General features: G+C 44.3%; 87 protein-coding genes and 2 tRNA genes (2 of these 89 only partly in view). 17 read left to right on the top strand and 72 right to left on the bottom strand.

The window, feature by feature from the left end:
- The 11 genes from AC6H1S_RS06345 to AC6H1S_RS06295 form a co-directional block, all read right to left on the bottom strand.
- Positions 1-836, bottom strand: the 5' portion of a protein-coding gene (locus AC6H1S_RS06345; protein WP_497565559.1) for a porin. The gene continues 235 nt to the left of window position 1, outside the view; the window shows 836 of its 1071 coding nt (coding positions 1-836); its start codon is at positions 834-836; its stop codon lies beyond the left edge, outside the window.
- A 34-nt stretch (positions 837-870) separates the two neighbouring features.
- Positions 871-1434, bottom strand: a complete 564-nt coding sequence (locus AC6H1S_RS06340; RefSeq protein ID WP_199139547.1) for a K(+)-transporting ATPase subunit C — start codon at positions 1432-1434, stop codon at positions 871-873.
- A gap of 154 nt (positions 1435-1588) precedes the next feature.
- A complete protein-coding gene (gene kdpB, locus AC6H1S_RS06335; protein WP_497565558.1) occupies positions 1589-3619 on the bottom strand; it encodes a potassium-transporting ATPase subunit KdpB in 2031 nt (676 codons plus the stop codon).
- Between the two features lie 110 nt (positions 3620-3729).
- On the bottom strand, positions 3730-5445 hold the full coding sequence (gene kdpA, locus AC6H1S_RS06330) for a potassium-transporting ATPase subunit KdpA (RefSeq protein ID WP_497565557.1): 1716 nt from the start codon (positions 5443-5445) through the stop codon (positions 3730-3732).
- A 4-nt stretch (positions 5446-5449) separates the two neighbouring features.
- Positions 5450-5527, bottom strand: coding sequence for a potassium-transporting ATPase subunit F (locus AC6H1S_RS06325; protein ID WP_497566022.1), 78 nt, complete (start codon positions 5525-5527; stop codon positions 5450-5452).
- A 412-nt stretch (positions 5528-5939) separates the two neighbouring features.
- Positions 5940-7520: a M1 family metallopeptidase gene (locus tag AC6H1S_RS06320; RefSeq protein ID WP_497565556.1), complete on the bottom strand. Its 1581-nt coding sequence runs from the start codon at positions 7518-7520 to the stop codon at positions 5940-5942.
- 27 nt (positions 7521-7547) lie between these two features.
- Positions 7548-8882 carry a sigma-54-dependent transcriptional regulator gene (locus AC6H1S_RS06315; protein ID WP_199141739.1) on the bottom strand — a complete coding sequence of 445 codons (1335 nt, stop codon included), beginning with the start codon at positions 8880-8882 and terminating at the stop codon, positions 7548-7550.
- 155 nt (positions 8883-9037) lie between these two features.
- Entirely contained in the window at positions 9038-11479 is a 2442-nt protein-coding gene (locus AC6H1S_RS06310) for a bifunctional YncE family protein/alkaline phosphatase family protein (protein ID WP_497565555.1), read from the bottom strand.
- Between the two features lie 40 nt (positions 11480-11519).
- Positions 11520-12365 carry a metallophosphoesterase family protein gene (locus tag AC6H1S_RS06305; protein WP_497565554.1) on the bottom strand — a complete coding sequence of 282 codons (846 nt, stop codon included), beginning with the start codon at positions 12363-12365 and terminating at the stop codon, positions 11520-11522.
- Positions 12366-12496: 131 nt separating this feature from the next.
- Complete coding sequence (locus tag AC6H1S_RS06300; protein ID WP_497565553.1) at positions 12497-13162, bottom strand: O-methyltransferase; 666 nt, start codon at positions 13160-13162, stop codon at positions 12497-12499.
- Positions 13163-13328: 166 nt separating this feature from the next.
- A complete protein-coding gene (locus AC6H1S_RS06295; protein ID WP_497565552.1) occupies positions 13329-14690 on the bottom strand; it encodes a putative sensor domain DACNV-containing protein in 1362 nt (453 codons plus the stop codon).
- Between the two features lie 289 nt (positions 14691-14979).
- Between AC6H1S_RS06295 and AC6H1S_RS06290 the strand changes: the two genes are divergently transcribed.
- Positions 14980-16176, top strand: a complete 1197-nt coding sequence (locus AC6H1S_RS06290; RefSeq protein ID WP_497565551.1) for a S41 family peptidase — start codon at positions 14980-14982, stop codon at positions 16174-16176.
- A 44-nt stretch (positions 16177-16220) separates the two neighbouring features.
- Here the strand turns inward: AC6H1S_RS06290 and AC6H1S_RS06285 are convergent, their stop codons facing one another.
- The 6 genes from AC6H1S_RS06285 to AC6H1S_RS06260 form a co-directional block, all read right to left on the bottom strand.
- Complete coding sequence (locus AC6H1S_RS06285) at positions 16221-16709, bottom strand: Riean_0653 family protein (protein ID WP_497565550.1); 489 nt, start codon at positions 16707-16709, stop codon at positions 16221-16223.
- Between the two features lie 375 nt (positions 16710-17084).
- Positions 17085-17168 (bottom strand) — tRNA-Leu (locus AC6H1S_RS06280).
- Positions 17169-17286: 118 nt separating this feature from the next.
- The gene (locus AC6H1S_RS06275; protein WP_497565549.1) at positions 17287-18051 is read right to left on the bottom strand and encodes an MBL fold metallo-hydrolase; all 765 of its coding nucleotides are present in this window, start codon (positions 18049-18051) and stop codon (positions 17287-17289) included.
- 290 nt (positions 18052-18341) lie between these two features.
- The gene (locus tag AC6H1S_RS06270; RefSeq protein ID WP_497565548.1) at positions 18342-19238 is read right to left on the bottom strand and encodes an alkaline phosphatase family protein; all 897 of its coding nucleotides are present in this window, start codon (positions 19236-19238) and stop codon (positions 18342-18344) included.
- 148 nt (positions 19239-19386) lie between these two features.
- Complete coding sequence (gene lolA1, locus AC6H1S_RS06265; RefSeq protein WP_199140741.1) at positions 19387-20037, bottom strand: outer membrane lipoprotein periplasmic chaperone LolA1; 651 nt, start codon at positions 20035-20037, stop codon at positions 19387-19389.
- Positions 20038-20097: 60 nt separating this feature from the next.
- Positions 20098-22668: an FtsK/SpoIIIE family DNA translocase gene (locus AC6H1S_RS06260; protein ID WP_497565547.1), complete on the bottom strand. Its 2571-nt coding sequence runs from the start codon at positions 22666-22668 to the stop codon at positions 20098-20100.
- 90 nt (positions 22669-22758) lie between these two features.
- Here AC6H1S_RS06260 and AC6H1S_RS06255 point away from each other — a divergent pair, with 90 nt between their 5' ends.
- Together AC6H1S_RS06255 and AC6H1S_RS06250 are read left to right on the top strand one after the other, a co-directional pair.
- The gene (locus tag AC6H1S_RS06255) at positions 22759-22935 is read left to right on the top strand and encodes a hypothetical protein (protein WP_497565546.1); all 177 of its coding nucleotides are present in this window, start codon (positions 22759-22761) and stop codon (positions 22933-22935) included.
- 582 nt (positions 22936-23517) lie between these two features.
- Positions 23518-24174: an ankyrin repeat domain-containing protein gene (locus tag AC6H1S_RS06250; RefSeq protein ID WP_199140745.1), complete on the top strand. Its 657-nt coding sequence runs from the start codon at positions 23518-23520 to the stop codon at positions 24172-24174.
- A gap of 206 nt (positions 24175-24380) precedes the next feature.
- On the opposite strand, the gene AC6H1S_RS06245 is transcribed toward AC6H1S_RS06250, so the two are convergent.
- The 4 genes from AC6H1S_RS06245 to pyrF form a co-directional block, all read right to left on the bottom strand.
- Entirely contained in the window at positions 24381-24602 is a 222-nt protein-coding gene (locus AC6H1S_RS06245) for a PspC domain-containing protein (protein ID WP_199140746.1), read from the bottom strand.
- 2 nt (positions 24603-24604) lie between these two features.
- A complete protein-coding gene (locus tag AC6H1S_RS06240; RefSeq protein ID WP_497565545.1) occupies positions 24605-25885 on the bottom strand; it encodes a DUF2851 family protein in 1281 nt (426 codons plus the stop codon).
- A gap of 131 nt (positions 25886-26016) precedes the next feature.
- Entirely contained in the window at positions 26017-26919 is a 903-nt protein-coding gene (locus AC6H1S_RS06235; protein ID WP_497565544.1) for a DMT family transporter, read from the bottom strand.
- On the bottom strand, positions 26916-27746 hold the full coding sequence (pyrF, locus tag AC6H1S_RS06230; protein ID WP_497565543.1) for an orotidine-5'-phosphate decarboxylase: 831 nt from the start codon (positions 27744-27746) through the stop codon (positions 26916-26918). The genes AC6H1S_RS06235 and pyrF overlap by 4 nt, the downstream gene beginning before the upstream one ends.
- 272 nt (positions 27747-28018) lie before the next feature.
- Between pyrF and rho the strand changes: the two genes are divergently transcribed.
- Both rho and pssA read left to right on the top strand, forming a co-directional pair.
- Entirely contained in the window at positions 28019-29758 is a 1740-nt protein-coding gene (gene rho, locus AC6H1S_RS06225) for a transcription termination factor Rho (protein WP_199140750.1), read from the top strand.
- A gap of 68 nt (positions 29759-29826) precedes the next feature.
- The gene (pssA, locus tag AC6H1S_RS06220; RefSeq protein WP_199140751.1) at positions 29827-30516 is read left to right on the top strand and encodes a CDP-diacylglycerol--serine O-phosphatidyltransferase; all 690 of its coding nucleotides are present in this window, start codon (positions 29827-29829) and stop codon (positions 30514-30516) included.
- Positions 30517-30522: 6 nt separating this feature from the next.
- Here the strand turns inward: pssA and AC6H1S_RS06215 are convergent, their stop codons facing one another.
- Entirely contained in the window at positions 30523-30903 is a 381-nt protein-coding gene (locus tag AC6H1S_RS06215) for an Hpt domain-containing protein (protein WP_199140752.1), read from the bottom strand.
- 10 nt (positions 30904-30913) lie between these two features.
- Complete coding sequence (gene folK, locus AC6H1S_RS06210) at positions 30914-31411, bottom strand: 2-amino-4-hydroxy-6-hydroxymethyldihydropteridine diphosphokinase (protein ID WP_497565542.1); 498 nt, start codon at positions 31409-31411, stop codon at positions 30914-30916.
- A 96-nt stretch (positions 31412-31507) separates the two neighbouring features.
- Between folK and sppA the strand changes: the two genes are divergently transcribed.
- Positions 31508-33277 carry a signal peptide peptidase SppA gene (gene sppA / locus AC6H1S_RS06205; protein WP_497565541.1) on the top strand — a complete coding sequence of 590 codons (1770 nt, stop codon included), beginning with the start codon at positions 31508-31510 and terminating at the stop codon, positions 33275-33277.
- A 35-nt stretch (positions 33278-33312) separates the two neighbouring features.
- Here sppA and AC6H1S_RS06200 read toward each other — a convergent pair whose 3' ends face one another.
- Positions 33313-33924: a hypothetical protein gene (locus AC6H1S_RS06200; protein WP_497565540.1), complete on the bottom strand. Its 612-nt coding sequence runs from the start codon at positions 33922-33924 to the stop codon at positions 33313-33315.
- 172 nt (positions 33925-34096) lie between these two features.
- On the opposite strand from AC6H1S_RS06200, the gene AC6H1S_RS06195 reads away from it, so the two are divergent.
- Genes AC6H1S_RS06195 through AC6H1S_RS06185 form a run of 3 tightly spaced genes read left to right on the top strand, consistent with a single transcriptional unit; the run spans position 34097 to position 37115 of the window.
- Positions 34097-35773, top strand: coding sequence for a DNA polymerase/3'-5' exonuclease PolX (locus tag AC6H1S_RS06195; RefSeq protein ID WP_497565539.1), 1677 nt, complete (start codon positions 34097-34099; stop codon positions 35771-35773).
- Positions 35774-35833: 60 nt separating this feature from the next.
- Positions 35834-36559: a hypothetical protein gene (locus AC6H1S_RS06190; RefSeq protein ID WP_497565538.1), complete on the top strand. Its 726-nt coding sequence runs from the start codon at positions 35834-35836 to the stop codon at positions 36557-36559.
- A 55-nt stretch (positions 36560-36614) separates the two neighbouring features.
- On the top strand, positions 36615-37115 hold the full coding sequence (locus AC6H1S_RS06185; RefSeq protein ID WP_497565537.1) for a SixA phosphatase family protein: 501 nt from the start codon (positions 36615-36617) through the stop codon (positions 37113-37115).
- Between the two features lie 265 nt (positions 37116-37380).
- Here AC6H1S_RS06185 and AC6H1S_RS06180 read toward each other — a convergent pair whose 3' ends face one another.
- The 21 genes from AC6H1S_RS06180 to AC6H1S_RS06080 form a co-directional block, all read right to left on the bottom strand.
- On the bottom strand, positions 37381-38244 hold the full coding sequence (locus AC6H1S_RS06180) for an AMP nucleosidase (RefSeq protein ID WP_199140759.1): 864 nt from the start codon (positions 38242-38244) through the stop codon (positions 37381-37383).
- Positions 38245-38592: 348 nt separating this feature from the next.
- A complete protein-coding gene (gene clpX, locus AC6H1S_RS06175; protein WP_330107165.1) occupies positions 38593-39831 on the bottom strand; it encodes an ATP-dependent Clp protease ATP-binding subunit ClpX in 1239 nt (412 codons plus the stop codon).
- Between the two features lie 74 nt (positions 39832-39905).
- A complete protein-coding gene (gene clpP, locus AC6H1S_RS06170) occupies positions 39906-40592 on the bottom strand; it encodes an ATP-dependent Clp endopeptidase proteolytic subunit ClpP (protein ID WP_199140761.1) in 687 nt (228 codons plus the stop codon).
- 474 nt (positions 40593-41066) lie between these two features.
- Positions 41067-42410 carry a trigger factor gene (gene tig, locus AC6H1S_RS06165; RefSeq protein WP_199140762.1) on the bottom strand — a complete coding sequence of 448 codons (1344 nt, stop codon included), beginning with the start codon at positions 42408-42410 and terminating at the stop codon, positions 41067-41069.
- Between the two features lie 140 nt (positions 42411-42550).
- A tRNA-Leu gene (locus tag AC6H1S_RS06160) sits at positions 42551-42635 on the bottom strand.
- A 249-nt stretch (positions 42636-42884) separates the two neighbouring features.
- Positions 42885-43688, bottom strand: coding sequence for an ABC transporter substrate-binding protein (locus AC6H1S_RS06155; RefSeq protein ID WP_497565536.1), 804 nt, complete (start codon positions 43686-43688; stop codon positions 42885-42887).
- Between the two features lie 309 nt (positions 43689-43997).
- Positions 43998-46403, bottom strand: a complete 2406-nt coding sequence (locus AC6H1S_RS06150) for an ABC transporter permease (protein ID WP_497565535.1) — start codon at positions 46401-46403, stop codon at positions 43998-44000.
- Between the two features lie 74 nt (positions 46404-46477).
- A complete protein-coding gene (locus AC6H1S_RS06145; protein WP_497565534.1) occupies positions 46478-48946 on the bottom strand; it encodes an ABC transporter permease in 2469 nt (822 codons plus the stop codon).
- An 88-nt stretch (positions 48947-49034) separates the two neighbouring features.
- Positions 49035-51455: an ABC transporter permease gene (locus AC6H1S_RS06140; RefSeq protein ID WP_497565533.1), complete on the bottom strand. Its 2421-nt coding sequence runs from the start codon at positions 51453-51455 to the stop codon at positions 49035-49037.
- Between the two features lie 136 nt (positions 51456-51591).
- Positions 51592-52278, bottom strand: a complete 687-nt coding sequence (locus tag AC6H1S_RS06135) for an ABC transporter ATP-binding protein (RefSeq protein ID WP_199141545.1) — start codon at positions 52276-52278, stop codon at positions 51592-51594.
- 59 nt (positions 52279-52337) lie between these two features.
- On the bottom strand, positions 52338-54725 hold the full coding sequence (locus AC6H1S_RS06130) for an ABC transporter permease (RefSeq protein ID WP_497565532.1): 2388 nt from the start codon (positions 54723-54725) through the stop codon (positions 52338-52340).
- Between the two features lie 189 nt (positions 54726-54914).
- Positions 54915-57341, bottom strand: coding sequence for an ABC transporter permease (locus AC6H1S_RS06125; RefSeq protein WP_497565531.1), 2427 nt, complete (start codon positions 57339-57341; stop codon positions 54915-54917).
- A gap of 36 nt (positions 57342-57377) precedes the next feature.
- Complete coding sequence (locus tag AC6H1S_RS06120) at positions 57378-59771, bottom strand: ABC transporter permease (protein ID WP_199141542.1); 2394 nt, start codon at positions 59769-59771, stop codon at positions 57378-57380.
- Positions 59772-59817: 46 nt separating this feature from the next.
- Positions 59818-62187 (bottom strand): ABC transporter permease, encoded by a 2370-nt coding sequence (locus tag AC6H1S_RS06115; protein WP_497565530.1) that lies wholly within the window; start codon positions 62185-62187, stop codon positions 59818-59820.
- A gap of 277 nt (positions 62188-62464) precedes the next feature.
- Positions 62465-64831 carry an ABC transporter permease gene (locus AC6H1S_RS06110; RefSeq protein WP_497565529.1) on the bottom strand — a complete coding sequence of 789 codons (2367 nt, stop codon included), beginning with the start codon at positions 64829-64831 and terminating at the stop codon, positions 62465-62467.
- Positions 64832-64969: 138 nt separating this feature from the next.
- Positions 64970-67348: an ABC transporter permease gene (locus tag AC6H1S_RS06105; RefSeq protein WP_497565528.1), complete on the bottom strand. Its 2379-nt coding sequence runs from the start codon at positions 67346-67348 to the stop codon at positions 64970-64972.
- An 85-nt stretch (positions 67349-67433) separates the two neighbouring features.
- Positions 67434-69806, bottom strand: a complete 2373-nt coding sequence (locus AC6H1S_RS06100; protein ID WP_497565527.1) for an ABC transporter permease — start codon at positions 69804-69806, stop codon at positions 67434-67436.
- A 62-nt stretch (positions 69807-69868) separates the two neighbouring features.
- Complete coding sequence (locus tag AC6H1S_RS06095) at positions 69869-72220, bottom strand: ABC transporter permease (RefSeq protein WP_497565526.1); 2352 nt, start codon at positions 72218-72220, stop codon at positions 69869-69871.
- 122 nt (positions 72221-72342) lie between these two features.
- On the bottom strand, positions 72343-73041 hold the full coding sequence (locus tag AC6H1S_RS06090; protein ID WP_199141272.1) for an ABC transporter ATP-binding protein: 699 nt from the start codon (positions 73039-73041) through the stop codon (positions 72343-72345).
- Between the two features lie 36 nt (positions 73042-73077).
- On the bottom strand, positions 73078-74124 hold the full coding sequence (locus AC6H1S_RS06085) for an alpha/beta hydrolase family protein (RefSeq protein ID WP_497565525.1): 1047 nt from the start codon (positions 74122-74124) through the stop codon (positions 73078-73080).
- A 91-nt stretch (positions 74125-74215) separates the two neighbouring features.
- A complete protein-coding gene (locus AC6H1S_RS06080) occupies positions 74216-75460 on the bottom strand; it encodes an efflux RND transporter periplasmic adaptor subunit (RefSeq protein ID WP_199141274.1) in 1245 nt (414 codons plus the stop codon).
- 219 nt (positions 75461-75679) lie between these two features.
- Between AC6H1S_RS06080 and AC6H1S_RS06075 the strand changes: the two genes are divergently transcribed.
- Together AC6H1S_RS06075 and AC6H1S_RS06070 are read left to right on the top strand one after the other, a co-directional pair.
- On the top strand, positions 75680-77050 hold the full coding sequence (locus AC6H1S_RS06075) for a sigma-54-dependent transcriptional regulator (protein WP_199141275.1): 1371 nt from the start codon (positions 75680-75682) through the stop codon (positions 77048-77050).
- Positions 77051-77136: 86 nt separating this feature from the next.
- Complete coding sequence (locus AC6H1S_RS06070) at positions 77137-78495, top strand: sensor histidine kinase (RefSeq protein WP_199141276.1); 1359 nt, start codon at positions 77137-77139, stop codon at positions 78493-78495.
- Positions 78496-78515: 20 nt separating this feature from the next.
- Here the strand turns inward: AC6H1S_RS06070 and AC6H1S_RS06065 are convergent, their stop codons facing one another.
- The 14 genes from AC6H1S_RS06065 to AC6H1S_RS06000 form a co-directional block, all read right to left on the bottom strand.
- Positions 78516-79115: a CDP-alcohol phosphatidyltransferase family protein gene (locus tag AC6H1S_RS06065; protein ID WP_497565524.1), complete on the bottom strand. Its 600-nt coding sequence runs from the start codon at positions 79113-79115 to the stop codon at positions 78516-78518.
- Positions 79116-79199: 84 nt separating this feature from the next.
- A complete protein-coding gene (locus tag AC6H1S_RS06060) occupies positions 79200-80471 on the bottom strand; it encodes a glucose-1-phosphate adenylyltransferase (RefSeq protein WP_199141278.1) in 1272 nt (423 codons plus the stop codon).
- 12 nt (positions 80472-80483) lie between these two features.
- The gene (locus tag AC6H1S_RS06055; RefSeq protein WP_497565523.1) at positions 80484-81890 is read right to left on the bottom strand and encodes a glycogen synthase; all 1407 of its coding nucleotides are present in this window, start codon (positions 81888-81890) and stop codon (positions 80484-80486) included.
- Between the two features lie 190 nt (positions 81891-82080).
- The gene (gene cobA, locus AC6H1S_RS06050) at positions 82081-82878 is read right to left on the bottom strand and encodes a uroporphyrinogen-III C-methyltransferase (protein WP_497565522.1); all 798 of its coding nucleotides are present in this window, start codon (positions 82876-82878) and stop codon (positions 82081-82083) included.
- A 231-nt stretch (positions 82879-83109) separates the two neighbouring features.
- Entirely contained in the window at positions 83110-83604 is a 495-nt protein-coding gene (locus AC6H1S_RS06045; protein ID WP_497565521.1) for a hypothetical protein, read from the bottom strand.
- A gap of 395 nt (positions 83605-83999) precedes the next feature.
- The gene (locus tag AC6H1S_RS06040) at positions 84000-85247 is read right to left on the bottom strand and encodes a sulfate adenylyltransferase subunit 1 (protein ID WP_497565520.1); all 1248 of its coding nucleotides are present in this window, start codon (positions 85245-85247) and stop codon (positions 84000-84002) included.
- 115 nt (positions 85248-85362) lie between these two features.
- Positions 85363-86268 carry a sulfate adenylyltransferase subunit CysD gene (gene cysD / locus AC6H1S_RS06035; protein ID WP_497565519.1) on the bottom strand — a complete coding sequence of 302 codons (906 nt, stop codon included), beginning with the start codon at positions 86266-86268 and terminating at the stop codon, positions 85363-85365.
- Between the two features lie 34 nt (positions 86269-86302).
- On the bottom strand, positions 86303-87001 hold the full coding sequence (locus AC6H1S_RS06030) for a phosphoadenylyl-sulfate reductase (RefSeq protein WP_497565518.1): 699 nt from the start codon (positions 86999-87001) through the stop codon (positions 86303-86305).
- A gap of 2 nt (positions 87002-87003) precedes the next feature.
- Positions 87004-88512: a TSUP family transporter gene (locus tag AC6H1S_RS06025; RefSeq protein WP_497565517.1), complete on the bottom strand. Its 1509-nt coding sequence runs from the start codon at positions 88510-88512 to the stop codon at positions 87004-87006.
- Positions 88496-89272, bottom strand: coding sequence for a uroporphyrinogen-III C-methyltransferase (cobA, locus tag AC6H1S_RS06020; RefSeq protein ID WP_497565516.1), 777 nt, complete (start codon positions 89270-89272; stop codon positions 88496-88498). Before cobA (AC6H1S_RS06020) ends, AC6H1S_RS06025 begins: the two co-directional genes overlap by 17 nt.
- A complete protein-coding gene (locus AC6H1S_RS06015) occupies positions 89269-91353 on the bottom strand; it encodes a ferredoxin-like domain-containing protein (RefSeq protein WP_497565515.1) in 2085 nt (694 codons plus the stop codon). Before AC6H1S_RS06015 ends, cobA (AC6H1S_RS06020) begins: the two co-directional genes overlap by 4 nt.
- 244 nt (positions 91354-91597) lie before the next feature.
- On the bottom strand, positions 91598-92035 hold the full coding sequence (locus tag AC6H1S_RS06010; RefSeq protein ID WP_199140215.1) for an RrF2 family transcriptional regulator: 438 nt from the start codon (positions 92033-92035) through the stop codon (positions 91598-91600).
- A gap of 53 nt (positions 92036-92088) precedes the next feature.
- Complete coding sequence (locus AC6H1S_RS06005) at positions 92089-93315, bottom strand: sterol desaturase family protein (protein ID WP_497565514.1); 1227 nt, start codon at positions 93313-93315, stop codon at positions 92089-92091.
- Positions 93305-94063, bottom strand: coding sequence for an alpha/beta fold hydrolase (locus AC6H1S_RS06000; RefSeq protein WP_497565513.1), 759 nt, complete (start codon positions 94061-94063; stop codon positions 93305-93307). The genes AC6H1S_RS06005 and AC6H1S_RS06000 overlap by 11 nt, the downstream gene beginning before the upstream one ends.
- A gap of 257 nt (positions 94064-94320) precedes the next feature.
- Between AC6H1S_RS06000 and AC6H1S_RS05995 the strand changes: the two genes are divergently transcribed.
- Positions 94321-94725, top strand: a complete 405-nt coding sequence (locus tag AC6H1S_RS05995) for a hypothetical protein (RefSeq protein WP_199140209.1) — start codon at positions 94321-94323, stop codon at positions 94723-94725.
- 194 nt (positions 94726-94919) lie between these two features.
- Positions 94920-95294 carry a hypothetical protein gene (locus AC6H1S_RS05990; protein ID WP_497565512.1) on the top strand — a complete coding sequence of 125 codons (375 nt, stop codon included), beginning with the start codon at positions 94920-94922 and terminating at the stop codon, positions 95292-95294.
- Here the strand turns inward: AC6H1S_RS05990 and AC6H1S_RS05985 are convergent.
- From AC6H1S_RS05985 to AC6H1S_RS05965, 5 genes are all read right to left on the bottom strand, one after another.
- Positions 95287-96555, bottom strand: a complete 1269-nt coding sequence (locus AC6H1S_RS05985; RefSeq protein ID WP_497565511.1) for an NAD(P)/FAD-dependent oxidoreductase — start codon at positions 96553-96555, stop codon at positions 95287-95289. The two genes, AC6H1S_RS05990 and AC6H1S_RS05985, sit on opposite strands and share 8 nt — an antisense overlap.
- Before the next feature lie 84 nt (positions 96556-96639).
- Positions 96640-97638, bottom strand: a complete 999-nt coding sequence (locus AC6H1S_RS05980) for a 4-hydroxyproline epimerase (protein ID WP_497565510.1) — start codon at positions 97636-97638, stop codon at positions 96640-96642.
- A 12-nt stretch (positions 97639-97650) separates the two neighbouring features.
- Positions 97651-99135, bottom strand: coding sequence for an aldehyde dehydrogenase (NADP(+)) (locus AC6H1S_RS05975; protein WP_497565509.1), 1485 nt, complete (start codon positions 99133-99135; stop codon positions 97651-97653).
- Between the two features lie 26 nt (positions 99136-99161).
- Positions 99162-100094, bottom strand: a complete 933-nt coding sequence (locus AC6H1S_RS05970) for a dihydrodipicolinate synthase family protein (protein WP_497565508.1) — start codon at positions 100092-100094, stop codon at positions 99162-99164.
- Between the two features lie 247 nt (positions 100095-100341).
- On the bottom strand, positions 100342-101214 hold the full coding sequence (locus AC6H1S_RS05965) for an AraC family transcriptional regulator (protein ID WP_199140197.1): 873 nt from the start codon (positions 101212-101214) through the stop codon (positions 100342-100344).
- Between the two features lie 174 nt (positions 101215-101388).
- On the opposite strand from AC6H1S_RS05965, the gene AC6H1S_RS05960 reads away from it, so the two are divergent.
- Positions 101389-103164, top strand: coding sequence for an aminopeptidase P family N-terminal domain-containing protein (locus tag AC6H1S_RS05960; protein ID WP_497565507.1), 1776 nt, complete (start codon positions 101389-101391; stop codon positions 103162-103164).
- A 122-nt stretch (positions 103165-103286) separates the two neighbouring features.
- Here the strand turns inward: AC6H1S_RS05960 and AC6H1S_RS05955 are convergent, their stop codons facing one another.
- Both AC6H1S_RS05955 and AC6H1S_RS05950 read right to left on the bottom strand, forming a co-directional pair.
- Entirely contained in the window at positions 103287-103595 is a 309-nt protein-coding gene (locus tag AC6H1S_RS05955) for an HNH endonuclease (protein WP_497565506.1), read from the bottom strand.
- 33 nt (positions 103596-103628) lie between these two features.
- Entirely contained in the window at positions 103629-103931 is a 303-nt protein-coding gene (locus AC6H1S_RS05950; RefSeq protein ID WP_497565505.1) for a hypothetical protein, read from the bottom strand.
- Between the two features lie 297 nt (positions 103932-104228).
- Here AC6H1S_RS05950 and AC6H1S_RS05945 point away from each other — a divergent pair, with 297 nt between their 5' ends.
- Positions 104229-104636, top strand: coding sequence for a DUF2790 domain-containing protein (locus AC6H1S_RS05945; RefSeq protein WP_199140191.1), 408 nt, complete (start codon positions 104229-104231; stop codon positions 104634-104636).
- A 63-nt stretch (positions 104637-104699) separates the two neighbouring features.
- Positions 104700-105455 carry a hypothetical protein gene (locus AC6H1S_RS05940; RefSeq protein WP_199140189.1) on the top strand — a complete coding sequence of 252 codons (756 nt, stop codon included), beginning with the start codon at positions 104700-104702 and terminating at the stop codon, positions 105453-105455.
- Here the strand turns inward: AC6H1S_RS05940 and AC6H1S_RS05935 are convergent.
- The 3 genes from AC6H1S_RS05935 to AC6H1S_RS05925 all read right to left on the bottom strand — a co-directional run bounded on the left by AC6H1S_RS05935 (position 105445) and on the right by AC6H1S_RS05925 (position 107567).
- A complete protein-coding gene (locus tag AC6H1S_RS05935; RefSeq protein WP_199140187.1) occupies positions 105445-106458 on the bottom strand; it encodes a DNA cytosine methyltransferase in 1014 nt (337 codons plus the stop codon). The genes AC6H1S_RS05940 and AC6H1S_RS05935 overlap by 11 nt on opposite strands.
- A 95-nt stretch (positions 106459-106553) precedes the next feature.
- Positions 106554-107057 (bottom strand): very short patch repair endonuclease, encoded by a 504-nt coding sequence (locus AC6H1S_RS05930; protein WP_199140185.1) that lies wholly within the window; start codon positions 107055-107057, stop codon positions 106554-106556.
- Positions 107058-107156: 99 nt separating this feature from the next.
- Entirely contained in the window at positions 107157-107567 is a 411-nt protein-coding gene (locus AC6H1S_RS05925; protein ID WP_199140183.1) for a VOC family protein, read from the bottom strand.
- A 164-nt stretch (positions 107568-107731) separates the two neighbouring features.
- On the opposite strand from AC6H1S_RS05925, the gene AC6H1S_RS05920 reads away from it, so the two are divergent.
- On the top strand, positions 107732-108712 hold the full coding sequence (locus AC6H1S_RS05920; RefSeq protein ID WP_497565504.1) for a GlxA family transcriptional regulator: 981 nt from the start codon (positions 107732-107734) through the stop codon (positions 108710-108712).
- A 366-nt stretch (positions 108713-109078) separates the two neighbouring features.
- Here AC6H1S_RS05920 and AC6H1S_RS05915 read toward each other — a convergent pair whose 3' ends face one another.
- The 3 genes in view from AC6H1S_RS05915 to AC6H1S_RS05905 are tightly spaced (at most 38 nt apart) and all read right to left on the bottom strand, a layout consistent with a single transcriptional unit that may run on beyond the window.
- Positions 109079-111034 carry an OmpA family protein gene (locus AC6H1S_RS05915; RefSeq protein ID WP_497565503.1) on the bottom strand — a complete coding sequence of 652 codons (1956 nt, stop codon included), beginning with the start codon at positions 111032-111034 and terminating at the stop codon, positions 109079-109081.
- 27 nt (positions 111035-111061) lie between these two features.
- Positions 111062-112075 carry a PorP/SprF family type IX secretion system membrane protein gene (locus AC6H1S_RS05910; RefSeq protein WP_199140177.1) on the bottom strand — a complete coding sequence of 338 codons (1014 nt, stop codon included), beginning with the start codon at positions 112073-112075 and terminating at the stop codon, positions 111062-111064.
- Positions 112076-112113: 38 nt separating this feature from the next.
- Positions 112114-115343, bottom strand: partial view of a CLIPPER-2 domain-containing protein gene (locus tag AC6H1S_RS05905; protein WP_497565502.1) — the 3' portion only. The gene runs 8236 nt beyond the window's last position; the window shows 3230 of its 11466 coding nt (coding positions 8237-11466); the start codon falls outside the window, past its right edge; its stop codon occupies positions 112114-112116.

Genomic DNA, 115343 nt, shown 5'->3' with positions numbered 1-115343 from the left:
ATGGCCCATTTTGGATCAAATTTATACTGGGCAATCAGAACTGGCGAAAGTACTTTGCTCTTGGCCGATTGTCCCTTTATCTTTTGCTGCGTACCATAATCAAAACCTGCGGTTAGGCCAAATTTTTCGGTTAATTGGGCAATGGCATAAAAATTATGGTAGACGCGTTGTACACGGGTGGCATTTTCGCCTTCGTAGCCAATGTAATTGCTATAGTTTAATGTAATCTTGCCATTCGGCTTATAGGTGAGCTGTACGCCTCCGGCAGGCTTGCTGTTGCCATCAGGGCGATTGATTTTCTGCCAGCCGTTTAAGTACAGCAAGGTGGTGGCAAACTGGCCATCGGCTGTGCTGTAACTGAGTTTGGCCCCCGATTCGTAATAAGGCGTATTTTCTGAAGCGATGTTTCTGGTGAGCACCCAACAATCTTTCGAAACCGCGCTTTCAAAACCAATGTGTGAGGCAAAAACACCAGCATCGATCCACAGATTGGCTGTTTTGCTTAACTTGAGGCCAGCATTGGCTTCGTAGATGTTTTTCAGTACGCCAGGCTCGGCCGATAGATTGGCATTGGTATAGGTACCAGCCATCAAAGCTATATTAGCTCTTACTTTATCATTGTCGTAATTGGCTTTGATAAAGGCCAGGTTCAGGTTTACTTCGTTGTGCCTGTTGTGCGAATACACAAAAGCGGGACGGTTGTTGTTGGCAGGCTGATTAAAATCGTAGCCATAATAGGTTTCCAGATAACCCGAAAATTTGACTTTTGGGGCATCTTGGGCTTTAACACTTAAGGTTAGGGCTAATACGGCAATTGTTGCTATTATTTTTTTCATGTGTTTGTATCTTTTCAATGGGGGATTCGGCTAATTATTTCAATTGGTCTAAAGCCAGGTTCAGTTCAAGGACGTTGATTTTTTTAGGACCAAAAAGACCTAAAAACGGCTGTTCGGTATGTTTTACAACCAGTTCGGCTATTTTGCGCTCATCTATTTTACGGTAGGCAGCTATCCTTTTGATCTGGATAATGGCACCTTGCTCAGAAATATCCGGATCGAGTCCACTACCCGATGCGGTAACCATTTCGGCAGGGATAGCATCTTTGCTAACGCCTGGATTGTATTTGATCAGGGTATCTATCCTTGATTGTACTGCTTTGAGGTAATCGGGATTGCTTGGCCCCTTGTTAGAGCCCCCAGAACCAGCCGCGTTATAGCCCACCGCCGACGGACGGCCCCAGAAATACTCGGGTTTGGTAAACGACTGGCCCAACAAAGCGTAGCCTACCACTTTACCATTTCTGGTTATTTTTTCGCCACCACCCTGCCCTTTACCTAGTTTTCCGGCAATAGCAATACTTAATGGATAAAACACGCACAACAACACCAAAAGCACCAGGGTTAAGCGGATGGATTGAATTAAATACTTTTTCATTTTTTTGTTTTTTTATTTTGAGGAAATAGAAAATGGAGGATAGGCAATAGGTTTGATTATGCGGATATTCCTTGCCGTTCTCTAAATCCTTATTTACATTTTCTGTTTACTTCTATCTATTCTCTGTTAACTACTTCTATTACCTATTCGTCGCCTAAACCATTAATCCAACCACCAAATCGATGATTTTAATACCGATAAATGGGGCTACAATACCACCAATACCATAAATAAACAGGTTGCGACGAAGCAAGGCCGTTGCCCCGATGGGTTTGTAGGCCACACCTTTTAAAGCCAGCGGAATTAAAATTGGAATGATGATGGCGTTGAAAATTACAGCCGAAAGAATGGCGCTTTCCGGACTGTGCAAGCCCATGATATTCAAACTTTGCAAAGCTGGAATGGAGGCAATGAACAAAGCCGGCACAATGGCGAAATACTTGGCCACATCATTAGCGATAGAAAAAGTGGTGAGCGTGCCTCTGGTAATGAGCAGCTGCTTGCCAATTTCTACGATTTCGATCAATTTGGTGGGGTCGTTATCCAAGTCGACCATATTGCCAGCTTCTTTAGCAGCTTGGGTACCACTGTTCATGGCCACCCCAACATCGGCCTGTGCCAAGGCGGGCGCATCGTTGGTACCGTCGCCCATCATGGCCACCAGTTTGCCCAACTGCTGCTCTTCCTTAATGTAGTTCATTTTATCTTCGGGCTTGGCCTCGGCAATAAAATCGTCAACACCGGCCTTTTCGGCGATATATTTGGCAGTCAATGGATTATCGCCAGTTACCATCACGGTTTTTACGCCCATTTTGCGCAAACGTTCGAAACGCTCGCTGATGCCTGGTTTAATGATATCCTGCAATTCGATTACACCCAATGCTTTTTCGTTGAGAGCTACCACCAAAGGCGTACCTCCGTTGGTGGCGATGGCTTTGACCTGGGTTTCAATCGCTGAAGGAAATTGATTTCCGGCTTGTTGCACCAAGTTGCGGATCGAATCGAATGCACCTTTGCGAATGCGACGGCCATCGGCCGTATCCATTCCGCTCGATCGGGTTTCGGCTGTAAATTTGATGAACACCGCTCCAGCTGGCGCGCTTTCGATAATTTTATGGTTATTGACTTTGGCCAATTCAATGATCGATTTGCCTTCTGGGGTTTCGTCGGCCAAAGAACTCAGCACACAGGCTTCTACAAATTGAGCCAGCTCTACACCCGCCGTTGGATAAAAATTGGTGGCTTTGCGATTGCCAATGGTGATCGTTCCGGTTTTATCCAGCAACAACACGTCAATATCGCCAGCAGTTTCTACCGCCTTACCCGATTTGGTAATGACATTGGCCCTTAAGGCCCTGTCCATGCCAGCAATACCAATAGCCGACAACAAACCGCCAATGGTAGTTGGAATCAGGCAAACAAAAAGCGAGATCAGTGCCGCAATGGTAATCGGTGTATTGGCGTAATCGGCAAAGGGTTTTAAGGTTACGCAAACGATGATAAACACCAAAGTAAAACTGGCCAGCAAAATGGTCAGGGCAATTTCGTTAGGCGTTTTCTGTCTGCTAGCACCTTCCACCAAGGCAATCATCTTGTCTAAAAAGCTCTCGCCGGGTTGGGTACTTACTTTTACCTTAATTTGGTCGGAAAGCACTCTGGTACCGCCAGTAACCGACGATTTATCGCCACCAGCTTCCCTAATTACAGGTGCTGATTCGCCAGTAATGGCCGATTCGTCGATTGTGGCAATGCCTTCAATTATTTCGCCATCGGTTGGAATGGTATCGTCAGCTTCGCATATAAACACCTCCCCTTTTTTCAAGGTGTTAGACGAACGGATTTCGTAGTTTCCATTGGCCAAAATTACCTTGGCAGGCGTTTCTTCGCGGGTTTTACGTAAGCTATCGGCCTGTGCCTTGCCCCTTGCCTCGGCAATGGCTTCGGCAAAGTTGGCAAACAGCACGGTGAGCAATAAAATCAGAAATATAAAGAAGTTATACAGCGCACTGCCCTGACCAGCATGACTGATCGAATAAATGGTTACGTAAGCCATTACGGCGGTACCGACTTCTACCGTAAACATAACTGGATTGCGAACCATGAGGCGCGGATCGAGCTTAATGAACGATTGTTTAAGCGCATTTTTGACCAAAGCAGGTTCGAATAATTTATTGTTGGATTTCATTTTATTTTAATTTTTCTCAAGAGAGAGTTTCTTTTCTTGGTTAATGGTCCATGGTCGATGGCTAATAGCTCGACTGACTATGGACTGTTGACTATGGACTATCAACTAGCCTAGCGCATGGTAAAATATTCTGCCAGCGGGCCCAAAGCCAGTGCCGGGAAATACGACAGGGCGTTGAGTACCAAGATCACGGCAAAGGTCATCAGGCTAAACGTAAGCGTATCTGTTTTTAAGGTACCTGCCGATTCTGGAATGTATTTCTTGCGGCCCAGCAAACCAGCAATGGCCACCGGACCAATAATGGGCAAGAAACGACCCAAGAAAATAACCAGTCCGGTTGAAATGTTCCAGAACACGTTGTTATCTCCAAGGCCTTCGAAACCCGAACCATTGTTGGCATTTGACGAGGTCATTTCGTACAACATTTCAGAAAAACCGTGGAAACTTGGGTTATTTAACCAGTTTTTAGGCTGTACAGCCCAATGGGCATCACCAAAATTGACCAATAGATAAGAGGCAATGGCCGTTCCGGCTAAAATGAGAAAGGGACTGAGCAAGGTAATGATAGCTGCAATCTTTACTTCTCGCGCTTCTACTTTGTGGCCCATAAACTCGGGCGTTCTGCCTACCATCAGGCCTGAAATAAAAACGGCAATAATGAGGTAGATGAAATAGTTGAGTATACCTACGCCGCAGCCTCCGTAAAAACCGTTGATCATCATGGCCAACATTTGCCATAAGCCGGTTAGCGGCATGGTGCTATCGTGCATTCCGTTTACCGATCCGGTAGAAATTATGGTAGTTAAGGTGCTCCAATAAGCGGTTGCCGCAGGGCCAATGCGCACTTCTTTGCCCTCCATGGCTCCTGTAGCCTGCGAAATGCCCATTTTGGCGATGGCGTGGTTGCCACCTAATTCAGAACTTAGGGATGGGATCATGAGCAGCAGCATACCGATGGTCATCACCCCAAAAATCATCCAGCCTAGTTTTCTTCTGTTGATGAAATAGCCAAAGCAGATGACCATGGCAATCGGAATAATGGTTTGGCTCATCATTTCGACCATGTTGGTGAGGTAGTTTGGATTTTCGAAGGGATGTGCTGAGTTAGCGCCGAAAAAGCCACCACCATTGGTTCCCAAGTGCTTAATGGCAATAAACTGTGCGGCCGGACCTTTTGATACATGCACGGTATCGCCCTGTAGGGAAATAAACTGGTCTTTGCCTTCGTAACTGGCTGGGGTGCCATTAAAAGTTAAAATAAGGGCTACAACGATACTTAAAGGCAACAACAAACGGGTGATGGCTTTCACAAAGAACTCCCAAAAGTTGCCTAATTGCTGCGTGGTTTTATCTCTAAAAGCCTTAAACAACACTACCGCCGCCGCAATGCCAGTAGCAGCACTTACAAACTGCAAAAACATGAGCACAAATTGCTGGGTAAGGTAGCTTACACCAGTCTCGCCCGAATAATGCTGCAGGTTGCAGTTGGCCACAAAGCTGATGATGGTATTAAAAGCCAGATCTGGGGTCATGCCCGGATTGCCATCGGGATTGAAAGGAAGCTTATCTTGGTAAATCAGTACAAAAAAGCCATAAATGAGCCAGACGGCATTGATCAGCAACAATACTTTAAGGTGTTGCTTCCAATTCATCTGTTCTTTAGGATTGATGCCCGAAAGTTTGTAGATACCTGCTTCGATGGGCTTCAGGAAGTCGGTCCATACTTTTTCTCCGGCAAACATTTTGGCCAAGTATTTTCCCAAAGGGATAGCTACAACCAAGGTAAGCAGGAAGGTGGCGATGATGCCAAGGATTTCTGTGTTCATAGCGTTAGAATTTTTCTGGTTTAATGAGTACGTAAACCATATACAGGAATACGGCTACTGCAGTGATAAATAGTGCAAGCATGAGGTTAAATGTTTTCGAACCAATCGATGGAGCGGTAAACGATCCAGCAAAAGACAACGAGGGTGAGGAATAAGATTATGGTCATTTGTTTATTGATTTTCCATGCCTATACCAATTGCTGTTCCACGAAACACCAAAACAATTCAAAGCATTTATTTACAAACACTTACACCATAAACCAACAACAGGCGCATAAAAAAACCCTTCCATTTTGGAAGGGTTTTTATCAAAAAGGAAGTCTATGGCTAGCCTTTCCATTCCCCTCCGCTGAAGGGGTGCCTGCAAGGCGGGGCGGGTTTAAGCTTGCCTCTAGCTTTGCTTAGCCATTTAGGCATTTGGGTGCATTAGGCAATCGAAACTTCAACGATTTCGAATGTCTTACTTCAAAACAAGTTCCGAATTGCTTTGGTGATTATTTAAACGAACCTTCGTGGTTCAACAATTTGAAATAATCGTCGAGTTTGCCACCGATGGATTGCTCAAAAGATGCCTTTAAATCTTCGGGTTGCGGATGCTTGTTTTTCCACTTGGCAAAATAATCCTTAAAAGCCTGATCAACTTTCTCTTTGCCAATACTCGATTCGAGCATATAAAGCCAAATAGCGGTTTTGAAGTATGATACAATGCCATAATCGTCGGAAGTTTTAAAATCGGCTGCTGGTGTTTCTATGGCTGGGTTCATGGGCAGGGCATTGGCCATGGCGTTGTATACCGCAGCCTGAAATTGATCAACGGGCAAAGCCTTCACCTTATCTGGGATTTTATCACCAAAAAGCGAATTGTACCTGTATTTTTCGGCCTCGTACCTGAACTGAAAGTAAGTATTCAACCCCTCATCCTGCCAAGTGTGCATACGCTCGTTGCTCCCAAGCATGCTCATGAACCAGTTGTGGCCAACCTCATGGGCAATGACCCCATCCAACGTTTCTTTCTTGGCATCCGGACTGGTAATTAGCGTAATAGTCGGATATTCCATACCGCCACTCGAGTTGTTTGCCGGGCCTTCGATGGCCTGTACAATTGGATATTCATATTCGCCTATCGATTTGCTGTAATATTTAACCGCATCTTTCACATCATCGATACTGTTTACCCAAAGCGAGTTCTTTTTATTGTGGTAATAGCTGAAAACATCAACCACCTTGCCCGAAACCAATTTGGCAGTATCATATTGGATAACCAGGTCTTTATCGGCAAACCAGGCAAAATCGGGTACATTGTCAATCTTGTAGCTGAGTTTTTTGATATCTCCTTTTGCCGTGTAAAGCACAGGCGTATTGCCCCGGTTTAAAGCATTTTTTGCACCAATGGTTTTGTAGGCCTGTAGTTCGTCGGCATTTTGCAGAACGCCTGTGGCGCCCACTACATAAGCAGCCGGCAAGGTAATGTTAACCCTATAGTTGCCATATTCGCTATAAAATTCGCCCATATCCAAGTAAGGAAACTCGTGCCAGCCATTTTTATCGAACACCGCAGGCTTTGGATACCATTGCGTAATCATAAACTGGCTGTCGGCATAACCCGACCTTGAAAAATAAGATGGCAACAGCACTTTAAAATCGGTATGGATACTGATCGAATCGCCTGGCTTTAAAGGTGCAGGCAAAATCAGCTTTATCACATCGATATATTGCGGATTGGGATGTGTCTCGGTTTTGGCCACCGTTCCGTTTACCTTAAAGTTAAGCCCTTCTATGTTGCCATAGGTATATTTGTCCAGCTTTTTCTTCCTCGATTCGTCGTTCTTGATCTGCTGAAACAACGCCGTGTTTTCGTTTTTATAGGCATTGGGATAGAGATGAAACCATATAAAGTCTAAAGTAGACGGCGAATTGTTCTTGTAAACGATGATTTCTGATCCGCTAAGCGTTTTGGTAGCCGGATTCAGGCTAACATCAATGGTATAATCAACTTGTTGCTGCCAATAGGCATCCTGCGCAAAAACAGTAATTGAAAATAGGGAAATTAAAAGCGTTAAAGCAGTTTTGATCATAGGTTTTGGGTTAATATAGGTAGATGGTTAATCGGCAATTTTATATTCTTCTAATTTCCTGTACAAGGTAGTTAGTCCGATATTCAATAATCGTGCGGTTTCGGTTTTATTGCCTCTGGCATGGGCCAGTACCTTTTGGATGTGCAGTTTTTCTACGCTCTGCAGATCGAGGGCATTGGCAATAGGGCCATCTGCAAAAAACTCGTATGGCAATTGACTGGCCTCCAGCGTATCGCCATTGGCCAGGATCACGAGGCGTTCCATTACATTCTTAAGTTCGCGCACATTACCTTTCCAACTGTGCTTGGTCAGTGCATCGATTAGTTTTTCGTCCATTTTTAACGCCGGCCGATTTACCTTGTTGGCAAACTCCTTCAAGTAAAATGTGGCTAGCATTGGAATATCCGCTTTGCGTTCTCTTAAAGCGGGCAAAGGAATAACAAATACCGAAAGTCGGTAATAAAGATCGAGCCTAAAGTGGCCCTCATCGGCTTGCGCCTTGAGGTTGCGATTGGTGGCGGCCAAAATGCGGACATTAACCTGGTTGGTGGTAGTAGCGCCTACTTTAATGAACGATTGATTTTCGAGCACGCGCAAGAGCTTGGCCTGCAGGTCGAGGTTCATCTCACCAATTTCGTCTAAAAACAGGGTGCCACCATTGGCTTCTTCCAACAGGCCTTTTTTGTCTTTGTTGGCTCCGGTAAAAGCTCCGGCCTTGTAGCCAAACAGCTCGCTTTCGAGCAACTCGGCACTAAAACCGCTACAGTTTAGAGCTACAAAAGGTTTGTTTTTGCGTTGACTTTCGTAATGGATGGCCTGAGCAAATACTTCTTTTCCCGTACCCGTTTCGCCCAATAAGAGTACAGTGGTATCGGTTACGGCAACCTTCTCGGCCAAGCTAATGGCTTCCTTTATGGCTTTAGAGTTGCCCAATATGGTTTTAAAGCTATATTTGTTACTTACCTTACCCTCTAATTCATAAACGCGCAACTGCAGTTCGGCTTTGGCAATGGCCTTGTACACCAAGGGAATGATCTTGTCGTTATCGTCGCCCTTGGTCAGGTAATCGAAAGCACCATTTTTAATGGCCAATACTCCATCGGCAATGGTACCATAAGCCGTAAGGTTGATGACTTCGACAAAAGATTTGAGCGATTTGATTTTTTTGACCAACTCTACACCATTGGCATCGGGCAGTTTCACATCGCTTACCACTACCAAAACTTCGTGTTGCGCAAGCATTTTAAGGCCTTCATTTGCGTTTTGCGCCTGTAGAACCACAAATCCTTCAAGCTCCAAAATCCTAGCCAAAAGGTTTCTGATCTTGATTTCATCATCGATGATGAGTACGGTTGGCCCCATAAATTCTAATTGATAAGGCAATATTAGGAAAATAAGGCGAAAGGTAAAAGGCGGAAAAGCAATACTTAATAGCCCTAGCAAGCAAGGGTTGGGTTTAAAGTTTAAAGTCTAAAGCAAGAATCTTTGAACTATCAACTAGAGCTATCAACGACATGCTAGTCGTCATCGGCTTTCTTTTTCTTTTCCAAAATAACAAATGCGCTTCTTTTTGGGGCAGGCATAACCGAATCTTCACCCTTAACCGATTTCCAAACCACTTCGTTCAGGTCTAAATCGGGAACCGAATCTTCTTTAGCAAAATTGAAAAACTCCGATCTCCGGCTGCTTTCGTTGACCGCTACATTGCGTGTTTCCAAACTAATTAAAGGCTGGATGACTTTATAGGGCGTAAAATCGGGCTTGTTGGTAAAACATTCGAACAAAGGCATGGCGCCTGCATCGTACTGGCTCATGGGTGGCAAACCTAAAATCAGTTCCATGGTTCTTAAAAACCCTGAGGTCGAATACATGGTATGGATTACGGCTTTTCGCTTTACATAAGGCCCAATCACATAGGCTGGCGAGCGGTGCGCATCAACATGGTCGGGGCCGTTTTGCGCATCATCTTCCAAAATAAACACAACCGATTCTTTCCAAATCGGACTATGCGAAAGATGTTCTAATATACGCCCTACGGCTAAATCGTTATCGGCTACCGCCGCTTGAGGCGATATTTTTCCTTTCTTTTGGCCACTAGTATGGTCATTTGAGATACGCAACGTGCTGAACTGAGGCACAGCTCCGGCCACGACCAACGAATCGAAATCATGTTCCCAGGCATCGGCCCGTACCTGATCTGGAATATCCATGTTAAAACCTGGAGATTTAGGGCTCATGTGGCCTTGCAGCGATTTGATATTGGCCTTGCCGTACTCGCCAAACTCACCATAACTTCGGTAGCTGATGCCTGCACGCTGACAATAATCCCAAATAAAACCATTTTTCGGATAGGTAACCGGACGGCCACCTTCGTAATTGGTCGTTCCGCCACGACCGCCATAGCTGGTTGGCCAAGTCTTTTCTACCACATCGGTAGCATAAGCCGCCATGCTCCAGTTGTGTCCGTCGGCGCTTACTTCCGCATCGACGTAGAAATTATCGAGCAATACAAAATTTTCGGCAAGTGCATGTTGGTTTGGGGTTACTTTTCGGCCAAAAAGGGTAAGCGACGAATCGCCATTCCCCTGAGGCAGGTCGCCCAATACCTGATCGTAGGTTCTGTTTTCCTTAATAATGTAAAACACGTGCTTAATCGGCGATTTTTCGCCCTGCTTACGAGGGATAGGATTTCCGCTTTCGCCATCGGCCAGCTTTTCCTTCTGCGCCGTAAAGGGCGTGTTGGTATAAACCTGCTTGGTATAAGCCTTTAACTCGTCGGGGTTGGGTGTTTCGATAAAAGATAGCGTGCCTTTAAACAAACCGGCAATATATTGTAGCCTGCTGTTGGCGGTACTGCCCATCTGGTAGCCGCTGTTATCAGCCTTTGAAATAGGCTGTGGACCCTGTGGATTAGCCATTGAAGTATTTCCCTTGCCATTGGCCACCAATATTTTGTTGCCCGCTACCTTTATACTGGTTGGATACCAGCCTACCGGAATAAAACCCTGGCTCTGGCTATTGCCGGCTTTGGCCACATCGAAAACGGCCAGGCAGTTGTTATCGGCATTGGCAATGTAAAGTGTCTTTTCATTGGCGCTCAAGGCTAGTCCGTTGGTGGTTGAACCGGTTAATTGCGTGACATACAATGTAGTGGCTATGGTTTCGATTACCTTGCGCGTAGCGGTTTGAACTACCGAAACCGTATTGTCGTTGGCATTGGCCACAAACAGCAGGCTTCCTTTTTTATTGAGCAGCAACTCGTTGGGGTGGTCGCCTACTTTAACCTGTTCGGCAATGGCTTCTTTGGCCAAGTCGACCACGGCCACGGCCCTGCCCCCCCACAACGATACATACAAAACACTTTCGTCGGGTGCCAAAACACAGCTATACGCTATGGCTGGCAACTGTATTTTCTTAAGGATTTTTTGCTCTACTGGGTTGATAATGTACAAACAGCTGTCTTCTTTGGTTACGGTATACAGTCTGTTGTTGGCCTTGTTTACCGCAATGCCAGCTGGACTGATTTTGGCTTTTGGCCAAACGGGACCAAGTTTAAGGGTATCACTTTTAACCAATTTGCCATTGGCGATGCTGAAATCCAATATCCAGTTGTCGTTGCCACCCGAAACATACAAGTGCTGTTCGTTTTTGCTGAATGCCAAGCCATACCAGGCCTTGCTTAACACTTTTTCGTCGCTAACCTGCTCTGTTTTAAGATCGATCAATTGTAGCGACTGGGTACTTTGGCCGTTATTGGTTACAGCCAGGAATTTGCCAGATGGGCTTAACTGGGTGTTCAGTGGCAAATCGCCCAAGGCTAAAGAATGACCTGCCGGACTTATTTTCCAACCGTTGGGTAAGAGAATCTGTTGGCTACCTGCTACTTTTCCTGGCCATTGGGCAAGCGCAGAGGCCGAAAAGCAAACAACAAAAGCAAGCAACGTGTATATTTTTTTCATGTTCTGTATAACTATGCTATAGGGTTAACTGGTTTTAACATTAAAATTTATTTTCGTTTAGCGTTGGATTTTGGCTGGCATTGACCTGATAAGTGTAAACCTTGTCGTTCTCGTCTACCTCTACTATACGATAACCCTTGTAGGCTGTACCCCAATTGCCACCAATGTGCGCATCGAAAAAATGGGGCAGCTTATCGGTATAAAAAACCGAATCGAGGCTATGGTCGTGGCCATGAAATACCGCTTTTACATTGGCATAGGCATGCAGCAGCTTAATCGTATCCGGGCATTCGACAAAAGGACTTTCTGGTACCCAAAAATGAGGCGGGATGTGCAAGACCACAAACGCCGTTTTTAAATTTTTGAATTTTTCCAGCTCTTGCCTTAAAAAATCATTGTTCGGACAGATGTATTCGCCTTTGGTATTGGAAGTATTGGCCAAAACGATACCTACATTATTTTTTTGAATGGAGAAATTGTCTTCATAGCCAAAAACCGATTTCCACAACCGGGTATCGGCATGGTCGTGGTTGCCTGGTACGGCATAAAATGGCACTTTGAGCCGATCGTAATGTTCTTTTTTAACTACCGACAGCAGATCTGGCCTATCGTGTACCAAATCGCCGTTAATAATCACAAAGTCTAAAGGGTTTTGGTTATGAGCTTCATTCAGCCAACGCACAATATTGTCGTGGTGCTTTTGATATTCGGTATTGGGTTGGCCATAATGCCCATCTGATGCGATGGCAAAGCGCAACCTTGCTTTCCTTTCTGATTTGCGCAACAACCGCTGTGGCACACCGGCCAGCGAAGCTACGGATGGAACGATACTGGCAAGCACCGCAGCGGCCATACTGCCCTTCAAAAAAGATCTTCTGTTCGACATGGGAAACGGTTTTAAAGAAAAGGCAATATTAGCTGATGTACACGGCCAAGCCTCATGAATTAGATTACCTTTTGGTTAATTTTTCGTCATGTAAAAGTTACGAAAATGAAAACCAAAAATGCAATTATGCTTTATTTCACCACCGCGATAGCCATCCCGTCGTATTCCTTGGCTCCTACGGTTTGCATAATGGTTGCTTCTACCTGCGTATTGCTGGCCAGTAGCTGGTTAAAACGCTGCACGCCTTTTACCCTTTCGTCGGTTGTATTTTCATCGAGCACTTTGCCTTCCCTGATTACATTGTCGCATATAATGACCGTACCGGGATGCGAAAGCTGCAGGGCCAACTCGAAATATTCGGCATAAGGCTGCTTATCGGCATCGATAAAAACAAAATCAAAAGCCTCTTCCTGATTGGCAATCAGCTCTTGCAATACATCCATGGCTTTGCCAATGCGCAAGTCTATTTGGTGGCTGAGTCCTGCCTTTGCGATATTCTGCCTTGCGATGTTGGCATGGTGCGGATCAAATTCAACCGTAATTACTTGGCCATCGGCCGGAATTGCACGGGCCATCCAAATGGTACTGTAAGCACCCAAAGTACCCAATTCAAGCACCCGCTTGGCTTTGCTCATCAACAGCAACACCTGCAAAAACTTGCCTTGGGTTGGTGTTACGCTAATTTGGGGCATGGAGGCCTTGTCTAACGATTGAATGGTTTCTTGAAGCACCTTGTCTTCGGGTGCAACCAGGTTACTGATATACTGATCTACTTTTTCGAATAATTGCTGATCCATAGTTGTGAATGGTTAAAATTGCTGGGGCCAAAATTTGCAACATTGCTGAAATTATACAACAGCCCAAGGGCTTTATTGTTGGATTCTTACATTATTTAAATTGCTGGATATAGGCTATCGATCAAAGGGCAGTTCTTTGGCCTTTCCGCTTTGGTGTTTGGCCTTGCTATGGCTTCCAACCCACAACCTTAGCCAGTTTATTGCTCTTCAGGAACTGGTAAACCTTAATGTTTTCCCAAACGATTATTTTGCCGTTAACATTTTTAATCGCCCTTATCTCCCCATCCTGCGATACGACAAAACCCAAGCTCTCTGGATGCTTTAGGCAATAGGAAAACATCGATTGGTGACGTGTGCCAAAATGCGAAGGCGCCATTTTAATCAATTTATTGGCAGGTTTTGAGGCATTGCTGATGTACACCAAATCGGGGTGGCCTTTTTCTGAAATTACCGCACCAAAGCCTTGTACCACCATTTGTGGCGAAAGTAGCACTAACCCGTCGACGCAGGTTAGCGACGACACGAAGCGCACTGCCCCGCTCAGCTCATTAAAACTGTCTTCAATATCCACTTCGCTCAGATTGTATTCTTCATGCAGTTCGATCGGCATATCCTCGCCCCTTCTTTTAAGCGACTTGATGACCTTTTCCAAAGCTTCATTATCCATGACCGTTGTCAAAATATTCATGACAGCCGTTTGTATACGGTTATATTCGAGCTTGTATTTGATGTTAAGGTCGGCGCCCGGCTTAAAGTCTTTGGTGATGAGAATGGCGCCACCGTGATGGTAGTTTTTGATTTTGAGCAATATCCTGCTGATGGACTGGATGATGTATTCAAAAATAAAATCGTTAAAAACCTCTACATCCGTTTCGTCGAGCTTTTCTTTCATGGCTTTTTCCAGGTCTTTTTTACTGTAGGCAGAGCTACTTACAATAAAATCGGAAACGGGGCCATATTCAAACACGTTGGGGTAGTGCCTTACCAAATAGTTTTGGTTCAAAGCGGCCAAAGGCTGATATTCGAGCATTACGTTCAAGATGCCAATGCCATTGATCATGGTTTGGATGATCCCTGGGTATAAAGGTTCATTATCGCGTTCGTAGTTGAGGAAATTCTGGTAATGAATGGCCTGGTCTATCATGCCATGGATATAGAGCTGTTCGCTTTCATCATAATAAACAGAAAGACTTGAGCTCCAGGGATCGGCAGCCTTCGAGAGCTTGACCAGGTTCTTTACGCTAAATTCCATCGGCGCACCGAAAGGAAAAAACTTCCAGTCGTCGTTATTGGTTATGGTTTTATGGGCCGAAAGGTGATCGTACAGCGTAATGGTTACTTTAATGAACTGGCCTTCCTCGGTTTGCAGACTGGTGTAGTACAAGGTATTGAAAAGTTGTTCCAATATCTTTTTCGAGGGCTTTTTGCTGGTTTTAGAGCGCGCAAGTTCCCTAAACACAAAATTGGCCAAGTCATTTGGGGTATAGTTTTTAGACATTTCCGTAAAATCAATTTCGGGCTTATACAAACTTAACTGAAAATAAACGAAAAAAGATGGGCTTTTATGGGGCGACTAAATTTTGACAAAAAATCGAGAGGAGCGTTGAGCTTTTGCAGGTTAAAGAAATAGACAAATCTCAAAAACATCTGATATATTTGCATGAGGCTTAGTTTTAAGAACAATTAAACTTAAAGAACTGGGTAAGACCGGGGAGTCTGCCAAACGATTTAAATCAATTTTGAGCAACCTGACAGTTACTTTATTTAAGGGATGAGCCATACGGAAAAAGCAAGCGATAAATCCACAACAACCACGCATGAACAAAAAACTTCTGGCAAAACTGGCTGTAGCAATATTAATCTTGATCAATGGTCATTCAACCTTTGCGCAAACCAAATATCAAAAAGACTTCAGGGAATTTTGGACCGACATTAACGATAATTACGCCTATTTTGACCAACAAGGCATTGACTGGAAAAAAGTAAAGGAAATATACGAACCACAAGTCGAGAAAATCTCAAACGACGATGAGTTCATCCAGTTGCTCGAAAATGTGTTGAATGAACTTTATAATGGGCATTCTTCGTTAAGTACCAATCTAAAAACATCCAACAGATTGGTTCCGTCTGGTTCGGATTTATATGTCGAAAAATCTGGAAATCAATACATCATCAAAGATTTGAGAAAAGGCTTTGGGGCAGATTTGGCAGGTTTAAAAATAGGAATGGAAGTAACCCTATTTAATGGAAAGCCAATTGATGAACAGCTGCAAAAATTCTTGCCGAAATTCACCAACCAATACCATCAAAAAATGTATCAATATGCTATCGATATGCTTTTTGCTGGAACCCACGACACAAACAGGGAAATAGTTGGCATTGAAAATGGAAAACCCAAAACTTTCAATCTCGTTAGCTATGGAAATAGAAGTGAACTCATCTTTGATAAAATACTAAACAAAAATACTGCCTACATCAAAATCAACAATTCCCTTGGAGATAATCGTCTTATTGCAGCATTTGATCGGGCACTCGATAGTTTGTTTCAATATCAGAACCTGGTTATCGACCTGACAGAAACTCCAAGCGGCGGAAATTCAACTGTTGCAAGAGCCATCATGGGCAGGTTTACAGATAAGCTCCTGCCCTACCAAGTTCACGAAATTGATGAAAAAGAATACCAGACCAAAAGACACTGGGAAGAATTCGTTACCCCGCGCAAGAAAATTTACAGCGGAAAAGTTTATGTTTTGGTAGGCCATTGGACAGGAAGTATGGGAGAAGGCATGGCCATTGGTTTCGACGCCATGCACAGGGCCCAGATTATTGGGACAAAAATGGCTGGTTTGCTGGGGGCAATTTCAAACTTTCAAATGCCGGAAACCAAAATAGGATTCCAATTTCCAACGGAGCGACTTTACCATGTCAACGGAACGCCGAGAGAAGATTTTATACCCCAAATTTTAACGCATAACATTGAAGAAACGCTACAGAAAGCCAGGGCAATAAAATAGCTTTTCAGAAGTATTTTCGTAAGACGGAAACTGTAAAAGCTCTTTTAATAGGTTTTGTAGACCAGGTTAAATTCGCCTTCAGTAATAGCTACAACTGCTTTGGTATCGTTTTCCAGCGCCTTGAAAGAAAACCTTCCAGTTACTGTTTGAGTTCTTTTGTCCAAGGTTAGGATTTGCAATGTTCCAGTATAGCCTGGTTGAACAGTAAATTTCAGATCTTTAGCTGCATCATCATAAGCAGCTGAATTTTTGATACCAATTAAGCTATAATCCCCGACCCTTACTTCTCTTTCCAGCAATAGGGCAAAGGATATCGTTTGCCTGGAGCCTTGCTGGTAGGCTGAGATAAAAAATGTTTTTCCTTCATCGATCAAATGCGCCTCAGCCTCGCCACTATATTTTAGGTCCGTATTGCTAGGCCGCCAAACCTCACCATTTACCTTGCACTTGAAGTTATTGCTCACTTTATCTTTCTTACAGCTGATGACCAGTAAAGAAAGTAAAAGCATGAGGGTCATTATCGTTTTTATCATTTATGGCTTTTATATTAGGAGTAACCGTTTGAATTTCCGCGAAGCAAGAATAGCCATTACAAAAACCCCATATAATCATGAAAGATTAACAGAAGAAACCGATTAACCTTTTAAGCCAAAAAATAGCGGCGATTAATTCAAAACATTTATTTTCATCGCTTAGCCACCCTATCAATCCTTTAAGATTAAAAATACTTCGCCAAAAGCTTAATAGGCTAAAAATAAAGTCGGCATAGCGGATTGTATTTTTTTTAGGGGAAGCCTGACTGTGGCTTAGAAGCACCTCAAACTGATTACGCTAGCAGACTTAATAAACCAAAAAAGGCTTGCCATTTACAAGCAAGCCTTTGAAAATTTAAACAAGAATGTTGTTAGTACCCGGAAGCAGATTCGAACTGCCACGCCGTTGCCAGCGCCACCCCCTCAAGATGGTGCGTCTACCAATTTCGCCACCCGGGTATAATGCTGCAAATATAATGGAATGCTTCAATTTTTAAAGCCTTTGCGTTAAATTTATTGACCAATGAATTTCTATCGCTGAAGATAACTGAAAACTAACAACGGAAAACCATCACCGCTATTCCACGTCCAACACCAACCCATCATAAGCCAAACGAATGTGGGCAGGCAGTTCTTTTTCTACTTCGGCATGTTTGCCCAAATTGTGGCTGATATGCGTAAAATAAGTCCGTTCAGCCCCTACCTTGTTGGCAAAATCAATGGCTTCTGCTAAAGTAAAGTGCGAGATGTGCGCTTCTTTCTGCAAAGCGTTAACCACTAAATATCTCGTGCCTTTTATTTGTGCAAACGATTCTTCCGAAATCGTCTTCGCGTCGGTGATGTAGGTGAAATCGCCAATACGATATCCCAAAATTGGCAATTTAAAGTGCATTACTTCAATGGGTATAACCTTGGTCATTCCTACTTCAAAAGGTTTCCTTTCTACGGTATGCAGGTTGATCTGGGGCAGTCCGAAATATTTGGTATCTTGAAAAATGTAGGAAAATTCGCGACGCAAAGCTTCCTGTACCCTTAAAGTAGCATAAATATCTATCCGTTTGTGCAACAGATAATTAAAAGGCCTGATATCGTCCAAGCCGGCTATGTGGTCTTTATGCTCGTGCGTAAACAAAATGGCATCGAGATCTTTAACCCCAGCCCGCAACATCTGGTACCTGAAATCCGGACCACTGTCTATCACCATGGTCTTGTCGCCGGTCTCAACAAGTACCGAAACCCTTAATCGCTTGTCTCTATGATCGGTAGATTGGCAAACCGCGCAGCCACACCCAATTACCGGGATGCCTTGCGATGTACCTGTACCTAAAAATGTAATTTTCAAAATCTAAACCGCTTGTGAAATAGCTATGGCTAAGCTCAGTATCTTCCACTTATTTACCAAATATTTGCGCCAGTTTTTTATCCATGGCTTCGTCATCTTCTCCGCCTCACTGTTACTTTGAGCAAACGCAGTCCTACTTAAAGAGGTCATAGTTAAAAAAAATCCAATTTTTTCATATCATTTTGTTAAGGTGGTTAAACAAAATCAATAAAAAATCAAACATAACTCCAACCAAAAAGTGCCCATACCAAATTGGATACGGGCTACAATTCTAACAACAAAACGAAATACTATTTGAAAATGGATTGGGGCGCAACACCGGTCCACGATTTTGGCAGATCCTTGCAACCAAAGATATGCGCAATAACCAAGGCCGTATTTTTATTGCTGTTAGGTTCGGTAATCAGCCCCAGTTTTTTAATCTGAGGACCGGTTATCGCCCATGGCACCTGCATTTCGCTCATGCTCGTGCCACCATGCCCGTTGCCAATGCCACCATGATCGGTCATTAAAATAAAATGGGTGCTTGTATATAATTTTTCTGCTTTGAGCTTATCCAATAAGCCTCCAATAGCCACATCGGCATCTTCTACTGCTTTGATGTACTCGGGCGACATCCATTTGTATTTATGCCCGGCATGGTCTGTACTCACATTATACAGAAACACCAAAGTCGGCTCGCTTTTATACTTCACCACAAAATCGAAAGCCTTTTGATAGTTTGAAGCATAACCATCATTTTCTTCGAAAGAAACCTCATCCAAATATTTTTTATTGATCGAATTGATCAGTTCTGCCCAATTGTAGTAATAGCCGATTTTAATATGGGGAACCTTTTCTTTCAACACTTTGAATATTGACGGATAATAACCGTCTTGGTCGGTTTCTATGGCCTGCAGTTCGTGCTTTTGCACTGTCCAGCTGTTGCTGGTTACCCCATGTTCTTCGGGTCCGGATCCGGTAAGGTGACTGGTCCAATTGGGTAAGGTTACCGAAGGCATTACCGGTCTGGTGGTTAACGAAAGTACGCCATCGGCTATCATTTTATCCATATTGGGATGCTTGATGGCCTTGAAACCTTCGGCACTAAAACCGTCGAGGCCAATGATCAGCACTCTTTTTTGCGCTACGGCAGTTAAGCTCAAAGTGGTTAATGCCACTAAGGCTACATAGTATATTTTTTTCATTTTCAAGTAGGATCAGCCCCTAAATTAGATTCTTTTGTATAGATATACTAAACAAATATAAACCATTTCTAAAACAATTTTGCCTTCCGTACAATAAAAAAGGGGTTCGGGCTAAGCCCGAACCCCTTCAACAGGTATCTCAATTCAATTATCTTAAATCGACCACTTCAACGCCAGGATATTTTTTGGCATCAAATGCAAAAGTGGTTTCAGGCACTTTTACGTTTGGCGAAAATGTTTTCACGTTATAAGTATAGGTATTTCCGTTTTTCTCGAAAATAACCACATTGGTGATCTGTTTAGATGCTTTATCAATACTCAAACGGATTTTGAATACATTTTTCTTTACATCAATTGGCGACAAATCGATCATTTGGTAAACTTTGCCACCTACCTTGCTTTCGCCGGTATAGATGTATTTGAAGCCCTTTTCGTAAATGGTAAAGATTTTAGCCGGGTTAATGGCATCGCCACTGTTGTCTACGTTCGAAACCTGAACCTCTTTATCGTTTTTAAGGTAAGTCCATTGGCTTTTACCATCGCTGATCAAATCCTGGTTGGTCATGGCTACCTTGTATTTATTGGCATTGGCCTTTACGTATAAAGTACCTTGCTGCGTTTCTTTTACTTTGGCTTGCGCATTGTTAAGCGTAAAAGTAAAATCGGTTTTTACCACATCGTAAGAACGGTATTTCTTGCTTACCGCCGCCAATATCTCCTTGGCTTTCGAATCTGTCTGCGCTTGGGCGGTAACACCAAATACACCGATTGTAAGGAATGCTAATAGTATCTTTTTCATAATTTTCTTTTAAATCCGTTGGCAACACTACATTTACTGGCTAACGGAACTGTACATCTGTTACTTGTTGTTAAGGTTATTCAAGAACTGTTCCAAAGCATATTGGTCTGGCAACAAAACTTCTCGGGCTTTGCTGCCTTCGAATGGACCAACCACACCGGCAGCCTCCAGTTGATCAATGATACGGCCAGCCCTATTGTAGCCTAATTTCATTTTGCGCTGAATGAGCGAAGTAGAGCCCTGCTGATGGGTTACGATCAATTGTGCCGCTTCCTCAAACAATGGATCCCTATCGTCGGGATCGAAATCGGCTTTCGAAGATTCGCCGTTCTCATCGATATATTCTGGCAATTGGTAAGCTTCTGGATAGCCTCTTTGGTTGCCAATAAACTCCGAAATACGATCAACCTCTGGTGTATCTACAAACGCACACTGTAGCCTAATCAAGTCATTACCTGTCGATAAAAGCATATCCCCCCTACCAATCAGCTGATCGGCACCGCCACTATCCAAAATTGTTCTTGAGTCGATTTTAGACAATACCCTAAAAGCCAACCTGGCCGGGAAATTGGCCTTGATGGTACCGGTAATGATATTAACCGATGGCCTTTGTGTTGCCAATACCAAGTGGATGCCCACCGCACGCGCCAGCTGGGCCAAACGCGCAATCGGGGTTTCTACTTCCTTGCCTGCTGTCATCATCAAATCGGCAAACTCATCCACGATCAGCACAATGTAGGGCAAAAAGCGATGCGAATTGTTCGGGTTCAGCTTGCGCTTGATAAACTTCTCGTTGTATTCCCTTAAATTTCTTACCTGTGCATCTTTCAGCAAATCATAACGCTGATCCATCTCTACGCAAAGCGAGTTCAAGGTATGGATTACCTTTTTGGTATCGGTAATAATGGCATCGGCCTCGCCTGGCAGTTTGGCCAAGAAATGGCGCTCAATTTTATTGAACAGGGTAAGTTCTACTTTTTTAGGGTCGACCAACACCAATTTAAGCTGGGCCGGGTGTTTGGTATACAGCAACGACACCAAAATAGCATTGATACCCACCGATTTACCTTGTCCGGTTGCTCCGGCCACCAACAAGTGGGGCATTTTGGCCAAATCGGCAATGTAAACCTCGTTCGAAATGGTTTTACCCAAGGCAATCGGCAAATCCATATTGGTTTGCTGAAACTTCTCGGTAGCCAAAATACTGCGCATCGACACCATTTCGGGATGCAAATTAGGCACCTCGATACCAATGGTTCCCTTGCCTGGCATTGGCGCAATGATACGGATACCTAAAGCGGCCAAGCTTAGGGCAATATCGTCTTCCAGGTTTTTGATCTTAGAAATCCTTACGCCAGGCGCCGGAATAATTTCGTACAAAGTAACCGTCGGACCAATAGTGGCTTTGATCTTATCAATTTCAATGTTGTAGTGATTTAAAGTCTCTACAATTTTATTTTTGTTGGCCTCCAATTCGTCGGCGTTGACCGAAATCTTGTTAGAACCATAATTTTCTAATAAATCGAGATGCGGTTTCTTGTAAGAAGCCAAATCCAGGGTGGGGTCGTAAGTTCCGAACTGTTCTACCAGTTCTTCGGCTTTGGTTTCTTCTTCTGTTTTTTCTATCGTAAAGCTCGGTTCGTTTGCAGGCTCCACTTCAACCGGGGGCGCCACAACCGGGGCAACCGGAGGTGTTACCGTTGGATTAAGCATAACATTGGTTGGCAAAGGCACCGGTGTTTCCTCAACTGGCTCTTCTTCTTCCTTTGCCTCAAAACGATTGGGAGTTAATACGATATTTTGTTCTCTCTTCGGCTGGTTTGCTGTTTTGTAACGATCGTTGATGCTAAATTCTACTGGCTCCGACTTGTCTTCGTTTACCAGTTCGATATGCTCGGGCACCTCTGGAACAATCGCATTATCGGCTTTGCGGGCCGGCAATTTAAAGTCGATGTTGTAAGCAATGATCAGGATGGTAAGTCCCAAAAAGATAATCAAGCCCCCAACGCCAGCCTGTCCAATTTGGGCAACCAGCAATTTGTTGCTCCAATAGCCAAATTCGCCTTCCAGGTAGTGTGGCGTACGCGCCAAAAACGAATGCCCGAAAGCCAAAGTAAGCGAAATGAACAGCAAAAAGAAAAAACTATAACCCAGTACTTTTTCTACCGCAAATATTTTAATCTTGAACAGCAAGCGATAACCGATAATGAAAAACACGAATACGAACAAGAAGGAAGCTACACCGAACCATTCGTAAATAAACTGATGAGCCAGCAATGCGCCTATTTTACCTAACCAGTTCTGTACCACCGGATCGTCTACCCCACTGTTTTTGAGTTCGTCAACCGTTTTGAACAAGTTGCTCCAGCCTCCGTTGGCATCGACTACATAGCTCTGATCGTCCTGCCAGGTAAAGAGATACGAAGTAAAAGCAACCAGGAAGTAGATCGAAATAATGATGAACAAAAGCCCGATGATTTTTACCGCTCGGCCATTTTGAAGGTCAAACTTGGGCAAAATATCGACTTTGGCGCGGGGCGGTCTGCTGGTTGTTGGCCGCTGTCCATCTTTTGATGGTTCGGCACCTTGCTTAAATGAATTGGCTTTAAATTGATTTCCCCTTACCGACATCTTTCGTTAATAAATATAATCAACAAATATAAAACATATAGTGGTTTTGTAGTGTACAAAACCTTTACGATTTAAACAAAATATTTAGAATTGGCAAAAGCGAACCAATTTATTTTGCTTGCGATGATAACGTTGGTTCTGGTTGCATCGGTACAAGCCACTGGTGGAAATCTTTTTTATTTGGCTGGCATCAGCCTGCATTCAGTCAAAAAAAAACTACCATCGGTGCCGACGGTAGTTTTTGATTCAATGGATGGCCATTCTTAAATAGCACTATCGTCACAGGTGTAAACCTGAAGACAGGCCATATACTGTGCACAATAAACCGGGCCGGTAACCCTCCCGGCACAGTCGCAGCTACATTTTGATAGATCAGGAGGATTGCCACCGCCGGCACCTCCAAGAATGGCCCTTTGTTCGCTTCTGCTCAACTGTTGAACATTTTTGATTTTGGATGTGTTTTTAAACATAAGATTTTAGGTTTGATTAGCATTCAATTTACAAAATTTTAGCCGCTACCGTAAAGGCACCCGCCTAAAATGATGTTTATCGCACATGATGATTTCCTAAAAAATGCCTTTATGAAGCCACAGGCAAGCTTTGGCTATCAAATGAGTAAAAAAAATGAACACGAGATTAAACTTTTTTTAAAAACCATTGTCTTATTTACAAACTGAATAATTTCGTTTAAATAGTTTTGTTTTAGGTTAATCCTGCTTAGCAACCCTGAGCAGGATTTTTTTGTTTCTTTTCTTCCCGATTACTGTACCCATGAGCATTTAACGAGTTTTATGCTTATCTCATTAATTTTTTGTTAATTTAAGGGCTTAGTTTCAAAACTATTTCAAAATGGATATCACGCATCTCGAAACCTTGATCGAAAACGACGAATTGCCTGCACTCATCGCTTTGCTTTCTGAGCGCCCTCAATTGGCCGTGCAGCACACTTCGCATCAAATTTCGCCCATCTTATTGGCCTGCTATTACAAAAAACCTCAAATTGCCCAAGCCATTGCCGAATTTGTTCCCGAACTAACCTTGTTCGATGCCTGCGCCATTGGAAAATTCGAAGAGGTAACCTTGCTGGTTTTTAAAAACCCTGCTAGTGTTAACGAATATTCGATAGACGGCTTTACGCCACTGGGCCTGGCCTGCTATTTTGGGCATGAAGAAATTGCCAGCTTTTTGGTACTCAAAGGAGCCGAAGTGAATGTGCCTAGCAAAAATGGCTTTAACGTTTTCCCAATCCATTCGGCTGTTGCCGCCAATAATTTTACCATTACCAAAATGTTGCTCGATGCCGGCGCCTACCCCAATGTGTGCCAAAAATCGGGCGCTGCGCCCTTGCATACCGCAGCCCAACTGGGCAATATCGAATTGATTATCCTTTTGCTAGAACATGGTGCCGAAGTAACCCTACGCATGGAGGGAGGCAAACTACCCGCCGATTTGGCCGCCGAAAAGGGCTTTCATGAAATTGCAGAGATTTTGAGAGACGATGATTAGTTTTCAGTTGGCAGTTACCAGTTCGCAGTTATCAGTTTGCGGAGAAAAATATGCGATTTCAATTGGCAGTTGACAAGTTTTCACAAGTAGTAAGCACAATTCAATACAAAATATATAAGTACTTAATGCTCTTAAACGTCTTAGGTGGCGAAAAATATTCAATTTTCAGTTCGTTAGCTAAAATCCAGCAGTCCTTACCCATTGAATTAAGACTCCCAAACCCTAAGCCTTACTTTTTTCATATAGGTTCGGATATCCAGCACAATGGCCGCCAAAATATAGAACAAAATGGGAAAGCCAACGGCCAGAAACGACGAATAGATAAAAAACAGGCGCACCTTAGCCGTACTCATATTCAGCTTGTTGGCCAAATACGTAGAAACGCCAAAACTCTGTTTTTCGAAAAAGGTAACTATACGCTGAAACATGATTATTTCTTTAAAATCTTAATACCGATACCACAATTTAAGCATTTTTTTTCGTTGCAATAAGTTTTTTTTAATTGCAGCAAGGCTTGCGAATTAAAGGCCGTATGTACTTCCAGTCCGGCTTTACGGTATAAGTCTATAACGGCATTTTGTTCGGCAGGCGTATGCTCGAGCAAAGAAAAAGCACGCGTTGTGAGATACGATTGGTCCATAGCCTTGCCGTAGGCAAACAAACAGAGCGAAATGGTATTGATAGAGAAATTGGCCACCGACGATCGGCCAAGCTGGAGGCTCACTTTATCCGCCTTTTTGTTAAAGTGGTAATGTGTTTTCCAAAATGGATTAACGGGCAAATCTTCAAACAATTTTTGGATCGACCGGTAATCTTTGATGGTCAATACTTTCGAAAAAAGATGATTGCTGCGTATAATCAGCGCAGCAAATTGAGCCAGCCTTAGCGTAGGGAAATTTTGAGGCCTCATGCGCATAAATTTCCAAAGCGAATTATCAATAGGCATTAATTTATGTTTCTTTTTCAGAAAAAGATACTCTGTTTTCAGTTGGGCAGGATAAGCTTCGTCAAATGCCTGGTTCAAGAAACCCGCCTGGCCAAAAATCAGGGCTTCTATTTGCAAAGGCTGGTCTTTATACCTGGCCAGCAATTTTTGGGGCAACGATTGCGCCAAGAGCTCCATTGGAACCGCATTGAGGTTAAAGCCAAAGTTTTTCGCCAGCAAGCGGTAAAATGTCTCATCCCAATTGCCTTGAAGTTCGGCTACCGTGGCATATACCGCTGTTGATTTGTGCTCAAGCCTTTCTACCAAAACCCTCGACAAAAAACCGTTGATCAGAAATTCGTCGACCTGCGCAAGTTGCTTCTCGCAGGGAAAGCGATTAGCCGAACCAATCAATTGCTGATAATTCTCTAACAGTTTGGCTTGAAAAAGGCCTTTCAGACGCAACACCGGAAGCAAGGTGCCGTCTCGCCTGTAAATCGGCTCATCATCTTCGTACACCACATGCAGGATTACATTTTCATAAGCGTCGTCTAACTGATGCTGGTGGATGAGCCAGTCTGACGACTTTACGTGGATTTCTACATGGCCAACCCAAGTGGTATTCCCAATCAGCAACTTGGCCCGGCTAAAATCGGGACCGGCATTTTTATTGGGCATACCTGTTTCGATAACCAGCAAATCCTCTCCGCTGGACAATTGCAATCGCTGGCTTCCGTACAACCTAAATTGCCAAATAAAATGCAGAAATTCCTCAGGCAGTTTCATGCCGAAATTTAACAACTAAATCACAGTAAAACAGCATTTTAGCAAAATTTAACCTTTACTAAAAAACATAAAAATAGATGAGAAAATTATTTTCGAAAGGCAATAAATAAATTACTCGACAAGAAATTTGGCTAGGCAATTATCGGTTTCTTCTTATAGTTTGTAATCACTACACCACTAATAATCAGCACTGTAGCCACCAAGAGGTCTATGGTAATTACCTCGTCTAAAACCAGCCAGCCCAAAAAAAGGGCAATTACCGTATTAAAGTACGAAAGAATGGAAACCTCGGTAGCACTTACCTTCTTTAGGGCATAATTATAAGCCAAGTAGCCCAAAACCGAACCAAAAACACCTAAGTAGCACACGGCCAAAATACTATTCACTGTCCACAGCCCGGGTTTGATTTCGGAGGAGAAAACAAAGGCAAAAACCCCTTGCACCAAGGCCGAAAAAACAAATTGATAGAAGAGATCCAAAAAAATATTGGAGCTTTTATGGGTATATTTTTTGGTATAAATTGTACCCGATGCCCAGCCTAAAATAGCCATGCCCAGCAACAAAATCCCGGTTTTGTAATCAGGGTCGAGCAAATCGTCAAATCCATCCCTAAAAATAAACGCAACGCCCAGAAAGCCAATGGTTACGCCAAAAAAACCTTTTAAACTAGGTTTCTGCAGCCCGATTACTACACTCCCTAAGAAAACAACGATGGGCGAAAGCGCATTGAGCAAGGAAGCCAATCCGCTGGGCACACTCTGTTCGGCTACGGTGGTCATGCCATTGGCAATAACGATCATGAGCACAGACAAGAGCAATTGCCTTCTGAGCGCAGGCCAGCCTATCCATTTCAGTTCCTTTTTGCGCAGCAGCAGCACCAATAAAATAAGCGAAGCAATGGTTTGGCGTATAGCCGTTACAAACCAAGGCGGAATGGTTTGTACGGCAACGCGAATGCCCAAATAGGTAGTTCCCCAAATAATGGCTACGGCCAATAGGGCAACAATCAATCTGAAATCGGTTTTCGAACTCATAGCAACTGCGCTGCTTCAAGCAGCTGTTCCATTTCCTGTTGCAGCGCCAGGGCTTCGGTCCTTGCGGCTTCGGCAAAATCTTCGCCACTGCTGGCGTAAATAATGCTTCTAGCGGCATTAATCAATAAACCACATTGCTTATTGAGGCCATATTTGCAAACGGCAGCCAAATCTCCGCCCTGTGCGCCTACCCCTGGCACAAGCAAGAAATGATCGGGTGCCAAGCGGCGGATATTTTCAAACTCTTTGGCCTGGGTAGCTCCTACCACATACATCATCTGATCACTATGGGCCCAAGTGGCAGAAGTTTTGATAACCTGTTCGTAAAGCAGGTGTTCGTTACTTTGTTGGGTCTGAAAATCCTGGCTACCCGGATTAGAGGTAAGCGCCAGCAGAATGACCCATTTATTGGAGTAGTTCAGGAACGGCGAAACAGAATCCTTGCCCATATAAGGTGCTACGGTAATCGAGTCGAAACTCATGGCCGAGCTTTCTTCGTTAAAAAAGGCTTCGGCATACATGGCCGAGGTATTACCGATATCGCCCCGCTTGGCATCGGCAATGGTAAACTGGTTTTTAGGAATATGCTGCCAGGTTTTGACTAAGGTTTCCCATCCTTTTACGCCCCTGCTCTCATAAAATGCCGTATTTGGCTTATAAGCTACGCACAAATCGTGGGTAGCATCAATCAGTTGCTTATTAAACTCCAAAATAGGATCTTCGTATTTTAACAGGTGCTTTGGCAGTTTTTCCAATACCGGATCTAAACCAATGCACAAAAAAGATTTCTTTAGCTGTATCTGTTCAAAAAGTTGTTGTTTGTTCATTTTTAATGGGAAATGGTGCGCAAATATGCCAATTTTCCGGGGCATTTTGAGGCTCAATAGTTTACAATTAGGAAACTATTTATTAACAATTTCAAATTTTTGTTGCAGATTAATTTTCAAATACATACAATTGTGCCATAATTCCAGAAAGTAAATCTGAATATCTCAGAAAAACCTCAATCAAGTTATTCTCCAATAAATGTTTCAAAGGCATTTTTCCGTTGTATTCTTTTGACAAACCCTATTTAAAATTTCTCGACAAACACACATAAATGTTTAATAGAACAGAATTAACTGAAAAGCTAACTGCTGAATTACGTGAGTTAGCGAAAAACGAAGGCATTCAGAATGCAGAAGAGTTGCGCAAGAACGACCTCATCGAACAAATCCTACAGCAACAGGCCAATCAAACAACTGCTAGCGAGCCCACCACTGCAACACCGGTAAAAGAAACCAAACCCAAAGTGGTAAAAGAAAAAGAAAACAAAGGGGCACCAGCCGAAAAACCGGCACGCAAGAGGACCCGCATCGCGGCCAAAGGCGAAGAAGCAGCTTCAGCACAGCCTGAACGCGAAGCTATTACTTTGTTTGACGAGCCGCTTCCACCAAGACAAGAAGAACAAGTTGTCGAGGCATCCGCAGAACCTATTATTGTAGAAGACCCTGAACGCCTAGAAACCATAGCCGAAAAGCTTCAAAAACAAGCCAAACAAGGCAAAAGAGAACGCATCCCTCGCGAAGAGGTAAACAAGGCCAGCAAAGAAGCCAAGCCACAACAGCCTGCCGGCGAAGAAAAAGCACCAAAAGAGGACAACCGCCCTCCAAAAAACCAAAACAATCCGAATCAAAACAATAATAAGCAACAGCAGAACGAAACCAGCTATTCGAACCTCGATTTCGACAACACCATTACCAACGAAGGTGTTTTAGAAATCATGCCCGATGGCTATGGCTTCTTAAGATCGGCCGATTACAACTACCTCTCATCTCCAGATGATATTTATGTATCGCAATCGCAGATCAAATTGTTCGGCCTGAAAACCGGCGATACCGTAAACGGAAGCATCCGCCCACCCAAAGAAGGCGAGAAATATTTTCCCTTGGTTAAAGTAATCTCCATCAATGGCCGCGTGCCTGCCGATGTGCGCGACCGCGTGCCGTTCGATTACCTAACGCCGCTTTTCCCAACGGAAAAACTCAACCTGTTTACCGATAGCAGCAATTATTCTACCCGCATCATGGATCTTTTTACCCCAATTGGCAAAGGGCAGCGTGGTTTAATTGTAGCGCAACCGAAAACCGGTAAAACCAATTTGCTAAAAGAGGTGGCCAACGCCATTGCCAAAAACCATCCAGAAGTTTATTTGATCATTTTATTGATCGACGAGCGTCCGGAAGAGGTAACCGACATGGCGCGCAGCGTAAGAGCCGAGGTAATTGCCTCTACTTTCGACGAGCCGGCAGAACGCCATGTAAAAATTGCCAATATCGTATTGGAAAAAGCTAAGCGTTTGGTAGAATGCGGCCACGATGTAGTTATCCTCCTGGATTCCATTACCCGTTTGGCCAGGGCCTACAATACCACGGCGCCGGCTTCGGGCAAAATCCTGTCAGGTGGTGTTGATGCCAATGCCCTGCATAAACCAAAACGTTTCTTTGGCGCGGCACGTAACATCGAAAAAGGTGGTTCATTAACTATTTTGGCTACCGCATTAACCGATACCGGTTCTAAAATGGACGAGGTAATTTTCGAAGAATTTAAAGGTACCGGCAACATGGAGCTTCAATTAGACCGTAAACTGTCTAACAAACGGATCTTCCCTGCCATCGATATTACGGCTTCGAGCACGCGTAGAGACGATTTGTTGCTCGACCGCGAAAGCCTGCAAAGAATTTGGATCTTGCGCAACCACTTGGCCGACATGAACAGCCAGGAAGCCATGGAACTGGTACAGGCCCAAATCAAGGGAACAAAATCTAACGAAGAATTTTTAATGGCCATGAATGGCTAACAAGCGTTGAAAGTTGAAAGTGAAAAGTTTTAACTTTAAACTTTCAACTTTTTACTTTTACACTCCAAATGAAAAAGCATATCCCTAACGCCATTACCTGTGCCAATCTTTTTTCGGGTTGCATCGGCATTGTGTTTGCTTTTAGCGGCGATTTGTTTACCGCGGCCTATTTTGTATTGCTATCGGGCATTTTCGATTTCTTTGATGGCATGGTGGCGCGGTTGCTCAACGTGAAATCGGCCATTGGAAAAGAGCTTGATTCTTTGGCAGACATGGTCAGCTTTGGCTTTTTGCCTGGAGTGGTGATGTTTCAGTTGCTCAAAACCAGCGATTTCAGCTCGGCCTACCTGCCCTACCTGGGTTTCATCATTACGGTATTCTCAGCCCTGCGTTTAGCCAAGTTTAACATAGACGAGAGACAAACCGAAGAATTTATTGGCCTCAACACACCAATGAATACCTTGTTTATTGTTTCTTTACCCTTTATTGCCCAAGATTATCCCGCAGTAATCGGATCGAGCATTTTATTGCTGGCCATAACAGCCATCAACAGCTTTTTGCTGGTTAGCGAAATCAAGATTTTTTCGTTGAAGTTTCAGCAAATGAGCTGGGCAAAGAACAAGTTTAAGTTTATTTTCCTGATCCTTTCGGCCGTGCTTATTGCCTTTTTAAGATTTACAGCCGTGCCTTTTGTGCTGGTGCTGTATATTGCGCTTTCTATCTTCCATTTCAGGAGCAGCGCGGCAAAAGAGGGTTAATCGGGTTTAAAGTTCTTTTTCGAGTACCGCTTTGGCTTCATCCAATTGCCTGTAAAGTATATTGTTGATAAAATCCCTGGCTTGTTCAAAAGCCAATTGCACCCCAGGAATATCGATCAGTTCGCGCGCATTGCGTTCAATATCCTGCATATGGTCGCGTACGTCTTCCCTACCTACGTAATAAAAAGTAGGCTTCATTTTATGCGCACATTCCGATGCCTTTTTCCAATCGGCAGCCCATACTGCTTTTTCAAGCTCCGCCAAATAAACCGGTGTCTGCTTTTTAAAGGCATCGAGCATTTCGATGATGAATTCAGCACTGTTTCCAGACATTTCCCGCAAATACGAGAGGTCTAAAGGCTCGTTATTTTTGTTAGCATTGATCATTTTCCCAAAGCTAAGAAATTATCTTTACCGACAAAGAATCTTCCAGTTGAGCCAAAATTTCGGTCAGTGTTTGCTGCAATACAGGATGTACAAAATCAGGCGCAATCGCTGCAAGGGGCTGTACCACAAACTTTCTGTGCTGCATTTGCGGATGTGGGATATGAAGTTCGTCGTTGATGTCAACGATTTCGTTTCCGTAAAAAATAATGTCGATATCAATCAGCCTGGCTCCCCATTTTTCATGCCTTACCCGACCCAGTTTTTTTTCGATTTCCAGCACCTTATGCAATAGCGCCAATGGGCTAAGGCCGGTATTTACGGCTAAAGCCATATTCAAAAAACCAGGCTGGTCGGTTTTGCCCCAGGCTTCGGTTTCGTAAATGGCCGACTGTCCTACCACCATGCCCACTTCTTCGGCAATCAGCTTACAGGCTTTTGCTAGATATAATTGTCTATCACCCAAATTGCTGCCCAGTAACAAATAGGCTTTTTTTACATCTAAACTCATACTTTCCAGTTACATGCTATTTTAAATCGCGCGTGCAAATTTACTATAAGATGCGAATTGGTTTTATATCTTTACAAATTAATATTTATTCTTTTTATGAAAGACTTTTTTAAGTACGTTTTTGCTACGGTTGTCGGCATTGTCATCTCTACCGTCGTGCTGGCTATCATTTTCACGGTGGTTATTTTCAGTGCACTCAGCTCTATAGGCGATGAGAAACCCGTAGAGGTTAAGAACAACTCTGTGCTTTATATCGACCTAGACCAAGCCATTACAGAACGTACGCCAACCAATTCTTTGGCGGGCCTGCCCATTATTGGAGGCAGCGATGTAAAAGGCATTGGGTTTTACGACTTGATCAAAGCCCTTAAAGCGGCCAAAACCGACGATAAAATCGATTGTATTTACCTGAATGTAAGTGCGCCGAATGCAGGCATGGCTACGATGCTCGAAGTTAGGAATGCCCTGCTCGATTTTAAGGAAAGCAAAAAACCGATTATCGCCTACAGCGAAGTTTACAGCCAAGGCGCTTATTACCTCGCTTCGGTGGCCAACAAAGTATACCTCAACCCGCAAGGCGCCCTAGAATTTAAAGGTTTCAGCTCTGAACTGACCTTCTTTAAAGGCGCGTTAGACAAATTGGGCGTTGAGGCACAGATTATCCGTGTGGGCAATTATAAAAGCGCAGTTGAACCATTCATTAACACCAAAATGAGCGATTACAACCGCCAACAGGTTACCACCTATGTAAACGGACTTTACCAAACCTTTTTGCAAGGTATTTCGCAAACCAGAAAAATAAGCACCGATAGCTTGGCGCTTTTGGCCAACGATTATAAGATACAGCAGCCTAAAGATGCCCTGGCTTATAGAATGGTAGATGGCTTGCGCTATAAAGACGAGGTATTGGATGAGCTTAAAACCATTACCGGCAAAAACAAAAAAGAAAACATTACTTCCATCCCCTTAAATAAATATGCGCAAAAACTGCCTGCATCAACATCGGGCAGCTCAAGCCAGGTTGCCGTCATTTATGCCAATGGCGATATTGTAGGTGGCGAAGGTTCTGATGAGCAAATTGGCTCTGAACGTATCTCGAGGGCCATCAGAAAAGCGCGTTTGGACGACGATATTAAAGCGATTGTTTTACGTGTGAACTCCGGCGGTGGCAGTGCGCTGGCTTCCGACGTGATTTGGCGCGAGATTGTGCTGAGCAAAAAAGTAAAGCCGGTTATTGCTTCTTTTGGCGATGTGGCCGCTTCGGGCGGTTATTACATCGGCTGTGCAGCCGACAGTATTTTTGTGCAGCCCAATACCATTACGGGTTCTATTGGGGTATTTGGCATTATTCCCAACTTCCAAAACCTGCTCAACAATAAGTTGGGTATCACTTTCGATGGAGTTAAAACCGGTCAATACGCCGATATCATGAGCACTAACCGTCCGCTAACGCCTGGCGAACGTTTCATTATCCAAAATGACGTGAACCATGTTTACGACAGCTTTATTAGCCGCGTTGCCGATGGCCGCAAAAAAACGAAGGCGCAGGTAGACAGCATTGGCGGCGGGCATGTTTGGACAGGCTCGGATGCCGTAAAAATTGGATTGGCCGATCGCTTAGGCAGTTTTAACGATGCCATTAAGGCCGCGGCCAAAAAAGCCAAGCTTAGCGATTACCAAATTGTTGAGTATCCGGAGAAAATAGACCCTTGGAAATCGTTTATTACCGAAGCCAAAGACAATGCACATGTATATTTTGCCAAGAAGGAATTTGGCGAAAACTACCTGCTTTACAAGCAGATGCAGAAAGCTATTGTAAACTCGGGCATCCAGGCCAGAATGGACTACGAAATCAAAATCAAATAGGTTAAGGCCTATTGATATAGCTTAAGCAATCAAATCTATTTGATCAGTTTCCAATCGGGATCATACGTCAAGTAGGTTTCATTGCTTTTTTTATGGACCGGATGCACGATAACCGCAACACAGCTGTTGTTAACCAATTCAAAGGCAATCCCCTTTTGTACGTCGTCATAAATCGTCAAGGTATCTTTTGTTTTCGTATGCCGGTAGCTATCCAACTTTTGTAAGGCAGGGTAAACATTGCGCAACATCGAAAAATCGGACCGCACGCCTAAACCAGCTGCAGTTTTATACAAGGGCGATCTGGTGCGCAATTGCTGTACGCTTTTGGTTCGCATGGTGCTGTCGCTATAGGTGGTGTAAACTGCATAGTTTACAATTGACGAATCGCCTTTGTCGTACCAAATACCCCAGGCTTTGCCCATGGCCGCATCGCCGGCATTGGGTTTGCCCAACAGCTTGGCCACTTCGGTAGCGTCCTGGTTCAGGTGCAGTTCACCGATTTGTTGGCCAGCTATAATCAAAGTACTGCTATCGGTAGCGGTTGCTTCGCTTTGGCTTACCTCGGTAGCTTGCAGCTTAACTTGTTTGTTGCGACAGGCGACTATGGCCAAGGTTGCCAAAATCAATATCCAGTTCAATTTTTTCATCTGCTTAATCGTTTATTTCAACCACATGAAAGCCATCATTCCTCAACAACTCCCTGTTTAGGTTATCAAATTAATAATGGTTTCATCATCCTTTAACAAATAAGCAGCTCATTTGTGCTTAATCGTATAAAAAGCTTTTCACATTTGCCATTTTACTTTTACTTTTACGCCGATGGAGAACAAACCCATAGCCAGAACACTTCGACTGCTGTCTCAACTGATGGAGCTGCACGAAGAAAATCCCTTTAAAATCAAATCGGTAGCCAATGCGGCTTTCAAGATAGACAAGTTACCCTTTGCCATCGCCCAAAAGCCATTGAACGAGCTGGACAAAATAGACGGCATCGGAAAAAGCATTGCAGGAAAGGTAGTTGAGCTACTTCAAACAGGCACGCTACAGGAGCTCGAAACGCTTTTGGCACAAACGCCTCCGGGCATTGTAGAAATGCTGGGCATCAAAGGCATCGGCCCAAAAAAAATCGGTATTATCTGGCATGAGCTCCACATCGAAAACGTTGGCGAGCTTTACTATGCCTGCAACGAGAACAGGTTGGTTGAAGCCAAAGGTTTTGGCCTGAAAACCCAGGAGGAGATCAAAAAAATCATCGAATTTAAAATGGCCGCCAACGGCAAGTTTTTATATGCCCAAGTAGAAGCTGCCGTGTACCAGCTTTTGGCCGACATGGCCGTATGGCTGAACAAAGCCGACCACCATGCCCTACTGAGTGTTGCTGGCGACTTTAGGCGGAATTGCGAAATTATAGAAGAAGTGGTTCTCGTACTGGGCTCTGACGTCATTTCTGAAGAGCAGCTGGCTTCTTTCGAAGGCCTTCCCTTTGCAGCGGTTAGCGATAATGTATTTTCGGCAACTACCGAAGCTGGCCTGCATATCCGTTTGGAAATCGTACCCCACGAAGACTTTTACCTGCAGTATTTTAAGCTTACCGGTAACGAAAGCCATGTAAAAAAAGTACTCGAATTGGCCGGAAATGGCCCATTTGCCAGCGAAGAGGCTATTTATGCCCAAGCAGAGCTAGATTTTATCGCACCCGAACTGAGGGAAGATCTGGGCGAAATAGCATTGGCCCAAAAACACCAGTTGCCTCAACTCATCGAATACAAAGACCTTAAAGGCACCTTGCACAACCACTCTGATTGGAGCGACGGCGTGCATACGCTGGAAGAAATGGCCATTTATTGCAAAGAGAATTTGGGATTGTCTTATTTAGGCATCTGCGACCACTCCAAATCGGCATTCTATGCCAAGGGGCTGAGCGAAGAACGTGTCTGGGCACAGCACCGCCAAATAGACGAGCTGAACCAAAAACTTGCGCCTTTTAAAATCTTTAAGGGCATAGAAAGCGATATCCTGAACGATGGTTCGCTAGATTATAGCGACGACATCCTTAAGACCTTCGATTTCATAGTAGCCTCCGTGCACAGCAACTTGCGCATGGATCGCGACAAGGCAACAGCCCGCCTCATCAAAGCCATCGAAAATCCCTATACCACCATTCTGGGGCATCCTACCGGCAGACTCTTGCTGAGCAGAAAGGGCTACGAAATCGATTATCAGCAAGTAATCGATGCCTGTGCGGCTAACCAGGTAGCCATAGAAATCAATGCCAACCCCTTGCGTTTAGACCTCGATTGGCGCTGGCACCGCTATGCACTCGAGAAAGGGGTGCTCTTGTGCATCAATCCCGATGCACACCGCAAGGAAGGCTTCCACGACATGCATTTTGGCACTTTAATTGCCAGAAAAGGAGGCCTGACCGCCTCTAACTGTCTAAATGCGTTCAGCCTAGAACAAATAACTGCATACTTTGAACAAAATGAACCAAAATAACGTTACTAATAATTTATAACTTTATTTTGAGCGCTATAACTATACAAGGAAATCCTTATAATGTCTGAAAAATACATCTTTTGCATGAAATGGGGCAAGCTATATGGCCCCGAATACGTGAATAGACTTCATGCTATGGTAACCAGAAACCTTAGCTATCCTTTTAAGATGGTTTGTTTTACCGACGACGAAACAGGCATTACACCAGAAGTACAGTGTTTTCCAATACCAGCCATGGAATTGCCTGGCGGACTTCCAGAGCGGATGTGGAAAAAGCTCTCTACTTTAAAAGAGGATTTATACGGTTTAAAAGGCACTGCGCTTTTCCTGGACCTTGATATTGTAATTGTAGCACCAATTGATTGTTTTTTCGATTATAAAGGCGAATTCCTCATTATTAAGGATTACAAAAAACAATGGCGCATTACGGGAAACTCATCCGTTTACCGCTTTGAAATTGGCCAGCATGGCTATGTATTTGACGATTTCCTCCAAAATTTCGACGAAATCAGGAAACGCCATCGCAATGAACAGGAATACCTTACCCAAGCCATTTACGACAAAGGGAAACTGGCCTATTGGCCAAAAGAATGGTGCCCAAGCTATAAATACGATTGTGTTTCGAAGTTTCCTTTGGCATTTTGGGTAAAGCCATTCATTCCTAAAGGGGCAAAGATTATCATCTTCCATGGGGAAATCAATCCACATAAAGCGATAAAAGGTGGACGGGGAAAATGGTACCGCTATGTGCAACCGGCGCCTTGGGTAGCCGATTATTGGCGATAAACATTTTAGGAATAATTTCTGTAGTATTTGTTCGTTTAATCATTTAAAATTAAAGATGGGAAAACAGCTACTTTTAATAAGGCATGCTAAATCTGACTGGGGAAATGCGGGTTTGAGGGATTTTGACAGGCCTTTAAACGGCAGAGGTAAAAGCAGCGCCCCAGAAATGGCCGAAAGATTGGTCAAGCAACAGGTCGTACCCGAGCTTATAGTGAGCAGCCCTGCATTAAGGGCAATAACTACAGCCCAATATTTCGCCACAGCCTGGCATATCCCCATGGAAAATATTGAGCTGGAACCTGCCATTTACGAGGCTAGCGTAAAATCGCTATTAAAAGTAATTAACCAACTAGACGATCAATACGATCAAATTGCCCTATTTGGGCACAATCCCGGCTTAACCGATTTGGCCAACTACCTGTGCAACGGACATATCGTAAACATGCCTACAGCTTCTGTTATACGTATTCAATTTCCTTTTGACAGTTGGAAAATGATCAGTAGCAATACCGGCAATGTGCTATTGTTTGATTACCCCAAGAGCTTGGAAGACTAAAATTGGAAAGCTTTTGATTTCACAGCCTGAGGTATTTAAGGATATCTAAGTTCAACTAATGCGATTAATTTTCGCGAAATCTCGCGCGTTTGTGTTAACTGAAAACCGCCAACTGATAACTGCTCATTTTTTGACCACCTGAGAGCGCCTTTTACAACGGCTTTGCGGACTTGTATCGTTAAGTAACTGAAAGCCCCAAATGGAGCATGCAGCGAAGAATCCGTTGTTTAACAGACCCCTCCTGCCTCCAGCCAAAAGAATGACCTTAGAATTTAAGGTGCTTAACGGTTAAACCGCCATTGATGAGTTGCTTCAGCGAATCGATACCGATTTTTAAGTGGGTTTCTACATAATTGGCAGTTACCGAGCTGTCGCTTTCGCTTGTTTTTACGCCCTCTGGGATCATGGGCTGATCTGAAACCAGCAACAAGGCCCCCGTTGGGATTTTGTTGGCAAAACCCGTAGTGAAAATGGTAGCAGTTTCCATATCAACGGCCATTGCCCTTAGGCTTTTCAGGTATTTTTTGAATTCTTTGTCGTGCTCCCAAACCCTGCGGTTGGTGGTATAACAAGTTCCTGTCCAATAATCCCTAGAATGATCCCTGATGGTGGTCGAAATCGCTTTCTGCAAAGCAAAAGCTGGCAATGCCGGCACCTCGGCTGGCAGGTAATCGTTAGAGGTACCTTCGCCTCTGATGGCTGCGATAGGCAAAATCAGGTCGCCCAGTTGGTTTTTCTTTTTCAAACCGCCGCATTTGCCCAAAAACAGTACCGCCTTTGGCATAATAGCCGTCAACAAATCCATCATGGTTGCCGCCAGCGGACTGCCCATTCCAAAATTGATAATAGTAATGCCATTTGCCGTTACGCTTTGCATCGGCTTGTCTAACCCCATAATCGGAGCATTGTCGTTCCATTCAGAGAACATGGCTAGGTACTTGCTGAAATTGGTCAACAGGATATATTGGCCAAACTCTTCCAAGGGCCGTCCCGTATAACGTGGCAACCAGTTCTTTACAATATCTTCTTTTGATTTTAAACCGGCTTTTACAGGAGTTTCTACCTCTTTTACTTTTTGTGCTTTCTTTACGATCGCTTCATCTTTTTTGACGTCTTTTTCTTCGTTCATCTTTTTATACTCCTTTCTTTAAATTTAAAAATATTATGTTAAAAAAAATCCCGAACAGGTCGGGATTTTTTGATGCGGTTATTATTTTTTTGTTAAGCTATTTTCTTTCATAAGGTATTTTTTTGATCGGCAGCCTGTGGCAACCAGAGGCGAAAACTTATCTTCAATGAGACACTTTGCAAAATGTCTTCGCTATTTAATCTGCAAATATACGAATTTTAGCCGAATATTCAATAATTAAAACAACAAGCGCACCTAAATATGGCTTGGTTACGGTTTACAGCAGGAGGAAAAGCCAAACATTTCTTCCCTTAAAACAAAAAATCCCGAACAGGTCGGGATTAATTTTTATGCTGCTTTTAGCTTTTTGAAGTCTGCCTTTTCGAATTTTTCGATGGCATAATCCAGGGTAATGTGCAGTTCTTTTACATGTTCATCTGATGGCGTGTCGTACATGGCATCGAGCATGATCGCTTCGCAAATGGAACGCAATCCCCTTGCCCCCAGTTTGTACTCCATAGCCTTCCCTACAATAAAATCGAGCACTTCTTCATCGAAGATCAATTTTACGTTTTCATAGTCGAACAACTTGGTGTATTGCTTAATCAACGAGTTTTTGGGCTCGGTTAAGATGTTGCGCAAGGCTTCAATATCCAATGGGTTCAGGTGGGTTAGCACCGGCACACGGCCAATCAATTCTGGAATAAGGCCAAAAGCCTTCAAATCTTGCGGCGTAATATACTTGTACAGGTTTTTCAGGTCCAAATCCTGATCGTCTTTCTTCACCTTGTAACCTACGGCCTGGGTACGCAAGCGGTTGGCAATTTTACGTTCAATGCCATCAAAAGCGCCTCCGCAGATAAACAGGATATTATTGGTGTTTACCGGGATCATTTTTTGGTCTGGATGCTTCCTGCCTCCCTGTGGTGGTACATTTACAATGGTACCTTCCAAGATCTTGAGCAAGGCCTGTTGCACGCCTTCTCCCGATACATCGCGGGTAATGGAAGGGTTATCGCTTTTACGGGCAACCTTATCCACCTCGTCGATGTAAACAATGCCCCTTTCGGCGGCAGCCACATCATAATCCGCAGCCTGTAGCAGACGGGTTAAAATGCTTTCCACATCTTCGCCTACATAACCTGCTTCGGTTAACACGGTTGCATCAACAATGCAGAAAGGCACATGCAGAATTTTGGCAATGGTTTTAGCCAACAGGGTTTTTCCTGTTCCGGTTTCGCCAACCAGCATGATATTCGATTTTTCGATCTCTACTTCGTCTTTCTCCAGCTTTTGGCTCAATCTTTTGTAGTGGTTGTACACCGCTACCGAAAGTACTTTTTTAGCATCATCCTGCCCAATTACATACTGGTCGATGTGTGCTTTTATTTCTGCAGGCTTTAATAAGCTAAACGATTCGTCGAAAGCCTTGTTTTTTCTGCTACCCAGCTCTTGGGCCAATAAAACATTGGCCTGCGTTACACATTTGTCGCATATATAGGCGTCCATTCCCTCTATCAGCATTAAGGTTTCCTGCTTCGGAGAGTTACAGAAAGAGCAACGGGAGTCTTTATTTTGCTTAGCCATTTTCCTTTAGTTACAGGTTATCGGTTGCAAGTTATGGCAATTGGCCCACAACTTGCAACCCACAACTCTTTTCTTTATTTTGTTGTGCCCAATACTTCATCAATCATACCAAAACCTTTGGCTTCGTCGGCTTTCATCCAGTAATCGCGGTCTGAAGCTTTCTCTACCCACTCGTAGCTTTGGCCAGAGTGTGCTGAAATGATGTCGTAAAGTTCTTTTTTCAATTTTAACATTTCTCTCAGGTTGATCTCCATATCTGAAGCAACGCCTTGTGCGCCTCCCGATGGCTGGTGGATCATTACCCTCGAATGATTTAACGCTGCACGCTTGCCTTTAGCGCCCGCCACCAATAATACTGCTCCCATTGAAGCGGCCATGCCGGTACAAATGGTTGCTACATCAGGCGTAATGTACTGCATGGTGTCGTAAATGCCTAATCCGGCATATACCGAGCCTCCTGGCGAGTTGATGTAGATCTGGATATCGCGATTGGCATCTGTAGATTGCAAAAACAACAGCTGCGCCTGGATGATGTTGGCGTTCTGGTCGTAGATGGCATCACCCAAAAAGATGATACGATCCATCATCAAACGCGAGAACACGTCCATTTGGGCTACGTTCAACTGACGCTCTTCGATAATATAAGGCGTCATCGATTTTGGCGAATTATTGGTAGAGGCAATGAATCTGTCAACGTTTAAACCGTTAATTCTATGGTGCTTAACTGCGTATTTTCTGAATTCTTCTTTATCTATTTTCATGTTGTTGCGTTTAGTGTTTGGCCTTAGGCGATTGGGGGCAACCCGCCTTCCAAACTTGATTTATAATTTTAATAAATATTTCTTGAGGTTGGTTAATTTCCGTGCCAATTTATCCAATTCTTCCAGATAATAGGTTAACCGAATGTCGGAAATTAATTTTCTTCTTGCTAATGCCACTAAAATATTTATGTTCGCAGACGCAGCACGATACACAACGTTCAGAAAATGAGTAAATTACAGACCAGAAGCAGAACCAGAACCTCCTGCAATATCATTAGATATGCTAAGAGCAGCCCATTGGACTGCTCTGCAAATCTATATTTCTTAATTGCTGACAATTGGTCAGCCATCTCAAGCAATTGACCGGTAAATTCTATCGATTACTGCCAAACCTAGTGCGATTGAAATTTAATTGTCCATCATCAAATACGACAACAATACCATAAAACGCTATTCGCCTAGCCTTACGCTTGCCTACTTCAACTCGATAAACTTATTATAGGCGATTTCTTTTTCGTTTAATGTAGCTACCGATTTGATGTAGTCGAATACTTTCAATGCCTTTACCTCATCGAAAATACGGTTGGCATTTTCTTTTTCCTGCAAGAAGTTGGCCGTATATTGAGCCAATTGGTCTTCTGGCAATGCCTGAGGGCTGTACATTTTGAATTGTGCATCTAAACGGGCCTTGGCCAATTCAAAAACATCCTTGTATTCGATTTTGATATCGTTGTCTTTAATGATTTTGTTTTCGATCAAAGTCCATTTCAGGTTTTTGGCAAAATCTGCATAACCTTGCTCCAATTCTTCGTCAGAAAGCTTTTCGTTGGTGGCTTTTAACCACTTGCGCAAAAACTCGTCTGGCAATTGCATTTTGCTTTGTTCGGTTAACTGGGTATAGATATCGTTTTGCAATTTACGATCTGCATCCTGTTTGAACATGGCCTCCACTTCTTCGGTAATTTTGGCTGTAAATCCGGCTTCGTCACTCACTACACCTGCACCAAATATTTTATCAAAGAACTCTTGGTTTAAATCGGCTTCTTCAAGACGGTTTACGTTTTTAACCGTTACCTTGAATTTCGACTTCAATTCTTTGGCATCTTCTTCGCTGATATTCAACAATTTGGCAATTACAGCTTCGTTGTTGTCGAAAGTTTTTTGGATGTCAATATCTACGACATCGTCTTTCTTTAAACCAACCAAAGATTTCAGGATCTTTTTATCGGTAACCAAGTCTAAGCGGACAGAACCTGTACTGGTAATGCCACCTTCGAAAACCGAACCGTCAGGCGATAGTTGTGTCAATTCTGCATAAAGCACATCACCTTCTGCCGAAACTTCAGGATTTGACATTTTGCCATAGCTTTTGCGGATGTTTTTGATCCGTGCGGCCAAGGTTTCTTCGTCGGCTTTTACGTTGTAGTGTGTAAATTTATCTTTAGAAGTAACTTCAACATCAACTGCTGGAGCCAAACCTAATTCGTATTTGAATTCGAAAGAATCTGTGTTGTCCCATTTGTACTCGGCATCGTCCATAACCGGCAATGGCTGACCCAAAACTTCAACTTGGTTATCGGTAAGGTGCTTAGAGATGTTCTCGTTCAGCATGTTGTTGATTTCTTCAACCAAAATGCTTTTGCCATACATTCTCTTGATGTGGCCAACTGGAACCATTCCTTTGCGGAAGCCTGGAAGGTTAGCTTTTTTAGCTTGCTCTTTGAGGGCTTTTTCTACTCTTGGATTGTAATCTTCAGGCGCAATGGTAATTTTTACTACTGCATTTAAATCGTCAACTTTTTCCTGTGCGATGTTCATTCTATTCTAGATCTGAGTAATGAGATGCGGGATTTAAGGCTTAACACCTGGCCGGCCCACATCGGTTTATGTTTATTTCTTTACCAATTACCTTTTAAAAATAAAACCGTTTCAGAATTACTCGAAACGGTCTTATCTTTTGGTGCGGAAGAAGGGACTCGAACCCCCACGCCGTGAAGCGCCAGATCCTAAGTCTGGTGCGGCTACCAATTACGCCACTTCCGCAGTTATTTAGGATTTATTTTGGATTGCAAAGATAGCGTTTCCCTTTAATTCTCCAAAAAAATATTAGAATTTATTTTAAAAAAATATCCGAAAATACACACCGTAATGCTTTCTTGCGCACCACAACCATACTAACTCAAAGTGAATTAACCGGTTAGCTTAAAGGCCATGGAAAAGAAAAAGACAAATTCTTTAACCGCTGATTGCTCAATCCGGGCCAAAGCACTGGGCAACGTCAGTTAATGATGGCTAAAAACCTGCCAACTGTTGCTGGAAATTGAACAGGTATTGCACAGCCTTAACCAGCCTGCTGCCATACCAGGAGAACATTTCGCCGTCTACGAGCAAAACCTTAGCCTGAGGCAAGGCTTCCTGCAGTTCTTCTATATGTTTTTCCTTAAATGGGTAGGGTTCTGACGAGAGCAAAATCAGCTGGCAGTTTAAAGTTTGCAGCTCCTCAAGGGTTAAGGCTGGATAGCGGCTTTGGGAAATGGCGTTGCTGAGGCCGATCTTCCTTAAGATATCGTCGATAAAGGTATTGTTGCCCGCCAACATGTAAGGGTCTTTCCAAATGAGGTAGGCTACGTTTTGATTAATGCCTTTGGCAAGGGCCAGCGCCTGGAGGTCGTTGAAACCGGCATTGATGAGGTGGTTGAGGTAGGCCGCTTCAGGTTCGCGGTTAACGAGCTCCCCTATTTGCCTGATGGTGGTCATGGCATCGTCGAGGTTGTAGATATCGCTCATCCAAACCGGAAATTCTTGCATGAGCAACTCGATTTCGGCCTGGGTATTTTCTTCTTTGTTGCCAATGATGAGGTCGGGCTGCAGGCGCCTGATTTCGTCGATACGCAGTTTTTTAGTACCTCCTACTTTTGCCCTGGCGGCAAATTTTGCTATCGGATGGATGCAGAACTTGGTTACTCCGATTACTTCTTCATCGAGGCCCAAATCGAACAAGAGCTCGGTTTGGGAAGGCACAATAGAAATAATCCGTTTAGGCGGGTAGTTAATGGTCAGTTCGTTGCCCAGCTGATCGACAAAAGTTCTTTGCATGACACAAAGTTAGCTTATTGGTTTGATTACGGGGTGGTTAAATTGCTTCTATTGTGAATTGCATTGCCAATTAGGATTTCATCAACTAAGGCGCCTAACATATTCAGACCACCTCAGACATCCCACGGCGCCTAAGCAGGATGATGGGCACTTTACTTACGAGACCTTGTTCATTGAAACTACCAACTAATCGCATATTTTAAACCACCTGAGACGCCTAAGAGCGTCTAAGTGTGGCGACGGCATTTTAACGTTGCTAATTTTGCGGGAACTTGTTAATTAAAACTGCCAACTGAAATTGGAAATCGGCTACTCGTATTTAAGCGCATCAACAGGTTTGGCCGTAACGGCATTTTTAACTTGGATGCTTACCGTAAGGACAGTGGTAGCGATAGAAACTCCGAAAGCGATTACAAAAGGCAAAACCGGCAGATCAATTCGATAGGCAAAGCCACTAAGCCAATGGTTGACGGCAATATAGATGAAGGGCCACGAAACCACATTGGCAATAACCATGAGCCAAACGTAGTTTTTGTTGAGCAACAGGAACAGTGTCCGATGATCGGCGCCCAAAACCTTTCTAATGGCAATTTCCTTGGTACGTTGCTTGGTTAAAAACGCAGCTAATGCAAACAGACCAATTAGCGAAAGGGAAATAGACAAAAACGAAAATAGCTTCACCATTTCCTTAAAACGTTCGTGTACCACCAGCACCTTGCTCAAATCGTCTTGAATATAGGTATAACTGAACGGGAAAGCCGGATATTGTCGTTTCCAAACCCCGTTGATGGCGGCTAGTACATTTTTTTGTTTTTGCTGATCGAATTTGACAATGTAGTTTACACCTTGGTTCGGGTAGCCTGTGGCATTGTTATTAGCCGCCGTATAAACCGTTGGCAAAATCCTGGTTTCGAAACCGGCCACCTGTATATCCTTAATTATTCCCACAACCTGTGCCGGCAGGCTATCATTCACGTAAATGAACTTGCCGATCATATGGCCTCCATAGGCTTTTTCAAGGCTTTCGTTTAAGATGACCGTGCCTAGGCTATCCTGTGCATTATGGCTTTCGAACAAACGGCCTTGCAATAATTTTACATCAAGCGCCTGCAAGCCTTCAAAGTTTACAAGCACAGTATTCAGCTCTTTCGATTCGTTGTTGTATCTGTATTTGCCCGTAAGTTTGTGATTTAGGCTAATCATCCCATCGTTGCTACCTACGTACTTCACGCCATCGATGCTTTTAAGCTGGGCGGCTATTCTTTTATCGAAGGATGTTTTGATGTGGATAACGGCATTGGCACTAAACCCGGGATCTCTGTTTTCCATGTACTGCATCTGCCTTGAAATAACCATAATGCCGATAAAAAAGCCAACCGCGATGACAAACTGCAAGCCAACCAACAAGTTTCTTAATGTTTTGCCTTTGTGGCTATGTCCAAAATTGCCCTTTAAAACATTTTGGGGGCGGTACGACGACAGAAAAAATGCAGGATAGGTTCCAGCCATCAGGATAACCAATAGCAAGAGCAACACAAGCTCTGCAAGCATGATGAGGTTGTTTTGGTTAAACGCAAGCGATAAATCGAGGTTAAAAAGCTGATTGAGGTATGGCAAAAAGCCTTCTAGCAAAACCGTGCTTAACAATAAGGCAATCAAGCACTGCAAGGCCGTTTCGATCAAGAATTGAAAAATCAGCGATTTCCTATGGGCTCCTATTACTTTTTTAATGCCCACCTCCTTGGCTCTCGATACGGCTTGGGCCGTAAACATATTCACAAAATTGATAACCGAAATCAAGAACAGCAAAGCCGACAATAAGATAACCGGCTTGACCATGCTTAACCAGCTTTTTCCTGTTAGGGGTTCTTGATGAATTTGATGCAGGGGCACCAAACGGGCCGATGGCTTAAGTCCATGCTGAAGATAACCTGCAATGGCTTGCTGCTGTCTTTTAAACAAGGCCAGCTTAAAATCATAATATACATTTTGCAAGGTACGGTTCAGCAATTCGTCGGTTTGCTGGCTTTTTAGTTTTACAAAAACCGTGGCAAAAAAATAGAAGTTATCATTTAGCGGCAACGTTCTGCCCCCCCTCTTGATCAGCTGGAAATCGACGCTGCTTGGCGTTACCGGATCGGCCACCACGCCGGTAACGAGATAAGTTTCTGGGGTGGTCCAGTTCTGTTCGTTGATTTTGATGGTCTTGCCTACCGGATTGATTTTCCCAAAATACCTTAAGGCTACGCTCTCCTTGATAACCACATTGCCCGGTTTACTAAAAGCGCTTTCTGGCGTGCCGTAGATAAATCGGAAAGGGAAAACCGAGAAAAAACCCTCGTTGGCATCAACGATGCCTTCTTGCATAAACGGATTATTATCATCCAAAATCACCGATTGTGGCGCTGATTCATTAAAAAAGGCAACACCCTCAATCTGAGGCATTTTATCTTTAATCAGCTCAGGAATTCGCAGATCGGCCCTGTCCATCCATTCTTTTTTGCCCTCTTTAATGGCCCAAAAATCGAGCTCCTGTAGCTGATACACTTTTTTCAGTTGAGGATCCCAGTGGTCGTAGCTTTTTTCGTGGTTTACATAAAGCAATACGAAGATAAAACCGGCCAGGCCCAAGGCCAGTCCCATTACATTGACTAGGGTATAGACCTTGTTTTTAACCAGGTTCCGGAAAGCGATTTTCAGGTTCAGTTTGAACATATTGGATGTTTAAATGGCATAAGCAGCTGACTGGATAAATAATGCCTAGGACGCTGCTGCTCTATCTTTTGCAACTACTCGTATTTCAGTGCATCAACTGGTTTTGACTTTACTGCTTTTAGGCTTTGAACACTTACTGTCAGTATGGTAATCAGTACAATGGCTGTATTGACCAAAACAAAGATCAGGTAAGGCATGTCTATCCTATAGGCAAAGCCGGCAAACCACTTTTTCATATAAATATAGGCCAAAACATCGGCCAACAGGCTAGCAATTAGTACCAGTTTTACAAAATCCTTGTTCAGCAACTGAAGCAGCGAACCGGTGGATGCGCCAAGGATGCGCCTTACCGCAATTTCCCTGAGCCTTATTTTTGCCGTGTAGGCGGCAAAGCCGATCAATCCGAAAACAGAAATCAGCAAGGTAACCATACCAAAAAAGAAGATGATTTTCTGGCTTACTTCATAGCTGCTGTTCATCTTTGCAAAAACCTCATCCACAAAAACAGGTTTAATTTCTGCTCCGGGCTCTATTTCCTTCCAAAGCTCCTTTATAGCCGCAGTGGTTTGCGCCAAATCATGCGTGCTTAAACGAACAATCACATTGGTGCGCCAATGAAACTTATAATCGCTCACCAGGTAAATGGTTGGCATAATCGGCTGATCAAACCCGTAAACCTGAATATCTTTAACCACACCAATCACGTTGAATTTTTTAGCTTCGTCATCGCCTTCAATAGCCACCTGGCTGTTGATCTTGTCCAATCCCAGTTTTCGGAAAGCTGTTTCGTTTACCACGAGGCTTTGCAGCGAATCGGTACCCAGCAATGGGTATGAAAAATTTCTGCCTTGCGCTAATTTTGCACCAAGTACCGTTAAATAATTAGGATCTACGTATCTGGATTCGGCACTGATTGTGGTATTGTGATAGCGCACATTATCTTCAAAACCCGAATCGTTGATCGGCTGTTCGGTCGACCTGGTTACGTCTTCCACGCCCTTGATGGCCAAGAGCCTGTTTTTAATCGATTCGAAATGTGCGGGAGGCAATATCCGGTTTGTGTATTTTGCAATCCTAAACGACAACAGCTGATCGGATTTCAATCCCAAGTCTTTTTGCTTCATAAAGTTGAGCTGGGCGAAAATCACCCCAAAACTGATCACCAGTGCAATGGCAATGGTAAACTGCACAACCACCAGTACCCTTCTCAGGTTGCCAATGTGTGTGGCCGTACTAAAATTGCCCTTCAATACCTTAACCGGACGGAAACCAGCCAGGATAAACGCCGGATAGGCGCCTGCCAACAACATAATGACCAATAAGATGAGCAGGGCCTGCCCCAAAATGAGCCAAACATCAAAAGACTTGAACAGTTCCAGGTTATCTGCAAGCAGCCGGTTGACCTGTGGCAACAGCAACTCTGCAAAAATGAGGGCCAATAAAAAGGCAATGGTGCATTGAATAGCCGTTTCGGTAAAAAACTGCTTAATTAAACTCCACTTAAAAGCACCCAATACTTTTTTAACCCCCACTTCCTTGGCTCTTGCCTGCGCCATAACCAATGCGAGGTTGGTGTAATTGATGCAGGAAATGATTATTAAGAAAGAAGCGAGGGCAAAGAGGATATAAATGGTGGTTTGCTTGGCATTGGCCGAATAAAAAGTACTGAGGTTAAGGCTTGAGATCGGCTCTGTGATCAATTTGATGGCCGTAATGCCTTCCTTTTCCTTCAAAATCTTCAACGCTTCCTGCTGCGACGGTTTAAAATTGGCATCGCTGTTTTGGGCCACATATTTGGCTAGCGCCACAATATAGGCATCATTTATTTTTTTCAAAGCCTTTTGCTGATCTACATTTTCCTTTAACCTGAATAAGGTGGTAAACGGGGTATTGAGCAGCTGATTGCCATATTGCTTGAAATCTTCCTGATACAGCAGGTCTAAACCGAAAACCGATGCCTGCCTTTTATCGTCCCATACGGCCTTGACTACCAATTTGCCCGGAGGAAAATTGACGCCCCTGTTCTGAACCACAACCTGATTAATCGGATCGGCATTACCAAACAGCTTATGGGCCGCTGTAGCGCTAATGGCGATGGCGTCTTTATCGGTATAGATATCCTCCATTCGGCCATAAATGGCTTTAAGCGGATACAAGCTGAAAAAGCTACTGTCTACACTGGCTGAAGGAAGCAGTTCGTTGATTGTTTTGCCGTCTTTTTCAATTTTGACATCAAATCTTCCCGTAATATTTCCTATCGACACGATTTCGGCTTCGCTAATCTGCTCCCTGATTACCTTGGCCAGCAAGCCTTTGATTTTGGTGCCTTTATTCTCTGCGCCGTTTTTCGTAAAATCCGCAGCTACAATATAGGTTCTTTTCAAGGCAGGGTCCCATTTGTCGTAGCCCGTTTCTTTGGCAATATAGAGCAGAATAATGACGAAACCCGCCAAGCCTGCTGCCAAGCCCAATATATTGATGGCGGTATAGCCCTTGTTTTTCCAAAGGTTACGGAGGGCAATTTTTAGATTGATTTTAAACATTCTTTTAAGGTTAAAGGTTGTGAGGTGGAAGGCGGAAGGTCTTTTGGCGCTTTAACCCTACGCCTTTTACCCCTCTACCTTCTACCTTTTACTCATACTTCAATGCATCGACCGGATTGTTCACCGCAGCTTTGCGGGCCTGTATGCTAATGGTAAGCACCGCAATGATCACCGATGATAAAGTGGCGATGACAAATGGCCAAATTGGCATGTCTATCCTATAGGCAAAACCAGAAAGCCAGTTATTGGTAAAAATATAGCCTATTGGCCAGCTGACTAGGTTGGCCGCCAATACCAAAATCAGGAAAGAACGATTCAGCATGTTCACGATCTGCAGATCTGAAGCCCCCAAAATCTTCCGGATGGCAATTTCCTTGGTCCTTCTTTTGGCCATGAAAGTAGACAGGGCAAACAAGCCCAATAGCGAAAGGACAACCGAAATAATACTGAACAGCACCACCAGTTGCATTAAGCGCTTGCTAGACTGCAACTCCTTTTGAAATGCATCTTCTACCGAGATATACTGCATTGGATAGTTTGGATAAAGCTTTTTCCATTCCACTTCAATGCCCTTAATGGCATTTTGGTAGTTTTCGGTATTGAACCTTACCAAAAGGTTGTTGGTGTTAGAACTTCCTCCCAATTGTGTTACCTTGTAAATGGTTGGCAACACGGCTTTATCAAAACCCTCATTGTTGTAGTCTTTAATTACGCCAACAATTTGAAAGGCATTCTGATGTTCGCCTTCTCCGCTCTTGTACATTTGGCCAACGATGTTTTTGCCCAGCAGTTTAGCGGCCGTTTCATTGAGTACGGCTGTATTGACGGTGTCTTGTTTGTATTCGCGAGAAAAGATACGGCCACTAACTACCTGTGCACCCAAGGCAGGCAAGGCATCCATGCTTACCGTAACGGTATTGATGTCGAATTGCTGGTCTTTATAAGTGATTTTTTGAGGTACGTTAAACGCATTGCCCATGACTTGTGTAGTGGTGGCCACGTATTGCACACCAGCTATTTTCTTGATCCTTTCGGCAAAATTATCGTCGTAATTCGTAGCAATATTGATGAGCTTGCTCTTGTCGAAGCCCAAATCCTTATGGGCAATATAGCTGGTCTGCATTTGCATTACACCGATGCCGATGATAAAGGTAACGGCGATGATAAACTGCAGGACAACCAATCCGTTTCTTAAAGCCATGCCTTTAAATCCGCTTTCATAATTACCTTTCAGCACCTTTACCGGGTTGTATTTAGACAGTACCCAGGCTGGGTAGAAGCCCGCCAACAAAGTAATAAGCACGAAAAGGCCTAAAAGCTGAACCACCAGGCTAAACAGTTGCTTGCTGCGCCAGAAACTCAGTTCTACTTCAAAATGATTACTAAAAGCAGGCAAAAGCACTTCAACTAGGGCAACACAAATAAACAGGGCCAGTAAGCTCTGAATGGCCGATTCGACCAAAAATTGCATTACCAGTTGTTTTTTATAGGCTCCCAATACTTTCTTTACGCCTACTTCTTTGGCTCTTTGCACCGACTGCGCAGTGGCCAGGTTTACAAAATTGATGACAGAAACCAGCAACAGGAAAATAGACAACGCTACTATAGGCTTTATTTTATCGAACCAGCCCGAACTCAATGCCGGATTTGAATGTACCTGCTGCATAGGAAAGGCCATTAGGCCCGGCTTTTTCCCCTCTTTGTAATAATCGGCGAAATTGATTTTGCGCTGCGCAAAGCTGGCCTTTTTAAAATCGATGTATACTTTTAGCAAATTCTGGTTTAGCGAAGCCGTATCGAGTGCTTGGTTGGCCAAGGCATAAATCTGGCAATAATTAGAACTCCCAGGGTTTTCAGGGTCCTTTTCCCGGTTGCCACTATGGGTAATGGCGTTAAAGGCTACGCTTTGGGCAGTTGCCGGATCGGCCACCACGCCCGTAACCGTATATTCCTCGCCAGGATCATTGCGCCACATGACCAATTTCAGGGTCTTGCCAAGCACCTTATCGGTTCCATACAGTTGCTTGGCTATACTTTGTTTCAACACAACAGTATGGGGCTTATTGATGGCCGTTTTTTCGTCGCCATAAATAAATTGATAAGGAAATACCTTGAAGAAAGATGAATCGGCATCCCTAAATCCCTTCTGTAGAACCGGCTCGTTCTGGGCCACCTTGATGGAACTATAGCCGTTGCCCCAGTTGTTACTGATCTTGGTGACGCGTTTGAACTGAGGCACTTTCTCGGTAAGGAGATTGGCAATGCGCGAATCGCCGATATCTTGCCAATGAGGCTTGTTGTCGGGCGTAAAGAAATCGTGCATTTCCCTGATCTGGTAAACCTTTTCGAGCTGTGTGTCCCATTGATCGTAGTTTTTTTCGTGGTTGATGAACAACAGGAGCAATACAAAAGCGGTGAGCCCAAGTGCAAGTCCGCCGATATTGATCGCCGCATAAACCTTGTTTTTGAGCAGGTTCCGCAATGCGATTTTGAAATTGATCTTAAACATATAATTGATTGGTTGGTTTATTTATGGTTTATCGGCTGCTTAGCGCATGGACTTATTTACCATAACCTAAGCATTTCATTGTTAAACTATTGAACGGTTAGCCCCGAATTGTTATCCGCAAACTGCTCAATGAAAACTATCGCACGGCAACGGCTAAATCCTCTTTAATTACGCCATCTTCTATGTTCAATATCCTGTTGCCATACTGTGCATTTTTCTCCGAGTGGGTTACCTGCAGGATGGTAATCTTTTCTTCTTCATTCAGTTTTTTAAACAAATCCATGATCTGTTCTGCCTGTGCCGATTGCAGGTTTCCGGTAGGCTCATCGGCCAAAATAATGGAAGGCTGCGCTACCAGGGCACGGGCAATGCCCACCAATTGCTGCTGGCCACCCGAAAGCTGGTTAGGAAACAGGTCTTTTTTAGCTACGATATTAAAACGGTCGAGGATATCGGCAATGCGACTTTTGCGTTCTCCGCTCGAAATCTTTTTGTACAGCAAAGGAGCTTCAATATTTTCGGCCACGGTCATTTCATCAATGAGGTGGTAGGCCTGAAACACAAAACCGATGTGGTTGCGGTACAGTTCTATTCTTTTGCGCTCGTTCAGTGCGGTTACATCTTCGCCCATAAAATGGTACTCGCCATAAGTTGGCTCTTCGAGCATGCCCAGGATGTTGAGCAAGGTAGATTTTCCGGCACCCGAAGGGCCCATGATGGAAACAAATTCGCCAGCTTTGATACTGGTGGTTACATGGCGCAGGATATAGCTTTTTACCCCTTTATTGGCGTAGTATTTTTCTATGTTTTTTAGTTCAATCATCTGACTTTATATTAATTTGTTGATGACGATTGCCAACCGGCAACCGCTTGCTATGTTATTTATTCGTATTTAAGTGCGTCAATGGTATTGGCTTTTGCCGCCCTGTACGAGCGGATGCTCACGGTTATGAGCGTAATGACCATGGAAATAAGCATTGCCCACACAAACGGCCATACACTGAGGTCTATCCGATAGGCAAAACCCGAAAGCCAGCCGGAAACAAACAGGTAAGCCAAAGGCCAGGCCACCAGGTTGGCTACAAAAACCATCCATAAAAAAGAACTGTTCAGCATTTTGACTAGCTCTTGGGTCGATGCGCCCAACACTTTTCTGATGGCCAGCTCGCGCGTACGTTGTGCGGCCACAAACGAAATTAAGCCGAAAAGTCCAATAAAAGAGATAAAAATAATGATGCCTGCAAATACCTTGAACAGCATGCCCAAGGTTTTTTCTGCTTCATAGTAATTGTTGATGCTCTCGTTCAGAAATTGGGCATAGTAAACCTCCTGCGGAAAAGTGTCGTTCCATATTTGCGCTACCTGTTTCATGGCCGACATCATCTGGTTGTTGTCTATTTTGAGGGCCATGGTGTAGTAGCGCCTGCTTTCTGGATAAATGGCCAGTGGCGAAATGCGCTGCTGCAGCGATTGGTCGTTAAAATCCTTCACTACGCCAACAATCGGAGCCCTCCTTCCATTTTGGTCGATGATTTTGCCCAAAGCCTGTTGCGGATCGGAAATATTGACCTGCTTAAGGAAAGTTTCATTCACCACATAGGCATTTGCCGAATCGCTTTTGGCAAATGCCTTGCCGGCAATGAGCTGCAGTCCGAACAGCTTAAAGTAGTTTTCGTCTGATGGTGCCAACCTTACTTCAAAATCCTTGTTTTGCTGTCCATTAAAACTAAAACTGGTCGTATTCAAGTTATTAGACATCGGCGCCATGGTGCAATAGCTGACCATTTCTACGCCGGCAACCTTCAATATCCTTTCTTTAAGCGTACCCCGTTTGGCCTTACTGGCGCTGTCATTGGGCAGGCCTACCATGGCTATCGATTGTGTATTGAATCCCAAAGGTTTTTTGCGCATGTATTCCATCTGGTCCATGATCACCAACGTACCAATAATCAAAACCACCGTAATGGCAAATTGTACCACTACCAATATCTTCCGCAGGCTCAAGCCCCCTGCATTTACGGTTACCTTGTTTTTAATGGCCAACGCCGGATTGAAGCCCGAAATAACCAATGCCGGGTAAAAACCAGCTAAAAAGCTTACCAACACCACCAAACCCGTCATAAATATAAAAATAGACTGATTTTTGAAAAGGCTGAAGTGGACCTTATTGTTCAGTATCTTCTCCATCAGCGGAATCGACAATTCAGACAACACACAGGCAATCAACAAGGCAATGAGGGTAATGGCCAAGGTTTCGGTAAGGAATTGAAAAATCAGCTGCTTGCGCGCACTGCCCATTACCTTGCGTACCCCAACTTCTTTAGAGCGGTTAATCGATTGCGCAGTGGCCAGGTTAATGAAGTTGATACAGGCTGTGAGCAGCAGAAAAAGCCCAATAACGATTAGTCCATAGATTTCTTTTTTCGTGATCGTATTTTCGCCAAAACTGCCATAACGTTCGTCAAAATGTATGTCTTTTAACGATTGTAGTCGGTTGCTCTGGTTACCGGGCAGCAGGTTTCCTTTGTTGTATTTTTCGTTAAACTTGGCCAAAGGTGCTTGCAGATCTGCAAGGGTAGTTCCTTTTTTCAAAAGCGCATAGCATGCATTGCTCGAGCTTACCGATTCCCAGTCCTTATTGTTTTTGGCGTAATAGGTCTGAAAACTCACGACCACTTTTAGTGGAAAGCTGCTGTTTTGGGGCATGTCTTTAAACACGCCGACCACTTTAAGCGTGCCGCCATTAATCGTAATTGGCTTGCCCATCGCCGATTTGGCACCGCCGAAATATTTTTGGGCCATGCTCTCGGCCAAAACTACGGTATTGGGATCGGCCAACCCGTTATTCTGATTGCCATACAACCAGTTTACGTTAAAAATATCGAAAAACTCGGGATCGGTATAGTATAGAAACTTGTCTTCCTTGATCTTTTCTTTACCTTGTTCGTCCTTTACAATGACTACTCCCCCATCGCGCAGGATACCTGCTACTTTTTCCAAACCGGCAATATCGTTACGCGCCGCTCCAATTAACGGAATGGGCACGCCAGCAGAGTTATCCTCGAAACTATTGTATTTCCAATCGGTAACAAAACGGTAAATACGATCTTTATTTTCAAAGTCCCGATCAAAACTAAGCTGAAAGCTCACATAAACAAAAATCAGGATACAACAGGCCATACCGATAGAAAGCCCTAGGATATTGATGAGGCTGTAGCTCTTGTTTTTCCAAAGATTTCGAAGTGCGATTTTAAGATTCAGGCGGAACATAGCATCAGAGTTTAATCGTTAATTCTCATTATGCCAATTTTGTACCAAGCGAAAAAAATAAAAACAAAACGTTAAAAATCAATAACTTACAAAATCAAAAAAATCAAAAATGTTCGTTTCCGAACACCATGCTGTACGGTAGCGGACGGCTACTGAACCAAGGCAATGGATACATCCAGGTAGGTGGCTTTATTCGTATTTGAGGGCTTTAACCGGGTTTGCCTTAGTTGCCTTACGTGCCTGCAGGCTAACGGTAATCAAGGTAACCACCATAGAGGCAATCAAAGCCAACACAAACGGCAAGAGACTGATATTTATCCGATAGGCAAAGCCGTTTAGCCATTGCTTGGCCAACAGATAGGCCATTGGAAAAGCAAGGACATTGGCCAGCAACACCATCCATACATAGCCTTTATTGAGCAACAACAGAATATGGGTAGTAGCCGCACCCAACACCTTGCGGATCGCAATTTCCTTGGTTCTCTGCCTGGTGATCAAAGCTGCTAGTGCAAACAGGCCAAACAGCGACAAACTGAGTGAAAGACCGGAAAACAGGACTATCATTTTTTCGAAACGCTCGTGTACAATGAATACTTTAGACAGGTCGTCTGCCACAAAAGAAAAGCTTGCCGGATAAAATTCGTTCATTTCGGCAAAGATCTTTTCTATTTCGGTTAGCACCTGCCTGGTTTTGGCCTGATCAAACCTGATCAGTGTGGTAGGTTTGTGCGTAAAGCCCACCCCCTTTTTCCAATTATTGGTTTCGACAACGTAAATAGAAGGCTTTACATGGCTTTCGAAGCCTTCAACCTGGATATCCTTAATTACACCGATAATATTTACCGGCACAGTATCATTGGCCATGATGGTTTGACCCACCATATTGCTCGCAAAAAGCTTGGCAGCGCTTTCGTTGATGATGGCATTGTTTATTGTATCCTGAACTATGGCCGCCGAAAAAAGCCTCCCTGCTACCAACCTGGCATCTAAGGCCTGCATCCCTTCTATGCCCATGCCCAGCCCATAAAGTTCTTTGGTTTCGTTTTGGTATTTAAAGCGCTGCACCGAAGAGGCATTGTCGCCAATTATGCCCGAACTGAAAGCTACGTACTTGACCCCATCGATATGCTTGATACGTTGAAAATATGGACTGGCCTCCCCTCCAATATCCGAGCGCAAGTTGAGCATGCCCATGGCCGTAAAGCCTTGGTCGCGCTGCCTGAGGTAGCTTAGTTGCTGGTTAACCACCAAAACACCTATGATGAAACTGATGGAAACCACCAACTGGGCCGTTACCAAGGCCTTGCGTACCGCGCTTCCTTTAGTGCTTGTGGCAAAATTTCCTTTTAACACTTCGTAAGGCCGAAAAGCCGAGAGCAACAAGGCAGGATAAAGTCCAGTAAGCAGTCCTACCACCGCTACAATACCCAATAGCTGGGCCAACAGTGGCAACAACAAAGGTCCTTTAAATAACGACAGCTCCAAGCTGAATGATTCGTTTAAGACCGGCAAAGCCAGCTCTACTAAGAGCAAGGCTACAAACAAAGCCATCAGGCATTGGATAAAAGTTTCGGCAAGCAACTGAACAACCAATGTGCGCCTGTAAGCGCCCATTACTTTTTTAACACCCATTTCCTTGGCCCTTGCAGTAGCCTGTGCGGTAGCCAGATTAACAAAATTGATAACCGATACCAGCAGCAACAAAATGGACAACCCGATCACCGGCTTTAGGCTAACTTTCCAGCTGGGCTGTTCGAGAGGATGCTGATGAACGTCCCTGAGTTGGGCGAGGCGCAAAACCGGTGCGTTACCCTCGGCCTTGACTTTGGCCAATGAACTTTTTCCTTGGGCCAGGTAACGATCTTTTGCTGGCAGGTAGGCCTTTTGCAACACCTGATTAAACTGCCCAAGGTTGTGAATGGCTTTGGCTCGAACATAAACTTCGGCAGGGCTGCCGGTGGTCGATTCGGTATCGAAGAAATCTCCATCTTCAAAAACAATGGCCTGAAAATCGATGCTTGAAGGCGTTTTTGGCTCTCTTACCACCCCAGTAACCGTAAATAAGTCTTCAGCACCTTTCCAATTGCCACCTGCAATGGTTAGCGTTTTGCCTACGGGATTGGCTTCGCCAAAGTACTTGCGTGCCAAACCTTCTTTTAACACGATACTGTTGGGTTGCATAAGCGCCCTATCTGCATTTCCAAATTTAAAATCGAAAGGCAATACCTTAAAGAACAGGCTGTCGCTGCTCCTGATACCCGATTGCAGCACCGGTGGCTTTCCGGCAACAGTTACCGCATTTTGCCGGTATTCGAGGTTGATTTTGGTAACGGCATCTACCTGGGGCATACTCCCTACAATTTTAGAGAGGCGCAGGTCGATTTCGCTACGCCAATGTGCCTTTTTGTCGGTAGTGTAATAATCCGAATATTCCTGTAGCTGATACACGTGCTCCAGCTCTGGTTTCCAACTATCGTAGCTTTCCTCGTGGTTGGCAAACAATACAACAAAAACAAATCCAGCCAGGCCCAAAGCCAATCCGATGATATTGACCAAGGCATAATGACGGTGCCTCAGTAAATTGCGCCAAGCGATTTTAAGGTTCAGTTTGAACATTTGCAATGATTTAGGCCTGAAGATTAGGCTGTCTACTTATTCATATTTCAATGCATCGATGGTATTTGCCCTGGCCGCCTTATAAGACCTGATGCTTACCGTAATCAGTGTAATGAACATCGAAATGCACATGGCCAAAACAAAGGGCCAGATACTCAAATCTACCCGATAGGCAAAGCCGTTTAGCCATTTAGACACAAACAAGTAAGCCAAAGGCCAAGCCACCAGGTTAGCAATAAATACCATCAATAAAAAGGAGCCATTCAGCATTTTAACCAGTTCAAAGGTAGAAGCGCCCAATACTCTTCTAATGGCTACCTCTTTGGTTCGTTGCGTAGCTACAAAAGAAATCAGGCCAAACAAGCCGATAAACGAAATGAAGATAATAACACCGGCAAAAACCTTGAACAAAATACCCATGATTTTTTCGCTTTGGTAGTAGTTATTGATCACGTCATCTAAAAACGACGATCCGTATACATATTCCGGATATACCGAATTCCACGTTTTTTCAATATCTTTCATGGTTTGCATCATCAATTTGCTGTCCATTTTTACCGCTATGGCCGTATAGGTTTTTTTATGGCTCATGATGGCGATCGGCGAAATGGCATCGCGCAGGGTATTGTTGTTAAAGTCTTTGACCACGCCAACAATGGGTCCCGAGAAATTACGGCTTACCCGCATTATTTTGCCAATGGCATCATTTGGATTCAGTACGTTGAGCTTTTTGAGCAGGGTTTCATTTACCACAAATTCTTTGATGGTATCGCTCTTGCTCAGGGTTCTACCTGCAATCATCTGCAAGCCAAAAGTGTTGAAATAGTTCTCGTCGGCCATTTTGGTGTTGAGATCGAAGTCGGCATCCTTAGAACTGTTATAAGAAAAACTGGTTCCGTTGTTGTTAAGCGAAGAAGGGGCCGCACTACAGAAAGAAGCGCTTTTTACTCCCGGTATTTGCATGATACGCTGTTTGAGCGCATCATACCGCTGTACACTGATGCTGTCGTTGGGTACATCGACCATGGCAATGGCCGAAGGATTAAACCCGATTGGTCTCTCCCGTAAATATTGCATCTGTTTGATGATAACCAGGGTGCCGATAATGAGCACTACCGTTATGGCAAACTGCACCACCACCAATACCTTGCGCAGGCCCAACCCGCCCGTGTTCGCTTTGATCTTGTTTTTAATGGCCAAAGCCGGACTAAAGCCCGACATAACCAAAGCTGGATAAAAACCCGATAAACAGGCCACCACCACTGTTAGCACGGCCATGAACACTAAAATAACAGGGTTTTGCAGCATACTGAAAGAAATTTTGGCTCCAAACAGGTTCTGCATGCTCGGCAAAGCGGCTTCGGTAAGCACGCAGGCAATCAGCAAGGCCAAAACAGAGATGGCAAAAGTTTCGGTGAGGAATTGTGCTATCAGCTGCTTGCGCATGCTGCCCATTACCTTTCTTACCCCAATTTCCTTCGACCTGCTTACCGACTGCGCCGTAGCCAGGTTAATAAAGTTGATACAGGCCGTGAGCATTAAAAAGGCACCAATTACCATTAAGCCGTATAGCTCTTTCATCGGCATGATGCTGCCTGCAAAATTGCCATAGCGCTCGTCGTAATGGATCTGGTTTAATGGCTGAAAGTTGTGGCTTTCCTTACCAGGGGCTTTTTCGGTGTAATACTTGGTTAAAAACTTAGACAGAGGCGCATCGAGGCTACTCACGTCAAAGCCTTTCTTTAACAGCACATAGCATTCTGAGGCCGACGAAACAGCGCTCCAATTTGTCAAATCCTTGCTTTTATAATTTTTGTAGGAAAGTACAATAGTTAATGGAATAGAATTGTTTTCGGGAACATCGTCAATTACACCTACCACCTTGTAATTGATGTCGTTTTGGTAATTGAATGATTGGCCGACCGCATTTTGCCAATTGCCAAAGAAACGGTTGGCCATTTTTTTAGAAAGCACGGTAGTATTGGGATCCTTTAAGGCCTGGGCGTTGCCGGCAAGCCATTTAAAATCGAAAATGCCGAAGAAATCGGGTTCTACATAAAATACGTCTGCGGTAGTTTTAAGCCGCTCTTTGCCATGGGCATCGTTTACCTTAATGATGCCCCCGCCACCCTGAATGGCCGATACTTTTTCCAAGTACTGCGAAAAGTCGTTACGCATGGCCGCGGCCAAAGGCCTCGGTACACCCTGCGAATGAAAATCGTTGCCATCGGTATATTTCCATTCGGAAACTACCCGATAAATCCGGTTTCCGTTCTTGTAACCTTTATCGTAACTCATCTGGTAGTTGATAAAAATAAAGATGAGGATACAGCTGGCCATGCCAATAGAAAGGCCCAAAATATTAATCAATGTATAGCCTTTGTTTTTCCAAAGGTTTCTTAAGGCAATCTTTAAGTTAAGCTTGAACATCTATTTTTTTTGTAAGGTTCGGCAGTTCATTAATTTTATTCGTTGATTACTCGTATTTTAAGGCATCAATGGGATTTGATTTGACTACTTTGATAGATTGTAGACTCACCGTTAGTATGGCAACAACCAAACAGGCTACCATAGCTATCACAAAAGGCCATACAGAAATGCCCACCCTGAATTCGTAAGCCGAAAGCCACTTGCTCACAATAATGTAGGCCAACGGAAAGGCAATGAGGTTGGCAATAGCTACCAGCTTAACAAAGTCTTTGTTCAGCAAGGTGAGGATGTCGGTAGTGTTGGCACCCAATACTTTTCTAATACTGATTTCTTTTTTGCGTTGTTCGGCCATGAAAAGCGCCAAGCCCAGCAAACCCAAACACGAAATAAAGATGGCAAATCCACCAAACCAGTTAGACAAGGTGCCCAACAGCTTTTCGTCGTTAAATTTCTGTTCAAAATTATCGTCAACAAACACCCTGTCTACCGGGAAATCGGGGTTGATGGATTTCACCACCTCATCAACCTGGTTTACCGAGGCGCTGATACTCTGCTTTGGGTTTAATCGGATAAGCACCCTGTTAAGGTCTTCAGGATAATAATACATCATCATTGGCCTCACGCTTTGGTAGGGAGATTCGTTGGTAAAATCCTTCATTACACCGATTACGGTTACCTGATCGCTGCCAAAGGTTAAAGTAGCTCCCACGCCTTCTTTCAGGTTCATCACTTTTGCCGCGGCTTCGTTAATCATCACTTGTCGGCTCCCCGAATCGGCGGTGGAAGAAAATTCCCTCCCCGAAACCAATTGCGAGCCTATGGTTTTTACAAAGTCAAAATCAACTGCACGGGTATTGAAAAGCACCCTATCGTTAGGGTTCTTGCCTGGCCAGGTGATGCCAAAAGTATTGTTGCCACTTTCGTTTAAACCGGTACTGAAGGCACTGACGTGGCTAGCCGCACCCGAAGCCAATAACTGTTGCTTCAGCAGATTGAGCTTGCTTTGATCAAGCAGGCTTCCTTGTATCGGAATTTCGACAAGACCGGTCTTTTGAAATCCGATGGGCTTGTTTTTTATAAAATTAAGCTGTTGGTAAACTACCGCTGTACAAACAATAAGACAAGCGGCAAAAGTAAATTGAAATACCACCAGTACCTTCCGTACAGACACCGATGTTTTGCCCGGCAGGCTAAAGCCTTTCAGTACTTTGATAGGCTCGAAAGACGACAAGTAAAATGCAGGATAACTTCCTGCCAACAGGCCAGTAACGATGGTTAAGCCTACCAAAGCGCCCCAAAACCTCCAATCGGTGTAGTCAATGGCCAAATGAATATTGAGCAAGCCATTGAAATAAGGCAGGCTAATTTCGATGAGCACAAAAGCAACAGCCATTCCTATCACAGCAAGCAGCAATGATTCGAGCATGAATTGGTTGATGAGCGATTTCCTCGACGAGCCGATTGCCTTGCGTACGCCAACTTCTTTGCTGCGCTTCTCTGAACGGGCTGTAGAAAGGTTCATAAAATTAACGCAGGCGATAAGAAGAATACAGAACGCCAGAATAAAGAAAAGCTTAATCTGGTCTATACGGCCACCTACCGGTTTACCACGCTCGAATTTATCGTACAAATGCCATTTGGTAAGCGGATGCAACAAGGCTGTACTTACATTGGCATCTTTAATGTGACGGCCATAAATTCCTTTCATCTGAGCATTAGCTTCATTAAACGACTTATTGCTTTGCAACTGGACCAAAGTTAAGCAATGGTTGCTGCCCCAGTTGTTGTTTTTCGCCCATGGATTTTGTTTCAGGTACATGTCCCAAGTGAGCAGGTAATCGAAGCGGATGCTGCTGTTGTAGGGAATATCGGCAATAACACCTGTTACCTTAAGTACTTCATTATTGTTGAGCTTCAAGGTTTTATTGAGAGGATCTTCGGTACCAAACAAGGACCTGGCCAAAGTTTCGGTCAAAATAACCGAATTTATATCGCTTAGTGCCTGCTCGGCATTGCCGTTCAAAAACTTAAAATCAAATATCTTTAAAAATGCCTTATCGGCAAAGACGGTATTTTTTTTGAACTGCTTTTTGTCAAAGCCAATCAGCTGCTGTTGCGGATAGCTTGAGTGCGATGCGTAGGCTACGCCTGGAATGGTTTCTTGTACTTCTTTGGCCATGACGCCAGGTGTCCAAGCCCAACTGAAAGTTTCGGCATCGGTTTTAAAGTTGTTGTAAACTACATAGGTTTTATCGCTATGGGGTGCCTGCCTATCAAAACTCCATTCGTAGGCGACGTAAATGAGCAATAACATGCAACTAGCCAGGCCAATGGCCAAACCACCAACATTTATCAAGGTATAACCCTTGTTTTTCCAAAGGTTACGCAGTGCGATTTTAAGATTCAGCTGAAACATATATCTTTTTTATAGTTTGGCTATGCCAATTTTTATACCAAGCCACGATAAAAAAAACAACACACTAATTATCAATTAGTTAAACACGAACCTCATTCAAAAATGTTCGTTTTCGGACAATCAATTGTACATAAGCGAACGATGCCGAAGAGTAGTTTATGGGTTCATGAGTTTATTGTGGGATTGGTATTATTATTAATTGTTGAATTGTAATAGGATTAGACAAATAACTGGAGACTGAAAACCGGCAACTGGCAACTGAAAAACCGGCATCAATCTATTCATATTTCAATGCATCTACGGGATTGGCTTTTACGCTTTTATTGGCCTGTAAACTTACCGTAAGTATGGCCAGGCCAATGGTAATCAAGGTACTGAGCACAAATGGGAGTACCGGCATATCTACCCTATAGGCAAAAGTTTCGAGCCATTTTTTGGTGATGAGGTAAGCCAATGGCCAAGCCAACAAATTGGCAATAACCACGATAACAAAGAATGAGCTGTTCAATAATTTCAGTATCTGCAAATCAGATGCACCCAAAATCTTGCGCACGGCTATTTCCTTCATTCGTCCGGCGGTAATGTATTTGGCAAAGGCAAACAAGCCCAATACGGCAATGAAAATAGTGAGGATCGCTGCCGCAAAAAACACCGATTGCAATTGCTCTTGTTTCTTGAACAGGCGACCGTACAGTTCGTCTAAAAACTGGTAGCGGAAATTGTCGCCATCTTTTTTATTGATGGTAGGCCATTTGGCTTTGAGCATGGCCAAGGCGCTTGCCATTTGGTTTTCTTCTATCTTGACCATGATATCCAACTTCGAATTGGCACAAGGATCTTTGATCGTGTAAATGGTTGGTTCTACCGCTGTTTCAAAGCCAGCAGCTTTAAAATCCTTAATGACACCCACAATCCTGTAATCGGTGCTGCAACCCCTAATGATTTTACCTATGGGATTGATCAATCCGTATTTGGCTATGGCACTTTCGTTCAAAATGGCCGAATTAGCGGTATCGGCTGTGAAATTTCTCGAGAAAAAACGTCCTTCCTTGAGTTTGATACCTAGCGTTTCGAAATAGTCGAAATCCACACTGAGCATACTGATGCTTTCCTTCTTTCCATCAACCGTATACCCATTGATTCCAGCTTTTGAGCCATCGGGAATACCATTGGCCACAGTTACCGATTTGATGCCTGGAATTTGCATCATCTGGTTACGTACAGGCTCAAAAACAGCTGGATCGGAAAAAATCGCCATATTTTTGATTCGCACCACCTGATCAGGCCTGAAGCCAACATCTTGCGTGCGCATGTACTTGAGCTGCGAGTTGATTACCAATAGCCCGATGATAAAAACAACGGCAATGCCAAACTGCAGTACCAGCAATCCGTTTTTAAGCCAATAGCTCTGCCTGCTGGTTTGAAAGTTTCCTTTCAGTACCAATGCGGGTCTAAAGCCGGAAAGCACCATTGCCGGATAAACTCCTGCCACTAAGGTAAGCAGTGCCAATACCAAAGGGAGCTGCCACAATAGGGCGCTGCGCTGCCAAATGACCAGTTCTACCTCAAACAGGCTATTGAACCTAGGCAACACCAATTCGGCCAAAATCAGTGCAAAAACCGTAGCTACAAAGCATTGCATCAGGATTTCGATTAGAAACTGGAAGGTTAATTGTGTCCTGAAAGCACCCATCACTTTTTTCACCCCCACTTCTTTGGCTCTTTTGGTGGCCTGGGCAATACTCAGATTGGTAAAGTTGATACAGGCAATGACCAACATCAAAAAGCCCAATACCGAAAGTGCTATCAACACCTTATAATTGGTATCGGTACCCGCAGTTGGCCTGAGGTGCAGGTTTTTTAAAGGATCTAAATAGATTTGCGTGGCATTGATGTATTTCCAGTCTGGATCGGTATTGGCTTTGGCCAAGCTGACACGGTACATTTTTTGTATTTTTTGCCTTAAGGCTTCTACATCCGTACCTGGCTTTACCTGAATGTAGGTATAGTAATTGTTATAGCCTTCGGTTTCGCCAACTCCTATTTCCTTGGCAATCGAAATGCCATCAAAAGAAACGTTCGAATGCGGATTGGCAAATACGGCCCCACTTATTACGCCTGATTGACCCGAAGTTTTGTTTCCCAAAGTTACCAGTTTTGGTTTCTGGTCGTTTTTGTCGGGGAACAAGGTAGCCATGTAAGACTCGTTCAGGTAAAATAAAAATTCGCCCCCCTTGGGTTCCTCTAATCCCTTTAGGGGCTTAATGTTTAGCATCTTGGCCGCTTCATACTCGGCAAACAAGAGTTTTTGCACAAACACGGTACTCTTATCGCTATTAATTGCAAATTCAAAACCACCTGATTTCATTTTGCCTGTTGCTACCACTTCAGGAAAATGCTGCTTGATTTCCTTACTTAGCGGTGGCGAGGTATAGTTGCTTGTAAAGGCCGGTGTTTTTCGGCCAACCAAGTAGATATTGTCGTAGTTAGGGTTATCCTTGTCGAAACCCGTTTCATAAGAAGCATAAATCATGATAAGCATGAAAGCCGCCAATGCAATAGACAAGCCGCCAATGTTAATGGCGGTTATATTTCTATTTTTCCAAAGGTTACGGAGCGCGATTTTAAGATTTAATCGGAACATGTTTTTAGGTTTTATTGGTTCATTCGTGTGATTAGTTCATTGGTCAGCTAAACGCTGCAACTCCAAGCGGCTCTCCATTGCTCAAACTTCCATTTCTGTTCGTCGCGAGTGGCTTGCCCCCAGACTTTGAACTATATGCTATTCATACTTCAACGCCTGTACTGCATTGGCTTTAGCCACTTTAAATAGCTGTAGGCTTACGGTAACCACAGCAATGAATACTGATGCAAAAATGGCCAAGGCAAAAGGCCAAAAGCCGAGCGCTGTTTTATAATCATATTTTTGCAGCCATTGCGCCAGCAGGATATAAGCTATTGGAACGGCTATGGCATTGGCAATCAACACCAGTTTCATGAAATCCTTGTTCAGCAGGACCAAAATATCCGAAAGGCCTGCGCCCAATACTTTTCTGATGCTGATTTCCTTACTGCGTTGCTCTGCCATGTACAGGGCTAAACCCAACAGCCCTAAGCAGGAAATAAAAATGGCAAACCCGCCAAACAGGTTAGAAAGCACACTTAACAGTCGCTCGTTGCTAAGTTTTTCTTTCATCCCTTCTGCTACAAACTTGATGGCAGCTGGATAATTGGGGTTTAGTTTTTCGCTCACCTGCTTAATGGCCTGCACCGAAACATTTAATGGCTGATTTGGATTGAGCCTTAGCAACAACACCTTGCTTTCGTTGATATTATAGTAATACAAAGTTGGGGTGACCTCCTTGCCAAGCTCTTCGTTAAAATAATCCTTAACCACGCCAATCACTTTTAACGAGTGGTTGTCATTCCAAGTCAGCATGGTTCCCACAGGATTTTTAAGGTTCATTCGTTTTACCGCACTTTCATTGAGCATTACGGCGGTAGATGTGTCGCTTGCAAATCTTGGAGAGAAGTCTCTTCCCGCTACCAATTTGGCGCCAATGGTGCGTACAAAATCAAAACCGGTGCTTCGGTAGTTCATAATAGACTTATCGTCTGCAGCTTTTCCGGGCCAACTGATTCCAGAAGTAACCGAACCATAGCCGGTAAAAGGACCTGCAAATTCGGTTGCTGAAATTATCGCGTTGCTCTTTTTGAGCTCGTCTTTGAACAACTGCAGCCGCGATGGATTTTTTAATTCTCCCTCCAAATCGATTTGGGCCATACCATTTTGTTCAAAACCCAAAGGCTTGTTTTTGAGGAACTGGATCTGGTTATAAATTACAATAGCCGAAATGATCATACAGACTGATAGGCTAAATTGCACCACTACCAGTACTTTTCTGATCGACAAGGTACCTACCGATCCCTTAAAGCCCTTTAATACCTTTATCGGAATGAAAGACGAAAGGTAAAAAGACGGATAGCTACCTGCCAGCAAACCAGTGAGTAAGGCGAGACTGGTCAAAACTATCCAAAACAAGTAAGAGCCGTAATCAACCTGGATATGAAGATCCAACAGGTTGTTAAAATACGGCAATGAAAGTTCGAGCAATGCAAAGGCCACAAACATGGCTAAAAATGAAAGCAACAACGATTCGAGCATAAACTGCCACATCAGCAAGCTTCTTCCAGATCCCAAAGCTTTTCTAACTCCTACTTCTCTTGCTCTTTTTTCAGAACGCGCTGTCGAAAGGTTCATGTAGTTGATGCAGGCTATAAAAAGCACGCACAATGCCAAGAAAGCAAATAATTTTACCTGGTCTATTTTACCACCAACCTGCTTTCCGTTTTCAAATTTATCATACAGATGCGTTTTGCCCATTGGAAAAAGGAAAACCTGATAGAGGTACGATTTGAGATCGTTTTCCTTGTTGGGTATAAAATTGAGCAATGACGCATTAACGGCCGCCAGCGAAGCGTTTTCCTTCAGTTCGAATATCGACCTGCAAACAATGTTTCCCCAGCCGCTTTCCTTGGTAGAGGGGTTGAGCTGTTCATAAAATGCCCAAGGTTGCAAAACATCAAACTGAATACCTTGGTTTTTAGGCAAATCTGCAATTACTGCGGTAACCTTCAAGTCCTTCTGGTTGTCCCATTTTACGGCCTGCCCTATCGGGTTTTCATTGCCGAACAGTTTTTTTGCCACGGTTTCCGTTAAAATAACCGCATTGGGCTCGTTCAGCGAATTGGCTGCGTTACCATAGATGAAATCGTAGCTCAGTATTTTGATAAATGAAGGATCTACATAAGTAGCATTCAGCTTAAACTTGTTCTGGTTTCGGCTAAACAGATTCTCATTCATTTCCATCATCCTCGCTGCGTTTTTTACGCCAGGAATTTCCTGCATTACCGCATTGGCTAAATTAAGGGGTACAGCATAAGTGGTGGCCACCTTACCATTAAACTTTAAATTGAGCCTGCTGAAGTAAATGTTATCAACGTTTTTATACTGTTTGTCATAGCTCCATTCGTAGTTAACATACAGCAACAGCAGCAGGCAACAAGCCAAACCAATGGCCAAACCTCCAATATTGATCAATGAGAAGCCCTTGTTTTTCCAAAGGTTGCGCAACGCGATTTTAAGATTTAATCGGAACATGTCTTTAGGTTTTATTGGTCATTCGTTTAATTAGTTCGTTGGGGCTTGTTAAACCATACCCTATCAACTATTTGCTAGGGATCGACTACTCGTATTTCAAGGCCTGTACCGGATTGGCCTTGGCCGATTTGAAAGCCTGGAAACTGATGGTAATCAAAGCAAGAAACAGGGTTCCGAAAGCGGCCAAAGGTACCAGCCACCAGTTAAACTCCGTGTGGAATTCGAACCTGGTTAGCCATTTGTTCATGGCGAAATAACTGATAGGCGTGGCAATCAAAATGGCCACCACAATCATTTTCACAAATGAAACCGAGAGCAGCTGCATCAAATTAGCTACCGAAGCGCCCAATACCTTGCGTACGCCAAACTCTTTGGTGCGCTGTTCGGCGCTATAGGCTACCAAACCGAAAAGGCCCAGGCACGACACGAAAATGGCCAGTCCGCCGAAAAGGTTCGACAAAACGCCCAAAGTCTTTTCTGTATTGTACTTATCGGCGTAAAGGGTATTCAAAAAGTTGATTTCGACAGGGTAAGCCGGATTGATGCTTTTGGTAAGCTGCGTAATGGTATTGATGTTCTGTTCGAGCGTATTGGCTTCGTTCAGGCGCATGGTAATGGTGCCTTTGCGCCGCGGATCGAAGAAAACCACCATGGGGTTATTTGATTTATAAGGCGAATCCCATACATAATCGTCAAACACACCAATGATATTGAACTTATCGCCAAATACCGTTATGGTTTTGCCCACCGGATTGGTATAGCCAAAAGTTTTAACCGCCGATGCGCTCACCATGACTCCCGCTGTATCGGAGGCAAATTTTTCGGAAAAATCCCTTCCTTCCAGCATTTTAATGCCGTTGGTTTTGATGTAATCGTAAGTAGTAGCTACTTGGTTAAACAATTGCGTGTTTTCGGCTTGGGTCATCCCCTCCCACCTAATGTCCATAAAGTTAGAGCCACGATGCGATAGACTTACCGACGATTGAAACATACTGGTAACCGCTCCCGATTTGAGCAGTTCGGCACGGAGCAATTCGTATTTGGATTTCAGTTCGCCATCTTGGGGCATTTCTACCAAAGCATCGATATTAAAGCCAACCGGCCTGTTCTTCACATACTGGATCTGGCGGTAAATCACCAAAGTAGAAATGATGAGGATAATAGCGAAGCAGAACTGCCCAACCACCAACACCTGTCTTAAACTGATCTGCAAGAAGCTGTTTTTGCCAATTTTGCGCTTTAAGGTTTGTATCGGGTTAAAGGCCGACAGGTAAAATGCAGGATAACTGCCAGCAATCAGACCTGTAGCAAACACAATGGCTAAAATGCCAATCCAACTGCCACCGTTAAAATAGCCCATGTTCAACTTGATATTGAGCAAGTGGTTAAAGGTTGGCAAAAAGAGCTCCAGCAGGGCAATGGCCACAACAACGGCCACAAAAGCCAACACCATCGATTCGGTGAGGAACTGGGTAATGAGCGACCAACGGTTGGCGCCAATCGTTTTCTTAATGCCCACTTCTTTGGCCCGTTTTTCCGATTTGGCCGTAGCCATATTCATAAAATTAATGCAGGCAATGAGCAGAATGCCAAATCCTAATCCGGTAAACAACCAAATCTGCTCGATGTTGCCACCAACACTCTTGCCATTCTCAAACTTTCCGTACAAGTGCAATTTGCTCAATGGAAACAAAGATTGCGACTGAAAATCGAGGTTGGTATTTTTCTTGATGACTTCTTTTATTTTTCTGTTTACCAAATCCAAATCGGCATTGGGTTTGAGCATCACCAAAGTAACATAGCTGTAATTTTCCCAACTGAGGTCTTTAGCACCAGGATCGATGCTGCCCAGTAATGACCAAGGCATCAGATAGTCGAATTTGTTGGAACTGTTATCAGGCTGGTCTTTAATTACCGCTGTAACGTTCAAATCAATCTTATCTTGAAAACGAACCGTTTTATTCAATACATCCGTCGTACCAAACAGGATGTTGGCTGTAGTTTCGGTCAATACCACAGAGTTCGGGTTGTTCAAAGCGGTTTTAGGATTGCCGTTAATGAACTCAAAATCATACATATGGAAAATATCCGGCTCGGCAAACTTGGAATTGCGCTTAAACGAATTGGTACCATTGGCAATCAAGTTCTTGCGGCCATAATCCAGCCTGGTCATGTACTTTACTTCAGGCACGCCTTGCTTAATGGCGGGACCAAATGCAGTGGTAGAACCTTCAAAAGTACCAGAAATGGTGCCACCTTCTCCAGCAATATTGGTCATGGTGGTGTACACATCGGTCGCGTTTTTCGACTGCTTGTCGAAATTCCACTCGTAGGTTACATAAAGCAACAGCATGAGGCAGGCGGCCAAACCAATGGCCAGCCCAATTACATTGATGAAAGATGCCGTTTTGTTCTTCCATAAACTACGCAAAGCGATTTTAAGATTTAATCGAAACATATCTATTATTTCATTGGTTCATTGGTTCAATAGTTGATAGACCATGGTCGATGGCCTATAGGCTATTCATACTTTAACGCATCTACAGGTTTAGCATTGGCGGTTTTATAGGCCCGAAGGCTCACAGTTACGATGGTGATGACGACCGAAATCAGCGTAGCTGCTAGAAATGGCCAAATGGTAATGGTGGTACGGTAGGCAAAACCAGCCAGCCAATTGCTTGATAAGATGTAGGCTACCGGGATAGCAATAAGGTTGGCTACGACGATGAGTACCAAAAAGCTTTTGTTGAGCAGTTGCAAAATATCTTTGGTTTCGGCACCGAGTACTTTTCTGATGCCAATCTCTTTTGTTCTTTCCTGAACGGTAAAAGAGGCCAGGGCAAAGAGGCCCAATATGGCAATTGACAAGGTAACGTAGGTAAAAATATTGAACAGCTTATCGAGCCTTACATATTGCTCATAAACTTTAGCAAAACTTTGGTCAAGCCAGGTGTACTGAAAAGGAAAAGGTTCTACCGATTCCCAAACAGCTTTCACTTCGGCCAAGGTTTGCTGTGCATTTTCGCCCTTTATTTTTAAGATAACGTTATCCGCGCCATTTGTATGGCGGCCTTCTACCACAAAGGCGGTTGGCTCGGCCCGGGTTTCCATTCCTTTTTGCACGTGGTCCTTAACCACCCCAATCAGGGTTCTGTCTTCAATCCACTGGTGGCCAACTTCTTTTTGCAGCTGGTATTTTTTAACTGCCGATTCATTGACCACAATGGCCGAGCTATCTGTAGCAAATTCGGCAGAAAAGGTACGGCCCAGCTGTGCAGGCATGCCCATTACTTCAAAGTAGTCGAAATCTACGGTCACCATACTGAGGTTCTGGATACTTTTGCCCTTATATTCGCGACCGATGACCTGCATGGCCTTTACGCCTGGGTAATAGTTTACCCGGCTTACTGCGGCAACACCATCTATTTTGGAAAGCCTTTGCTTAATCTGCGCAAAGTTTTTCCTGTTTTCATTGTTGCGTATCTTAAATACCACCACGTGGTCTCTGTTAAAACCAACATCCTGATTTTTGATGTAATTTACCTGTTGCCTGATGATAATGAGCGCCACCATAAATACGGTAGCCACTACAAACTGCACCATAATCAACGATTTGCGCATCCACAAACTGCCCATGCTTCTCGACAAATTCCCTTTCAAAACCTTTACGGGCTCGTAGTTAGACAAGAAAAATGCGGCATAACCTCCGGATAGCAGGATAACCAGCAGCATCACCGAACTTAACTGGATAGTCAGCTGCATCGGATTGTTGTAGCCGAATAAAGAGAGGTTCAGGTCCATTAAATTGTTGAGCACGGGCGTAAACACCTCAACCAATGCAAAAGAAAGCAACAGGGCCAAAACGCACTGAATGGCAGTATCAGTTAAGAAATAAGTTATCAAATTGCTTCTTTTGGCACCTAAAACCTTGCGCACGCCGGTTTCTTTTGCGCGTTTTACCGATTGGGCAATAGAAAGGTTGGTAAAATTGATGCAGGCAATAACCAGCAGCAAGCCCGAAAACAACAGCAAAAGCGTTACGGTTTTGGCATTGCCCCGTTTCGCCGGATCTTGGGCGCTGGTGGCTTTCAGGTAAATATCCTTAACCGGCGTAATGTAAATGTGTGCCGTTTTTAGCCAATCCTGCTGCTTCATAATCGGCAGTTTGTTAAAGGCTTTATTGATTTTTTCTTCAAAAAGCTTTCCGTCTATTCCTTTTTTCAGAAACAGATAGGTATAGAAGTTTCCATTGCCCCAGCCATCACCTGCCGACGATTTTTTGATAAAGCCATCAAAATCCATATGCTCGGGCGTATTAGGCTCTTGATAAACACCACTTACGGTATAACGTTTATTATTGTTGATCGTAACGGTTTGCCCAACGGGATTGGCCTTACCAAAAAACTGTTCGCTGGTTTTGCTGCTCAATACGATCTGATCGGAAGCCATGAGCGATTTTGGCGCATCGCCGTAAATGAACTTATAAGGAAACAAGTTAAACCAAGTACTGTCAACCCCCATAATGTGATCTACATAAGCCTCGTTCTTATCTTTGGCCACCAGGCGTTGCTTAATGTCCCATACATAAAAACGGGCATAATTCTGTATCTCTGGCAATACTTCTTTCAAAGCCGGAGCCAATTCGGCCGGGCTCGACGAATATTCTTCCTCGCCAGGCGCCCATCTTATCGAAATGCGGTAAACATTATCGGCATTGGGATTCCAGCTATCATAGCTTTTTTCGTGGTTGGCAAAAAGCAAAATCATGATAAAGCCGGTTAGGCCAACAGAAAGCCCAAAAATATTAAGCAATGTATATCCCTTATGCTTCCACAGATTGCGTAATGCGATTTTTAGGTTTAATCGAAACATTTTATTGAGTTTATGAGGTTCATTTGTGTGTGTGTTGTTAGCTGATGGGATGATTAGTTCATTGGTTGATTAACCCTTGGCGAGGCAAACAATAAGCCTAAACTACAAACCGCCATGGCCAACTAAATCAGTTCTTCAGTTCTGCCTTTGTTCACTTTTTCCGAAATCACATGGCCATCTTTCAGGTTGATGATGCGGTTAGAGAAACTGGCATCGTGGCTAGAGTGGGTAACCATAACAATGGTGGTGCCCGATTCGTTCAGCTCGCAAAGCAATTCCATTACCTCGTTACCGTGCGTGCTATCCAAGTTACCCGTAGGCTCATCGGCCAATACCAGTTTAGGCTTGGTTACCAAGGCCCTGGCTACGGCTACACGTTGTTGCTGACCACCCGAAAGCTGTTGCGGAAAGTGACCGCTACGGTTTACGATATTCATACGGCCGATGATTTCGTTGACCATTTTTTTGCGTTCGCCGGCAGGTACTTTATTGTAGATCAAGGGCAATTCGATGTTTTCAAATACGGTCAGCTCATCAATGAGGTTAAAGTTCTGAAACACGAAACCCATGTTTTTCTTTCTGAAATTCGAACGTTCCCTATCGTTTAAAGTCAGCAATTCGGTATCGATAAACTTGTAGCTGCCACTTTCAGGCTTGTCTAAAAGCCCCATTACGTTAAGCAAAGTTGATTTGCCACAACCCGATGGCCCCATAATGGAAACAAATTCGCCTTCGGCTACGTGCAGGTTAATGCCGTTGAGGGCAGTGGTTTCGATTTCTTCGGTTTTGTAAACTTTTTCTAGATTTTCGATCTTAATCATAGCAGTTATCCTATTTTAGTTTTTTAATGTTTGATGTTATTTGTCAATGGTTGGTGTTTGTTCTGTTTGGTTGACGGCATTAATCCAGTCTATGGCATATTGATGCGCCTCGTCTAAACGATCGGTCTTTTTCACCTTTCCATCAACAACTTTTTCTTCCTGAAAATAATGATCGGCATTTGGATAAACCTTGTAGGTCAGGTTTTTCTTGCCCTTCCTCAAAAATTCCAGTTTGGCATAATCCATATCCAATATGGTTTGGTTATTATCTCGGCCTCCGGCAACATACAAAATGGGAATATGGAGTTTAAGCATGTTCTCCAGTGGCGTTGTTTGCGTAAAGCTGCTCCATTTCAAATAGCTCTCTCCATACCAATTTTCGGTAACCGAAGTGGGTTTTTCATAGATCTTGGCATATTCGCGATACAAAGAATCAACCATTTGCTGGCCTTCTTCGGCAGAAATCTTACCGCTATAGGCTTGTAGCCTGGCACCAATCAGGAAATCGTACAGTTGGTTCAGCGCATTGCCAACAAAGCAAACCACATGGGTAACCTTTTTGTTGAGCACCGCTACTTGAGGTGCAACCTGCGAACCCTCTGAATAGCCCATTACAATAACCTTGTTTTGGTCTACATCTGCTTTTTTTACCAGGAAATCGATAGCGGCCGAAGCCGTTTCAGCCCGCCAGTTTAAGCTATACAATTCCTTATAGCTTGCATTTTCGGGGTAAAAAGCCCTTCCCGAATGGCTGTACTGCAATGAATCGGAAAACGGTGTACCCGGCTTGCTGATGATAACCACATAATAGTCTTTGGCATAACGGCCAATGTTCATGGCAATTGAAGTAGCATAACGCCCAGATTTGGTTTTGTACTCGATCGGATAATTGCCCGAGCCATCCAAATAAATCAGCAGGGGTTTTGGCCCTTTCGCTACGGGCTTGGTTACATAAATATCGAACGATTTCGTTTTCTTGGTCGATAATTGATAATGCTCAAAAAACGATTTCGGAAAAACCTGTCCAGCAGCAAGGAGGCCATGCAACAACAAGAATAAAAATATGTAGCCCGCTTTCTTCATCAGCTTTTCTACCGGTTTATGTTTTTAAGGTTGGTGCTCCGATCAACGCACCTGATACAGAGCTAACCCAACCTAAATTTCAATTTTTAACTTACTTGCTAATTTCTATGATATCGTACTGGTTAAATTGGTCGTACGATGAGGTAATTACCTCTTCTCCTTTTTGCAGGCCTTCCAACACCTCATAATACAAGTAGTTTTTACGGCCAATTTTTACGTTTCTTTTGGTGGCCTTGCCATTGTTCACTACAAATACCCAACTGCCACCGGTGCTTTGGAAAAACTGTCCCTGCGATAGCAAAAGCGATTTGCTGTTGTCAGACAAGGTAAGCTTCACCTGCATAGACAAACCCCTTCTCAGCTCGTCGGGCGATTTGCCTTCAAATGCCAATTCTACCTGGAACTGACTGGCAGTAACCTCTGGAATTACCTTTTTAACCGTCAGCTTATAGGTTTTTCCGTTAAACTCGCATTGCGCGGTTTGTCCTTCCTTCACACGGTTGATGTAATATTCATCAACGCCGGCCTGCAGTTTGTAGCCTTGCAAAACATCGATTTTTCCGATCATTTCGTTCGCACCATACGATTTACCGATAACCGGGTCGTACGATGATAGTTTACCCGAAACCGGCGCTTTGATGGTCATGTTTTCGATGTTTTTGCGGATCATCTCCAAACTCTCGTTCATTTGGGCCATCGACTGGTCAATTTGCGCCAATTGCATCTTACGGCTTTGGTTTTCCTGCAAAATAGCTTGTTTTACAATTTTGCGTTTGCCTTGGTAGTATTCGTAATCTTGGCTCGATTTATTGAATTCTTGCAGCGTAATTACTTTTTTCGCAAACAAGGAACTGTCTAGCTTATATTGCCTGGTTGCTGTTCTCAGGTTGTTTTCTACATCGAGCAGGTCTTGGTTCAGCACCCTTTGGTTCTGTTCCAAATCCAACCTCGATTTACGCAACTGGTTGATTTGCTCGGTGGCCGCGGTTTGGCTCGAAGTATAGCCCAGCATAGCATTGGCATTGGCTATGCGCAGCAAAGGTGTTCCTTTAACCACCGATGCCCCATTCTCGGTAAAAATTTCTGCAACGGTACCGCCTTCAGAAGAACTTACGATTACCGAAGTTAACGGCACTACGCTGGCATTAAGCAATACCACGTCCTCAAAATCGCCATACTGAACCTTGCTGATGGTTACCTTATCGGGATCGGCCTTGTAAACCTTATTGAGCGACAAGCTATAGCCATAAGCCACCAGGCCTACAAAAATGATCGTACCAGCTATGATTAAAATCGTCTTTTTATTAAATCTCTTTTTCTTTATTACTTTGTCCATTTGGAATATCGTGTTAATGCTCGGTTAGTTGCCAAGTTTGTGCCAAGCGAAAAATAATTTTTAATCAACTCATTTACAGCTATTTATTTTTTATTCTTCAAAAAACATGTTCGATAACGGACAGTAGCTGTACACCATCGAACAGTTTCGGTTATTTTTGCTTCATCCTACCGCTATTACTTACGGAATGTTAATGTCCAGCCTTATAAAATATAGTTTATGACAGATGCAAATATTCTGATTATCGACGACGACGACGATATCTTACTGAGCGCCAAGCTGTTTTTGAAACAGCATTTTAATCAAGTGATGACTTGCAAATCGCCAAGGGAAATCAATGTGCTGCTGAGCAAAAACGAAGTAGATATTATTCTGCTCGACATGAACTACCAAAAAGGCGCGAGCGACGGCAGAGAGGGCCTCTATTGGTTGGAACACATTCTTTCTATTGACAAAGACTATGTAGTGATTTTGATGACCGCCTTTGGCAACGTAGAGCTGGCGGTACAGGCCATTAAAAAGGGGGCTACCGACTTTATCCTGAAACCTTGGGAAAACGAGAAGCTTTTTGCAACGCTTTCGGCGGCCTCACGATTAGGGCAATCGAACAAAAAAGTAAAGAAGCTCGAAAAAATCCATACTTCTCTGCAAAGCGACATGGCGCGCAAGTTCGAGCACATTATAGGCAACAACGAAAATGTACAGCAACTGCAAAAAACCCTCACCAAAGTAGCGCCCACCGATGCCAATGTGCTTATTTTAGGAGAGAATGGTACCGGAAAACAGGTATTTGCCTACGAATTGCATAAAAATTCGCTCAGGTGGAAACAACTTTTTATGCACGTAGATTTAGGCTCGTTGAACGAAAACCTGTTCGAAAGCGAACTGTTCGGCTACGCCAAAGGCGCTTTTACCGATGCCAAAGAGGATAAACCTGGTCGTTTTGAAATGGCCGATGGCGGCACCATTTTCCTGGATGAGATAGGCAATCTTTCCCTGCCCCTACAGGCCAAGCTGCTCAGCGTACTGCAAAACCGTACCGTAATCAGGCTGGGCGAAAGCAAGGAACGGAAAATTGATGTGCGTTTGATCAGCGCTACCAATATGCCTCTTGACGAAATGGTGCACAAAGGTACTTTTAGGCAAGATTTGCTGTTCCGCATCAATACCGTTGAGCTTTTGTTGCCTCCATTGCGCCAGCGTGGAAACGATATTGTGCTATTGGCCCAGCATTTTTTGCAAGTATTTAGTGGCAAATACCACAAAGCCTTAAAAAGCCTAACTCCGAAGGCAGCAGACACCTTGCTCAATTACAGCTGGCCAGGCAATGTACGCGAACTGCAACATGTAATGGAACGAGCCGTTATTATGGCTGACGGATTTGAAATTAGTGAGCACGACCTGCAGCTTTCGCCACAAAAATTTGGCAACCAGCCCGTATTGCAAAACGATATGGCCTTAGACGAAATGGAAAAAATGATGGTCAACAAAGCCATCGAAAAACACAAAGGCAATATTTCGAGGGCAGCCGCAGAATTGGGCCTTACCCGCGCCGCCTTATACCGAAGAATTGAAAAATTTGGCCTGTAGAAAGATGAAAGGCCAAAGCTTAAAACTAAGCTATGGTCCATGGACTATAGACCATTAACAATAAACCAAACGCAATACCCAATAACATGTTCTACCAAAGATTTACCTTTCGTTTAGTTAGCAGACTGGTGCTCATCAATGTATTGGCCCTACTCTTGGTATATCTGGTACGCAATACACAGTTATGGTTTACCATTACGGGCATCAGCCTGGTTTTGCTAGGCAGCATCGTTTCGCTTTATTTTTACATCAACCAAATCAGGGAAGATATCCAGCGCTTTATCCTGGCGGTAAAAACAAGAGACCATACGCTTAATTTCAGAAACAAGGTTACCAAAGGCAGTTTTCCTGAACTGTACGAATCGTTCAACGATATCATTCAGATCCATAAAGATATCCAGCTGGAACAGGATGCCATCTTCCAGCTCATCAAAACCATTTTAGAGCAGGTGCCGGTTGGAGTAATTGTAGTGAAGAAAGAAAAAAACGCTTACGACAAATCGGAAATTTCGTTTTTCAATCTGGCGGCCAGCAACCTGCTTAACGTGCCGGCCTACAGTTATTGGCACCGTTTTCAGGAACATCTGCCCATTTTTGCCCACGAAATCGATAAAATCAGTACGGGTGGCAAACGCTTTCTCGAACTCAAGATACAAGATAAATTCATCCAGCTTTCCATTGAGGTAATTCCGCTCAACCTGTATGGCGCCGACCACATCATCATTTCTTTCCAAAACATCAAAGACGAGATCGAGCAAAAGGAAACCGAAGCCTGGAACCGTTTAATTGGTGTAATTTCGCACGAAATCCTAAATTCGATTACGCCAATCAGTTCTTTATCGGATACCGTAAACCAAATGATCAGCAACAAGACCAGTTTAGATACCGAAGACCTGGAGGACCTTAAGCCGGCACTGCAAACCATTAAAAGGCGTTCGGAAGGTTTATTGGACTTCGTAAAAGACTACAGGCTCATTGCCGAACTCCCTACGCCTAATGCCGAGCTCCATAGCATAGGCGAAATTTTGCAACATGTTAAGGTACTGATGCAGCCGATGGTAAGCGCCAAGCACATCAAGCTCCAGGTGTTGCAAACGGCTTCCAAAATCTCTATCCAGGTAGATTTCAAATTGATCGAGCAAGCGCTCATCAACCTCATTACCAACAGTATGTACGCCTTAGAAAACACCGAAAAACCTGTCATTGAGGTTACTTACCGATTGGCCCACAACAAGGTTTATATTGAGGTAACCGATAATGGCAAAGGAATTGAACCTGATAGCATCGACAAGATTTTTGTGCCTTTTTACACGACGCGGAAAAACGGCTCTGGTATTGGCCTCACCATTACGCGCAACATCATGAAAATGCACCGAGGCGGCTTAGAAGCAGATTCGATACCGAACGAAAAAACGACCTTTTCGCTCGTTTTTAATTATTCGTAGCTGGTTTTCTGTGGCCTGCATCAACTGTTCAAGTATTTGCTCTTTTTAAACGGAATACCTTTGCGCATTAAAATTGCATGGTAAAAGCTCGGAACATCGTGGGCCCAGTTGCGCAGAATCAAATTAATCAAGATCACATCTAGTTGCGAAGCCAGTCCCAAAACAATGCAGGTCTTAAATATCCAGCCATTGTGGGCAAAGCCCAAAAGTGCAGTAAAGGTAGCGAGCAGGGTCAATCCCCACATTTTTGAGAGAAAAGCATGCGTACAGGTTTCTTTCCCAAATTTCAGAAAGCTAACCAGATAGCAAAGCCCTTCCATGGCCAGAACCAAGATAACCCCGATCTTGTTTTCTTCAATCAAGCCGGGATAAATCAGGTAGCAGCTCCAGGCAATGCCCAACCAAAATACCAGATCTACCTGACTGTCTATCCTACGCATTTTTGCAGTAGAAAGTTGCTGTTTTCGGGCAATTATCCCGTCAAAAATATCAGAAAAAAGCCCCACATACATCAGTCCTAGAATAATCAAAGCGCTTTGCGCGCTAAAAAAATAAGCCAAAATTACCACTGTTGGCGCCAAAAGCAACCTAAGCAAAATCAGCATGTAGGGAATACTCATCAATACAAGTTTAGTTTTCAGGCCTTAAGCTACAAAAAAGCCCCCTTAAATTAAGGAGGCTTTGTCAATTATCAGCAAAATAGGTTAAATTACAGTTCCATTGGCAATGGTCGAGCCTTTTTTAATCACTACAATTCCATCTTTCACCACATACAGGCCATAATCGCCCTCGGCAAGATGACTGCCACCATTGATGCGTACATCGTTGCCGATCCGGCAGTTTTTATCCACAATGGCATTATTGATGTAGCAACGGTCGCCAATGCCCAGCAGCGGCTTTCCTATAGCCGTAGCTTCCTGTATCTCTTCGAGGGTTTGGTAATGATCGCTACCCATGATGTAAGAATTGGCAATGGTAGTGCCTTTTCCAATCCTCGACCTGATGCCCAAAACCGCTCGTTCTACCCTACTGGCCTGGATAATACAGCCCTCGGCCACAATGGTTTTTTCTAGCGTTGTACCCGATACCTTTGAAGGCGGCAGCATCCTTGCCCTCGTAAAAATAGTATGGGCGCTATCGAACATGTTAAACTGAGGCAATTCGTCGGTAAGGCCCAAATTGGCTTCAAAAAAGGAAGAAATATTACCAATATCGGTCCAATAGCCTTCATACTGGTAGCTTAGCACGTGGTTGCTGACCAAAGAACGCGGGATAATCTCCTTGCCAAAATCCTTTTCTTCCGGATTTTCGTTCAGCATCTTGATCAGCAAATCGCGGTTGAAGATGTAAATACCCATCGAAGCCAGGTAGTTCCTGCCCGCACTTTTCATTTCGTCGCTGGTTTCCGAAGTCCAATCGGGCAACAAATCTGCCTTTGGCTTTTCGATAAACGAAGTGATGAAGCTGTCTTCATCGGTTTTCAAAATCCCAAATTCGGTTGCTTCTTTGGCATGTACCGGAATGGTAGCGATGGTGATTTCGGCGCCTTTATCGATATGCGCCTTTAGCATTTCCCTAAAATCCATTTGATACAGCTGATCGCCCGAAAGGATCAGGATATAATCGAATTCGTGGTTGACGATGTGGTGCATGCACTGCCTCACCGCATCGGCGGTTCCCTGAAACCAAGTAGGGTTATCGGGCGTTTGCTCGGCGGCCAAAATATCGACAAAAGCCTTCGAAAAATGGCTAAAGTGATAAGTATTCTTGATGTGCTTGTTTAATGATGCAGAGTTAAACTGGGTCAGTACGAACATGCGGTGGATGCCTGAATTCATACAGTTGGAAATTGGAATATCGACAAGGCGGTATTTACCACCTATCGGCACTGCCGGTTTGGAGCGGGTTTGCGTTAACGGAGATAATCGCGATCCTTGGCCCCCGCCAAGAATAACACCCAATACTTTGTCGGTCATAGCTGTTGATGTTTACATTTGGTACAAGTCTATATATTGTTGTGCCGCCCGGTCCCATGAGTGGTCTAGCGACATGATATATTTGCGGATATCCTTTACTTTCTTTTGGTCTAAAAACAATTCGTAGGCCCTTCCAATGGCATGTCCAACATCCCAAACGCTGGTTTGGTCGTGGCAAATGCCGAAACCCCCATCACCAATGTCGGTAACCGTATCCTTTAGGCCGCCAATGCGCCTTACAATGGGAATGGTACCATAACGCAAGGCATACATCTGGTTCAGTCCGCAAGGCTCCACCCGCGAAGGCATCAATAGAAAATCAGCTCCTGCATAAATCTGGTGAGACAATACTTCGTTATAGCCAATATAGGCATTATAACTGCCTTTGAAATGATGTTTCAGCTCATTTAAGCGATCTTCTACGTGAGAATCGCCAGAACCGAGCACCAAAATATTGATTTCGCTATTGCTCTGCTGCAATGCATTGTAAAAAATATCAGGCAACAGATCGGCTCCCTTTTCGCCTACTAAACGTCCGATAAAAGTATACAGCGGTTTTTCTTTATCCAAGTTAAAAACAGTACAAAGGGCTTCTTTGTTTGCTTTTTTGCCATTATCTACCGTACGTACCGAAAATGTTTTGCTCAGCATCGGGTCTTTGGCCGGATCCCATACCTCATTGTCTATTCCGTTTAAGATGCCTGCCGATTTGCCCCGCTCTTGGGCCAAAAGATTTTCCAAGCCATTGGCTTGGTAGCTGATTTCCTCCAAATAGCTCGGCGATACGGTAGTTACCCGCCAGGCACATTTAATGGCCGAAGCCAAAGGATTGATGCAGTTGCCCCAATCCAGCTTGCTCGAATTGCGCAACTCGTAAGCCGGCAGGTAATAAAGTTTTTCCCAGCCAAACTGGCCCTGGTATTGGGCATTGTGGATGGTGAGTACCGTAGGGATGTAGCTCAAATGGCGATACTGGTAGCAGTTGCCAACCATAAACGGAATTAAGCCGGTGTGGTGGTCGTGGCAATGGATGATATCAGGACGATGTTCCCATTGTGCAATCCAGTCCAATGCTGCAATTTGAAAAGCCAAAAAGCGTTCGGTGTCATCCTCATAGCCATATACTTTTTCGCGGTCCAGTAACCCGCTGATATGCACCAAAAACAGGTCGAAACCCAGTTTATTGGTCTTTTCCCTAAAAATGCGGGCTTGATAGTTATTCGACCCTAGGCGCACCCAGCCGTCGTAAACTACCTCAAATTCGTTCTGCTGCAAAAACTTATTGTGATAAGCTGGCATTACCACTTTTGCCACATGACCAAGTTTATTCTGATACTTGGGCAAAGCGCCTACCACATCGCCCAATCCGCCAACTTTTGCAACTGGATAACATTCGGCACTGAAGTGTATAATTTCCATAAACGTAGCATTGAAAAATCTTAGTCAAAATAGGCAATAGATTGAGTATTGCAAACATTTAGGAAAAATAATTTTTGCCGGTTGCCGATATGTTATTTCTAAGGAAAATTTATTTCAGAAAAAGAAAAGGCTGAGTTTTACCTCAGCCCTAACAACCAAACAAAAAATAAATATGAATTTACCTAAGCTCTTAATAGCCTTCTTCTACAAGCGTGGCATAAAAATCTTTAATGGCATTGAATTGCGGATGTAAGGAAACCACCTGACCGAAAATGAGGAGTGCCGGCGAACTGATTTGCTTTTCTTCGATCAGCTCTTCAATGGTATCAACAATGCCCACAACTACGTTTTCTTGGGTCGATGATCCATTTTCGATTACCGCTACAGGCAATTGTGTTTTACCTTCGGTTTTAAAGATACCTGCAATTTCCCTGATTTTTTCAATGCCCATCAGCACTACAATGGTGGCATTCGATTTGGCAGCCACATACAAATCTGGAGAAATATCTCCTTTGGCGTTGGTACCGGTTACCACCCAAAAGCTTTCGCTCAGCTTGCTGTATACCATCGGTATTTTTTGCAGGCCGGGTACACCCAAAGCACTCGAAACGCCCGGAACGATCTCTGTAGGAATACTATACGATTCGGCTACATCGATTTCTTCATAACCACGGGCAAACACAAAAGGATCGCCACTTTTTAACCGCACTACATGCCCGTAGTTTAAGGCATAATCGATCATCAGCTTGTTAACCAAATCCTGAGAAAATGATTCGTCGTCAGAACGTTTGCCTACATATACTTTGATGGCATTTGCAGGTGCATAGTTTAGCAAGGCTTCGTTTACCAAGGCATCGTACAAAACCACATCGGCGGTTTTTAACGCTTTTACTCCTTTTAAGGTCAACAAATCAGGGTCGCCCGGACCTGCACCTACTAAGGTGATTTTAGGCTCGATTGTGGTTCTTTCTGTCTGACTAAGTATCATTACGCTTTTGGTTTGGTTAATCAACACCACAAATATATATAATATCTATAGAATTAGTAGTATTTATTTTTAAAAATATATAATTAATTGATCTACAATAGAATAAATTAAAATCATGAATAAAAAAGCCACACAATCCTGTGGGCACCTTTCCAACTGAGGGGAATTATTAAGCCAGCATACACCTTCGAAGTCTTAAAAACTTCGCAAGTGTATGCAAAAGCTGTACGCCTATTTGCAATCTTTCGGTTCGAAGATAAACTTGCCGGCTTCGAAATTAATCGGTTTACCTTTTACAAAATACGAACGGCCCAAGGTAGTTTCGATTTGGCCAACGCCCATAATCAGCTTGCCATCTTTTTTAAGGAAGGCCAGCGGGTTGGTATAGGTGCCTATACTGTCTGTCCCTACCTTGAAACTGTAGTCAACAAACAAGGTATCGCCTTTGAGTTCTCCGGTAAAAAAGCCGTCGTTCTTGGGTTTATCTGCATAATTGATCAATAATGTTCCCGATACTTTGCCAGAAGCCAGTGTATTGAGCTTCAAATCGGCCGATTCGGTTTCGTACTTGGCCTGATAGCAGGTTGAGTTGGTTATATCGTCCTTTGCTTTAGTAGTTGCTTGCTTTTCTCCGCTTTGGCCACAGCCGAATGCCAAGAAACCAACAGTAATGGCCAGAAATAACAGGTTCTTTTTCATGTTTTTAGGGTTGAGGTGTTTTTTCATTTTTAGCATTAGGATGAAGAATCCAGTTCTTTTCCATAAGATAACCAATAAAATGCAGAAAAAGTTTGTTTGAACTAGCGATGTCTGAAAAAGCACTTAATTTCCTAACGTTCAAAAACAAAAACCACAGATCGACAGATTAGACCTTATGCGACTGAAATCTGTTAGTCTGTGGCTAAAGTTCACTTTTCGGATTGCAGACCCAAAACTATCGGGGTCGAGACAGGCATACCCCATCAGCGAGATAAAGCGATTAATTTCAAAAAACAAAAGCCACGGATCGACAGATTAGACTACCTCAAATCGGCCCATTTATGGCGATAGTTCATATATCAAATAACTAATCCAATATTATTTGGCCCACAGGGTTCATGCCAACCCGCCGGCGCAAAGCTCTATTCTACCGCAGCCCGAAACATCAAGGCACCCACGGTTAGGTTGGTCCGGCTATCAATTAAAATAGCCGATCCGTTTTGACGGCTGTCACCGTATAAGTCGAATGCCAAAGCCGCTGCCGTTTTAAGCACAACCCTACCAATATCATTCAATGCAAAGGAAGATGCATTGTGTTTTTCTAACGTATTGATGTCTACCTTGTAAATCAGCTCGGAAATCTTGCAACGGGTCAAGGTACTGTTATGTTGGATCAAATACGTTAATTCGGTATCTAAAGGCCTGGTATCCATCCAGCATAAATCGGCCTCTATCAGTTTCGATTCGTGGGGTACGGCCGAAGCATTCACAATGGTATCTCCCCTGCTTAGGTCAACATTATCCTTTAAATGAATGGTTACCGATTGTCCAGCCAAAGCCTCCTGCAATTCATTGTCGAAAAACTCGATTTTACTGATGGTTGAACGATTGCCCGAAGGCAAAACCACTACTTTATCGTTTACCTTAAAACTACCACTCAATATCCGGCCTGCATAGCCTCGGTAATCGTGCAGGTCGTCTGTTTGCGGTCTGATTACCCATTGCACTGGCATGCGCGCAGGCCCTTGCTGCTGTTCTTCGGTATTTACCTCTTCCAAAAGCTCAATGAGGCTTTTGCCATCGTACCAAGCCATTTGCCCAGAGCGGTGCACAATATTATCGCCTTTTAGCGCACTTACCGGCAGGTAGGTAACCTGTTTAAGGTTGAGTTGTAAGGCCAAAGCCTTATACTTGGTTACAATGGCATTAAATACGGTTTCGCTATAACCTACCATGTCCATTTTGTTGATGGCCACTACCACTTCCTTGATGCCCAGCAGCGACACCAGGTAGGTATGCCTAATGGTCTGTTCAACCACACCGTTGCGCGCATCGATCAAAATAATGGCTAAATCGGCCGTAGAAGCACCCGTAACCATGTTTCTGGTGTATTGAATATGTCCAGGGGTATCGGCAATGATAAACTTACGTTTCTCGGTTTGGAAATATTTATAAGCCACGTCGATGGTAATGCCCTGCTCTCTTTCGGCACGCAAGCCATCTGTTAAAATGGCCAGGTCGATGGTGCCATCGTCGTTTTTGCGGTTGGCGTTTTGCAAGGCCTCCAATTGATCGGCCAGAATTGAATTGGTATCGTAAAGCAAACGGCCGATGAGGGTGCTTTTGCCATCGTCAACGCTGCCTGCCGTAAAGAATTTTAGTATGTTCATTTTTTGTTGGATTTGAGATGTGAGATATGAGATGTGAGATTTGAGATATGAGATATGAGACAGGGGGGGGTAAAATTTACGGACTGTTTTTTCAGATCTCCTACCGCATTGTTCTTTAAAAATATCCTCCTTTTTTGCGGTCTTCCATGGCGGCTTCTGATACTTTATCGTCCATGCGGGCTCCTCTCTCGCTGACTTTTGAATGGCTGATTTCGGCAATGATATCGTCGATATGGATTGCTTCCGATTCGACCGCAGCTGTACAGGTCATATCTCCAACGGTGCGGAAACGAACTTTTTTACTGACAACCACATCTTCTTCATCCATATTCAAAAATGGCGTAGCACCCATCAATTGGCCATTTCTGACCACACAATCGCGCTGGTGCGCAAAGTAGATGCTTGGCAAAGCGATATTTTCCCTACGGATGTAATTCCATACATCCAGCTCGGTCCAGTTGCTGATCGGAAAAACCCTAACGTTTTCGCCCTTGTGGATTTTTCCATTGTAGATATTCCACAGTTCTGGGCGCTGCCTTTTCGGGTCCCATTGGCCAAATTCGTCTCTTACCGAAAAAATACGCTCTTTGGCGCGAGCTTTTTCCTCATCGCGACGGGCACCGCCAATACAGGCATCAAATCCGTAAGCCTGAATGGTATCAAGCAACGTAACGGTTTGTAAGGCATTTCTGCTGGCATTTTTGCCGGTCTGTTCCACCACTTTTCCCTCGTCTATCGATTGTTGTACGGAACCTATAATCAGCTTTTCGCCAATGCGGGCTACCATTTCGTCGCGGTACTGGATGGTTTCTATAAAATTATGGCCGGTATCTATATGGACCAATGGAAAGGGAAACTTGCCAGGCCTAAAAGCCTTTTCGGCCAAACGCACCAATGTAATCGAGTCTTTGCCACCCGAAAACAGCAAAGCCGGCTTTTCAAACTGGCCTGCCACTTCGCGTAAAATGTGAATGGCTTCGGCCTCCAACTCGTCTAAATAATCTAAATTATACCTACTCATGTTCTCTATTCTTCAATTTGTAAATGTTAATTGCTTAGGATGCGGCATGCAGGCCACATTCCTTTTTCGATTGGTCTTCCCACCACCAGCGACCGGCCCTAAAATCTTCGCCCGCACTTACGGCTCGTGTACAAGGCATACAGCCGATGCTCGGAAAACCCTTATCGTGCAAGGTGTTGTACACAATATGATGCTGTTTGATGTACGCCTTCACTTCTTCGAGCGACCAATTGAAGATGGGATGGAATTTGACCAGTTGGTTGCCTTCGTCCCATTCCAGGTTATCCATATGCTCACGGTTCTGGCTTTGCTCGGCACGGATACCGGTAATCCAGATTTCGTTTCCGGCCAATGCCCTTTTCAGGGGTTCTATTTTGCGGATGTAGCAGCATTCCTTTCTGTGCTCAACCGATTGATAGAAACTGTTGGGGCCTTTGGCGTTTACCATCTCCTGCAACAGATCGTTTTGCGGATAATAAGCCTCGATTGGCTTTTGGTAGATTTCTAAGGTGCGGTTCCAAACGTAATAGGTTTCTGGAAACAGCCTGCCTGTTTCGAGCGTAAATACCTTGATGGGGAGGTTGTTTTCGAAAATGAGATGGGTAACCACCTGGTCTTCCCAGCCAAAACTGGTCGAAAACACGATTTTACCCGGAAATAAATCGGCCAATAAGGCCAATTGTGCTACCGGATCTAAACCTAGGAGTTGTTTTTTGATTGCATCTATATCCATCTTCACTCAATCAATTTTAAGATAAAAGATACCACGCTACGCAGGCTCACGGCCATTACGATAATGCCTACTGCCACCATAATGGTTTTGGCCGAAATACGATTGGAAACCTTGGCTGCTATCGGTGCTGCCAAAGCACTGCCGATGATCAAGCCTACAACGGCCTCCCAGTATTTGCCTCCCAGCATGGTAAAAAAAGTAAGCGAGCTGAGGGTGGCGATAAAAAAACGGCTGATTTTTACCGTGCCCAGAGAGAACAAGGGATGCCTGCCGCCGGCAATCAGGCTCGACAGGACGATAGAACCCCAACCTCCGCCAAATGCGGCATCGATAAAGCCACCGAAAAAACCAAGAATGCCTATTTTTTTGATTTTGTGCCCAGCCTTCTTTCTTTTGATGTTGAAGGCCTTCATCAAAATGATACCTCCCAATATCAAAGTATAAACCGCTACAATGGGTTTGGTATATTGGCTGTAATGCTCTAGCGACGACAATAGGTAAGCGCCCAGAACAGCACCGATAATGGCCGGAATAATCAATATTTTAAACAGCTTCCAGTTCACATTGCCCATGCGGTAGTGCATCCAACCCGCAATGCCGTTGCTTAGCACTTCAGAAATATGGATGGCCATACTGGCCGATGCCGGCGGCAAGCCCATGGCTAACGAAAACGAAGCCGAGGTTACGCCATACGACATGCCAATGGCTCCATCAATCATGGCAAACACAAAACCAGCTCCCAAAAACCAGTAAAATAACGGATCGATATTGATCAGGAAATGCTGAAATGCAGGCTCGGTATTCCATAGCGTTAATCCGGCTGTGCCGATCAGCAAAATACTGGCCAGCCAAATCATCCATTTGAGGTTGGTTTCCCAAAAGCTTTTGCGGGGCTTCACCAAAATTTCGGTTACCTTGTTGAGTTTTTTAACCTTTTTGGCAAAATCGCCATTGAGGCTCTGGCGCAAGGTGTTCATGTTGATAAGCGTTTCTTCCAGTTCGTTAGGCAAACTCTCGTTAAGGATTTGCTTTAAGCGCTTGGCAATGGTGGGCGATTTGCCATTGGTAGAAACGGCTATTTTCAAATCGCCTTTTTGGGCAATGGAGCCCAGGTAAAAATCGCACAGTGCGGGTTGGTCGGCTACGTTGATGAGCAGCCCTTTTTGATGGGCCGCTGTTCTTATCTGTTGGTTGAGCCCGTTATTGTTCGTTGCCGCAAAAACAATATCCACGTCCTCCAAATCAGCTGGTTCAAAAGATTTTTGCTTGATGGTTAAATAAGGATGCTTTTGTTGCAAAGCCAGTACAGCTGGCAAAACCTGTTCGGCCACCACAGTTACCTGTGCCTGATGGCTGTTGCCTATAATGGCGTTTAGTTTTTCCAATCCCACATGGCCAGCCCCAATCAATAAGGTACGCAACTGGTTCAGTTTTACAAAAACCGGAAACAGCTGGTTGCCTTTTTCCTCGAGGGCAACAGGATCTTGCTGAAGGCTAGGCAATATTTGCATAAGACTGGATCAATGTTTTAAATGCGGGATGCAGGGAAACCACTTCGCCAAAAACCAATAAGGCCGGAGCCGCTATCTTCTCTTTTTTGACGATATCCACAATCGTGTTGACTTTGCCAACGACAAATTTTTCGTCGGCGGCCGAGCCATTTTGGATAACGGCAACCGGCAGCTGCGCCTTGCCTGCAACCGCAAAAACAGATACGATTTGGGCCAATTTCTTCAATCCCATCAAAATCACTACTGTGGCGTTGGTGTGGGCTGCCTGGTAGATGTCGGCCGAAATAGCACCCGACGTGGTGGTGCCGGTAATGACCCAAAAGCTTTCGCTTAAACCACGATGGGTTACCGGAATTTGCTGCAGACCCGGTACCCCGATAGCACTTGAAATACCCGGAATGACCGTTACCGGGATATGGTACGAATCGGCAAAGTCTAATTCTTCGTAGCCTCTGCCAAATACAAAAGGATCGCCTCCTTTTAGGCGCACCACATGGCCAAAGTTGAGGGCATAATCTACCATCAGCTTATTAATGGCATCTTGCTGGTACGAATGTTCACCAGAACGTTTGCCCACATATACTTTGATGGCCGTTTCGGGTGCGTAGGCCAGCAAAGCTTCGTTGATGAGCGCATCGTAAAGTACAACATCGGCCGTTTGCAAAGCCTTTACGCCTTTCAGGGTCAGCAAGTCCGGATCGCCCGGGCCTGCGCCCAAAAGGGTTATTTTGGGTTCTTTATCTACGTTCAAATTGCTCATGCGGCAACCTCCCTCTTGGCTTTGATTTGTGTTAAAAATTGTTGTGCGACAGCCAAATAACTTTTGGCAAAAGCCTGGCTAGGCTCATTTTTGTTGATTTGCAAGGCGATTTCCTGAAAGCTGGGCTCGAAAGCAAACTCTCCATTTGCTACATACTGGGCATCAAATTCCCTGATTACCCCAATTTGCGTGCTGCTGTTGATGCCTTTGTCGAGCAGCAAAGACTTGGCTGCACTAACCAATACGCTATAGGTGTGGTAAATCGAATCGGCATAAGCGCCATGAGCCAGGGCTCTTGTGGCCCAGTCCAGTTTTTCTTGGGCCTCGAGCAGCAAAGTGGCCACCAAATCGATAACCACTCCGGCACATTCACCTACGCCAATAGCGGTTTCAAAGGTCTCTTCATGGCCCCAATCCACAAAATCTGTTGCCTGCAATTCATTCAAATCGGCTAGGGGCTTTAAAAGCTGATAAAAATAATCCTTGCCTTTGCTATCGTAATAAGCATGGAAGGTTTTTTCGGTGCCCGCCGCCTTAAAATCGTTTAGCAAGGCGTGCAGCACCAGGCCTGCCCTTTTTGACGGCACCTTGATTATACGTTCGGCTACACGGCCTACGCCGTTGCCTACGGTACCGCCACCCAGCATTACCTGTACGGCCGGCACTACCTTGCCTGCTGCTTTAAGCGAACTGCCGTGGAAACCAATTTCGGCCAAACCATGCTGGCCACAAGAGTTCATACAGCCGCTGATCTTGATTTTGATGTTCTTTTCGTAAATAAACTCCGGGAAATCGTGCTGAATGGTCTGTTCCAATACCTTGGCCAAGGTCATGCTGTTCGAAATGCCCAGGTTACAGGTATCTGTTCCCGGACAAGTGGTAATATCGGCCAAACTATCAAAGCCCAATTCGGCCAAGCCAAGTTCATGCAAGTTGGCATAAAGCACTGGCAAAGCTTCTTTACGTACAAATTTGAGCAACAATCCCTGGTTTTGGGTAACGCGAATTTCGTCGGCAACATAAGGCTTTACCGCAGCCACAAAGGCCCTGGCCTGATCGGTTTTGATATCACCAATCTGCACTTTTACATAAACGGCGTAAAAACCCTGCTGTTTTTGTTCAACCACGTTGGTGTCTAGCCATTGCTGGTAGCGCAGCTGGTCCTGAATTTCAACTTTCGGGTAGTCGACGGCAACAGGCGCTTCGGGTTGTTGTACCGAATTACGGTCAACCTTAAAACTTTTTACTTTATTGGCCAATCGCTCCTCTTCTACCAAACGCAGCACTTCTTCCAACCCTAATTTCTGCACCAGGTATTTTAAACGGGCTTTGTTTCTGTTGGTGCGTTCGCCATAACGGTCGAAAACGCGCAGTACCGATTCGCTGAAAGGAATAAGCTGGTCTTCGGGCAAAAATTCGTGCACGGCACTGGCCAAAAAGGGTTGTGCGCCCAGGCCGCCGGCAAACATTACTTTAAAGCCCCTTTCTCCGGCTTCGTTGAGTTTGGGAATGAAGCCCAAATCGTGGATGTAGCTGTAGGCTGTATCTTTATCGCTTGATGAAAACGAAATCTTGATTTTGCGCCCCATCTCCTGGCAAATGGGATTGCGCAAGAAATAGCTGAACACGGCATGGGCATAAGGCGAAACATCAAAAGGCTCGTCGGGATCGATGCCCGCATTGGGCGATGAGGTTACGTTTCTTACCGTATTGCCACAAGCCTCGCGCAAGGTAATATCATCCTGCTCTAGCTTGGCCCACAGCTCGGGGGTTCGGTCTAGGCTCACATAGTGGATCTGTATATCCTGACGGGTGGTTAAATGCAGGTTGCCACTGGCATATTCATCGGCGATAGCCGCAATACGCAACAATTGTTTGAAGCTCAATTTTCCGAAAGGCAGCTTGATGCGGATCATCTGTACGCCAGGCTGACGCTGCCCGTAAATGCCACGCGCCAAACGCAGACTCCTGAAACGCTCTTCGTGTATCTTACCCGCCCTAAAATCATAGATCTTTTTTTCTAAATCGATGATATCCTGCTCTACTATAGGATTTTCTAATTCTGTTCTGAAACTCTGCATTCGGTGTTTTTATAGGTAGTTTTTTATTCGCTATCAGCTTTTTTCAGGCTAAAAACAGTCTGAACAATCAGCTTAATTCTAGCAAATATATAAAGTATATAGATTTAGTAGTAATTTATTTTTATTTTATTTCTTATTGAAGTTAGGACAAACACGAAAATCAAGGGGAATTTAATCGCGCAACAAGCCATTCACGGCTTCGACAGTCAAATCGGAAACCGTTGGCAATACCGTAAAAGAATGGTTAAAGATCGAGCAAAGGTGCTTTTTCCTTTTCGATGATCTGGGCAATACTGGTTTCGCTCAATACTTTCAGGGTCGCATCGCGCACATCGATAAAGACCTTACGGATGCCACAGGTTACCTCATCATGGCACTCGTCGCACTTGTGGTAAAACTTAAGGCTGGCACAGGGTACCATGGCAATAGGGCCATCGGTAATGCGCAAAATATCGACCAAGTAAATATCAGCCGGGTTTTTATTGAGGCTATAGCCACCGCCAGCACCTTTTTTGCTGTACAGGTAGCCTGCATTACGCAGGTCTAGCAAGATCTGCTCTAAAAATTTTTTCGGAATATGCTCCTCTTCCGCAATACGGGCAATCTGCATTGGCGGTTCATTGATGTTTTTTCCTAAAACCACCAATGCTTTTATGGCATACTTTGTTTTTTTAGACAGCATATGAACAAAGCTAATAAAAATTTAGAAATGCAAAGGCTATTGCAGCTTCTCGACTATACTTTTTCTACCTTTTCGTATCGCAGCACATAATTGCGGTACAGTTGGCTGAGGTAAAAGGTCCTTTCGAGCAAAATAAGGATCAGCGCCGGGATAAAAATCCATGCAAAGAGATTGAACTTCCAGAAAACATAGGCCACCAGCATCATCAGCCTGATACATTCGAGGTAGTAAATCCACTTGCGCTGTTCGAGCAGGGCGCCACAGTTGACTAGCGTAATCAATACAAAGCCCAAAACAAACAGCTTATCGTCGAGCCCCAAAAAAGCAAAACAGGCCGTGACGAAAGTAAGCAGCAAGACCGAAAGCGCGAGTTGAAAATTAAGGTATTGCTTAAATTTAAAGCGGTATGGCCCGCTGACTTGATGCTGTAGAAAACGTCTTTCCAAGACCGGCCTGATGGCTTGATCGAGGGTAGCCGGATGGCTGAACCAAACTTTGAGCTTGTTGCCCAAGCCTCCTACCCTCCTGGCGGCCTCATCCAGTTCCAAATAGTAGTGAAAATGCTGCCACAGAAAGCTATGGCTTTTAATGGGGTGCGTTAAACCATATTGGGGCGCTTCTTCTTCTTGCTGAAAAGTGCCGAACAACTTGTCCCAAAACACAAATACATCGCCGTAATTTTTATCGAGGTATTTCTCATCGCTGGCATGGTGTACACCGTGCAGGGAGGGCGTAATGAAAACATATTCGAGCCAGGGCAGCTTACCGATCAGCTGGGTATGGGTAAAGAACGAATAAGTACCGTGAACGGTCAAAATAACCATCACCAATGCCGGATGGAAGCCCAAAAAGGGCAAAGCACACCAAAATACATTCCTGATCAAGGCCTGCAAGGTCGTAATCCTGGCCGATACGCTGAGGTTAAACTCCTCGCTTTGGTGGTGTACGATGTGGGCCGCCCATAAAAAATTAACCTCATGCCCCAACCGATGATACCAGTACCAAATCAAATCGGTAATCAAAATGAGTAATACCCACACCCACCAGGTATTGGGGATGTGGAATAAAGCATAATTTTTATAGATATACTGAAAAAGGTCGTAGAAACTACCGGCAACAAACAAATTGAGCAAACGCTCTGCTATGCCAATGCTTACGTTGGCTACCGAACTCTCGTACCTGAACAGGTGCTTTTTCTTTAGCCTAACGGCCAGCTGATATTCGAGATACAGAAAAAGGAAAAAGGCTGGAATGGCAAAAGCCAAGTAGTTAACAGGCATAGTTACTGGCTAAAAAATTACTCAGGTGCAGGTTAAAAAGTTCGGGTTGTTCCATCATGGGCGCATGGCCACAATTGTTGAGGTAATGCAACTTAGCTTGTGGCAATAGTTCCTTAAACTGTTCGGCAACCGCCGGAGGCGTAACCACATCCTGTAAACCCCAAAGCAGCAAAGTAGGTACTTTAATGTGGGGCAACTGGTTTTTAAGGTTTTGTTTTTGTGTATCTCTGGCCAAACCGATAATGGCTAAAGCTTTTGATTTTTGCTGCACGATTTCGAAAATGTGGTTAACCAGGGCTTCGTCTACCACTTCTTTCCGGTCAAAAACATCTTCTACCTTCCCTTTGATGTAGCTATAATCCTTCACTCTTGGAAAAGTGCCTCCAAATGTATTCTCGTACAAACCAGAACTGCCCGTAAGTACCAGTTTAGCTACTTTTTTGGGATGTTTTAGCGTGTAGAGCAAGGCAATGTGCCCACCTAGCGAATTGCCGACCAGTACCGGCTGGTCAATTTGGTTCTGGACAATGTAGTTTTCCAGAAACTGCACCAAACGTTCGAGGTTGTTGCCCCGCAATCCATTAAACAAAGGCAATTCGGGTGCAAAAACCTGATGTTTATACTCAAAGCGTTCCTTAACGTGTTTCCAATTGCTCAACTGCCCCAATAGGCCGTGAAGCAGGACAATAGGCCGGTCCTTTGTCAAATCTTGTTGAACGCTTATTGTCGAAGTGAATGATAATTGCATGGAAAAGTTCTTTGAATCAAAACTTCTCAAAAATAGCAATATTTTAAATAAATACTACTAAATCTATAGATTAAATATATTTAATACATATTAACGAGATAAGGTACTTAATTATAGACAATTAAACAATCATAGATACACTCAAAATTAAATAAAATAACCAAAAATTAACATATTAAACCTTTGATTAATTATAGGCGTTAAGGTCATCAATGGCACTCCGTTTGAAAACCATAGATTAATCTTAACATCCTATTATGAAAATCATTAACCTATTCTTTAGCCTGTTTTTTCTTTTAAGTTTAAATGCCAAAGCCCAAAGTGGTTGCATTGTAACCTACGACACCTACATTGCCGATTACAAAGTGTACACCAAATCGTTGGGCACCTTTACCAGTTGCAATGGCTTTAACAATGTTGAACGTTTCGATCCTAACGTATATACTACTTTTAGTCCGCAGTGTACGGTTTCTCCAAATCCATTAAGTCTTATCACCAGTCCCAATTATCGAAACTGTATTGTAGGCGGCGGTTGCGGCGTAAAGGGAAATTACGTGATAGACAATTGTCCACTGGATGGTTATGCCTGGGCAGCTTTGCTGCTTGTAGGCGGCGCGGTCTTTTCGTTGTTGAGGAGGCGCAGCAGGCCGCTGCTCGCGTAAAAGCTCCTCGATTCGTAGATTAATTTTCCGGCTCCATCGGCGTTGGCAAACATAAAAACCAACCCAAACAAATGTCATCAAACCTCAAAAAATGGTTCTTTTTGAGACCCTAAGCCAATTTTAACGCAACCCTAACGATGCATGATGGCTCCCCAAAAAGTCCTTGGCACTTGCTTTGGATTTTCTGAGCTACTATGAAAAGAAAATCAATTGTTTTTTTCATCATCCTTCTTATTGCTTTTGCCTCCAAAGCCCAAACCTATACAGGCTGTATTTTACAAGGCTCATCCATTCCAACAAGTAGGCTGTTCTACTCTCCAGCAAGCGGAACGAGTTTGTGTGGAGGATCTAATTATTCATTTTCTACCTATGTAGATGTACCTCCCGGATGTTCTTGGGTAGCGACAACCAGTACTACACCATGCTCTGTGGCTAGTGGTCTTTGCGGCCTTAGAGCAACTTATACCAATAGTTGCAGCTTGCCCCTAGATAAGCTGTCAACTGTGTTGGTGCTCATTGCTGCAGGCTTTGCCTTTTACCTGTTGCGCTATAAACGCCTCTCTATTTGAAGCGTTCGGGCCCGAAGGCCGTTATCGGAACCGATAGCCCATGCTGCTTTAAGGCAAGCTCAGCAACTAGTTTACCTGTAGCAGGCCCTAAGCTCAATCCCATCATGCCGTGTCCGCCGGCAATAATCAGGTTGTTGAGATGCTGGCTATAGCCGATATAAGGCAAGCCATCGGGCGAGCAGGGCCTAAAGCCATACCATATTTGATCCAACTGGGGCATGGCTACCTGATGGTCTTTATAGTACTGCGGAATAGCATCAACGATACCCTGTACTCTTTTTTGGTTGATCTGTTTATTGATTGGTGCAATTTCCATCGTTCCGCCAAAACGTACCTGGCCATTCATGGGGGTAACCGCCACTCTGGCTTCCAGCAACAAGGCCGGATGATGAATTTTCTTTTGTTGAGGGTCGACCATGAAGGAGTAACCTTTGCCTGGCATGACCGGGATATTGAGTTTGGCCATTTTAGCGAGCTCTGGGAGCCAGGCTCCGCCAGTCATGACCGTTAAGTCGGCCACAAAATTTCCCTTTTCTGTTTTTATGGCCTTGATTTCTCCATGGTCTATTTCAAAGCCGGTCACTTTGCAATGGGTGATTAGTTGCACATCGTTGCGTTGCAAATAGGCAATAAGTTGCTGTACCAAAGCATTGGGATATAAATGGCCGTCGCAACGGTAATGTACCGCTCCCAATACGTTTAACTCGGTATCTGGCTCTAAATCCTGTACTTGTTGGGCATTGAGTACGGCCACATCTAGCCCCAATTGCTGCGCCTGGCTGGCCAAGTGGATTTCTTCATGGCCCGTTGCCTGTGTTTTGTAGAGCATGAGTATGCCTTTTTTCTCGAGCCCGAAATCCAATTCAGGTTCTTTTTCCAGCTCGTCATACAATTGCTTGCTCAGCAAATGCAGATCGCGAAGTGGTACGGCCGAGTTAGCCACATGCTGGGCGTTGGCATGTTTCCAAAATTTTACACCCCACGAAAGCAATGCCAGATTAAGGGAAGGCTTGACATAGAATGGACTTTTGCTGTCGAACATCCATTTAATTCCCTGACTGATCATCCCAGGTGCTGCCAAAGGCACAAAATGGCTGGGCACAATCATGCCTGCATTGCCCGAAGAACAGTTATCCAACAGGTTTCCCTGATCAATGACCGTAGGCTGATAGCCTTGCTTTAACAAGTAATAGGCCGAGCAAAGACCAATAATGCCACCGCCGATAATAATTACTGAGGGTTTAGCCGGATAAGGATTCATGATTGATGTAAAGGGGGAACTGCTATTGTTGTTATTGTTAAATTGCTACTATTGACTGGTAATTGAAAACTGCCAACTGAAAAATTAAATGACCTGAAATCCATGTGCATAAGGATCGTCGTCGTCAATAAAAATGGTATTGTAGCCCGTTACCTTGGCCCAGCCCTGTATACCGGGTACGATGGCGGGTTTACCGGCAATGGTGGTTTCTTCTTCGATGGTGCCCACAAACTGCGAACCGATGATGCTTTCGTGAACAAAGCGATCTCCCTTTCTCAGCTTTCCCTTGGCAAACCATTGTGCCATACGCGCCGATGTGCCTGTACCGCAAGGCGAGCGGTCTATGGCTTTATCGCCATAAAAAACCGCGTTTCTGGCCGTAGCTTCAGGCGAAATGGTTGCACCAGTCCATAAAAAATGGCTTAGGCCATTGATATTGGCATCTTCTGGATGGACAAAACTGTAGCGTTCGTTCATCTGCTTTCGACAGGCCCTGCTCCAGCCTACCAACTGATCGGCCGTGTGGTTTTCAATGCCTTTAAAATTTTCCTGCGGATCAACAATGGCATAGAAATTTCCTCCATAGGCCACATCAACGGTTAGTTTCCCCAAATCCGGGCAATCAATTTCCAGCGATTCGGCAGCTAGGTACGACTTGATGTTAATCAGCTTCACCGATTTAACCTTGCCCCCTTCTTGCACGTATTGGACCAGCACCAGGCCAGCAGGAGTTTCTAGTCTTAATTTGCCAGGCACTTTAGGCATGACCAAGCCTTCTTCAATGGCAATGGTTACCGTGCCAATGGTACCGTGGCCACACATAGGCAAGCAGCCACTGGTTTCGATGTAAAGTACACCAATATCATTTGCAGGGTCGATTGGCGGATATAAAATGCTGCCGCTCATCATGTCGTGTCCGCGAGGTTCGAACATCAATCCTTTTCTGATCCAATCGTATTCCCTTAAAAAATGCAGGCGACGCTCCATCATGCTGTTGCCCACCAAGATCGGACCTCCGCCAGCCACTACCCTTACCGGATTGCCGCAGGTATGTGCATCTATGCAACTGAATGTTTTTTTCATTGGCTGATATTTTTAGGAAATGGCATCGCGGGTAAGCTCATTGTTTACGGTTCTCCATATTTGCAAAGGATTGCAGTTTTTAAGCTCGTCTTGCAAAAATTCATCGCCCCAGTTCTGAAAGCAAACCGGACGGGCAAAGCGCTTAATCCCATCGGCTCCTACCGAAGTGAACCTGCTATCGGTACTGGCTGGAAATGGCCCGCCATGCTGCATAGGCAAGCTTACTTCTACGCCCGTTGGCACATTGTTCAGGATAAAACGCCCACAGATCTCCTGTACGTAGGTTAGCAACTCGCGGTGCTGCCTCATGTCTTTTGGGGTGGCCATTAAGGTTGCCGTTAGCTGGCCTTCCAGTTTTTGGGCAATCTCCAGCATTTCTGCTTCGTTTTGGCATTGGATAATGAGCGAATAAGGCCCAAATACCTCTTCGTGCAATACCGGATTATTTAAAAAAGTACGCGCGGTGGTGGTGGCAATACTGATGAGGCCTTCACCTTCGCCAATGTTTTGTTCGGTTTGGGTGAGCAGCTGCACTCCTTTTTGGGCCAAGGCCTTTTCTAGTTTTTCGCCGAAATTTTTGGCAATGCCAGTATGCAACATCTTGCTGGGCATAATGCTTTTAATTTCTTTGCGCAGGTGCTGTACAAAACGGTCTAATCCCTCGCTATCGATGGCAATAAGCAAACCCGGATTGGTGCAGAACTGGCCCATGCCCAGGGTAACTGAACCCGCACATTGCTTGGCCAGCGCCTCAGCTTCTGTCTGCAGTTTTTCGGGCAACAAAAAAACAGGATTCACACTGCCCATTTCGGCAAAAACCGGAATGGGGTTTTTACGTTGGTTGGCCCAATCGAACAGGGCTTTGCCCCCGCTAAAAGAACCCGTAAAACCGATGGCCTTTACGGCAGGATGTTTGGCCAGGTATTCGCCGGTTTCGAAACCAGCTCCATAGACGTGGTGAAAAATTCCATCAGGCATTTGGCATTGCCGAGCAGCTTTATAAATGGCGTCGGCTACCAAAGTAGAGGTTTTGGCATGCGCCGGATGGGCCTTTACCACCACCGGGCAACCGGCTGCAAAAGCACAAGCCGTATCTCCGCCAGCGGTAGAATAGGCAAAAGGAAAATTACTGGCCCCAAAAACCACAACCGTACCCAAAGGCACGAGCATTTTTCTCAAGTCGGGTTTGGGCGGCGTTCGTTCAGGCAAAGCCGTATCGATACTCGCTTCCAGCCAATTGCCTTGTTCGGCAGCATCGGCATAGCTGTTGAGCTGAAAAATAGTGCGAGTTCTTTCGTTCATTAAACGGGCAGCTGGCAAATTGGTTTCTGCATGGGCAGTTTCAATGAGCCCATCGCCTAACAATTCGATTTCTTTGGCAATGGCACGCATAAAATCGGCACGTTGCTTTAGCGAATAGGTTTTGTACTGGTGATAAGCTTTTACCGAACTGGCCAACAGCTCATCAAGCATGGCTATACTGGTATCTTGATACATGATTTTCTTGTTTTACTTAAACGAAGTTAAAGAACTGCGACTGCCAAATCCAAATATGCCGGTAATTTTGGACGGGCAACAAGGCCTTCGTTAATAACCTGTTGCACATAGGCACGTTCCTGGCCTTTTAAAACCAGGCGAGGCGCTCTAACATATTCCGAGCCAATGCCAGTAGCCTCTGCAGCCAACTTGATGTATTGAACCAATTTGGCATGGATATCCAACTCCAACAAAGGCAAAAACCAGCGATAGATTTCTAACGCTTCGGCATGGCGGTTATTTTTAACCAGGCGATAAATAGCCACGGTTTCGGCCGGAAAGGCATCAACCAAGCCAGCTACCCAACCATGGGCACCCAAAGCCAGGCATTCGAAGGCCAATGGATCTACGCCGCATAAAATCTTAAAACGATCGCCAAAACGGTTGATCATTCGCGTTACGTTCGAAACATCCCTCGTGCTTTCTTTCACGGCCTGTATATTAGCAAAAGGCTCCAACTCTTCGAACATCTCGACAGAAACCTTAATGCCGTAGTCAACCGGATTGTTGTAAATCATGATAGACAGCGAAGTAGCACTAGCCACACTTTTAAAATAGGCAAGCGTTTCTTCATCATCGGCTTTGTAGCGCAGTGGTGGCAACAGCATCAGACCATCGGCGCCGATTTGTTCTGCCTGTTGGGCCATGGCGATCGCATCCTTGGTTACCTGCTCTGCAATATTCAGGATAACCGGCACCCTGCCGTTGATGGTTTTTACGCAATAAGTCAATAATTCCAGCTTTTCGGCACTGTTTAGGGTACTGGCTTCGCCCAAGGAGCCACAAATAATGATACCGTCGACCCCGGCGGCCAGCTGGGCATCGAGGTTTTTTTGGAACAAAGGATAATCTATTTCGTCGTTCTCTTTAAATGGAGTTAAAAGTGCAGGATAAACACCTTGCCATGCTACGTTTTTCATCTGTTCAATTTTTTAATGCTCATGAAGCCTTCCCATTAGTTGACCATTCTTACTGGTGGTCGACTAATCAGGATAGCCCCATGCTTTCAATCGGTTTAAGTTTGGGTTGAAAGGCATTGCCGTTACCAACAATCACCTGAACCAAAAGTAGAAAGACAAGACCATAAATTTTGACTTGTTTTGATGAAGAATTAACGGATTTTAACCCAACAAATAAATTAAAACTGAAAACATGGGTAATTTTATTTCAAATCTGCAATAAACGCTTAAAATAGGCCTTGGGCGCCTGGCCTTTTACCGAGCGGAAAACACGGTTAAAATTGGTGATGTTGTTAAAGCCGCAAGTATAAGCCACGCTCGCAATATTTTCGAATTGGCTGCTGGTTAATTTTTTGCAGGCCTCGTTAATGCGCAGTTCGTTCAAAAAAGCAACGAAAGTTTGCCGGGTATGTTTTTTAAAATACCTGCAAAAGGCCTGCGGAGTGAGGTGGGCTTCGGCGGCTACCTCTTCCAAACTGATGTTGCGGTGATAGTTTTGCATCAGGAAATTAAAAATATGGCCAATTCTTAGCCCCTCGCTTTCAGAAAAGCCCGGCAAAATAGAGGTAGACAAGGGTTCTAATTGGCTGTTCAGCTGTTGCAGCGACTGAAACAAACTCAAAAAACTAGTCATGACCTCCATACTCCCAGCTTGTTGCACGGCCTGCATCAGGCTAACCAGGTGATCTTGATAGGCTTGGGGTACCTTAAATCCATTTTGATGCTGTTGTATAAAAGTGGCCAGCCATTGCATTTCGGGTAATGCCAAAACAGGCGCCAGTTTTCCCTGCGGATCGAAAAAGATCATAAGCGACTGGATCTTCAGTCCGCTGTTTTCTTCAAAGTAAACCGGATTGCTCTTCAACAAATGGGGCTGGTTAGCACCCAACAGGTATACTTCGCCCTTTTGAAATGCATACATATTGTTGGCCACGATCAATGTTCCCTCCCCTTCTTTAATCCAAATCAGCTGTGCTTCGCGGTGACGGTGCAGGTAAGGATAAAAATGAGGCATATTGTCTTCCTGCACAATGACTGTACGATCGTGAGCAACAGGTATGGTAAACTGGAGAACCTTCATTTTTGAAAAAGCAAAATCAATATTAACCCAAAAAATTTAAAAACAAACAAAAACAGGTTAAAATTTGCAGATAAATCAACATATTTAAGTTGAACAGGCACAACGAACGTCGTTCGAATGCCATAAACTCTTTTTTAGCTTTCACTTTAAATTCTTTTTCGTTTAGATTTGCGCATGACGTATCCTGAAAAACTGAATGCCATCCGCGAACAAATGAAGACCGATGGCGTTGACGCTTATATTATTCCATCGGCAGATCCGCACATCAGCGAATATTTGCCCGACCACTATAAATGCATTGCTTTTACCACCGGTTTTAAAGGCTCGGTAAGTACGGTGGTGATTACACACGATTTTGCCGGTTTATGGGCAGATTCGAGGTATTTTGAACAAGCTGAGGAACAACTGCAAGGCAGCGGCTTTGAATTGGTAAAACTGAAGGTGCAGCATGCGCCTGAATATATCCAATGGCTGGGCAGCACTTTAAAACAGAATGCTACAGTTGCTTTCGACGAAAAATTGGTTTCGATTTTACTGGGCGAGCTGTTACAGCAACAACTGGCCTACAAGGACATCCGTTTTGAGAACAAGGATTACCTAACTCCAATCTGGGCAAACAGGCCAGCCTTGCCCAAAGAGCCTGCATTTTTGATAGCCGAGACCTATACAGGCCAATCGACAGCCGACAAACTGACCGCAGTTAGGGCATACCTGAAGCAATACCATGCCGATAGCCACCTGATTTCTTCTTTAGACGATCTGGCTTGGCTGTTTAACCTGCGTGGTTCGGATGTAAGCTACAACCCAGTGGTGCTGGGTTTTGCGCTCATTACGCCCGATCAGGCTACGTTGTACATACAGCACGACAAACTAAACGTGGCCGACAAAGCCACTTTAAACGCAAACGGCGTAGAGCTATTGGGCTACGACACCATTGCCAAAGACCTGCAGTTTCTGAGGGCCGAGAGCACCATTCTGATCGACCCGAAACGCAATTGCTTTGCACTCTATAAATTGATACCCGCTTCGGTTAACCGTGTATTGGAGACCAATCCTTCAACCCACCTCAAAGCCGTTAAAAACGAAACAGAGATAGAAAACACGCGCCAAGTAATGCGCAGAGACGGCGTAGCCATGACACAGTTTTTAAAATGGGTAAAAGAAAACGTAGGCAAGATTGAGATGACGGAGCTTTCCGCTGCCGCCCAACTCAGCGCCTTCAGGGCTGCCCAGGAGGGATTTATCGGCGAAAGCTTCAATACCATTTCGGCCTACCGGGCACATGGAGCCTTGCCCCATTATGCCTCTACCGAAGCCAGCAATGTAGCCATTAAAGCCGAAGGCCTTTTCTTGGTCGATTCGGGTGGACAATACCGTTATGGCACCACCGATATTACCCGTGTGATGCCGATGGGCAACAACACCGAGGAAGAAAGCACAGATTATACCTTGGTATTGAAAGCCATGATCGAAGGTTGCAAAACCCGCTTTCCAAAAGGCACCTGTGGTTACCAGATCGACGCCATTACCCGCAGGCCGATGTGGGATTATGCCCTGAACTATGGCCACGGTACCGGCCATGGCGTGGGCTATTTTTTAAACGTACACGAAGGTCCGCAGGTATTTAATCCAACCGCAACCGCCGTTCCGGTAGAATTGGGTATGATTACTTCGATTGAACCAGGCATTTACCGCCCGGGCAAACACGGAATCCGCATCGAGAATTTGGTACTGACCGTGAAAGACCAAACCAACGAATTTAACGAATTCTATGCGTTTGAGGCTTTAACCTTGGCCCCTATCGATACCACAATTGTGAAGAAAGAACTGTTGGAGCAAAGCCATGTGGATTGGCTCAACAGCTATCATGAAAAGGTTTATAACAGTTTAAGTCCGTTATTGAACGAAGAAGAAAGGGAATTTTTGAAGGAGATGACGAAGGCGATATAAGCTCAATGCTTAAAGCATTTTTCGTTATGATAGTTTAAAAGTTCAGGATCAGGTAAGAATTTTGAAGGCAATGTAATTTTTTTGCCTTCAAAATTTACGATAAAATCCATTGCCTTATTTTTCTATTTTAGAATTAACGGCGAAACTTTAATGAGGTAATCAGGGATTATGGTAAAATAGCCATGCTCAAACGCCTTATCATGCAAAGCATTTAAGGACAATCCATTACTCGGATTCATTCTGTTTTTTTCGTCGATACTCCAAGGCTTGATGTGTGCTGCGATTAATAACTCAGGTTGTTTAATTCCGGTAATACAACAAGTATAACTATATGAAGACAGCACCCAATTCCTAAAAGAGCGTTGTCCCACTCTAGCTTTTATGAATTGCGCCCTTGTTTTTCCTTCAGGGATTTCAGCTCCCAAAAGCATGGCTAAGTATTGTATTTCACCTCCGCTTATTCTTTAGTAAGCTTCAGCGGCTTCGAATGGCAAGTCATCCCAATGCTGATAAAATCTTTCCCAGATCTTGTCATCAAGACCTCCTCTATGGTCAGTACCCTTTATGCCCCGTGCCTTAAAACTCGGATCAAGACTGGCCAAATTGCCTAGTTTATAGGCAACAGCACTAGGCGTTCTCCCAATAACTGAAGCTAATTCAATGACCTCTGGATTGAGGCGATGCATTTTTCCAAATGGCAAATTGCAATAAAGATTCATGGCGAGGATTAACTCATCCCAAGTCCATAATTTTTGTCCAGCTTTCATTTTATTAATCAAAGCTAAATATTTTGCTTAATAATTAACAACCCTAATCCCATTTCCCCAAATCGTGGAATTCACACCGAGCAAATAATTCCCCATATTTCCACATCGTAGTTAATTTTTGATTTTTCTCCAAAACCGCCCAAAAAGAATATTTGAGGCCTATTTACGCATCAACATATATGTTTAAACACAGATAGAGGCCCTCCCTGAAATTTCCATGACAAAGCTAGGCTGCTGCGTTTTCGAGCTGGCCTACAAGTTGCCTAATGGGTGTTATAACACGTAACATCCAAAGTCATGAAATTTTTAAAATATATTCTAGCCGCTTCTCTACTTATCCTTTCTTTCAGCGCAATGGCCAATTACGGTTGCAACGTTGGCAACACCATTTATCCTAACGCCACAGGCGGCGTAAATGCTTCTGGTTACCCAACTTATTATGCAAGTGAGCCTATCACCATCAGGTGGTGGGATGGAGATTCTAACTGTGGCATTAGAGACAATAGAATTTCTCCGCGTACTGACAGCAATGACAAATGCCAAGTAATTGGCGTAAACTGGGGTACGGTTTATTATTTCAACCCTGCCGATAACAACTGCGCTCCGATGAACCTCCCTTTAGATGATTATACTTGGGTTATTTTAATAGCAGTTGGTGGCCTTGGCGCACTTTACATCAGCAAAAAAGGTTTATTCGTAGCTTAATTCCATTAATAAGCAAACAGGCTTTTCAATTTTAGCTATCTTTAGGAAGCTAACCTATTTGAAATGGCCAAGTTCCAAAGACTTTCTCGAACCGGTTTTCAAAATTTTACCGTCAATAGCAAAAGAGCGTTTAACTCTTTATTTAGCCTAAACGATTTCTTGCCAGAGGCTTTTGACTTTGCCTATACCATGTGTTTTACCGAAGGACATCATCGAAACATCCGTTCGGGTGGCCATACACATCGGAGCCCGGGCGAACTTTTCATCAATACGTTACAGGGAAAGCTGGCCGAATTTGGGATATACAGAAAATTTAGCGAACATGGCATCACCTTGTGCCCACCCGACTTGAACGTGATGGGCAAAGGCATTTGGGACAATGGTGATTTCGACTGTCTGGGCAATAAGCTCAGCATTAAATCGGCTGCGCATTTTTCGAACCTGATGCTATTGGAAACCAAAGACTGGGATGAAGACGCCCATTACATTCCGGATGGTTCTTGCTACGATTTCTTCATTTTATGCCGCATCAAGCCCGATGGCAAGACCTTGTTTGCCCATCATCCCCTATTGGCTCATGACAAACCTGCATACGAAGCCTTAAAAGCACTGTTTTTTGCCGAAAACTGGGAGTTTGATATTGCCGGATGCATCGGAAAGGGCGAGCTGAAAGAACTGATCAACTGCAGATTCATTTTGCCCCAGAATGCATGGCTGAATGGCAAGATCAGCATGGATGCCCCGAACTATTATGTACAGAGCGGCGATATGCATACCTTCGAACAATTGCTCAAAAAGCTACATCCAGCTACGCCGTAGCTTTCTTTTTGCCTTTTGTCTTGCCTTGAGCAACCGCAGGCTCCTGCAATAAAGCATACTTAATGTTGGTGGCAATCCTGGCAATAACCGGTACGGTTACCGAATTGCCCGCTTGTTTGTACAGCTGGGCTTCTGAAATGGCTGGCAGTTTAAAATCTTCTGGAAAGCCCTGAAACCTGAAGCATTCTGCCGGCGTGAGTTTCCTGATACCCTCTTCGGTTAAAACAATTGGCACATTATGGCCACCCATGCCCATGTTGGCCGTTAAGGTTGGACAAACATTTTGCTTGTTCTCGCGCACGTAATGCCTGCGCCATTGGTAAACCGTTTCCTTCGACCTTACGTTTTGCGCCAATTCGTTATGGATCATCTTGTCTGGTCCATAATAATATTTGCGCGCCACTTCGTGCGGGGTGATCAGGTCGCTAATTTTAACCTTTAAAGGCAGAGGCTCGGGAAATTGAAAGTGTTTGCCATAAATGTCTTCGCCTTGCGCATTGTTTTTAAAGGCCACAATGTAGATACGTTCCCTATTTTGGGGGATATTGCCAAACTCTTTGGAGTTGAGCACTTTGGTAAAAACGGTGTAATTTAAAGTTCTTAAAGTTTCTATAATGACCTTAAAAGTGTTTCCTTTATCATGCGAAGTCAAATTCTTGACGTTTTCGAGCAACAGTACCTTGGGCTGCAGTTCTTCGGCATATTGGATGATCCTGAAAAAATGGTTGCCACGCTGGTCTTCAAAACCTTTGCGATAGCCTGCAATAGAAAAAGGCTGACAGGGGAAACCACCGGCCAACACATCAATGGGCTGCAGGGTTTTGGGATCGAGTTCAAATACATCGCCTTCGTGAAGCGTATGTTTAAAATTTTCGCGATAGGTAATGCAGGCATATTTATCAAATTCGTTGGCCCAGGCCAATTCCATTCCTGCCGCTATAAATCCTTGACAAATGCCACCAACGCCTGCATAGAGGCTACCTACCTTAAATTTCTTACTCATATTGTACGGGGAAACCAACCAGATTGATTGGCAAAGGCCTAAATTAAAATTTTAATTCCAATCTTTTTCAACATTTTGTCGTCATGAAGAAATCTTCATTGATCGTTGCCGGGTACTCGACCAGTTTGCGCGGCTTCGATATACAGTTGAATTTGATTTACGCAGGCCTTGAGGTTCTGTTTTACCTCATGCTCCCAAAAGCGCATTACATTGTAGCCCATTAAGCCCAAGCTTTCGTTGGCAAATTTATCGCGTTGCATGTTCCGTTCTATTTTGGGTATCCAGAAACCCAGATTGCTTTTGGGTTTGCGTTTGGTCCATTCGTAGCCGTGCCAGAAATCGCCATCTACAAAAATGGCCAAGCGGTATTTGTCGATCACAATATCTGGCTTGCCGGGCAGGTCGTTTCTGTGCAGACGAAAACGGATGTTGGCGGCCCATAATGCCTTTCTGAGCAACAATTCGGGCACGCTATGCTTCCCCCTAATTTTAGACATCGTTTTACTCCGTTGCTTAGTGGTGTAAAACCCTGCGCTTTCTTCAAACTTAGGGACCTTAATAATATCTTCTTCTGCTATTGAATAAGGCTTATGTTTCATGCCAGCTCATTTGCATACAAAGTAAACGAAAGTAATTGGAATTTGTTTGCGGAATCAACCCACGCACCACCCTGCCCAATAGGCTAATGAACCAGCAAACTAACTTTGATCATAATTTAACAGCCACCTGACACCAAACTGATCGGTTAGCGAACCGAATATGGCACCCCAAAAATTGGTTGCTAAAGGTTGGGTAGCCTGGCCCTGCCTAGCCAATTGACGGTAATAATGATGGAGTTCCTGTTCTGATTGGCAATTGAGCAACAGCGACACCGAATTGCCCGAGTTTAAGCCCTCATTGGCTACCATATCGGTTGCCATGAGCACCAAATTGTCTTTACGCAAAGTAGCCTGTACAATATAGGCTTTGATGTTGGCGGGCAAGGGTTCGCTTAAGGGGGCTTGGCCAATGGTTTGCAGTTCCAATTCGCCACCCAAACAGCTTTGATAAAAGGTCATGGCCTGCCTGCAATTGCCATTAAAAGTAAGATATGAATAAAGCTGCGCCATTTGTTAAACTTCTTGATGAGGATAAAAAACAATATTTACTGTTATTTACCTTACAAATTTAGCCTGTAGCCCTTTGTGCCGAATAGGGTATAAAAGACAATTCGAGGGGTTGTTTGCGACAAAGCCTTCGCTTATATTTGTTTCATCAAAATTAAATACGGCCCATGAAACACATCTCCATCCTTGTACCCGAAACTGCTGTGATAGAAGCCATTGCAGACCCCCGGTATCTATTTACCACGGTGAATGATTTTTTGACCGCATCCGGCAAGGCTCCCTTGTTCCATGTACAGTTGGTGGGCGTAAAAAAAGAGATGAAGCTGAACAACAACCTGTTTTCGGTACATACCGATACGCTTATTGACGACCTTGCCAAAACCGACCTGATTTTTATTCCTGCCCTGAGTGGCGACATGAGCCACGCCGTGGAGCTGAACAAGGAACTGCAACCCTGGATAGTAGAGCAATACCGCAAAGGCGCCGAAGTGGTTTCGCTATGTTTAGGGGCTTTTTTATTGGCTTCTACCGGATTGCTGGATGGCAAAAAGTGTTCTACACATTGGCATTTGGCCACAGACTTTAGAAACATGTTCCCGAATGTTGAACTGGTTGATGGCAGCATCATTACCGAAGAACGGGGTATTTACTCGAGCGGAGGCGCCAATTCTTATTGGAACTTGCTGCTTTACCTGGTAGAGAAATATACCGACCGCGACACGGCCATCTTGGCTTCCAAGTATTTTGCCATCGATATTGATCGCGAAAACCAATTGGCCTTTATGATGTTTCAGGGGCAAAAGAAACACAACGACGAAGAAATTAAAAAAGCCCAGGATTTTATAGACGAGCACTACCAAGACAAGTTAACGGTTGACCAATTGGCCGATATGGTGGCTCTGGGCCGAAGAAGCTTTGAACGTCGCTTTAAAAAGGCTACCAACAACACGGTAATCGAATATATACAAAGGGTAAAAATAGAGGCTGCTAAACGCAGTTTCGAATCGAGCCGGAAAAACATTACCGAGGTGATGTTTGATGTGGGCTATACCGACACCAAGGCTTTTAGGGATGTTTTCAAGAAAATAACCGGTCTTACCCCTATCGACTACCGCAATAAATACCATAAAAAGATGTTGGTTTCTTGAGAAGGTGGAAGGTTAAAGGTAGAAGGTGGAAGGTGGAAGGTGGAAAGGGGGAGGGTTTTGGACGGTCAATGATGGCTATTGACCAACGAGTATTAAACTAATTGACCAAGCCCTTATAAAAAAACAAAGCCCGACCTAGGTCGGGCTTTGTAGCTGTTTCTAATGAGTCTCATTTTAAATTATCCCCTGATAATTTGTCAATGATGATAAGAACCAATGCCAGGAATGCAATTAGGATAATTGCAACGGCAAGGATCTTCATCTTTTTAGCTTTCATCCTTAATAAACGCTCTTAGATCAGATTATAACAGCTGCATTAACAAAACGCCCGAGCTCAACCAGGCGCTGCTAATATCTTTTATATCTTCAATATTTCAAAATTTTAAATTCTGTGCGACGGTTTGCCTGGTGTTCAGCTGCTGTACACTTTACGCCGTTGCTACATTTATTCAGCAATTGGGTTTCTCCGTATCCCTTTGCCACCATCCGGTCTCTGGCTATGCCCCTGCTTACCAAATAATTCACTACAGATCTTGCTCGGCGCTGCGATAGGTCTAAATTGTAGCTATCAACCCCACGGCTATCGGTATGTGATCCTAGTTCAATTACCAGTGTTGGGTTATCGCGCATGGTGCGTACCAATTCGTCGAGAATTTTGGCAGCATCAGCCCTGATGTTATCCTTGTCAAAATCGTAGTGGATATTTTGCAATGCGATGGCTTTGCCTATCTCATACAATGGTTCCAACTGCAATTTTACGGCAAAAGTTTGGGATTTGTCAATACCTTTAGTAGAAATTGTTGTAGAATCTGCATAAAACTTCTCTTTTTGTGCCAATACCTGGTAATCCTTGCCTGGTTCTAGGTCGAACAGGAAGGTTCCCTGCTCGGTGCTGCTTTTGCGGGCCACCACTTGGCGACCCGCACTGAATAACGTAACTGCAGCAGCTGGGATGATTTCACCAGACTTTTTATTAACCACATCTCCTTTTAGGGCCAAAATTACTTTTGGTTGCTCTCCCCTGTGGCTAAAGCTATAAATATCGTCTCTGCCTACACCGCCTTTGCGGTTAGACGAAAGAAATCCAGTAGTTAAATTATCGTTGTTGCTAATGGTAAGGAAGGCAAAATCATCAGCAGGCGAATTAACCGGATATTTGAGGTTTTCAGGCTTAGACCAGCTTTGCTTGCTGCCTTTAGTGCTGAATATATCAAGGCCACCCATTCCAGGCCAGCCAGTGCTCGAAAAATAAAGGGTACCATCATCACTCACGGTAGGAAACATCTCATCTTTTACGGTGTTGATGCTTGGGCCTGCGTTTTGAGGTTGCCCCCAGGTTTTATCTTCCTGCAATTCGCAGTACCATATATCGGTGCCACCCAAGCCACCAGGCATGTTAGAAACGAAATATAAGGTTTTCTCATCCGGACTAAGCGCCGCATGGCCCACCGAATATTTTTCTACATTGTTATAGGCAAAAGCTTGTTCTACCCATTTGCCAGCCAGTTGCTTAAAGAAATAAAGCTCGAGGTTATTGGTATTGTACTTGTTTTTGCCAACCGTGCTTACTTCTACCGTTTTGCCGGTTGTGGTTCTGGTTACATACAATACCGAACCCAGCTTATTGGTAATTACCGGACCGATATGGTATTCGCCTTTGTTGTAGATCACCGAATCGATAGCCGCATTAGACAGGTCGTTGGCTTCGTTTCTGTTTGCGGTATAAATGCGCAAGTACGGCCGACCGGTACGGCCGTACAAATCTTTAAGCGATTTGCTGTTCGGCTCGCCGGTAAAAAACACCCCTTTTTGGTAAGGGAACACCGAAAACTCGGAAAGTGGCGTATTGACGCCCGCCTGGTTTTTGATCTGGTGCGTTGTAGGCTTGGCCAACCAAACCACTGCCGAGTCGCAACCGGCAATATCTACGCTTACGCGGGCATTGTCGCCGGTGGTACTGGCATATTGCTGCAGCACTTTTTTGGCTTCTGCATATTTAAGGTTCGATTTGAGGGCTTCGCCATACAAGATCAGGTTTTCTGGCTTGCTTTCTGGAACGGCTACTACGCGGGCGTACCAGTTTTCGGCAGCCTCGTAGTCTTTCATTTTTACATAGCAATCGGCCAAGCTTTCCAAATCTTCGAGCTTGGGCTTTTTCACGTCTACCAGCTTTTGAAAAAGCTGAACGGCCTGAAAATATTGATATTCGTTATATAACTTCTTGGCTCGATCGCGAAGGTTAAACTGTTCTTGTGCAAATACAGTGGTTAAACTGGCACCCCAGGCAATCAATGTGGCAATGATGATATATTTCTTCTTCATAATTCTATTTGTACGGAATAACCTTCTTTAAAAAAACCTCGGACTTAGCAAACGGTTAAGCGACCTGTTGAAGGTAATGCCCAAAGTCAGCTCATGCGAACCCGACTGTACCGAGCTCAGCTTGTTCAGCATATAATCATAAGAATAACCCAACCTGAAACGGCTGCTTACATTGAACTGCACCAGGCCCGAAATGGAATTGACGTTGCTTAGTGAAATGTTTTGGCTGTAGGCTTTATTCCACAAGTTTAAGCCTGTACGGTAAGAACCGCCCAGCCACACCCTATCGTTAAAAATGAACATGGCGCTTAAATCTAAACTGGTTGGCCCTTTAAAATCTTCCTTGATCAGGATGCTTGGCCTTAACCTTACCTCGTCTGACAGGTTGTTGAGCATACCGGCAATGATGTACATGTGGCGCTTACGCTTCAGGTTTTCTGTTGTTCCGGCATCCCACTTGAAAATGCTGTTCGATTTGTCGCCCGACAGCAGATCCATAACCGATGCTCCTACATAAAAGTTCTCATTGTAATAGTAAACTCCAAAACGCGCATCGGGAATATAGCTGTTGATTTGTCCGGTTGGCAAATTAGGGTCGTTAGCATCAACCGGGTTGAGTTTGGTGCCATCGAGCGAATAGTTGGTTACGCCTAGCGCCAAACCGAAGCTCAGGCGTTGGGTATCTTCGGCATTGAGCCTTAAGCGGTAGGCGAAATTGGCATAAGCCGAAGCCGATGATTGCGCGCCTAATTTATCGCCGGTAAGTTGCAAGCCTACGCCCATACGCTTGGTTACGGGATCTACTACGCCATCTATCGAAACCTGCCCTGTATTCGGCGCGCCATTTAGACCCGTCCACTGGGTACGGAGCGCCATCTGGCCAAACCAATCTTCCTTATAACCCGCATAGGCTGGGTTTACGCTCAATGCATTGAACATGTATTGCGTAAACTGGATGTTTTGCTGCGCTCCTGCAGGTTTTAAACCTGCAAGGACTAAGCTTAAGCCAATGATTGTTGTTTTGATATAATGCTTTTTCATAATTTCTACTCTTGAATACCTCATGATAAAATTTCTGATTAACGTTTAATTAAAACCCATCCTTTTATCGTGCTGCTGGTATTGCCTTTTATCAGCTTAATGGTATAGTAATAGGTACCTTCGTTCAGGTTCTCGCCATTCCAATTGTTTTGGTAGTTTTTGCTATAGTATACCTGGTTGCCCCAACGGTTGTAGAACTCAACTTCAGCCCTGTCATAGCTTGGCAAGCCTACAATGACAAAGTAGTCGTTTTTGCCATCACCGTCAGGAGTGATCACGTTAGGGATAAAGAAGCCTTCAACAGTTACTTCAACATTGGCTACGTTGGTCCAGTTGCCATAGGCATCTCTTACGCGGTAGGTGAAGGTATCTTTTCCGGTGAAGCCACTGTTTGGCGTATAGGTAATGGTACCATCGCTATTTACCTTAACGGTTCCGTTTTTAGGCTGACCGATGATTTCTACCTTGGTAGGATCTAGTTCGGCGCCATCTTTCACGTCGTTTTTGATTACTGGAATAACTACCGGTTTGTTGAACTGGGTTTTATCAGCATCATCAAGCGCTTTCGGATTGCTGGCCACTACCGTGATGTTCACAACCGCCGGATTTGAAGTTTGTCCGTTGGTATCTTTTACGGTATAGGTAAAGTCGTCGGCACCTACATAGCCAGGGTTTGGCGTATAAGTTACCGTACCATCGGCATTAACGGTTACCGTACCATGTTTAGGCTGTACGGTAATGACCACGCTGGCCGGAACAATTGGCGTGCTACCTGCCACATCGTTGGTTTCGATGGCAATTTTAACCGGATCGTTCTGACGCGTAGTTGCATTATCGTTGTTGGCTACCGGTGGTTTGGCCAAGGCGGTTACCGTAGGCGTATCATTGGTAGCTGTGGTACCCGATTGGTCGGTTACTGGTTTGTTGGCCGGATCGGTTGCGTTAACAAGTGCCTGGTTAGTTACATTGCCTTTTGCAATATCTGCTGCTGTAATTACATAAGTTCTTACCACAGTTGTTGAGGCGCCAGGGGCCAATGTACCTGCTACATTAATTGCACCTGCACCCAGTAATGGATCGGTTAGCACCAGGTTGCCCAAGGTTACGTTACCGGTGTTGGTCATGGTAAACGTATACTCAATTGGATTACCCAATACAAACGCTCCTCCTACTCCGGTTCCGGTGTTGGTTACCTTTTTAACCAAGGCAATTGCACCGGTTTGTACCAATGGTGTAACAGTACAGGTTGGACAGGCTGGTGTTGGTGGCGTAAGCGGATAGTTAGGGTCGGCCGGTGCCACTGGCGTTGGATCGGTAGAAGTAACCGTAATGGTATTGTTTCTTGGATCTTTTGCCGAAGCTGTAGCCAAGTTGAATACGCCACGGTTATCCAAATCGGCCTGCGTAATTACATGATAAGCAGTAAAGGTACTGTTATCAATTGCACCTGGTGCCAACGAGGCAATCGGTCCACCTACTACGGTTGCATTTGGATCGTTAATGGTAACATTAGTCAGGGTGACGTTGCCCGTATTGGTTACTTTAAAGGTATAGTTGATGCGGTCGCCTACATTCACCTTGCCATCGGCATTGGTATCGTTGTATACGCCATCCTTAGTTAAGGTCATGCTGCCTGTCTGTACGATTGGAGTTACCGTACAGGTTGGACAGGCAGGAACTGGAGGCGTTACCGGATAGTTAGGGTCGCCAGGGGCAACAGGCGTTGGATCGGTTGAGGTAACCGTTACATCGTTGTTGCGTGGATCCTTGCCTTTGGCCGTTGCGATGTTGAACACGCCACCGTTATCAAAATCGGCCTGGGTCAACACGTGGTAAGCCGTAAAGGTGCTATTATCACTTGCGCCTACTGCCAAGGTAGCTATCGGGCCACCAGTTACCACCGCATTGTTATCGGTAACCGTGATGTTAGTCAGCGTTACGTTACCGGTGTTGGTTACTTTAAAGGTATAGTTGATGCGGTCGCCGATGTTCACCTTGCCGTCGCCGTTGGTATCGTTGTAGGTACCTTCTTTAGCCAAAGTCATGCTGCCTGTCTGTACGATTGGTGTTACCGTACAGGTTGGGCAGGCCGGTGTTGGCGGCGTTACCGGATAGTTAGGATTGCCTGGCGCCAACGGTGTTGGATCATTGGATGTTGTTGTTACATCGTTGTTGCGTGGATCCTTGCCTTTGGCCGTTGCCAGGTTGAACACTCCGCCGTTGTCGATATCGGCCTGGGTCAACACGTGGTAAGCCGTGAAGGTGCTGTTATCGCTTGCGCCCGGCGCCAAAGAGGCAATCGGACCGCCTGCTACGGTTGCGTTGTTGTCGGTTACGGTTACGTTGGTTAAGGTTACGTTGCCCGTGTTGGTTACCACGAAGGTATAGTTGATGCGGTCGCCCGCATTTACCTTGCCATCAGCATTGGTATCGTTGTAGGTACCTTCTTTAGCCAAAGTCATGCTACCTGTCTGTACAATTGGCGTAACGGTACAGGTTGGACAGGCAGGAACTGGAGGCGTTACCGGATAGCCAGGGTCGCCAGGGTTCAGTGGCGTTGGATCATTCGAGGTAGTTGTTACATCGTTGTTGCGTGGATCCTTGCCTTTGGCCGTTGCGATGTTGAACACCCCGCCGTTGTCAAAATCGGCCTGGGTCAATACATGGTAAGCCGTAAAGGTACTGTTATCACTTGCACCCGGCGCCAATGAGGCGATTGGTCCACCCACTACAGTTGCGTTGGCATCGGTAATGGTTACATTAGTTAAGGTTACGTTGCCGGTATTGGTTACTTTAAAGGCATAGTTGATGCGGTCGCCAATATTCACTTTGCCGTCGCCGTTGGTATCATTGTAGGTACCTTCTTTGGCCAGGGTCATGCTGCCTGTCTGTACGATTGGTGTTACCGTACAGGTTGGACAGGCCGGCGTTGGAGGCGTTACCGGATAGCCCGGATCGCCAGGGTTCAGCGGCGTTGGATCGTTCGAGATAGTTGTTACATCGTTGTTGCGCGGATCCTTGCCTTTGGCCGTTGCCAGGTTGAACACTCCGCCGTTGTCGATATCGGCCTGGGTTAATACATGATAAGCCGTGAAAGTGCTGTTATCGCTAGCTCCTACCGCTAATGAAGCGATTGGCCCGCCAGCAACAGTTGCATTGGCATCGGTTACGGTTACGTTGGTTAAGGTTACGTTGCCGGTGTTGGTTACTACGAAGGCATAGTTGATACGATCTCCCGCATTTACCTTGCCATCGCTGTTGGCATCTT

This window comes from Pedobacter sp. TM02, from assembly GCF_059705275.1.
The sequence above is the reverse complement of the archived record's forward strand: the minus strand, read 5'-3'. Positions and strand labels throughout refer to the sequence as shown.

What these genes read in the sequence shown, in the direction of transcription:
- AC6H1S_RS06340 (WP_199139547.1), bottom strand. Translation starts at nt 1,434, where the DNA reads ATGAAAAAGTATTTAATTCAATCCATCCGCTTAACCCTGGTGCTTTTG.
- kdpB (WP_497565558.1), bottom strand. Translation starts at nt 3,619, where the DNA reads ATGAAATCCAACAATAAATTATTCGAACCTGCTTTGGTCAAAAATGCG.
- kdpA (WP_497565557.1), bottom strand. Translation starts at nt 5,445, where the DNA reads ATGAACACAGAAATCCTTGGCATCATCGCCACCTTCCTGCTTACCTTG.
- AC6H1S_RS06325 (WP_497566022.1), bottom strand. Translation starts at nt 5,527, where the DNA reads ATGCTTGCACTATTTATCACTGCAGTAGCCGTATTCCTGTATATGGTT.
- AC6H1S_RS06320 (WP_497565556.1), bottom strand. Translation starts at nt 7,520, where the DNA reads ATGATCAAAACTGCTTTAACGCTTTTAATTTCCCTATTTTCAATTACT.
- AC6H1S_RS06315 (WP_199141739.1), bottom strand. Translation starts at nt 8,882, where the DNA reads ATGGGGCCAACCGTACTCATCATCGATGATGAAATCAAGATCAGAAAC.
- AC6H1S_RS06310 (WP_497565555.1), bottom strand. Translation starts at nt 11,479, where the DNA reads ATGAAAAAAATATACACGTTGCTTGCTTTTGTTGTTTGCTTTTCGGCC.
- AC6H1S_RS06305 (WP_497565554.1), bottom strand. Translation starts at nt 12,365, where the DNA reads ATGTCGAACAGAAGATCTTTTTTGAAGGGCAGTATGGCCGCTGCGGTG.
- AC6H1S_RS06300 (WP_497565553.1), bottom strand. Translation starts at nt 13,162, where the DNA reads ATGGATCAGCAATTATTCGAAAAAGTAGATCAGTATATCAGTAACCTG.
- AC6H1S_RS06290 (WP_497565551.1), top strand. Translation starts at nt 14,980, where the DNA reads ATGAACAAAAAACTTCTGGCAAAACTGGCTGTAGCAATATTAATCTTG.
- AC6H1S_RS06285 (WP_497565550.1), bottom strand. Translation starts at nt 16,709, where the DNA reads ATGATAAAAACGATAATGACCCTCATGCTTTTACTTTCTTTACTGGTC.
- AC6H1S_RS06270 (WP_497565548.1), bottom strand. Translation starts at nt 19,238, where the DNA reads ATGAAAAAAATATACTATGTAGCCTTAGTGGCATTAACCACTTTGAGC.
- lolA1 (WP_199140741.1), bottom strand. Translation starts at nt 20,037, where the DNA reads ATGAAAAAGATACTATTAGCATTCCTTACAATCGGTGTATTTGGTGTT.
- AC6H1S_RS06260 (WP_497565547.1), bottom strand. Translation starts at nt 22,668, where the DNA reads ATGTCGGTAAGGGGAAATCAATTTAAAGCCAATTCATTTAAGCAAGGT.
- AC6H1S_RS06250 (WP_199140745.1), top strand. Translation starts at nt 23,518, where the DNA reads ATGGATATCACGCATCTCGAAACCTTGATCGAAAACGACGAATTGCCT.
- AC6H1S_RS06245 (WP_199140746.1), bottom strand. Translation starts at nt 24,602, where the DNA reads ATGTTTCAGCGTATAGTTACCTTTTTCGAAAAACAGAGTTTTGGCGTT.
- AC6H1S_RS06240 (WP_497565545.1), bottom strand. Translation starts at nt 25,885, where the DNA reads ATGAAACTGCCTGAGGAATTTCTGCATTTTATTTGGCAATTTAGGTTG.
- AC6H1S_RS06235 (WP_497565544.1), bottom strand. Translation starts at nt 26,919, where the DNA reads ATGAGTTCGAAAACCGATTTCAGATTGATTGTTGCCCTATTGGCCGTA.
- pyrF (WP_497565543.1), bottom strand. Translation starts at nt 27,746, where the DNA reads ATGAACAAACAACAACTTTTTGAACAGATACAGCTAAAGAAATCTTTT.
- rho (WP_199140750.1), top strand. Translation starts at nt 28,019, where the DNA reads ATGTTTAATAGAACAGAATTAACTGAAAAGCTAACTGCTGAATTACGT.
- pssA (WP_199140751.1), top strand. Translation starts at nt 29,827, where the DNA reads ATGAAAAAGCATATCCCTAACGCCATTACCTGTGCCAATCTTTTTTCG.
- AC6H1S_RS06215 (WP_199140752.1), bottom strand. Translation starts at nt 30,903, where the DNA reads ATGATCAATGCTAACAAAAATAACGAGCCTTTAGACCTCTCGTATTTG.
- folK (WP_497565542.1), bottom strand. Translation starts at nt 31,411, where the DNA reads ATGAGTTTAGATGTAAAAAAAGCCTATTTGTTACTGGGCAGCAATTTG.
- sppA (WP_497565541.1), top strand. Translation starts at nt 31,508, where the DNA reads ATGAAAGACTTTTTTAAGTACGTTTTTGCTACGGTTGTCGGCATTGTC.
- AC6H1S_RS06200 (WP_497565540.1), bottom strand. Translation starts at nt 33,924, where the DNA reads ATGAAAAAATTGAACTGGATATTGATTTTGGCAACCTTGGCCATAGTC.
- AC6H1S_RS06195 (WP_497565539.1), top strand. Translation starts at nt 34,097, where the DNA reads ATGGAGAACAAACCCATAGCCAGAACACTTCGACTGCTGTCTCAACTG.
- AC6H1S_RS06190 (WP_497565538.1), top strand. Translation starts at nt 35,834, where the DNA reads ATGTCTGAAAAATACATCTTTTGCATGAAATGGGGCAAGCTATATGGC.
- AC6H1S_RS06185 (WP_497565537.1), top strand. Translation starts at nt 36,615, where the DNA reads ATGGGAAAACAGCTACTTTTAATAAGGCATGCTAAATCTGACTGGGGA.
- AC6H1S_RS06180 (WP_199140759.1), bottom strand. Translation starts at nt 38,244, where the DNA reads ATGAACGAAGAAAAAGACGTCAAAAAAGATGAAGCGATCGTAAAGAAA.
- clpX (WP_330107165.1), bottom strand. Translation starts at nt 39,831, where the DNA reads ATGGCTAAGCAAAATAAAGACTCCCGTTGCTCTTTCTGTAACTCTCCG.
- clpP (WP_199140761.1), bottom strand. Translation starts at nt 40,592, where the DNA reads ATGAAAATAGATAAAGAAGAATTCAGAAAATACGCAGTTAAGCACCAT.
- tig (WP_199140762.1), bottom strand. Translation starts at nt 42,410, where the DNA reads ATGAACATCGCACAGGAAAAAGTTGACGATTTAAATGCAGTAGTAAAA.
- AC6H1S_RS06155 (WP_497565536.1), bottom strand. Translation starts at nt 43,688, where the DNA reads ATGCAAAGAACTTTTGTCGATCAGCTGGGCAACGAACTGACCATTAAC.
- AC6H1S_RS06150 (WP_497565535.1), bottom strand. Translation starts at nt 46,403, where the DNA reads ATGTTCAAACTGAACCTGAAAATCGCTTTCCGGAACCTGGTTAAAAAC.
- AC6H1S_RS06145 (WP_497565534.1), bottom strand. Translation starts at nt 48,946, where the DNA reads ATGTTTAAAATCAATCTAAAAATTGCCCTCCGTAACCTTTGGAAAAAC.
- AC6H1S_RS06140 (WP_497565533.1), bottom strand. Translation starts at nt 51,455, where the DNA reads ATGTTTAAGATCAATTTCAAAATCGCATTGCGGAACCTGCTCAAAAAC.
- AC6H1S_RS06135 (WP_199141545.1), bottom strand. Translation starts at nt 52,278, where the DNA reads ATGATTGAACTAAAAAACATAGAAAAATACTACGCCAATAAAGGGGTA.
- AC6H1S_RS06130 (WP_497565532.1), bottom strand. Translation starts at nt 54,725, where the DNA reads ATGTTCCGCCTGAATCTTAAAATCGCACTTCGAAATCTTTGGAAAAAC.
- AC6H1S_RS06125 (WP_497565531.1), bottom strand. Translation starts at nt 57,341, where the DNA reads ATGTTCAAACTGAACCTTAAAATCGCTTGGCGCAATTTACTGAGGCAC.
- AC6H1S_RS06120 (WP_199141542.1), bottom strand. Translation starts at nt 59,771, where the DNA reads ATGTTCAAGCTTAACTTAAAGATTGCCTTAAGAAACCTTTGGAAAAAC.
- AC6H1S_RS06115 (WP_497565530.1), bottom strand. Translation starts at nt 62,187, where the DNA reads ATGTTTCAGCTGAATCTTAAAATCGCACTGCGTAACCTTTGGAAAAAC.
- AC6H1S_RS06110 (WP_497565529.1), bottom strand. Translation starts at nt 64,831, where the DNA reads ATGTTCCGATTAAATCTTAAAATCGCGCTCCGTAACCTTTGGAAAAAT.
- AC6H1S_RS06105 (WP_497565528.1), bottom strand. Translation starts at nt 67,348, where the DNA reads ATGTTCCGATTAAATCTTAAAATCGCGTTGCGCAACCTTTGGAAAAAC.
- AC6H1S_RS06100 (WP_497565527.1), bottom strand. Translation starts at nt 69,806, where the DNA reads ATGTTTCGATTAAATCTTAAAATCGCTTTGCGTAGTTTATGGAAGAAC.
- AC6H1S_RS06095 (WP_497565526.1), bottom strand. Translation starts at nt 72,220, where the DNA reads ATGTTTCGATTAAACCTAAAAATCGCATTACGCAATCTGTGGAAGCAT.
- AC6H1S_RS06090 (WP_199141272.1), bottom strand. Translation starts at nt 73,041, where the DNA reads ATGATTAAGATCGAAAATCTAGAAAAAGTTTACAAAACCGAAGAAATC.
- AC6H1S_RS06085 (WP_497565525.1), bottom strand. Translation starts at nt 74,124, where the DNA reads ATGAAGAAAGCGGGCTACATATTTTTATTCTTGTTGTTGCATGGCCTC.
- AC6H1S_RS06080 (WP_199141274.1), bottom strand. Translation starts at nt 75,460, where the DNA reads ATGGACAAAGTAATAAAGAAAAAGAGATTTAATAAAAAGACGATTTTA.
- AC6H1S_RS06075 (WP_199141275.1), top strand. Translation starts at nt 75,680, where the DNA reads ATGACAGATGCAAATATTCTGATTATCGACGACGACGACGATATCTTA.
- AC6H1S_RS06070 (WP_199141276.1), top strand. Translation starts at nt 77,137, where the DNA reads ATGTTCTACCAAAGATTTACCTTTCGTTTAGTTAGCAGACTGGTGCTC.
- AC6H1S_RS06065 (WP_497565524.1), bottom strand. Translation starts at nt 79,115, where the DNA reads ATGAGTATTCCCTACATGCTGATTTTGCTTAGGTTGCTTTTGGCGCCA.
- AC6H1S_RS06060 (WP_199141278.1), bottom strand. Translation starts at nt 80,471, where the DNA reads ATGACCGACAAAGTATTGGGTGTTATTCTTGGCGGGGGCCAAGGATCG.
- AC6H1S_RS06055 (WP_497565523.1), bottom strand. Translation starts at nt 81,890, where the DNA reads ATGGAAATTATACACTTCAGTGCCGAATGTTATCCAGTTGCAAAAGTT.
- cobA (WP_497565522.1), bottom strand. Translation starts at nt 82,878, where the DNA reads ATGATACTTAGTCAGACAGAAAGAACCACAATCGAGCCTAAAATCACC.
- AC6H1S_RS06045 (WP_497565521.1), bottom strand. Translation starts at nt 83,604, where the DNA reads ATGAAAAAACACCTCAACCCTAAAAACATGAAAAAGAACCTGTTATTT.
- AC6H1S_RS06040 (WP_497565520.1), bottom strand. Translation starts at nt 85,247, where the DNA reads ATGAACATACTAAAATTCTTTACGGCAGGCAGCGTTGACGATGGCAAA.
- cysD (WP_497565519.1), bottom strand. Translation starts at nt 86,268, where the DNA reads ATGAGTAGGTATAATTTAGATTATTTAGACGAGTTGGAGGCCGAAGCC.
- AC6H1S_RS06030 (WP_497565518.1), bottom strand. Translation starts at nt 87,001, where the DNA reads ATGGATATAGATGCAATCAAAAAACAACTCCTAGGTTTAGATCCGGTA.
- AC6H1S_RS06025 (WP_497565517.1), bottom strand. Translation starts at nt 88,512, where the DNA reads ATGCAAATATTGCCTAGCCTTCAGCAAGATCCTGTTGCCCTCGAGGAA.
- cobA (WP_497565516.1), bottom strand. Translation starts at nt 89,272, where the DNA reads ATGAGCAATTTGAACGTAGATAAAGAACCCAAAATAACCCTTTTGGGC.
- AC6H1S_RS06015 (WP_497565515.1), bottom strand. Translation starts at nt 91,353, where the DNA reads ATGCAGAGTTTCAGAACAGAATTAGAAAATCCTATAGTAGAGCAGGAT.
- AC6H1S_RS06010 (WP_199140215.1), bottom strand. Translation starts at nt 92,035, where the DNA reads ATGCTGTCTAAAAAAACAAAGTATGCCATAAAAGCATTGGTGGTTTTA.
- AC6H1S_RS06005 (WP_497565514.1), bottom strand. Translation starts at nt 93,315, where the DNA reads ATGCCTGTTAACTACTTGGCTTTTGCCATTCCAGCCTTTTTCCTTTTT.
- AC6H1S_RS06000 (WP_497565513.1), bottom strand. Translation starts at nt 94,063, where the DNA reads ATGCAATTATCATTCACTTCGACAATAAGCGTTCAACAAGATTTGACA.
- AC6H1S_RS05995 (WP_199140209.1), top strand. Translation starts at nt 94,321, where the DNA reads ATGAAAATCATTAACCTATTCTTTAGCCTGTTTTTTCTTTTAAGTTTA.
- AC6H1S_RS05990 (WP_497565512.1), top strand. Translation starts at nt 94,920, where the DNA reads ATGAAAAGAAAATCAATTGTTTTTTTCATCATCCTTCTTATTGCTTTT.
- AC6H1S_RS05985 (WP_497565511.1), bottom strand. Translation starts at nt 96,555, where the DNA reads ATGAATCCTTATCCGGCTAAACCCTCAGTAATTATTATCGGCGGTGGC.
- AC6H1S_RS05980 (WP_497565510.1), bottom strand. Translation starts at nt 97,638, where the DNA reads ATGAAAAAAACATTCAGTTGCATAGATGCACATACCTGCGGCAATCCG.
- AC6H1S_RS05975 (WP_497565509.1), bottom strand. Translation starts at nt 99,135, where the DNA reads ATGTATCAAGATACCAGTATAGCCATGCTTGATGAGCTGTTGGCCAGT.
- AC6H1S_RS05970 (WP_497565508.1), bottom strand. Translation starts at nt 100,094, where the DNA reads ATGAAAAACGTAGCATGGCAAGGTGTTTATCCTGCACTTTTAACTCCA.
- AC6H1S_RS05965 (WP_199140197.1), bottom strand. Translation starts at nt 101,214, where the DNA reads ATGAAGGTTCTCCAGTTTACCATACCTGTTGCTCACGATCGTACAGTC.
- AC6H1S_RS05960 (WP_497565507.1), top strand. Translation starts at nt 101,389, where the DNA reads ATGACGTATCCTGAAAAACTGAATGCCATCCGCGAACAAATGAAGACC.
- AC6H1S_RS05955 (WP_497565506.1), bottom strand. Translation starts at nt 103,595, where the DNA reads ATGCTTTTGGGAGCTGAAATCCCTGAAGGAAAAACAAGGGCGCAATTC.
- AC6H1S_RS05950 (WP_497565505.1), bottom strand. Translation starts at nt 103,931, where the DNA reads ATGAAAGCTGGACAAAAATTATGGACTTGGGATGAGTTAATCCTCGCC.
- AC6H1S_RS05945 (WP_199140191.1), top strand. Translation starts at nt 104,229, where the DNA reads ATGAAATTTTTAAAATATATTCTAGCCGCTTCTCTACTTATCCTTTCT.
- AC6H1S_RS05940 (WP_199140189.1), top strand. Translation starts at nt 104,700, where the DNA reads ATGGCCAAGTTCCAAAGACTTTCTCGAACCGGTTTTCAAAATTTTACC.
- AC6H1S_RS05935 (WP_199140187.1), bottom strand. Translation starts at nt 106,458, where the DNA reads ATGAGTAAGAAATTTAAGGTAGGTAGCCTCTATGCAGGCGTTGGTGGC.
- AC6H1S_RS05930 (WP_199140185.1), bottom strand. Translation starts at nt 107,057, where the DNA reads ATGAAACATAAGCCTTATTCAATAGCAGAAGAAGATATTATTAAGGTC.
- AC6H1S_RS05925 (WP_199140183.1), bottom strand. Translation starts at nt 107,567, where the DNA reads ATGGCGCAGCTTTATTCATATCTTACTTTTAATGGCAATTGCAGGCAG.
- AC6H1S_RS05920 (WP_497565504.1), top strand. Translation starts at nt 107,732, where the DNA reads ATGAAACACATCTCCATCCTTGTACCCGAAACTGCTGTGATAGAAGCC.
- AC6H1S_RS05915 (WP_497565503.1), bottom strand. Translation starts at nt 111,034, where the DNA reads ATGAAGAAGAAATATATCATCATTGCCACATTGATTGCCTGGGGTGCC.
- AC6H1S_RS05910 (WP_199140177.1), bottom strand. Translation starts at nt 112,075, where the DNA reads ATGAAAAAGCATTATATCAAAACAACAATCATTGGCTTAAGCTTAGTC.